We start from the raw sequence: 115,343 nt of genomic DNA on the forward strand, positions 1-115,343 counted from the left end.
AATGACCCCGTAACTTCGGGAGAAGGGGTGCCTCGGTAGGGTGAATAGCCCGAGGGGGCCGCAGTGAAAAGGCCCAAGCGACTGTTTAGCAAAAACACAGGTCTGTGCGAAGCCGTAAGGCGAAGTATACGGGCTGACGCCTGCCCGGTGCTGGAAGGTTAAGGGGAGCGGTTAGGGAGTAATCCCGAAGCTGTGAACCGAAGCCCCAGTAAACGGCGGCCGTAACTATAACGGTCCTAAGGTAGCGAAATTCCTTGTCAGGTAAATTCTGACCCGCACGAATGGCGTAACGACTTGGGCGCTGTCTCAACGAGAGATCCGGTGAAATTTTAATACCTGTGAAGATGCAGGTTACCCGCGACAAGACGGAAAGACCCCATGGAGCTTTACTGCAGCTTGATATTGGATTTGGGTACGATCTGTACAGGATAGGTGGGAGCCTTTGAAGCATGAGCGCCAGCTTGTGTGGAGGCGACGTTGGGATACCACCCTGATCGTATCTAGGTTCTAACCTGGTACCGTAATCCGGTACGGGGACAGTGTCAGGCGGGCAGTTTGACTGGGGCGGTCGCCTCCTAAAGAGTAACGGAGGCGCCCCAAGGTTCCCTCAGAATGGTTGGAAATCATTCGAAGAGTGCAAAGGCATAAGGGAGCTTGACTGCGAGACCTACAAGTCGAGCAGGGACGAAAGTCGGGCTTAGTGATCCGGTGGTACCGCATGGAAGGGCCATCGCTCAACGGATAAAAGCTACCCTGGGGATAACAGGCTTATCTCCCCCAAGAGTCCACATCGACGGGGAGGTTTGGCACCTCGATGTCGGCTCATCGCATCCTGGGGCTGAAGTAGGTCCCAAGGGTTGGGCTGTTCGCCCATTAAAGCGGTACGCGAGCTGGGTTCAGAACGTCGTGAGACAGTTCGGTCCCTATCTGTCGTGGGCGTAGGAAATTTGAGAGGAGCTGTCCTTAGTACGAGAGGACCGGGATGGACGTACCGCTGGTGCACCAGTTGTTCCGCCAGGAGCATGGCTGGGTAGCTACGTACGGAAGGGATAAGCGCTGAAAGCATCTAAGCGTGAAGCCCCCCTCAAGATGAGATTTCCCAATTCGTAAGACCCCTTGAAGACCACGAGGTAGATAGGTTGGAGGTGGAAGTGCAGCAATGCATGGAGCTGACCAATACTAATCGGTCGAGGGCTTATCCAAAACATATTTCAATGTGCTGCAAATTCGTTTCGTATCTAGTTTTCAGGTGATCAAGCATCTGAACCGTTTGGTGGCGATGGCGGAAGGGTTCCACGCGTTCCCATACCGAACACGACCGTTAAGCCTTCCAGCGCCGATGGTACTTGGACCGAAGGGTCCCGGGAGAGTAGGACGTCGCCAAGCGAACAACCATAAAGACCGTTATCGAGTAATCGATAGCGGTCTTTTTTGTTATCCCCCGCATGAACTCGTGAAAAGAATCATGAAGCATCAGAAAGAAGGGCACCCACATAGCGGGTGCCCTTCTTTTCTTTACCTTAATATCTTTTTTATCTTAAATATCTTTATCTTAGTATCTTTCCAATATCAGCTGTGTCTTCAAGCCATCCATAGGAAGAAGCCAACCGTTAGACTCCAGGGTGTCCATTAGCTCTGATCGGAGTTGGGAAGCAACCGAGACATCGGACGTTTTAAAAGAGATTTCGATCAGATTCTCGGTTCCTGTGCCGTCTGCATTGCGGATCGGCCAAACTTCGAGGCTCATTTTCTGGCCTTTCCATGATCCTTCATAGCGGTAGAACGTCAGCGGTCCATGAATACGGGACTGTGAGAGCTTTTGTTGACCCCAATTCGGAGAGGACCATTTTTTGAGCTTACCTGGGAGTTTGTCCAGCAGTAAAGCCAAAGCGTCTTGTTCGGATGGAAGCGTTGTGCCGGTTGTATTCGTGCTTACTTTCTTGGTGTTGGAGAAGCTAAGCGTTTGTTTGCCGTAGCCCCAATCAATCTCGGCCTCGTAATTGTCATCCGAAGCATCAAAGCCTTCCTGGTTTGCCAAGCTGAGCGCCGCGTTAATATCTCCATTCACGATGGGATACCGTTTCTTATAGGTAAGCTCGTAGTTATCTTTATCCTCTTTTTTGCGAAAACGGACATTCCAGCCTTCGGCATCCAGTTCCAGATTGTTTGTATCATAATAAGCAACACCGATCGCTTGGGGAACAGAGGCTATTCCGAATGCTTGAATGACTTCGCTCCGCAGGCTCCCACCGGATTCCAGCACGGTTTCGGGTTTGGCAAGGAACTTCACTTCATACGAAGGCACGGCATTGGCGGCGGCCGAAACCTCCGACTGGAGACCGGTTAGTCCACTTCCTAAAGTCGCGAAACCTACCATGAAAGACAACGTCAGCTGTTTCCATTTTCTCAACACAATCACTCCCATAAGCTGGATTTAGGTACACAGCTTACTTTAAACGCTAAATAATTGTGAGTTGTTAACGGGGGAGGGCGATTGTATCAAATGTTTATAGAATTATTGAATAGCAGCATACATTTTTTGTTAATCCATCCACATAGCTTACAGAATATACTCACCTAGATCACAGGACCTGCTCCAATTGTTTGCCCACTTCACGCAAAACCTCTTGAAAACGCTGAATTTGGACGGAAGGAAGACGGTCCTTATTATGGACGCTGAATATGTGCCGGGATGCCCGATGGCCGGGAATCGGCATAATGTGCAGTAAACCTTGCTGCTGCTCCCGTTGTACCGCCATCCGTGACATAAAGGAAACATGGTCCCCCATCAACACAAGTTGCTTGATCGCTTCCAGCGAGTCGAGCTCTACCGGACTCCTCATATGCAAACCATGCTGCTCCAGCCACAGGTCCGTCAGCTGCCTTGTGCTGGATTCGGTTCCATGCAAGGCGAAGGGAGTCCGAATGATCTGCTCGGGCTGCAGCGAATCCGTTTTGGCTAGCGGATGGTCAGGCGAACATATTAGGGCCAGATCATCTTTGCACAAGGACTCGGCCTGCAGACTGGACCCCGTAAAGGGTTCGGATGAAATAATGCCCAGATCAATCTGGTGCCGCGCTAGCATCTCACGGATAACCGGAGAAGGCTTGACGGATAAGGAGATCCGTATGCCAGGAAACTCACGGGCAAAGGTATTCAATATCGCGGGCAGCAGATAGGTGGCAGGGACATAACTGGCTCCAATGTGCAGCGTTCCCCGATATAAGCTGTCGTATTCGCGGACGACCCGCTCCGACTCCTTGGCAAGCGCGTTTATTTTTACCGCATAATGCAGCAGAGCTTGTCCAGCCTCGGTGAGAAATGTTTTTCCGCTTCGGGACTCAAACAGCCGGACTTGCAGTTCTTCTTCCAGTGACTTCATATGAAAAGTAACTGTTGGCTGCTTAATGCCAAGTATTTCTGCCACGCTGGTCATATGATGATGGCGGTCGATCAGCTCCACAATTTGCAGCTTCATCAGATTCATTCATATATCTCTCCCTTGATGATTTCTTATTTATGCTCTCTATATAGATTTAATCTATGAGTATCAACAGAATTCAAACAAAAAGTTAATTCTGAGTTTACATTAGTCTAATACAACGCTTAAACGTAACCCTTACACTGGAAATAGCTTAAGAAGACAGGTTGGGATCGAAAGTGGATATTGAAATCAGGGGCATTCAAAAATCGTTTCAAGGTACACCCGCGTTACTTCCTACCGATTTAAAACTGCGTCATGGTCAATTCACCACATTGCTCGGGCCGTCAGGCTGCGGCAAAACGACACTGCTGCGGATGATAGCCGGGCTGGAACAACCGGACGGAGGAGAAATCTATGCGGAAGACCGGTGTATCTACTCCGTGCACAAGAAGATTGACGTTCCGGCGCACAAACGCAACTTCGGGATGGTATTTCAGGATTTTGCCCTCTGGCCGCATATGACGGTATACGAGAACGTTGCTTTCGGATTAAAAGCGGCCAAGCTTAAGACGGATCTCAGGCAAAAAGTAACCGAAGCGTTGGCTATGGTCCGTTTAGAAGGAATGGAAGATCGTTATCCGCATCAGCTGTCCGGTGGACAACAGCAGCGGGTTGCATTTGCCAGAGCAGTAGCGATCCGTCCGGCTCTAGTACTGTTCGATGAGCCTCTGAGTGCGCTGGATGCGGTGCTTAGGGAGGAAATGCGGATCGAAATGATGTCGCTTGTGAAGGATATGGGGTTGACTGCCCTTTATGTCACACACGATCAGGTGGAAGCCATGTCGATGTCGGATGAAATTGTGGTCATGCGGAAAGGGAAAGTCCTGCAGCGTGGAACCCCGGAGATGATATATGAAACACCCAGTCATCCCTTTGTGGCTTCGTTTATCGGCAAGTCCAATTGGGTGACGGTCGATCACTCCATGGTGAGGCCGGAGCATGTGAGCTGGAGCAGGACAAGCACGGAGGATGTATGCTATCAGGCAATCGTGCTAAGCGTGAGCTATGTAGGCGAGCGATACGAAATTCACTTACAGGTGGATGGTTTGGACAAGTGGACCGCTTACCTGGACAAGAGAATTCCGGTCGGAGAACGCGTGAATCTGTACGTGTCTCCGCATACGATCTGCCAGATGGGTGAAGGAACAAGTCATGATAAGAACGTGAGCATGCAACAGAATATAGCAAAACGCACACCTGCTGCTGCAGGCTAAGATGAAGGGGAGTTGGGGAGAAATGAGTCAATTGAAGTTCCGGAAAAAAAGCGCGGTACTGTTGTTGGCATCGGTTATGAGCCTAAGTCTGTTTGGATGCGGCAGTACGCCGAATGGGGATTCAGCTACTAAGCCGGCACAGGATACAGGCAAGCAAACTGCATCGGGGAGTGCGCAAACCGGAGGTAAGCTCGTCCTTTACAGCGCTGGCCCTCAAAAGCTTGCCGACAATATCGTGAGCGGTTTTGAAGCTAAGACCGGAGTGAAGGTAGAGATGTTCCAAGGCACAACGGGCAAAATTTTGGCACGGATGGAAGCGGAAAAATCGAATCCGGTCGCGGATGTTGTCATTCTGGCCTCCCTCCCATCCGCACAGGCGCTCAAGGCGGATGGTCTGACATTGCCTTATCCTGAAGCTGCCAATGCGGACAAGCTGAATAAGGATTGGTCCGACGCGGAAGGAAACTATTTCAGCACAAGCGCATCGGCGCTCGGGATTGTATACAACACCAATCTGGTCTCTGCGCCGCCTCAAAGCTGGGCGGACTTAGGCTTGCCAGAGTGGAAGGATGCGGTCAATATTCCGGATCCGACGCTGTCGGGATCGGCGCTGGATTTTATCACGGGCTATTTGAGCGTGAAGGGCGACGCAGGCTGGAAACTGTTCGAGGATTATAAAGCCAATGGGACTGCTATGGCAGGAGCGAACCAGGAAGCACTGGACCCTGTGATCACCGGTGCCAAGAGTTTGGTTGCTGCAGGCGTGGATTATATGGCGTATTCGGCTAAAGCCAAAGGCGAGCCGCTTGACATTGTATACCCGGAGGAAGGAACTGTCGTGAGTCCGAGACCGGCTGCGATTTTGAAATCCAGTCCGAACGTAGATAATGCCAAGGCTTTCATCGACTACTTGCTGTCTGACGAAGCGCAGAAACTGGTGGCGGATGCCTATCTGATTCCGGGTCGTGAGGATGTGGAGGCCGAAGGCCGGACCAATCTGAAGGATATTCCAGTGTTTAAAGTGGATTGGGCTTGGATGAATGACCATGGGGATGAGACGGCAGCACGTTTTTCCGAAGTATTCAAGTAAGTGCATAAGAGTGCGTGTTCAAAAAGGTCGGTTTTCAGCAACGAAGCTTATGCTTCCGATGTGCGTTTTTACAAAACGCTTCAGTTGGATGAAGCTAGGGAGTGAGGAGCGGAGCGTACGTAGTTTGTACGTGAGCACCGGAAGGCCCGGATGAATTCAAGATTCGATGCCGAGTTGCTTCTTGATTCACTTCGTGTTAGATATTAGTTATCTTGCTACGCTGATGAAATTCTGTATCGCAAGAAAACCTACCTTTAAATCGCGGTCGCTCGTCCTTGAATTGACCTCGATTGGTTTTCTTATCAAAATCGGACTTTTTGAACAACCTCTAGGAGTGAAGCACAGGAAGGCAATGTGAGGTGAACCGAAAAGTGAGACCTGTCATCATGGACAGTCAGCGATTTTTACGGAAAATGGGCGTTATTCTCGCCCTTTTTCTTCTTATTATAAGCATCGGTGTGCCATTGCTGCTTATTTTCTGGCAAAGTGTATACCCGGATCAGCACTTCGATTGGCTGGCGCCGATACGAACGATAGCCGGTCATGAGCTGTCCGGTATTTTGCTGCAAACCATCTGGCTAGGGGTATGCGTGGTGGCAGGATCGACACTGTTTGCGCTGCCGCTTGCCTGGATGATGGCCAAAACCCGGTTGGGACAGCATCGGTGGGTGGACGTGATTTTGATGATTCCGTTCATGACCCCGCCGTATATCGGTTCGATGGGCTGGATTCTATTTATGCAAAAGGGCGGATATTTACATCAGTGGCTGCCGGGAGCAGCGAGATGGAGCGATTCCTTCTTCAGCTTCGGAGGCATGGTGCTGATCATGAGTCTGCACTTGTTCCCGTTTCTCTACCTGCTGCTGCGGGACGCTCTGATCCGCATCGGCGGTAATCTGGAGGAGGCCGGAGCGGTTCATGGCGCAAGCGCAGGATACCGGTTTAGAAGAATCATAATGCCGTTGCTGTTATCCTCTTACGGCATGGGTGCGATGCTGGTGTTCGTAAAAACCATTGCGGAATTCGGCACGCCGGCAACGTTTGGTCGCCGCATCGGCTATTATGTGATGACCTCGGAAATCCACAAATATATTTCTAGCTGGCCCATCGATTTCGGTAAAGCGACCTCGCTGGCATCAGTCCTGCTGTCGGTTTGTCTGGTGATGTGGTACATGCAGTCTACGATCAGCCGGAGGTTTACCTACCGTCTTGTCGGCGGCAAAGGTCAGCGCTCCAAAAGATATTCGCTGCGCGGCAGCAAAGGCGCCGTCTGCGCTTTATACATCGGTTTGCTGCTGATATTGTCTGTCGGCATTCCTTATTTTTCAATCATTGCGGCATCCCTGATGAAGCTCCGCGGAGCCGGATTGTCCTTAGATAATCTGACGCTTGATCATTACAAGGAATTGCTGTCCTGGGGATCGGTCAGCCAGAAAGCGATTAGTAACAGTCTGGGTCTGTCGCTTGCAGCATCTACGGTTGCTGTTCTACTCGGTACCGGTTTTGCCCTAACGATCGGCAAGTCCCAGGCACGGATGCAGCGGGTCATCGATCTGTTAAGTCTTTTGCCGAATACGGTCCCCGGCATTGTGATGGTGGTCGGTTTGATCCTGCTCTGGAATGCGCCATGGATGCCGGTTACGCTCTACAATACCTATGGGATGGTGGTGCTGACGTACGTCGTGCTGTTCCTCCCATACACGGTGCAATATGTGAAGGCCAGCTTTACGCAGATTGACGGTACCCTGTTTCAGGCGGGGCAGGTATTTGGAGGCGGTCCTCTGCTTATATTGCGGCGGATTCTGCTCCCGCTGATTATGCCCGGCATGCTGGCAGGATGGATCATGACCTTCACGATTGCGTCACGGGAGCTGGTCGGGTCACTGCTCATTTTGCCTCCATCGATGCAGACATCAGCTACATATATCTTTGCGCAGTTTGAGCAGGGACAGGTGTCTCTCGGGATGGCGATGGCCGTCGTCTCCGTCGGTATGACGGTGCTGCTGTTACTGCTGGTCGAAGCTATGAATTCTAAAAGAAAGTGGAATGCATCATGATGAAACTGACGGTGTGGGGCGGTGCAGGCGAGCATGGCCGTTCCGCCTATTTACTAAGTGGCAGCCAGGTTCATTTACTCCTGGATTGTGGCGTCAAGAAGGAAGGATCGGGAGACTATCCCATGATCCAGCAAGAACAGGTGCCGAAGCTGGATGCCGTGTTTCTGTCGCATGCCCATGAGGATCACTCGGTGGCGATTCCGCTCCTGTACCGGCTTGGCTATCAAGGAGAGGTGTGGACCACTCGTGAGACGGCAGCGCAGTTAACGAACTACTTTGCCTCTTGGAGAGAGTACACGGCAAGGGCAGGCGTAGAGCTTCCTTATATGGAGGAGGATCAGCTGGCGATCCGCTACCGGTACCTGGAGGAAGAGGCTGAGAAGTTGACATGGTTTGAAGCGCTTCCCGGCGTAGAGGTCATGTGGGGGCGAAGCGGACATATGGTGGGGGCTGTCTGGTTTTTGGTACAGGCTGAAGGAAAACGGATCTTTTATTCAGGAGACTATACATCCGAATCGCTGCTGCTTGAGGATGACAGCCCTGCGCTGGTAGACAAGCCTTCTTCCATGCTGCTGGATCTGGCTATCGTGGATGCGGCTTACGGGACCGACGCTAATTCACAGGCCGATAAACTGAAGCAATTGGAACAAAAGATTGAGAGCACGCTGCAAACCGGCGGGAAGGTATTATTACCGGTGCCGGCTGCCGGCCGAGGGCAGGAAATGATCCTATGGGCACACAGGAACTGGGGAAACGTGCCGATCGTGATCGAAGCGCCGCTGATCGAGGGGATGAAGCGACTGCTCGAGCGTTCGGAGTGGCTTCGCAGCCAGGATTCGGATCAAGGAATGAGAGATCAGCTGGAGTTATTACTGAATCGGAACGATTGGATCATACCGGCTAGCGAGGTGGAACGCGAGTCCTTGCTCCAGAAGCACGGGGCATCGCTATGGTTCGTAACCGATGGGATGATGCAGTCGAATCTTGCGCAGTGGTATTATAGCCAGATGTCCAGCGATACCCGGAATCTGGTCCTGCTCACGGGTCATGTTTCCCAGGGGACTTTTGGACATCGTCTCCTTCAACATCCGGCGTCATACGGTGCCTGCTCAGTAACAAAAATCAGGTATAAGGTACACCAGGGCCTGACGGACGTGCGCCAGATGATAACCGGCGTTCCGGCACTGCATACCGTACTCGTCCATGCAGACAAACGAGAAACGGACCGGTTACGAGCCCGTCTGACAGAGGAAGCACCGAACCTCCACATTTATTCCATGTCGGTCGGTGAGGAAGTCTATTTCTAGTCGTGCTTAGAGAACCTTTATCGCTTTCGCGATAAAGGTTTTTTTGTGGAATGGCTGTTATGTGTTTAGATGTAGGTGAAGTTGGTGAAGGCTGTAATGAACATATATAAAAATAAATTAGTACCAAGTACTAGTACTTGGTGATATAATAGCTATAAACTTGGAGGTGTGAATGATGAGCCAATCAAAGTCAAGAATTACGGCAATCGGGACCTATGTTCCTGAACGGATATTAACCAATACGGATTTAGAGAAGATGGTTGAAACGAGTGATGAGTGGATTGTCCAGCGAACAGGCATGCGGGAACGCCGGATTGCCGCCCCACACGAGTACGTGTCGGATCTTGCCATTAAAGCTGTGGAGGATATGGTTGATCGGTACGGTGTTACCGTGCAGGATGCGGATATGATTCTTGTGGCTACAAGCACTCCGGAGTATTCTTTTCCAAGTACAGCCTCCCGGGTGCAATCGAAGCTGGGCATTGCGAGCACGGGTGCGCTAGATCTGAATGCCGCCTGTGCGGGATTTGTATATGCGCTCCAGATGGCTGACGGATTAATATCCGGGGGAGCCTACCGTAAGATCCTGGTTATCGGGGCGGAAACCTTATCGAAGATTACGGATTACACCGACCGGACGACATGCGTATTGTTTGGGGACGGCGCCGGTGCCGTATTGCTGGAGAAAGATGAGGATTCGCCAAGTGTCATAGCGTCTGTATCGGGAACCTTTGGCGAAGGCGGCATTCATCTGTATAAAACAGCGCTCTCCGAGCAAATGGACGGCACGGAATTAAAGAGCGGCTGTCTTGTTCAAAATGGCCGGGAAATTTATAAGTGGGCCATTCGGAACATTCCGGACGGCGTTCGCGCTCTTTTGGCTAAAGGGGGCATGACCCCAGCCGAAGTGGATTGGTTTGTCCCGCATAGCGCCAATCTTCGCATGATCGAAGCGATTAACGAGCGGGGGCCATTTACAATGGACCGCACCTTAACCAGCGTCGAGTACCGCGGGAATACGTCGGCAGCCTCCATTCCGCTTGCACTTCAGCTGGCGGTGGATGAAGGACGGCTAAAAGCGGGAGACCACGTCTTACTCTACGGGTTTGGCGGGGGAATGACCTATGCCGGCTCCATCGTAAAATGGACGATATAAATTCGTTACATGAAAACGATGGAACATCATGAAATCTATAAAACCGCTATCGACATTCGATATGCGGTTTTTTTGTGCTGCGTTTTTTGGATAAACGAACCTGAATCGTAATAAATTCAACTCAAATTCGAAAGTTTACCACCTCAAAATTTGACGCCGCTTTCATTAGACTAAAGAAGAAAAATACGTTTCATGGAAGAGGGGTAGAACGATGAAAAGGTTTAAGTCATGGAGCATGCTGCTCCTGAGTATCATCATGGTGTTCACGCTGGCCGCATGTGGAGGCGGAGGCGGTAACGGAAGCAGTACGGCTGAATCTCCGGGGGGAGGCAGCAGCAACGAAGAGACGGACAATACGAAAGAAGGAACCGAGTCCACAGAGAAAATCGAGCTCTCCTTCTGGTCGCTGGGAACGACCAACTATGAGGATCTGGCGAAGGAATATACGAAGGAGCATCCGAACATAACGTTCAAATTCCAGAATACGTCGGACCAAACCGCACATCACAACAATCTGACGACAGCGTTGTCCGCAGGTTCGGGTGCGCCTGACATTTTCCAATTAGAAATCGCCTTTATGGAGCGTTTTATCAACAACCAGGATAAATTCTACAATCTGTACGTTCTTGGCGCCAAAGACTTAGAAGGCAACTACCTGGAGTGGAAATGGAAGCAGGCCACATCGGTTGACGGCTCCTTCCAACTCGGTCTGCCTACAGACATCGGTCCTACGGTTGTATATTACCGTACGGATCTGGCTGAGCAAGCCAGATTGCCAACGGATCCGGACGGGTTTAGCGCAGCGATTGATTCATGGGATAAATTCGCCAGCGTAGCCAAGGACTTCACAAGCAAAACAGGAAAACCGTTCGCGGACTTGACGGACCTGGTATATAACGGGGTGCGCGACCAGTCCCCGGATCAAATCTACTTCAACAAAGAGGACGGCTCCTTTATCGGAGATACGAATCCGCAAGTGAGAAAAGCTTACGACTTTACGGTAAAAGGAATTCAGGAAGGCTGGATCGGCAACTGGATTCTGTGGTCTCCGGAATGGCAAAAAGCGATTAATGATGGAGACTTTGGCGTCATGCTCGGCCCGGCTTGGATTGCCGGCACGATCCGCAATGCCAAGGATACCGCAGGCAAATGGCAGATTGCCCAGCTTCCTGAAGGGGCAGGCAACTGGGGCGGTTCGTTCCTGACCTTGCCGAAGGAAGGCAAGCATTCTAAGGAAGCCTACGAATTTATCTCATGGGTGCTCAACAAGGAGAATCAGCTAAAATCGTTCAAGGACAGCGGCTTGTTCCCATCTATCCCGGCGGTTTACAGCGAGCCTTCATTCACGGAGGAGAAGGATGAATTCTTCGGCGGCCAGGTCATTTCCGAAGCATATGCCAAATCGGCGGAACGCATCAAGCCGGTTTACTACGGACCGCTTCACGACCAGACCGACACGATTATCAAGAACGCGCTCAAAAACGTGTTGGAGAAAAAGGCCGACCCGCAAAAAGAATGGGAAAGCGCAATGAAACAAATCAAGACGCTGGTTGATCGCAGCTAGGAAAAGGATCATTCCTCGCTAGCCCGTTCAGCCCGTAATCCGTCCGAATCTGAGTAGGGAGGAAGCTCTCTTCGCTCGGATTCGGATTTATCCTTACCTACCTGGAGGTGCATTCATGGCAGACACAGCTACAGCAGAGTCACCGCAACCGGTGCCCCCGAGGCGGCGTTTGTTGACGGAGACCGTGCGAAGCCGGTTTACGGCGTATACGTTCATATCGCCTTTCTTCATCTTGTTCGCAATTTTTGGACTGTATCCGATTCTTTTTACCATCTATTTGTCCTTCTTCAAATGGGACGCGCTCGGACCGATGAAATACGTCGGCTTCAAGAACTACGAGTTGATTACAAGCGACCCGACCTTCTGGATCGCTTTTAGCAACACACTCATTATGGCTTTGATGGGAACCGTGCCGCAGCTGATTGTGGCATTATTTGTTGCGGTTATGCTGAACTCGGCCTTGAACAAATTCAAGAACACATTCCGCATTCTGTATTTCATGCCGAACATCACCTCCATCGTTGCGGTGACGCTGGTGTTCAGTACGATGTTCGGAAACAACGGGATGGTCAACTGGCTGCTGAACACCTTCGGTGCGGAAAGCGTGCCGTTCAACTCCGGCTGGTGGGGAGTCAAAATCGCCATATCGTCCATGGTCATGTGGCGGTGGATGGGCTATAACGCCATTATTTTTCTGTCGGGGCTGCAGAGCATTCCGACCGATATTTATGAAGCGGCCAAAATCGACGGGGCCACCCGAGGCCAGCAGCTGCTCTATATCACGCTGCCGCTTCTTCGCCCATTCATTCTGTTCGTCACCTTGGTATCGACGATCGGCGCGCTCCAATTGTTTACGGAGGCTTATGTATTCCTCGGTCAGTCCGGCACGGGTTCTACGCGTCAGGAAGGGGTCACGATGGTCACTTATTTGTATAACGAAGCATTTAAGAACGGATTCTTCGGTACGGCTGCGGCAACGGCGGTTCTCTTGTTCATCGCCACCATTCTGTTCTCGGTATTAAATATGATATTGGGCCGCGAAGGCAAAGATTCGGGAGGTAAAAAAGCATGAGCACAGTCGCCATAAGCCGAAAAAAGCCGGATGAACCCGGTGTTGTCGCGAAATTCTTTTTCTATCTTTTCATGGTCCTTGGCGCGCTGGTCTCAGTCTTTCCGTTCTACTGGATGTTCGTCGTGGCCACCAATGACAAGGATGCGGCATTTCACATTCCGCCGCTGCTTACGCCCGGCACGCAGTTTTTCGATAACTTCGCGCGCGTGCTGGAGCGGACGGATTTTTTCAGGGCCTTGATGAACTCGGTGGTGGTGTCTACGGCCGTGACCTTGTCCGTTGTGTTCCTCTGCACGCTGGCGGGTTATGCTTTTGCCAAGTATGAGTTTCCTCTGAAAAAGACGCTGTTTGTTTTTGTCATTGCCACGATGCTGGTGCCTGCCCAGCTGGGCGTGCTTCCACAATACGTCATCATGGCCAAGCTGCACTGGATCGACAGCTACAAAGCGCTGATCGTGCCGGCCATGGTCAATGCCTTCGGCATCTTCTGGATGCGGCAGTACATCGCCTCTGCCGTTCATACCGAGCTGATCGAAGCGGGGCGGATCGACGGCGGCGGGCATTTCCGGATCTTCTGGAACATTGCCATTCCCGTTGTCACCCCGGCGATGGCCACGCTCGGGATTCTGAACTTCATGAACGTGTGGAACGATTTCTTCTGGCCGCTCGTCGTATTGAAAAACAGGGAGAATTACACCATTCAAATTGCGCTGCAGCAATTGTTCACCAATAAGGACGGCCTTGATTTCGGCATGATCATGTCGGCCACCTTCACGGCGACGCTGCCGCTTCTCATCGTATTTCTGTTGTTCAGCCGATGGGTGATCGCCGGATTGACATCAGGCGCCATAAAAAGTTAACAAGCAAGGTGAAGTCGACAAGGAATGCGGCCTGTCATGAAGAATAATAGACATAGTAGAGTGGAGGGAGGAAGGATCCATGAAACTCCGCCGAAAGATATTGCTGGCTATTATTCTTCTGGTCTTCATTCCGGTCATCGCGCTGGGCGGGGTATCCTATTACAGCTTTTCGGAAGCGATGGAGAAGAAGTCGAATGATTTCTACTGGATTTCGCTCCTGGAAACGGATCGGAAACTGAAGTTCGCCTTGAACGAAATCACGACGATTTCGAACTCGGCGATTACCCAGCAATCGGTTCAGCAGATGCTGAAACAGCCGGAATACGCGGTTACCTATGAACGGCGGCAGGAGATCAACAATCTGATCAATCATCCGATGATTGCGTCGTTTGCTTTTTATTCGAATGACCGGTTGATGTATAACACGAATGGCGGAATGGAGCTTCAGGAACTGAGGCAGCAGGCATGGTATGAAGCGGTGGAGAAGGCGGAGGGGCGTCCCGTATGGGTCGGACCCGGCGAGAACGGCTCTGCGGCTGACGGCGCTCCCGTTTTGATTCAATCCAGGGTCATCAAGGACTATTACTCGCTGGAGGATATCGGAACCGTGGTGATCTACGTGAAGCCGGATCTCCTTGATCAGGTGTTCTGGGAGGCGGCAACGCTGAAGCAGGGAGATATTTTGCTGGTCAACCAGCAGGGGCACATCGTGTTCAGCAAGTCAGGCGGGCATATCGGGGAGCGGACGGAATTCCCGTTTCTCTCGGATAGTTATAAGACGAATGGAAAAGGCTACTATATCGATCAATATGCAGGCGAAAAATCGCTGATCACATATTCACCTTCCCATAATAAAGATTGGTTTCTGGTCGCCATCACGCCAAGCAAACTGATTTCGGCCGAATCGGTCCCGATTCGCAACCTGGCCTTGATCCTGGGATTGATCTCGCTCGTGTCGGCGTTCCTGTTCGACCGTTTTTTTGTGCGCAGAATGGTGCGCAGCATCATTAGCGCGGTGAACGGGATGAAGCGCGTCAAGCAGGGCATCTTCGTTCCGATCCCGTCGCATAACGTGGCGGAGGACGAGACGGATTTGTTGATCGACGGCTTTAACCGGATGAGCACCCAGATCCAGGAGCTGATTGGGCAGGTCGAGACGGAGCAAGCACGAAAAAAGGAAGCGGAGCTGCAGGCGCTGGTCGCTCAGATCAATCCGCACTTCATCTATAATTCACTGGAATCGATCAATTCGATGGCCGTGCTTCAGGGCAATAAGGATATCAGCAAGATGGTGGTTTCGCTTGGAAAGCTGCTGCGTATCAGCATCAGCGAGCATCATGAGCTGATCCCCCTCAGCATGGAGCTGGAGCATGTCCAGCATTACATGCGGATACAGAAATTCAGGTTCGAGGAAAAATTCGATTACGGCATTGAGCTTCCGAATGAACTGAGGCACTACGTTACGCAAAAGCTGATCGTTCAGCCGATTGTTGAGAACGCTTTATATCACGGGATCGAGCCGATGGAGGAAAGCGGGCTCATCTCCATCAGGGTGTCCGAGAACGGCGAGGATATCGTGATTGACGTGGAGGACAACGGTCCGGGCTTCGATCCGGAAACGCTGATGAAGCTGTGGAATTCGGATCCGGGACAGCTCAAAAAGTATCGCGAGAACGGGGTCGGATTGAAGAATGTCCATGAAAGGCTGCGGATCCGGTTTGGCAGCCGTTACGGCCTGATGATCTGTTCCTCCCCGGGTTACGGCTCCTTGATACGAATTCGAATACCGAAAATACTGACATGACAGGGGGGCTGCAGGGTGAGATGGTTTTGGAATTGGGGCTGGATCGTCGGATATGCCGCTCTGTTGGCGTTGTCTGTCGTGTGGGTGACGGTACAGAATCAGGGACCGGCCCAGGAGGAACAGCCCGAGAAAATCACGCTAACGTTCCGGCATTTCTGGAACAAAGAGCATGACAAGCCGGTGCTGGCCGTATTCGAGAGCATCGTCCGCACTTATGAGAAAGCGCATCCAAACGTAAAGGTGAACTTCGAGAGCATCGATCAGACGATTCACCGGGAACAAAAGCTGAAGAGCGAGATGGTAACCGGTACGCCGCCGGATATGTTTGTTTTGTTCGGAGGGGCCGAGATCGTGCCTTATGCCAGATCCAACCGGTTGATGGATTTAACGGATTTTTTGCAGGATACCGGATTGAAGGAGCAGTTCAAGGATCTGCACCATTGGACCTTCGAGGACCGGATCTATGGCCTGCCCTTCGAGGGACACGCAGAGCCGATCTATTATAACCGGGCTTTATTCCGGCAGCTGAAGCTGGAGCCTCCGAAGACGCTGGGAGAGATGGACGAAGCTATTCGTATCCTTCGGGAGAACGACATCATCCCCTTTGCGGTCGGCAACGAAGACAGGTGGCCGGCGGGAATTTTTGCCCATTATTTCATGGATCGCTACGCCGGGCCGGAACTGATTGACCGCCTGGTTGAAGGCGATGATCAGGCCAGCTTTGTGCAAGAGTCGTATTTGGAGGCGTTTGAGCACTTGGAGCTGTGGATCGAAGAAGGGGCGTTCAGTCCGAACGCAAACGATCTTTCCACGGAAGAAGCGATTGCCCAGTTCACGGAAGGAAAAGCGGCGATGTATATGAACGGCAGCTGGGATATCACGCTGCTGCAGAATGAGGATTACCCGGATTTTCAGAATGAGATCGGCGTCATTCCCTTTCCGTCGCTTTTTCCCGGCGAAGAACGCTCCTTGGCAGGGGGATATACGATCGGCATCGGGCTGTCATCGGACTTGGATGAAACGAAAAAGCAATCGGCTCTGGAGCTGCTGGGCATGTTCTATACCCCGGAGGTGCAGACTCGGCTGGTGTATGAAGGGCTGCGCGTGCCTTCGATGAAGATTGACTATGATTCGAAGAAAACCGGGCCGGTTTTTGCCCAAGTCACGGAATTGATGGAGGAATCCGCGAGCACCTTTCTGCCTTACGACAACACGTTATCACCCGAGGTGAACAGTTCGTTCCTTAAGGTGATCGAGGATATGATTGGAGGACGGATCGATGCTGCCGGCGCATTGGAGCAAATTCAGAAGTCCTCGGTCCGGTATTGGAAGCTTAGGCGGAATACGGCAGCAGAGTAAACAGGAGACAGGGGGGAACGTCATGGGCGGATCGGAAGGCAAATTCAGAGTCATGCTGGTCGATGATGAGCCGATCATTCTGCGCAGCCTGAAGGCGGCTATTCCATGGGATGAGCTCGATCTGGAGGTCGTTGGGGAGGCCAAGAGCGGAGACGGCGCATTGAAGCTGGCGCGCGAAGCGTCGCCGCATATCATTATCAGCGATATTCGGATGCCGGGGATGGACGGCATTACGCTCATGAAGGAACTGAAGGCGGATCAGGCAAGACGAATCATTATTTTCATCAGCGGGTACGGCGAATTCGAATACGCGAGGGAAGCGCTGCGCGAAGGGGCTTTCGATTACTTGCTGAAGCCGATCGATCACGATGAGCTGACGGAAACGATAGCCAAGGCAGCCAGAACCCTGGAGAAGCAGATTGCGGATGACCACATGATGCACTCGGTCAAGGTTTTATCGCTGCTGGCCCGGGAGAGGATGCTGACGGAATTTATCGAGGGAAATCGAAGCCCCTTGCAGCATATGCAGTGGCTGGAAGACAGCGAGCTGGAGCATGGATACACGATGGCCGTCATTCAATTGGATCATTACTTGCGGCTTAACGAGTTGTGGAGCATGGATGAGAAGCGCCTGTGGCTCTTTGCAGTACGGAACGTCCTCGAGGAATGGTCTTTGCAGCATGGCGGACTGACGGTATTCCCTTTCCGCAGCGGTGAATGGGTGCTGCTGTTTCCGAACCTGACGAAAGAGCGGCAGGAGGATATCGGCAGGGATCTGGTGCAATTGATCAAGCGGAATACGAAGCTGTCCTGCTCGGTCGGCTTCAGCCCCAGCATGGCTGGGATTGACCGCTTGGGAACGGCTTACGAGACGGCCGTCCGCGCCTTATACCAGCGGTTCTATTCCGGGGAAGAGGGGGTGTTCCTCGGGACTCCCGATTCCATTATGGAAACGGCCAGCGAAGCAAAGTATCCGAAGCATCTCGAGTTGCTCATGGTGGAAAGCATCCGCACGCTTCACAAGGAACGGCTGCTGGAACTTTTTGATGAGACCAAGGCTTACATCGAGGAGCATGCCTTTAGCCGGGAGATGACCGAGCGGGTGCTGCTGGAGATGAGCGTTGTGCTGTATCGGCAGTTTGAGCATATGAAGGTGCTGTTTGAGTGGTCGCTGGAGGAACTGCTGCAGGAGCTTCATTCTTCCGGCACCCTTCAGCAGTTGATGGATGTCATCAAGAGCCATTTCAGCAAGTGGATTGCCGAGAGCCGGTCCGGGCAGGCCAAGGACAATGTCCTGGCCGTTATGGGTAAGGCCAAGGATTATATCGCGGAAAATTATCAGAAGGATCTCAGCATTGAAGAGGTTTCGGAGCTGGCGGATTTGAGCATCAGCCATTTCTGCACCCTGTTTAAGGCAACAACGGGATATACGTTTCTGGAGTACTTGACGGAATGCCGGATCGAGAAGGCCAAAAGCATTTTGCTGAATACGGATGTGAAGGTATACCAGGTAGCGCCACTGGTAGGGTATCAGGACCCTCGATATTTCACGCAAGTATTCAAGAAAATAACAGGGAAAACGCCCTCCGAGTATCGCGAGGAGGCGATATCCAATACATAAAGAGGCGATGATTCGTTCGTGGTGTTACTGGGCCAATCATGTGAGGATAGCTTTCAGCATAGCAGGGAATGAATAACAGATCTATTTTTTCCGGGTTTGATTAGGGAAAAAGGAGTTCTGTTATTTTTATTTTAAATATCTTAATATTAAGACTTGACGATTCCTGAGTTAAATACTAAACTGAGATTAAGCGCCAGATGCACACGATAAGTTGAAGAAGCAAGGGTTAAAGTGCTTTTGATTAAGGTGCTTTTTGAATAAGGCGTTTATCCAACAGGACAGGTGTCTGAGATCGTGTTTTGTTAATGAAGAATAAATCAAATATAGATGGAGGTTGAAGTCATGAAGTTTAAAGGAATTCATCACGTATCTGCGTTAACGGCTGCGGCTTCGCGGAACTTCGAATTTTATACGAAGGTTCTTGGCATGCGGCTGGTCAAGAAAACGGTGAACCAGGACGATGTATCGGTATACCATCTGTTTTATGGCGATGAAAAAGGAAACCCTGGGACGGAGCTGACCTTCTTCGAAATTCCGATGGCAGGCCGGACCCGCGAGGGAAACAACAGCATCTCGGCAACATCTCTCCGCGTACCTAGTGACCGCGCTTTGGAATATTGGGCCCAGCGGCTGGATGAACATGGGGTAGAACGCGAGGAGATCAAGGAACGTGCCGGCCGATTGACGCTTCTCTTCAGAGATTTCGAGGGCCAGCGCATCATTCTGGTCTCGGATGAACATAATGAGGGAGTTCCTGGGGGCATCCCTTGGGAAAAGGGACCGGTTCCTGCGGAATACGCTATCATCGGATTAGGTCCGGTGCAGCTGACTGTACCTAATCCAGTGCAGACCGTGAAGGTATTGACGGAGCTGATGGGCTTCCGTTACAAAGGTCAGTATGCCTCGCCAGTAGACGGGCAGGCGGACATCCTTGTTTTTGAAACAGGAGAAGGCGGCACGGGAGCGGAAGTGCACGTTGAAGAAAGAACGGACCTTCCGCAGGAGCGGCTTGGTCGGGGCGGCGTTCATCACGTTGCATTCCGCGTAGAGGACGAGGAGGAGCTCCGAGCATGGATCAACCGGATTGGCGATGTAGGATTTTCGAATTCGGGGTTTGTTGATCGTTTCTATTTCCGTTCCTTGTATTTCAGAGAGCCTAACGGTATTTTGTTCGAGGTAGCTACTGATGGCCCGGGTTTTGACACGGATGAGCATATCGATCATCTCGGCGAATCCCTTGCGCTGCCACCGTTCCTTGAGAAGAAGCGGGAACAGATTGAAGCCAACCTAAAGCCTCTCCATACCATTCAATAATGAGGGCGCATATATGCGCAGCAAAAAGCACCGGGCAAGCCTCCCTTTTGAGGCATTTGCCTGGTGCTTTTTTAGATAGCAGGAAGAAAGTATGTCGTTAGTCGTTTTACTTATAGATATCAGAAAGTATAAACTTTAAGCTTGTGACCTCCTGATATCGCAAGAAAAACTTCATCTAACTGCGGTCTGGCATCTGTGAAGGTACGTCGATAGGCGTTTTTCTTATGATCTATTCATATAGCCGTGAAATGGCTTTTGCGGCTGTGCTGACATGCTCACGCAGCTCCTGCGGGGCCATCACCTCGATTTCCGCTCCGCAGCTTAGAAGAAATGCTGAGGCCGATTCTAAGGTGTTGAATTCCAAATCGGCTGCTATCCATCCGTCGTGCTGGCTTTCCATGTCGCATCGGATTATTTTTACGTATCGCTCGCGCTCAAAGCGCTTGATCAGAGAGACGGTCATTCGAACCTGTGCCGGATACTGCGGAAGATTCTGCATGAACCGTGCCAGCGACTCCTCCCAATACTCGGATAGATTAAAATCAGCCGGGCGCTCGAAGGTATCCTCGGACATGACGGCATCCACGATTCTCGATACACGGTAGGTTCGCATATCGCCTTCGGATTCCGCGACCACATACCAGGTGCTGCGTTTGGCAACTAGGCCGAGCGGATGAATGATTCTTTCGACCCGCTCCTCTCCCTTCATATATTGAATACGGGTGATACGATCCAGCCATAGTGCCTCCTGAAGCACTGTAAGATACGGATGCGATTCACGGTAGGAGTGCCAGCCTGCGCCATCAATATGGATTTTCTCCCGAATGATTTCGGCGTCCTGCCGAATGGAGCGGGGGGAAGAGGCCAATAATTTCTGATAAGCCGCATCAAACTGTTTGCGGATTCCCAAATCTCCGATGAGCGGACTATGACTGGAGACCAGCAGGGAGATAAGCTCGTCAGGCGTCATTCCGGTCAGATTCGTTCGATAGCTCTCCTCCAGCACCCAACCGCCGAAGGAGCCTCTTTCCGCATAGACGGGAATACCGGCCGAGCTTAGACTTTCCATATCTCGTATGATTGTTCGTTCCGATACCTCGAGCTGCTCCGCTAAATAACGGGTGTTCTTCTTACCTCCGTTCTGGAGCATCAGCATAATGGACAATAGACGATCCGCCCTCAAGTCATGTCACCTCTTTAATATCTATAGAAGATAATAGTATTGTAGCACGGATATAAGACAAGGGATGTCATATATGACTGATACGATAAGGATGTTGAGAAAATTCAGTATACAGGTAGGAGGTTACGCTATGAATAAGAATGAGCACAAGCCATTACAAGGTAAAGTAGCCGTCGTTGCTGGAGCGACCCGAGGGGCTGGCCGCGCCATTGCGGTGATGCTGGGTGCCTCTGGGGCAACGGTGTATTGCACAGGACGGAGCGTACGGGGGCAGGTATCGGATATCAAGCGTACCGAGACTATTGATGACACGGCGGATATGGTCACGGCGCGAGGCGGGATCGGCATAGCCGTGCAATGTGACCATACCGTGGAAGAGCAAGTAAAATCATTGTTTGAACGGATTCGCGAGGACCAGCAAGGACGACTGGACATCCTCGTCAATGATATATGGGGGGGCGAGAACCTCACGCACTGGAACATCCCGTTCTGGGAGCAGTTTCTATCCGATGGATTGCTAATGCAGGAGCGAGCTGTCACCACACACATGATCACAAGTTATTACGGTGTTCCGCTGATGGTGGAGAACGGTAGGGGACTGGTTATTGAAGTTACGGATGGATCTACGTATCGGTATCGCGGGAACTTGTATTACAGCCTGGCAAAAATTTCGGCGATTCACCTTGCTGCAGCCATGGCGGAAGAGTTACGTCCATATCAGGTAACCGCGCTGTCCGTTACACCAGGATTTCTGCGTTCCGAACAAATGCTGGATCACTTTGGTGTTACGGAAGAGAATTGGCAGGATGCCACAGCGCAAGAGCCGCATTTCATCGAGTCGGAGACCCCCTATTTCCTGGCGCAGGGCATTGCGGCGCTTGCAGCCGACCCCAGTGTTGCCGACAAGAGCGGCAAGGCGCTAACCAGCTGGGATTTATCGGATGAATACGGGTTTAGCGACATCGACGGACGCAGGCCGCATTGGGGCAATTATGCGAAGAAGCAAGGACTTCCTCTTACTTAAAAAAGAAAGGGGAGCATGTAAAAACAGGGTGACCTACCGCCATGATGGCGAATAGGTCACCCTGTTTTGTTGTGGATTTTTATTCGTTCATTCGCGAATACCGCTGCGTAATCTGGATCGTGCAGTTGCCGGTGAGTCACACCATGAAATCCAAAAATCCACTTCAATTAAGTTAGTTTCAATCAAGTTAGGAACGGCCGCGTCTCATCGAACCCATGATCAGGCTGACGATAAAGACAAGCACGACGGCACCGATCAGAGCAGGCAGGATGTAGAATCCTCCCATTTCTGGTCCCCAAGACCCGAGTAGAAGTCCACCCAGCCAAGCACCGACAAAACCGGCAATGATGTTACCGATGATACCGCCGGGGATGTCTCTGCCCATAATCAAGCCTGCAATCCAACCAATGATACCACCAACGATTAATGACCAAAGAAAACTCATTGTTTATCACCTCGTATAAGTTATAGTTGTTTGTGCCTTACTATTAACCAAAGACGTGATTTTTAAACCGGATGATAACAAAATCACTTTTTTCCAGCAGACGAAATACCGTGTCATGCTTTGATAAACGCCGGGTATTTGATTATGCTTGAAATAGGGTTAGTCTGAACATAATAAAGGAGCTGGCATGGGACTTATGGTTGAACAATGGACAGAAGAATATACGATTCAATCGGTTGATGCAGATTTTAAAGGGGATTGCCGTTGGTCTTCGCTGCTCAGTATTTTGCAAAGAGCGGCTGACCGGCATATTGAGGCGCTCGGGATCAGTCGCGAGGAGATGATCGAGCGGGGCATGGGCTGGATGCTGATTACGCTGGAGCTTGATATGCGGCGCATGCCAAGGGATATGGAAACCGTATATGTGGACACCTGGAGCCGCGGGGCCAAAGGGGCGCTGTGGCATCGGGATTATCGGATAAAGAACGGCGATGGAGAATTGCTGGGCGAGGGCCGCTCGGTATGGGCGCTGGTGGATATTCATAAACGGAAAATTTTGCGTCCGTCCATGTTTCCATACGAGGTGCCGATCGGTCAGGAAACGGTTGGGGAACTGCCAAGCAAAGCCGTTTTACCGGAAGGGGTACAGCTGGATGAGGCGTATACGTACACGGTTCGGTACAGCGGAATCGATACGAATGGTCATTTGAATAATGCCCGTTATGCAGACCTGTGCTTTGACGTGTTAGATGAGCAGGAGCTTCGGGAAGGGCAAGTGACCGGCTTCAAGATTACATATCATCACGAGGCCAGACTGAAGGATACGATGCTGATCAAGCGTTCGGTCGAAGAGAACAATCGGGTGTATGTGCAGGGCGCATCGCCGGACGGAATCAACTTTTTTGAAGCGGCTATCGTTAGGGAGTCATAACCATCAGGCGAATTCTTTCGGAAGGGGAAAGAGCGGCCTGACGCTTCATGGAGGGTGAACGGATGTACAAAATCATGATTGTTGAGGATGACCCGAAGCTGGCGGGGATGCTGCAATCGCATATCGAACGGTACGGAAATGATGGGAAAATCATCGAGGATTTCGATCATGTGCTGGAGCAATTCCACGAGATAAAGCCGCATATCGTTCTGCTCGATGTGAATCTGCCAAGCTTTGATGGATATTATTGGTGTCGTCAGATCAGGTCGGTATCCACCTGTCCGATTATTTTCATATCCGCTCGGAACGGGACGCCCGATCAGTTAAGGGCACTGGAGAACGGAGCGGATGATTATATCACCAAGCCGTTTGCTTACGATATCGTCATCGCCAAAATCCACAGCCAGCTGCGTCGCGTATATGGCGATTATGCAGCAGCATCCGCCGAGCGTACGGTTGAGAAGGACGGGCTGGTCCTGTATCCCGAACGGATGGAGCTGATTCTCGAGGATCGGACATCCTTACTCACGAAAAAAGAAACAATCCTCCTGGAGACGCTGCTGAGCCGGAGCCCCCGGTTGGTCACACGCGAGACGATTCTGGAGAAGCTGTGGGATGATACTTTCGTTGACGATAATACGCTGAGCGTGAATATTAACCGGGTACGAAAACGGCTTGCGGAGTTAGGGATTGAGAATGCGCTGGAAACGATCCGTGGCTCCGGGTATCGGCTGCACACGGTTTGGAAGAGGTAAGGGAAAGCTATGAAAAAGCTGTTTTGGCGTGAGCAACTGCCCCTGATTCTATTTACGGTCGCCGAGTTGTTCGTCGTGCTGCTCGTATTCTGGTATGACGGTTATGATCATCCGGTGACAGCGGCTTATGCCGTTTTCCTCGGTCTAACCATTCTGGGCGGATACTTGGCATTCCGGTACTTCACGCACCGGGATTTCTACGAGCGGCTGTCACAGCCCATCAGGTCGCTGGAGGAATCGATCAAGCATAATGAATCGGCCCCGCTGCCTACGGCCCTTAGCGAGCTGATGGAAGAGCAATACCGTCAATACCGAACGGTCATGGAAGAATGGGAGCGCCGGCGGAAAGAGCATATGATCTTCATGAATCAATGGGTGCATCAGATGAAAACGCCGCTGTCCGTCATTGAGATGATCATGCAAGAGGATGATAACGACTCCTTCAAGAGTATATCCGAAGAGTCCGACCGGATTCGGCGCGGGCTGGAGATGGTGCTCTACATGTCCAGGCTCGAAACCTTTGAGCAGGATTTCAGTGTGGAGCCCGTGAAGCTGCATCAGGCGGCAGTCGATGCAGTTCACGAGAATAAGCGTTATTTTATTCACAGTCATGTGTATCCGGAAGTCCGGATCGATTCGATTCTCACCGTCCAGACGGATGCCAAGTGGCTTCGGTTCATCCTGCTGCAGCTGCTATCCAACGCCATCAAATATTCCGCCGGTACCGGACTTAAGGTGACGATCCAAGCCCACCGGAGCGAGGATCACCGCCATGTCGTGCTGGAGATCACGGACCGGGGGATGGGTATACCCAAATCCGATATGAAGCGGGTGTTTGACCCGTTTTATACCGGGGAAAACGGACGCAAACTGAAGGAATCCACCGGCATGGGCTTGTATCTCGTTAAGGAGGTCGTTCATAAAATGAACCACCAAATCGAGCTGGAATCCGAGCCGGGGAGAGGAACGACCGTGAGGTTGATATTCTCGGGGTGAGACTCGGGACAAGTAGTCCTGTTAGCGTCTGACTGGCGAGGCTTATGACGTTAAGTAAGGTTGTTGGCTGTTTAAAATTAAAATAACAGTATGGATTTAGGCGCCGAGTAGGGTCAATCAGACAATATTTAAGTCATTCTTAGATTATGGAGCGGTACAGTAATCCACATAAATACTTTATGATAGCACCTTATCTCGGATAAACGATGGTTATTGAAATCATCATGAAACCCTGAGATAAGGTTCTTTCTTTTGTTTTAAATAATGAGTAGGTATCGGCACGCACCAGCGAAAGAGGACGAAACGATTCCGAAGAAGCGAAGCGGTCGGCTTTGCACCCGAATTTTCACCACAGTGAATTCGTTCAGAAAATTTGGGGGCAACAGCGATCGTAGGAACGTTACGTAATCGGAGCGGTCTTGAGAAGCGCATAAGTGACGTTTTTGGTGCTCTTTTACTTTTAGTAAACATGAATCTTACACCGATGTAAGATTGGTGAAAGAGTGATCGATAGGAGAAGCTCCGGGGATGCTATACACTAACCTTACAAGATATGAGATAAAGAAGGTGAGGTTTACAAGATGGAAATACTAAACGTGCGCAATCTGGGCAAAGTCTACAAGGCCGCGGTGTCCCACGAGGCGCTTTCCAATATCAATTTGAGCATCAACGAAGGGGAATTCGTTGGCATTATGGGACCATCCGGCAGCGGAAAAACAACGCTGCTCAACATGATCTCCACCATCGACCGTCCCACATCCGGGGAGATCCACATTGGCGGGGAAGATCCGTTCCGTTTATCCCAGGATAAACTCGCGATGTTTCGCCGCCGTGAGCTCGGGTTTGTCTTTCAGTCATTCAACCTGCTGAATACGCTGACGGTGAAGGAGAACATCCTGCTGCCATTGGCACTGGATGGCGTGGATTTGGATGAGATGAACCGCAGGGTGGGCATATTGGCCGAGAAGCTAGGCATTACATCGATACTGAATAAGCGGACTTATGAAATATCGGGGGGACAGGCGCAGCGGACGGCCGTAGCACGGGCGATGATCCATGTACCGAAGCTGGTCCTGGCCGATGAACCGACGGGGAACCTGGACTCCAAATCGGCGCGCGACGTCATGGAGATGATGGACCGGAGAAACAGAGAAGACAAAGTGACGATGCTGCTGGTCACCCATGATCCGGTTGCCGCAAGCTACTGCAATCGGGTGGTGTTTATCAAGGACGGTCAATTGTACAACGAAATCACGTACGGTGAGAGCCAGTCGGCCTTTTATCAAAAAATCATCAATGTGTTATCGCTGCTGGGAGGTTCGGGACATGAATTTTCGCCAGTTCGCCATTAACAATGTCCTGCGCAGCAAGCGGACATATATCGCCCATTTTCTGAGCAGTGCCTTCTCGGTCATGATTTTCTTTACCTACGGGTTGCTCTCGTTTCACCCGCAGCTGAAGGACGGTCTGGTCTCCTCCAGCGATACCATGTCCTTGTTGGGTACGATGGGCATGACAGTATCCCAGTACATTGTGTTTGTCTTTTCGTTCTTTTTCCTTCTGTATTCGGTGGGAGCCTTTATCAAAGTCCGAAAGAAGGAATTCGGTATTCTCCTGATTCTCGGGATGTCTCGCAAGCAGCTGAACCGGATGCTGTTTATCGAAAATATACTGATTGGCGTTGCGGCAATCGTAGCCGGGATCGGGACAGGTGTGCTGTTCTCGAAGCTGATTCTGTTAATCAGCGCGAAACTGCTGGCCGTGGAGAACGGACTTCCGTTTTATGTTCCGCTCAAAGCGCTGATCATCACGGCAGCGGCTTATGCCGTCCTGTTCCTGCTGATTGCCCTGTGCTCGTCGTTCATGCTGCGGAAGGGCACACTACTTGCGCTCGTGAAAGCGGAGGAAAGTCCCAAACCGCAGCCGAAAGCCTCGCCTTGGCTGGCCCTAATGGCTGTCCTGCTGATTGGTGCCGGATACGGCATGGTTATGGCTTTTGCGATTCTCCAAATCTTTAATTTTATTCTGCTGTTTGGAGGGGTTGTACTCGTTATCATGGGTACGTATTTTCTCTTCACCCAATTCAGCGTTTATTTTATGCGGTATTTGCAGAAGAAGGAGCGATTTTTCTTCCGTCGAACCAATCTGCTGACGGTATCGGAGCTGCTGTACAGAATCAAGGATAATGCGGTAATGTTCTTCCTCGTTTCAGTCATTTCAGCATCTGCCTTTACCGGGATCGGTACCACGCTCGCGATTGGGGATCCGGGCCTGTCGGCCATGGAGAACCCTTATGCTTATACGTATTCCTTGTATAACGAGGATGCGGACAAAGGCAATCGACATCTTGATATCATCAGGGAGGAGCTCAAAAAGGGCGGATTCAATTACAAGGAGGCGGAGGTGACCCCGATTTTCTCGGATAACGGGGTGATGCTAATTAAGCTTAGCGAATATAACAGTCTCATTCAGTCGCAGGGTTACCCGGCAGAAACATTGGGTGACCTTGAAGGGATCTTGACTCCGGGAACGGTCTCGGAGAAGAACAGCTACCGAATCGACGGTCCCTTGAATGATCAGTTCGAGATATTAAACGGCAAGAAATCGGAAACCGTAAAGGTGCTCAAAGCCGAAACGTTCATTGCTGTACCTGCAGCCTACGGCGAGACACTAGTCGTATCCGACCGCTTGTACGAGGATGCGTTCCAGGCACAACAGGATCAGGATTACGGTTATGCGGCATACCATACATTTTACGTAAAGGATTGGAAGAATACAGGGGATGTGTCTAGAGCGATTTCTGATCGTCTCAACGAGAATGAAGACTACAGCTATTATCTAAAATCATTGTACTTGGAGTGGAAAAGCGCCCAGCAGCAGAACGGCATTCTGCTTATGGTTAGCGGCCTGGTCGGCATTGTCTTCTTCACCTTCGCGGCAAGCTTTGTTTATTTCCGACTGTATGCGGATCTTGCTCGGGACGAACAGCAGTATCGCATGATTGCTAAGGTTGGCCTCAGTAAAAAAGAGCTTGGCACCATCATTACCAAGCAGCTTGTCATTATGTTTTTCCTGCCGATGCTGATCGCACTCATTCATAGCGGCGTTGCCTTCATAGCCCTGCAGCAGCTGGTAGACTTCTCGATTGTAGGACACAGTTTGAAGATCTTTATCTTCTTCCTGAGCATCCAGGTCGTTTATTTCTTTATCACTCGCTGGCGTTATCTGGATCGTCTTAACAAAATCATTCAGTAAAAAATCGCCATTTCTTCGTTGAAAAGTGCCAAAACGGGTATGTTATTACAAGAAGCACTTACAACGAGAAGTGGGGGCGATTCCATAATGAATGATCACAGCATGTTAAAGACGGGTGCCGTAGAGACTGAAGAGATTACGCCGGATATTCTATCTTTGCGTACTGTAATGGTGAACGTCCAGATGATCGGTACGCCTGGAACGGGAGATTGGGTACTGATTGATACGGGACTCGGAAATTTTGAAGGCTCCATTGTAGAAGAAGCGGAGAAAAGATTCGGAAAGCCGCCGGTTTGCATCGTGCTTACGCACGGCCATTTTGACCATGTCGGGAATGTGAAGGCATTGGCGGACCGCTGGAGCGTACCTGTCTACGCTCATCCGAGCGAACTGGCGTTTCTTACGGGAAAAGAAGACTATCCACCAGGAGATCCAAGCGTAGGCGGCGGATTGATGGCCCGCGTTGCTCCGATGTATCCGAACAAAGCCATCGATCTGGGCTCCAGGATACAACCTCTGCCGGAGGACGGCAGCGTGCCGGGTCTTCCTGAATTCAAATGGCTGCCGACACCGGGCCATAGTCCCGGTCACATCTCTCTGTTCCGCGAACGGGACCGAGTCCTCGTAGCGGGAGACGCTGTGATTACGGTGAAGCAAGAGTCGGCGCTAGCCGTCATCGGGCAGGAGAAGGAGCTGCATGGTCCGCCGATGTATTTTACGCCGGATTGGGATCTCGCGCGGGAATCGGTTCGCCACCTGGCAAGCCTGAATCCCGAGGTTCTGATCACGGGACACGGGGTTTCGATGCGGGGTAAGGAGCTTACGGCTTCACTTGCACGGCTGGCCCGGGACTTTGATCGTTTGGCCGTTCCCGAGCAAGGCCGATATGTGGATAAGGATATGAATTGAATGAGAACGGATCTAATTATCCGTTTCATGATATGAACGATTTATAAGCTAAACGAGACACCGTGAGGGCGATGGCCTTGCGGTGTTTTTTAATATGAGGCAGATTGTAATATGAAGTGTCTATATTAACTTGACACACATTAAATGAGTCCATATATATGAACTATTTTAATTCAACCACGGATACATGTCTTCCACTCCATCTTTAATGAATTCTGAGATGTTTACTGAGTTTTGCTCAGTTAGTAATCTCCCATTCATAATATCTGCCTTTATTCTCTCTGAAATTGTTGCGGTAACATTCACATCAGGATTAAACGTTTGCCTGACGCTACCCCTTAAAGAAAAACATTCTTGACAGCTTTTATTTTTTAAAGTTATTATAGACCTATAATGTCCATTATATAATCGTACTCATTTCACTAAGAGATCGTTGTAAGGAGGAAAGAACATGATGAATCGCAATACTTCAGAAGACCATGATGATATCTTCGATGTGGCGGTGGTAGGGGCAGGAGCTGCAGGGCTAAGTGCAGCACTGTTTCTCACTCGAGCTCGTCGCCGAACAGTCATTTATGACGGAGGACCCGTTCGTAATTCAATGATCTCTAAGATTCATGAATACCTTGGGTATGAAGGAAGTACACCGGTCGAATTCCTGGAACGTGGGCGTTCCGAGGTGGTAAGCTACGGCGGAGAAATTCGCAGTGAGACCGTATTGAAGATCGAAGCAAGGCCCGATGGGCTCTTTGATGTCTGGGGCAGCAAGATGAAGATCACGGCTCGGGCCGTAGTACTGGCCACAGGGCTAGTCGATGTGCTCCCCATGGTGCCTGGCTTAAAAGAGGGGTTGGGCAAGTACGTTCATCTGTGCCCATGCTTCAGCGGATATGAAGTTCGGGACAAACCTTTCGTAGCCTTTGGACTTCCGGAGCGCCTTGCCCAGCTTGGAAAGTTCCTGACCGCGTGGTCTTCAGACGTAACGGTCGTAAGCCCACACGAGTTCGACTCCGAAACGCTGACAAGGCTTGATGGATTCGGAGTTAAAACCGTTCAAGACGAGGTGACCGGTCTGGTAACGGAAGGGGACCAACTCGTCTCCATCGCCACAGCGAGCGGCACGGAAGTGCCATGTGAAGCAGTTTTTGTGGCGGCCCCTTTCAAAGCTGCGTCTGAACTGGCTGCCTCTCTCTGTGAAGTAGACGAAGCCGGTTTCGCAGTTACCGATACGTACGGAAGAACGAGCCGACCAGGAGTATGGGCGATCGGGAATGCTACGGATCAGCTTGCCCATCTCGTTCATTCAGCCGCCTCCGGTGCGAATATTGGACCTTGGGTCGTTGACTATTTGCTTGAAACATCCCTGAATCCGAAGAAGAAAGAATAGGCACGGATGACCGAAATTTCTTTTTCGCGCGCCCATGCGCTGACGGTGAATCGGCTGATGGCTGCGTATTTTGGAGACATGGACCACGCATCAATGGTGCAATTAATCGAGTCTCTAACTATGTGAGTACAGTGCTGCGACACAAACAAATAAAAAGATAAAAGCATCGCTTAAGCCTCTGTAAAAGCTTGAACGATGCTTTTTCTATATTAGGGTATTGCGAAATCAAATCTATTCCCGATTTTTCCTTTTAAAACCGTTTTCTATTACCGGAACTCATCCTTGTGTCCGCCAAACTGGAAACCGAATTGACCACTATAACCGGCTAAATGGCCCCCGGCATCGAAGCCAAAACCATGTCCCCCACCAAGATGTGCACCGGTATAACCACCGACACCATATTTTCCACCAAGATATCCACCTGCATGAACTCCCATCCCATGACCACCACCGAGTTGGCCGCCAGCATGAACTCCTACTCCATAGTCACCGCCGAGATGGCCCCCAGCATGAGCTCCTATTCCATGGCCACTCCCGAGATGACCACCGACAAACATACCTGCTCCATAATCACCCCCAAGCTGTCCACCAGCATGAACACCAATGCCATGTTCGAAATGATTGTTATTAGAAGGATAAACGGCATAATATGGTGCAGGATACGGATAATAAGATGGTTGAGGGGATCGACAATATGAGCATAAATATGGGTTAATTATCATTAATAAGCCTCCAATCTGATCGATGATTGTAGCTTATTCAGAACTAATAAAACATGATACTTGACCATTCCAATATAGGAAAAATACAGAATACAGGGTCTGCAAGGGCTTCATATTGTCGAGAATCCCTGTCTGTTTTCACCTCAGCCCAGTAGAATATCGAACGTAGGCTGTGGCTTAGAGGATTTTTTTAAATGTCTACTTGACGGGGGGAACTTCATTCAGCGGTAGCCTCTTGTTTATGGTTGTTGAGCTTTTAATCCTGGGCTGGATCCTCATCCATGCTGACGCCTGAATCAAATACACTGTCCTGCGGAACTTTCGTGAGATCTAGCTTTAGCTTCACTTGGTCATTAATATTCCCATACCAGGCCTCAAAGGAGTCATCCAACTGCTCCTCTCGATCACGATCCTCGTTCACATCTGAATCAACTTCGATTTTATTACCTAATACCTCGTAGTCGTCTTTGGGGTGGATCATACTTTACTTCAACTCCTTCGTATACGAATTGAATTAAAATTTCCTATAAAACTAATTTTATACATGGTTTTCTTTTACAGCTTAGGTGAACAAGCTGATAAAACAAAAAGAGGGTGTCCATCGTCATTTTTATGCTAATGACATTTGGGACACCCTTGATTACTTTTGTGATTTAATATTCATGAATCGTTTCGTACATGCTGACCGCTGATTATTAGGTTTAAATATATATCTATATAGACACATCTCTAATTACAATTCGACAGCTATTCCATTAATCTAACGGGCTGCAAGGATAATTCAGTAAGGAGTGAGACGCATTAAGGAGTTTATTTCTTTACAGTATAAGAAGTTTGGAAATCCTCTTGAGGTGTTGGAATTAGAACAACGAGTAGACGATATACAACTTCAGCACGACGAAATAGTGGTTCGAATGATTCTTAGTCCAATCAATCCTTCTGACCTAATTCCGATTCGAGGTGCCTATAAACATCGAATTCAGCTGCCAGCAGTACCAGGATATGAAGGGGTTGGCGTTGTTGAAGCTGTTGGTTCATCCGTAACCACATCCCTTTTAGGTAAACGGGTACTGCCTCTACGTGGTGAGGGAACTTGGCAACAGTACGTGAAAACAAAAGCCAATTTTGCAATTCGAGTTCCCGTTGAAATCAATAACGAAACAGCAAGCCAAATGTACATTAACCCTATGACAGCGTGGCTTATTTGTACAGAAGAATTGCGGTTAAAGTCTGATGATGTGTTAATTGTAAATGCTTGCGGTTCTGCAATAGGACGTATTTTTGCACAGTTTCCAAAGGTGTTTGGATACAGATTGATTGCGGTGGTAAGAAATGATAGACATACCCAGGAACTGCATTCGCTTGGTGCTTGGGCGGTAATTGACACGTCTAAAGAATGGCTTGTCCATCGAGTTTTGGAATTGACCTGTGGGATGGGGGCAACGGCCGGTATTGATAGCATTGGCGGGCAAGATGGACACGACCTGATTGAGTGTATCCGTCCAGGTGGCACAGTCTTAAGTATTGGTCTTATGTCAGGAACCCAAATGAATTGGGCTCAGATACACCAAAAACATTCTAATATCAGAGTGAAGCCATATTGGCTTAAAAGATGGATTGAAGGTATCTCCGATGTTCGGTGGCATGAAACTTTTGGTGATGTATTCAAATTGGTGATAGATGGGGAATTGACTATTCAAGCACCAAGAACGCGTTTTAGTCTACGGGAATATGAGAAAGCAATTATAGAAACCCAACAAAGTGGTCACACAGGGAAGGTGATTTTGGAACCATTTTTATTCAACTAACGCGCTAATGGTCTTCGTTCGCATTAAGAGTTATAACCGGCCTCGTAAATGTACTTGGCTGGAAGTCCGATCACGAAGCCTTCATGGAAGAATTGTCGCACTTTGATTGATAATGCGTCATGACGAATATTCAATATGGAAATGATGAACGGATTTGTGCGAAAATGAAGGTGATGGTAATCCGGCTTTTTTAAAAAAAATGATGAGCTGACGTGAACCTGAACACGTTCTGATGCATCTAACATATGTAAGGCCAAGAAAGTGTTGCAGAGGAGGTCTCCCAATGTGAATAAGAAATCAAATATAGAGCACGATGTTCAGCTTGCCAAGCATGGGGATCGGGAAGCCTTTAGCAGGCTGATCCACGCTTGCGAGCGTAATTTGTATGGCTTAGCCCGTTTGTACCTGAAGCGGGAAGAGGATTGTGCGGATGCTGTACAGGAAGCGATTTATAAATCCTTCGCAGCTATGCCTACCTTAAAGGAGCCTGCTTATTTCAAAACATGGCTGTCCCGTATTCTCATTCATGAATGCCTGCAACTGCTGCGTTCCCAGCAGCGGCTGCGCACGGTTGAACTTGCCAATGGCGGTGCCGATTCACTGCCGTATGAAGCGATCGAACTCAACGAAGCCGTGACTCACCTGGATGATGATTTACGCAAGGTCATTCAGCTTCACTATTACCGGGATATGCCGGTTAGCCGTATCGCCAAGATCGTAGGAATACCGCAAGGAACGGTGAAATCCCGGTTGTACCGAGCCCGCGCCATTTTGGCGGAAAGATTGGATCCCTCCACGGAAAGGAGCGTGAGCCATGACCCGATAGTAGGTAAGGAGTCGAGTCGGGATGACTTTGCTCCTATCCTACAGCCTGGTAGTGTTGTACTTCTGCCAGCCAAATCGATCTGGACGGCTAGGCTTGCCGGGGATTACGATATCATTCACAGATCATGGGGTGTGGCGGTTTAATGGGAACGAATCCGAACGTCAGATTGATGGACAAAACCGACCTTGGAGCATGCTCCGAGCTGATGCTCAAGGTCTTTAGCGGCGAACCCTGGTACGACCAGTGGGACTCCGTACAGCATGTGCAGCAATACCTCACGGAATTTATGGACAATCCGGTATTTCTGGGGTTTGTTATTGAACAGGATGGTAAGATCCTCGGTGCCTCTTTTGGTCATACGAAGAGCTGGTATAGCGGTAAGGAATATCATATCCAGGAATATTATATCGATACCGGTAGTCAGGGCAGCGGATTAGGCTCGGCATTAATGAATGGAATGAAGGCATACTTAAGTTTAATTCACATTCATTGCATGGTGCTGCTAACGGAAAAGGATCTTCCGGCGGAAGATTTTTATCGGAAACATGGTTTTGAAGTGAAGAAGGATATTATTTTTATGGCCAACAGATTTTAGTCGGCGGAATTTATATTGAAAAAATAGGGAGCTGTCTTGATGTCGGTGTGTGTTCTTAACTAACCAAATTTTATAGGACTCTGACTTGTGCATTGCGAAAAAACCCACTTTATGTGAGTTTTATTTGTCATGCGCGATGGTTCTGAGTCCACCTGGTTAAGAACACAACAGCCATCCCTTATATATTGACTGTACAGCCGTGCTCTGGGCACGGCTTCCCGCTTGGGGGACAGAAGATGGACGATGGTTCATGGACTTCTGTCCCTTTTTTTTCATTACTGCAGCACGTATGGGGGTTACGTGTGTTCTTTTCCAGGGGTAATAACAAACTCATATTCAGGAAAAGAGCGTGATTTCACATGATCCATTATATAGAAGAAGTGAAAACCAAGGTTCGTCTGCAGGAAGGCGTCCAGGTGATCGAACAGCTGCTGGTAGCGAGTTATATGCGGCCCGGTATATCAACCAAAGAGCTGGCACGTCATACGTATCTGCCGGTTCCGGTTGCTTCGGCGATCAAGAAGGAGCTCATCAAGGCAGGGGCTCTCATTCAGGACCGGGGGGTGCGCTGCACCGATTCCGGGAAGTCCTATATTGAACACGAGCTGGGGTATGGAGGCATCGATATAGATCTGTATCAGAAGCTTCTGGCCGGCGAAGCCGATTGGCAGGAGGAGCTTTCTGATGTACTAGCGAGGCTCACGGAGATTCTGGAGCAGCGCCCGCAGGTCGATGTACAGATTGACCAATCCCAATGCACGGTAGAGACGAGTCTGCGGAGGGCGATTCTGTGTCTGAGGGAACACAGTCTGATCGGGAAGAACATTCTGTGTGTTGGCGATGACGACCTGGTGAGCATCTCGCTTGGTCTGCTGCTTAAACGGCTGTTCCCGCACGCGAAGGACCAAAGAGCCGCCATTACGGTTATGGATATCGATGAGCGATTCCTGCGATTTATCCAGGGCGCGGCTGCAAAAGAAGGCTTATCGGTTACATGCAGGCATATCGATCTCAGGCAGCCTTTGCCTGAGGGCTTGAACGGGCAATATGATTGCTTTTTCACGGATCCGCCGTACACGCTACAAGGGCTGACTCTGTTCTTATCCAGAGGCATTAGCGCGCTGAAACGCCAGAAGGGATGCCCCATCTTTCTCTCCTTCGCCCACAAATCTCCCGATTTTACATGGTCCATGCAGCGTGAATTCGTCCGTATGGGTTTATCGGCAAAGCAGGTCCTGCTTCATTTCAATCAATATATTGGTGCGCAGATGATCGGTAATAGCGGTCAGATGATCGTGTTAACAACGACGGAATTTACGGCGCCGCGTGTTACAGATTCTTTCGAGGATGAGCTCTACACAGGCGAGGTTAGGCGAACCGTTCGAACCTACAGATGCATCCAATGTCAGGGTGAGCTGCAGGTGGGCGTGCAGGGTGATTTTTCCACGATCGAGGATTTGAAGAAGCAGGGCTGTCCGGTATGCGTCAATCATACGTTCACATGGCTGGCTAAGAAAACGATCTGACTTATCTTTGTGGAAACAATCGAGGGGAGGTTATAATAGGGGAATAGAGGAAGGGGAGGGCTATGAAAGTATTAGTATTGGCTGAGAAGCCGTCCGTTGCGAAGGAAATTGCGAGAGTAATGGGCAGCCGCGAGAAGCAGAAGAATTATTTTGAAGGACCAAAATATATTGTGACCTGGGCGCTTGGACATTTGGTAGGACTTGCCGAACCCGAGGACTATGATAAGAAGTACCAGACCTGGGTTCTGGAGGATTTGCCGATCCTGCCGGATAACACAAGGCTTAAGGTGTTGAAGGAAACAAGTCACCAGTTCAAGACGGTCCAGCATCTGATGAAGCGCCCGGATGTCGGCGAGATGATTATTGCCACCGATGCTGCCCGTGAAGGGGAGCTGCTTGCGCGCTGGATCCTCAAAATGGCGAAGTGGAACAAGCCGTTCAAACGGCTGTGGATTTCTTCCCAGACGGATAAGGCGATCAAGGAAGGTTTTGCATCACTCAAGCCGGGGCAGCAGTTCGACAGGCTGTATGAGTCCGCACGCTGCCGAGCGGAAGCGGATTGGATGGTTGGGCTGAATGTGACGCGTGCGCTGACGACCAAATTTAATGCACAGCTGTCGGCAGGCCGGGTTCAGACGCCAACGCTCGGGATGATCATGGACCGGGAGAAGGAGATTGTGAATTTCCGCTCCCAGGAATATGAGACGCTGCAGGCGGATCTGGGGAGCTTTGAGGTATCGTGGCGTCCGGCCGGCGGAGACGGTCGTCTATTCGAGAAGGATAAGGCGGCCAAGCTGAAGCAGAAGCTGGAGGGCAGCACCGGAAAAATCGTCAGCGTGAAAAAGAGCGAAAAAACCGAACCGCATCCGCTGGCATACGATTTGACCGAACTGCAGCGGGATGCCAACCGCCGATTCGGGTTCTCGGCCAAGCAGACCTCGAATGTGCTGCAGCGCCTGTATGAGCAGCATAAGCTGGTCACCTATCCGCGTACGGACAGCCGTTACCTGACATCCGATATGGTCGGAACGTTGAAGGAAAGGCTGTCGAGCATTGCCATCGGGCCTTATGCGTCCATTGCTCGTCCGTTGCTGCGTAAGAACTTATCGCCAGGCAAACGGGTCGTGGATGACAGTAAGGTTACGGATCATCATGCCATCATTCCAACCGAACAAACCGTGCTGCTGAATCAGTTATCTGTCGATGAACGCAAGCTGTACGATCTTATCGTACGCCGGTTCATCAGCTTGTTCTATCCTCCTGCCCGTTACGATAACGTATCGGTTACAGTTCAGATTGAGGGGGAGCAGCTTTACGCGAAAGGGACTACGATCAAGGATAGCGGCTGGCGTGAGGTATACGGCGGCGATTATGATGATGACGCTGACGACGAGCAGGATGATGCTCCGGGTCAGTCTTCAGGCAAGCTCCTGCCGGAGCTGCGAGAAGGAGAGTCGGTGAAGGTGGTATGCTGCGTGCTGAAACCGGGACGTACCCAGCCGCCAAAGCGTTATAACGAAGCGGCGCTGCTCTCCCAGATGGAGAAGCACGGACTTGGAACCCCCGCGACCCGGGCTGATATCATCGAGAAGCTGGTTAGCTCGGACACGATTGAACGGCAGGGGCAATCCCTCCATCCGACAGGCAAAGGCAAGCAGCTGATTGAGCTTGTCGCTCCAGAGCTGAGAACACCGGAACTCACGGCGCGCTGGGAGGCCGAGCTCGAACGGATCGCGAAGGGGCAAGGCAAGCCGGAACCATTCTTGCGCGGAATACGGGACATGACCAAGAAGCTGGTCACGGATGTGAAGGGAAGCGATGCGGAGTATAAACCGCATAATGTCTCGAACAGCCACTGTCCGGATTGCGGGACAAGACTGCTGGAGAAGAAGACCAAGCGCGGCAAGCTGCTAGTCTGCCCGAGTGACGACTGCGGATATAAGCGTTCAGGCGAGAAGCGTCTGTCCAACCGCCGCTGCCCGCAGTGCCACAAGAAGATGGAGATGAAAGAAGGCAAGGCGGGGCTGTTCGTGCAGTGCCTGGGCTGCGGCATTACGGAAACGCTGAAGAAGGACGCCAAGCATGTGAACAAACGCGAGGAGCGGAAGCTCGTGCAGCAATACAGCAAGCCGGAGTCGATTGGTTCGAACCTGGGCGACCTGTTGAAGGCGGCCCTTGAGCAGAAGGGGAAGGAATAATCTGCAATGGTGAATCTGCCGAGGGGTGCTGCTGTAGTCCCACGATGTGCATCTTCCAAGGCTTGAAATGCGTTTTTCTTGCCGGTGTTAGCATAACCTCGGGTGCAATGGCTCATTCTACGGACAGGGGGTGAATTGCATGCCGAATCATAAAGCAAGAAAAACCGAAAACCAGCAGAACAAATCAAGCATTCTTGAGGAGAGCAAGACCCTCAAACCGAAAAAGGCTGCAGACTATGTTCCGAGCCTGAACGAAATATCCAAGAATGAATCATAAGTTTTCGTAGTGGTTGAGTATGGTCTGGTTGTCATTATGCCGGACACGGGTCCGCTCCGATTTATGACGTCGGCCGTGTCCTAATAATGGCGTTCATAGATGGCTTGCCTATGGGCTAAGATTGTTTAGCTGGCATTGTCTTCATTAGCCTGCAGTTCTATAATAACAGTAGAACGCAAAGCAAATGGCTGATTGGGCAAGATCGATCAGTTGGAATGGGGGTGCGTGAACCAACGTGAGACCTGCACTGATCGTTTGGTTTATTTTTATCAATGCGGTAGCCTATCTGGTCATGTCCGAGGATAAACGGCGTGCCAGAATGGGACGGGATCGGGTTCCGGAGCGAACACTATTTCTGCTAGCTGCCATCGGCGGGGCCTTGGGTGTATGGATTGCCATGTACCGCAAACGTCATAAAACGAGGCATTTATCTTTTAAACTGGGCGTGCCGCTGTTGTTAGTCGTGAATGTCGCGCTATACACGTACTTCTGGGGATAAGTCGGATTCATCTGAATTACATAGGAACATCACAGCAAGTCAGCAAGCTCGTTTCATATCGGTATGAAGTTGTTTAATAATAAGTAGTAGGTCTTTTAACTATAGAAAGAGGTGGCCTGTATGCTTTTTACTAAAATTCTTCTAGCTTACGACGGCTCCAAAGCAGCGAATAAAGCGCTCGGACGTGCGGTTGAACTTGCTAAGGTAACACCGGGAGCTACGCTGGATGTCATTCATGCTTACGATTTTCCGCGTTTCTTCGTTGGGGAAGGGCTTGCCCCGATTCCAGCTTCACTTAATAAAGATGTCTACGATCTTGCCGTGCAGACGACAGAGGAAATCCGCGAGCGGATTGAGAACTCAGGCGTTACCGGTCAAGTGGAGATGATCCAGGGTCCTCCGGCTGAAGTTATTCTGGAGTACGCGAATCAGAACGGCAGTGATCTTATTGTCATCGGCAGCCGCGGTCTTGGCGGAATTCGCGAGTTTGTACTCGGCAGTGTCAGCCATAACGTAGTGCAGCATGCAAAGATCCCGGTACTGGTAGTGAAATAATGTTGTTGGGGACGCTGAGGCGTCCCTTTTTTCTGAGAAAGTACGTCGATGACGTTTTTCTGGGATTCAAACGTTGTTCGGTTTTGCATCCGCAGGTACCGCTTCATTCTTATCGTAATCGATAGGGTCTGCGTCTTCGAACTAACAGCGGTCTGTTAGGGTGATAGTTTTTTTATAAGCGGAGGTTCATATGGAAATTATTCTACTTATAGTCTTGGTTGTTTTGGTCTGTTTTATGGTTTCCAGTCGAATGTCGGCAATGGAGAAGCGAATGAAACTGCAGCAGAACACGTTAAAACAAATTGCAAACCAATTAGGCATACCCGAGCCGCCGGTACATGAGGAAGCCAAAAGGCTGCTGGAGGAAGGGCAGGAGATTAAAGCGATTAAAATCGTACGAGAAGAATTAGGTTTGTCTTTGGTGGAAGCCAAACAATATGTAGATGCCATGAAGCATGGTGAGCAGTAGAACGGGCGTGAGATGAAACGCAGTTTTTTTCAGTTATAGATGAGGTGTTGCATTCTCCAGGGTAAGCTCCCAACGTCCGTCGCGGTATTCGATCTTGTGCAGCCCAGTGTTCGCCACGGGAAAGAACGGATTCTTATTGCTCCATGTTATATCCTTCATCAGATGATAAATGATATTGATAACTCCACCGTGAGTGACAACCAATACGTTCTCATGATGATTCGCCGATACCTGATCTTGGCATAGTTTGGTGAAGGTATCCTTAATCCGCACAAAATTCTCCTGGGGGCTCTCACCGCCAGGGTATTTTTCGTCCATCCGTAAACTGGAAAAATACAAACCTGGATACCTCTCCTCTGCTATGGGGTTGGGCATTCCGGCGAGCAGACCATTATTCATCTCCCGCCAATCCTCGAAAGCTTGAAAGGGAAGGCCAAGCTTATCGGCAATGATGGCCGCAGTCTGATAAGCCCTCTGCAGATCGCTACACACGATCCGGTGGATATTATAAACATGCTTGTGTTCATTCAAGTATTGCCCCAGCTTCTCCGCTTGCCCGATCCCTTCGTTTATGAGCCCGCGCTGGCTCCACCCTCCGCGGTACCCTTCTTCATCTTGACCATGCCTAACGAGATAAATAGCCATAGGCGCCTCCTAAGAATAGATTCTGTTTGTAGCATTTAAACAGACCAACCCAACTGGTATAAATGTCGGATTAGTTGTTTTGTTGTATTTAATACTAGTGCAGCTGTTAAGAATTCGACATTCGCCTTTATCTTCCTTGTAAGTAATTACAGTAAAGAGCAGAATACGGTCTTATTTAATTCTGCGATAACACTTTTCCCTTACCCTCTATGCAGCAGCAAAAAAATTCTTCATTGAAGATGCTCCAGCGGAGCGGACGAATCGTGGATGGAGAAGCGCCAGCGTTCGCCTTTAAACACGGGAAACATCCCTATTTAGTTCAATCCAGTTTCCCGTGTTTAACAGCCGATCGGAATCACGATGCGTCAGCGCAGCGGCTGCCAATGCTCCACATGTACTGCTCACGGCTTTTCCAGTCCGACATTGCCCACGCCTTTTATTTAGCCCGCAGCCTCCTGGAAGTTTTTGCTGCTGCATTGCTCACTTGCCAGATACGAACATTATATTTTCTATAAATCCGATTGTTCGTGTTTAGGTTGACATGAGGTGTCAGAAATTGATAAACTGAGGATGTTGAGGTTCAAAATAACTTATGAAGCATGATTGATGAAATTTAATATTTCTCGTATAAAGCCGGGGATATGGCCCGGAAGTCTCTACCCGGAAACCGTAAATTTTCGGACTACGAGGGAATACAAACGGTGCGGCTACGACGGGGCTTGATTTCGTGTTTGCCTCTTAGGCGAGCGGATGCGCAAGATTCTTCTGCTTGACGCAGGCAGCAGCGTTCGTAATCCTTGTATGTCCGAGACCTGCACAGACTTTGTGTTTACGGGATCGGACTTTTTTTTCAGCAGTTAACCAGGATATTGTCGAATTTCGAAGAAAGCGGGGGTAACTCATGACAGCACAAGTAGGAGTCATTATGGGAAGCCAATCAGATTGGGATACGATGTCCCATGCATGCCAGGTGCTAGACGAGCTTGAAATTCCTTATGAGAAAAAAGTCGTATCCGCTCACCGGACGCCGGACTTGATGTTCCGGTATGCCGAGGAAGCGGAAGGCCGGGGGCTTCGCGTCATTATTGCTGGAGCCGGCGGAGCCGCTCATCTGCCCGGGATGGTCGCTTCGAAGACGGTATTGCCGGTCATTGGCGTTCCGGTGAAATCGAAAGCGCTGAAGGGATTGGATTCATTGCTGTCGATCGTGCAGATGCCAGGGGGCATTCCGGTAGCGACTGTAGCGATCGGCAAAGCGGGAGCCACGAACGCCGGATTGCTCGCAGCCCAGATTTTAGGCACTTCGGATGCAGGGATTCGCGAAAGAGTTCAAGCGCGCCGAGACCGTATCCGTGATGAAGTGCTGGAAAGCAGCGATAACTTATGATGGAGAACGGAGCACAGCAGACGCGCGTATCTGGCAAAAAGCTACTGCCTGGTTCCGTCATTGGCGTACTTGGCGGGGGACAGCTCGGACGGATGATCGCGCTGGACGGGATCCGGATGGGATATTCGTTCGTCACCCTCGATCCGACGCCGAACTCCCCGCTCGGCCAGATGGCCGAGCAGGTTACGGCCCGGTATGACGATGTGGAGGCTGCCCGGCAGCTCGCCGTCAAGGCTGATGTCATTACGTACGAATTCGAAAATGTCGATGCGGGCGTGGCCCAGCTTCTGGAGGAGCAGTCTTATGTTCCGCAAGGAAGCAAGCTGTTGTACACCACGCAGCACCGGCTGCGCGAGAAGGCCGCGATTGAAGCGGCTGGCGTACCGGTTGCACCGTATCGTGAAATAACAAGCTTGGAAGATTTACGATCCGCTGCCTCTGAACTTGGACTTCCCTGCGTGCTTAAGACCGCCATGGGAGGTTATGATGGTAAAGGGCAAGCGGTTCTCCGCAGCGAAGATGAGCTGGAATCAGCCTACAGGGAGCTGGCTGCCAGCGGGACTGAGCTGGTGTTGGAGAAGTTTGTGAAGTTTGCGTGCGAGATCTCTGTGATCGCGGCGCGCACCCCCAGCGGCATCGTGAAGAGCTTCCCTCCGGCAGAGAACGTGCATGTCAACAATATTTTGCACTTGTCGATTGTGCCTGCTCGCGTGACGAGTGAAGTAAAGCGCAAAGCATGCCAGCTCGCGGAACGTGTGGCAGAAGGAATGGGAGCTGTTGGCCTGCTGGCTGTCGAGATGTTTGTGACCGAGGATGGGGAGCTGTACGTGAATGAGCTTGCACCTCGTCCGCATAACTCGGGTCACTATACGATGGAGGCATGCTCAACCTCCCAATTCGAGCAGCATGTGAGAGCGATCTGCGATTTGCCGCTCGGGGACACAACGCTGCTGAGCCCGGTCGTCATGGTGAACCTCCTGGGGCAGCATCTGGAGGAAGCGGTACGGCGTTTTGGAGAGCACGACGCGCTTGCAGAGTCTCTCGGCGTTGTGCCTAAGCTTCATCTATACGGCAAGAGCGAGTCGAAGTTTAACCGCAAGATGGGACATATCAACCTCTTGTGCGGGGATGTCGATGCAGCGCTTGAATGGGTAGAGAAAACTAATATTTGGAGGCAGGATTAAACGATGATTGAACGTTATAGCAGACCGGAAATGCGGGCGATTTGGACCGAGGAGAACAAATTCAGAGCATGGCTGGAAGTGGAATTGTGCGCATGCGAGGCATGGGCCGATCTAGGTGTCATTCCGAAGGAAGATACCGTTAAGCTTCGCCAGAATGCGACCTTTAATATGGACCGGATTTATGAAATCGAGCAGGAAACCCGCCATGATGTCATCGCTTTTACACGCGCGGTATCGGAAAGTCTTGGCGAGGAGCGCAAATGGGTCCACTACGGATTGACTTCGACGGATGTCGTTGATACCGCGATGGGATATCTGCTCAAACAAGCCAACGATATTTTGGAGCAGGACATCCTGCGTTTTATCGGTATTTTGAAAGAGAAGGCACTGGCCTACAAGCATACCCCGATGATGGGCAGAACGCATGGCGTGCACGCAGAGCCGACAACCTTCGGTTTGAAAATGGCGCTGTGGCATGAGGAGATGATCCGCAACCTGGAGCGTTTCCGTCATGCGGCTGACGGCGTGCAGTACGGTAAAATTTCCGGCGCAGTTGGAACGTATGCCAACATCGATCCTTCGGTTGAAGAATTCGTCTGCCGCAAGCTCGGTACGAAGCCGGCGCCGATCTCGACCCAGACGCTGCAGCGTGACCGTCATGCGGAATACATGGCAACACTTGCGCTGATCGGTACTTCGCTTGAGAAGTTCGCTACTGAAGTACGCGCGCTCCAGAAGAGTGAGGTTCGCGAGGTCGAAGAGGCATTCGCCAAAGGACAAAAAGGCTCCTCCGCGATGCCGCATAAACGGAATCCGATCGGTTCCGAGAACATCTCGGGTCTGGCGCGCGTCATTCGCGGCCACATGGTTTCCGCTTACGAGAACGTGTCGCTCTGGCATGAGCGGGATATTTCCCACTCCTCGGTAGAGCGTATCATCCTGCCGGACGCTACGATGCTGCTGAACTACATGCTGAACCGCTTCGGCAACATCGTGAAGAACCTGACAGTCTTCCCGGAGAACATGAAGCGCAACATGGCTCGCACATACGGCGTTCCTTTCTCCGGCCGGATCATGACGAAGCTGATCGACAAGGGCTTCAGCCGCGAGCAAGCTTACGACACCGTTCAACCTCGAGCCATGCAGGCATGGGAAGAGCAGCGTCAATTCCGCGAGATCGTGGAATCCACGCCTGAGATCACCGGTGTGCTCAGCGCCGAAGAGATCGAAGATGCCTTCAATCCAAGCTGGCATCTGAAGCATGTGGATACCATTTTTGCCAAGCTGGGGTTGGAGTAGTTAGCTGGCATAGGAAGTTTCTACAACGGAGAAGGCGGAATTGTTTTGTAGAAGCGCAGCGGTCCCCTTTGTCCCCGGATTTCAACCTTTAAATCATATTTATGGAAATCTGGGGGCAACAGGGATCGGAAAAATAATCCGCATTCGTAGTGATGAACAAGCTAAAGATCTTTAGTTCACCTTTAGTCCATATGATATTGAGCATTCTATTTTTCATCCGTTAGAAATATAGGGAGCGACGGTTACTCCTGCGTGAGCCACACGTCGCCCCAAGGGGAGGAACACATGACATTACCGGCATTATCGACCGCCACTCATCTGGTCAACGTACCGCTGCTGTATAAGGGCAAGGTTCGTGAATTGTACGACCTGGGCGAGCATGTACTCATTGTAGTAACCGACCGTATTTCCGCTTTTGACTATGTGCTGGAGCCTCCTGTACCGGCCAAAGGAACCGTGCTGAACAAACTGAGCGCCTTCTGGTTCGAACAAACGGAGCAGCTTATCCGCAATCATGTCGTGCATACCGACGTGAACCTGCTGGGCGATGCCGTCAAGGACAAGGATCTGCTGGATGGACGCATCATGGTGTGCCGGAGGGCCGAGCGCATCGATATCGAATGCGTGGTGCGCGGATACATCACCGGCGGAGGCTGGAGGCAGTATCAATCCTCGGGAGAGGTCAACGGCATTAAGCTGCCGGAGGGCCTGCGTAAGAATGAGGCTTTTCCGGAACCGATCTTCACGCCTGCTGCCAAGAACGATGTCGGTCATGACGAGGACATCCCGCTATCCCGCATGAAGGAGCTTGTCGGCGAAGAGCTGGCATTGCAGCTGCAGGACAAAAGCCTGATGCTGTACAAGTTTGCCCGCGATTACTGCCGCAAGCACGGCATTATTTTGGCCGATTGCAAGTTTGAGTTCGGATTGATCGACGGAGAGATCATTCTGATCGATGAGATCTTCACGCCGGATTCCTCCCGTTTCTGGGATGAGAAGAATTATGCGCTCGACATTGAGATTGACAGTATGGATAAGGAGCCTGTACGCACGTATCTCGCTTCGTCCGATTGGGATAAGAACAGTGAGCCGGATCCCCTGCCGCAGGCCGTGGTGGAGGAGACGACGCGCCGCTACACCGACATTTACAGCCGAATCACGGGCGCAAGTCTGTAAAGCTTTTATAAACCATTTCATTCATATATACCGAGGAGGAACAGGATACAATGTTGAAAGCAAAGGTCTACGTCACGATTAAGCAGAGCGTATTGGACCCTCAAGGGGTAGCGGTGCAAGGTGCACTTCATTCGATTGGGTACAAGGAAGTGGAGAGTCTGCGGATCGGTAAATATATGGAACTTGAGCTGGGTACGGACAACCGTGAGGAAGCCGAACAGCGAGTGAAAGAAATGTGTGAAAAGCTTCTGGCTAATACGGTGGTTGAGAACTACCGTTATGAATTGGAGGGCTAAACCAATGAGATTTGCAGTGCTGGTCTTTCCTGGCTCCAATTGTGATATTGACTGTTATAAGGCGGTAGAGGAGGCAATCTCGCAGCCGGTGGATTATGTGTGGCATACGGCTACGGACCTTTCCCCATACGATTGCATTTTGGTACCCGGCGGATTCTCCTATGGAGATTATCTGCGGTGTGGTGCGATTTCCCGATTCGCCCCGGTTATGAGCGAAGTGGCGAAGGCGGCAGAAGAGGGCAAGTATATTCTTGGCATCTGCAACGGATTTCAGATTTTGACGGAAGCCGGACTCCTTCCGGGAGCACTGCGCCGTAATGATTCAATGAAATTCCGCTGCCATGACACGGTGCTCAAAGTGAACAATAATACAACGCCGTTTACGCGCGATTACGCGGAGGGGCAAGAGATTGTCATTCCCATTGCGCATGGCGAGGGCAACTATTACTGTGATGAAGAAACACTTCAAAAGCTCCGGGACAACCGGCAAATCGTATTTACGTATCAAAACAATCCGAACGGCTCGATCGAGGATATCGCAGGCATCTGCAACGAGCGCGGCAATGTGATCGGCATGATGCCGCATCCGGAGCGCGCGGTCAGCAGCTTGCTCGGCTCGGATGACGGTAAAGCAATGTTTACATCCATATTACAGGCATGGAGGGATACTCATGGCGCAGCAAACGTCCGTTAAGGAACCGACAGCAGAACAGATCGCAGAGCATCAGATTTACAAGCAAATGGGAGTTTCGGACAGCGAGTATGAGCTGATCTGTTCCTTCATGGGACGCAAGCCGAATTACACGGAAATCGGCGTATTCAGTGTTATGTGGTCCGAGCATTGTGCCTACAAAAATTCCAAGCCGCTGCTTCGTCGTTTCCCGACAAGCGGCCCGCGCGTCCTGATGGGACCGGGCGAGGGCGCTGGGATCGTCGATATCGGCGACAACCAGGCGGTTGTATTCAAAATCGAAAGTCATAACCATCCGTCCGCTGTAGAGCCTTATCAAGGTGCAGCCACGGGCGTTGGCGGCATTATCCGCGATATTTTCTCCATGGGGGCAAGACCGGTAGCGATTCTCAACTCGCTTCGGTTCGGCAAGCTGGAGAGCGATCGCGTTAAATATTTGTTTGAACACGTGGTATCCGGTATTGCCGGTTACGGCAACTGCATCGGGATCCCGACGGTAGGCGGCGAGGTTGTATTCGACGAAAGTTATGAAGGCAATCCGCTGGTCAATGCGATGTGCGTCGGCGTTATCGACCATGATAAGATTCAGCGCGGCGTTGCAAAAGGGGTAGGCAATCCGGTCTTCTATGTCGGCCCTCCAACTGGCCGCGATGGCATCCACGGGGCGACCTTCGCTTCCGTAGAGCTGACGGAGGAATCCGAAGCGAACCGTACGGCCGTTCAGGTTGGCGATCCCTTCATGGAGAAACTCGTGATGGAATCCTGCCTTGAGCTGATTGATTCCGGCATCGTGCTGGGCATTCAGGATATGGGCGCGGCTGGGTTGACTTGCTCCAGTGCGGAAATGGCAAGTAAAGCAGGCAACGGTCTTGAGTTGTACCTGGACCAAGTGCCTCAGCGCGAAGAGGGCATGACGCCTTATGAAATGATGCTATCGGAATCCCAGGAACGGATGCTGTTCGTGGTTGAGCCGAAGCATGAAGCGCAAGCGCGCGAAATCTTCGAACGCTGGGGCGTTATCTGCGCTAAAGTCGGCAAAGTGACGGACGATGGCCGCCTGAAGCTGATCCACCACGGTGAGGTGGTAGGCGACATGCCGGTTAAAGCGCTCGTAGACGAATGCCCGATCTATAACAAACCATCCCAGGAACCGGCTTATTACAAAGAGCAGGCTGCGGTGGATACGCTTCGTTATGAAGAAGTGAAGGATTTGGGCGGTGCCCTTAAGAAGGTGCTCGGTTCGCCAAGCCTTGCAAGCAAAGCATGGGTATACAACCAATACGATTATATGGTTCGCACCAGCACGGCCGTTCGTCCGGGTTCGGATGCTGCTGTCGTAACGGTGCATGGAACGCGCAAAGCCCTGGCGATGACAACGGACTGTAACGGACGTTACGTCTACCTCGACCCTGAGCTTGGCGGCAGAATCGCCGTTAGCGAAGCAGCGCGCAATATCGTGTGCTCCGGTGCCGAGCCGCTGGCGATTACGGATAACCTGAACTTCGGAAGCCCGGAGAAACCAGAAATTTTCTGGCAGATGGAAAAAGCCGTGGACGGCATGGCGGAAGCTTGTCGTGAGCTTGAAACGCCGGTCATCGGCGGTAATGTCAGCCTCTACAACGAGAATGCCAAAGGCGCGATTTATCCGACGCCGGTTGTCGGCATGGTCGGCCTGATCCATGATACGGATCATATTACAACACAAGGCTTCAAGGCGGAAGGCGATGCCATCTATGTGCTGGGTGATACCCGTGCGGAACTTGGCGGCAGCGAGTTCCAAGCGATCATTCACGGGGTGTCGGAAGGCAGACCGCCTGAACTGAACCTGGATACTGAGAAGAAATTGCTCGGCGGCGTACTGAAGGCCATCCAATCCGGTCTGGTACAATCCGCGCATGATGTGTCGGAGGGGGGACTTGCAGCCGCGCTGGCGGAGAGCTGTATCAGCGGCAACGTTGGGGCGAGCGTACAATGGTCAACCGATCTGCGTAACGACGTAGCGCTCTTTAGCGAGAGCCAATCCCGGATCGTGTTGTCGGTGTCCCCAGATCATAAGAATGCGCTGGAGAAGCTCCTGCAAGAAGCGGGTGTTCCATTTACCGCGCTTGGCGTAGTCGGCGGGAATAAGCTTAGCATTAACATTAACGGTGCTTCTGCGCTGGAAGAATCCGTGGAGGCTTTGAAATCCGTCTGGGAGGATGCCATTCCATGTCTCATGAACTGATACCCGAAGGACTGTGGACAGGGGATTACTACAATGAGGGAACAGGTCAGAGCGATATTTTCGATACATTAAAAGAAGAGTGCGGCGTATTCGGGGTGTTTGGGCATCCCGATGCCGCCTCCCTTTCCTATTACGGGCTTCACGCCCTCCAGCACCGCGGCGAGGAAAGCGCAGGAATCTGCGTGGCCGATGGCGAGAACTTCAATTATCATCGCGGTATGGGACTGGTAAAAGAAGTGTTTGATAAAGACAAGCTGGAATCGCTGAAGGGCAGCATGTCGATCGGGCATGTTCGTTATTCAACCAGCGGGGACAGCGGGCTGACGAATGCGCAGCCGCTCGTCTTTAAATACCGCGAAGGCAATCTGGCAATCGCAACGAACGGCAACATCGTCAATGAGCCGAAGCTTCGGCGCGAGCTGGAGATGGAGGGTTCCATATTCCAGACGACCAGCGATACGGAGGTCATTGCGCATCTGATTGCACGGTCGCCGAAGGACTTTGTCGAGGCTGCCAAGGATGCCTTGCGGCGTCTGGTGGGCGGGTTTGCCTTTCTGCTCATGACCAATGACAAGCTGCTCGTCGCCTCGGACCCGAACGGACTCCGTCCGCTGACGATGGGCCGTCTGGGCGATGCGTACATCTTAACCTCCGAGACCTGTGCACTTGAAGTCATCGGGGCGGAAGCGATCCGCGATGTCGCTCCCGGGGAGCTGCTGATTCTCGATCGGAACGGGCTTCGGGAAGAGCGGTATACGGAAGCGGGACGCAAAGCGCTGTGTGCGATGGAATATATTTATTTCTCCCGTCCGGACAGCGATCTGAACGGCTCCAACCTGCATTCGGCCCGCAAACGGATGGGCAGCAAGATGGCCCTGGAATCGTTCGTGGATGCGGATGTGGTTACGGGCGTACCGGATTCCAGCATCTCGGCCGCTATCGGTTATGCCGAGCAAACGGGCATTCCTTATGAGCTGGGATTGATCAAGAATAAATACACGGGCCGGACGTTCATTCAACCGAGCCAGGAGCTGCGCGAGCAGGGCGTGAAGATGAAGCTGAGCGCGGTACGGCGTGTGGTCGAAGGCAAACGGGTGGTCATGATTGATGACTCCATTGTACGGGGAACCACGTCCCGTCGGATCGTCAATCTGCTTCGCGAAGCGGGCGCGACCGAAGTGCATGTACGGATTACGTCGCCGCCGTTCAAGAATCCTTGCTTCTACGGCATCGATACGCCGGACCGCAGGGAGCTGATCGCCTCCGAGAAAAGCATCGAGGAAATCTGCCGGGAGATCAACGCGGATTCCTTATCGTTCCTGAGCCCGGAAGGACTCATATCCGCCATTGGCGGTTATGATGAGCACAGCCATAAAGGCGGCTTGTGCATGGCCTGCTTTGACAATGATTACCCGACGCAGATTGATTTTAACGGGGAAGAGAAGATGGGCTGCAGCTGCTGATTCTGCAGTGGACAGCCATTTTTTCTAGGTTTTATCCTTTAAGTGCGTGTTCAAAAAGGTCGGTTTTCAGCACCGAGAAGGTTGGATGAAGCAGGGACGTCAGGAGCGGAGCGTACGTCTGGTACGTGAGCACCAGAAGGCCTGGCTGAATTCAAGATTCGATGCTGAGTGGCTTCCTGATTCACTTCGTGTTAGATATAGAATTTATTCGTTATCAGCAGAGCTGATGAAATTCTATATCGCAAGAAAACCTACCTTTGAATCGCGGTCGCTCATCCTTGATTGGCCTCGATTGGTTTTCTTATCAAAAGAGAGCTTTTTGAACAACCTCTTTAAGCTGATTATTGATTAAGCCCATAAATGATATGTGAACGGATACTTTCGTCATAACGAAAAAGGAGTGTTGAGCGCGTGTCGGATACTTACAAACAAGCAGGCGTAGATATCGCTGCAGGCAACGAAGCGGTAGAGCGGATGAAAAAGCATGTCAAAACGACTTTCAGACCGGAAGTCATGACCGACCTCGGGGGTTTTGGCGCACTGTTCAAGCTGAATAAAGACCAATATGAAGAGCCGGTACTCGTCTCAGGCACGGATGGCGTCGGCACAAAGCTGAAGCTCGCATTCGCGATGGACCAACATGATACCATCGGCATCGATGCAGTAGCGATGTGCGTGAACGATATTGTGGTGCAAGGCGCAGAACCGCTCTTTTTTCTCGACTATTTAGCGTGTGATAAGGTCATTCCCGCCAAAATCGAGTCCATTGTCAAAGGGATCGCTGACGGATGCAATCAAGCAGGCTGTTCCTTGATCGGCGGAGAGACGGCGGAAATGCCAGGCATGTACAGCGAAGGCGAGTATGACATCGCGGGCTTTACCGTAGGCATTGTCGACAAAAGCAAAATGATCAACGGGTCGAATATCGCGGCAGGCGACACGGTGATTGGTCTAGCATCCAGCGGTGTGCACAGCAATGGCTTCTCGCTTGTCCGCAAGCTGCTTCTGGAGGACGCCGGCTACTCCCTGCAGCAAGAGCTTCCGGAACTGGGCGGACGTCTTGGGGACGTGCTGCTCGCACCAACAAAAATTTATGTCAAGCCGCTGCTCGGACTGTTGAAAGAGATCGAAGTAAAGGGCATGGCGCATATTACGGGCGGCGGATTCATCGAGAACATTCCGCGCATGCTGCCGGATGGCGTCAATGTCGACATCGAATACGGCTCTTGGCCGATTCTGCCGATCTTTAAGCTGATGCAGGAAAAAGGCAACATTTCGAACAAGGATATGTTTACGACATTTAATATGGGAATCGGCATGGTGCTTGTCGTTAAGGAACAGGATGCAGACGGGGTGCTTCAATACCTCCACTCCGCAGGCGAAGAGGCTTATGTGATCGGCCGCGTAACCGAAGGCGAGCGTCTCGTAACCTTCACGGGAGCTGAGGTGTAATGAGACCGTTTCGGATTGCGGTTTTCGCTTCCGGCAGAGGCAGCAACTTTCAGGCTTTGGCAGACGCGCAGCACAGGGGGGCTTTGGGCGGCGTAATCAGCATTCTGGTATGCGATAAGCCGCAGGCTCCCGTCGTGGAGCTGGCTCAAGCGGCGAATGTGGATGTATTCGCGTTTCAGCCGAAGGAATATGCCACGAAGGAAGATTACGAACGTGAAATTGCGGTAGAGCTTCAGCAGCGCGGTGTCGAATTAATTGTCCTTGCAGGATATATGCGGTTGTTGAGTCCGTCCTTTGTCGAGTTCTATAGCGGCCGGATTATTAACATTCATCCTTCGCTGCTGCCTGCTTTTCCTGGTAAAGACGCGATTGGCCAAGCGCTGGATTATGGCGTGAAGATGACCGGTGTCACGGTTCATTTCGTTGATGGCGGCATGGATACCGGACCGGTTATTGCTCAGAAAGCTGTAGAGATCAAGGAAGGCGATACGGCGGAATTGCTGGCACAGCGTATTCACGCGGTGGAGCAGAAGTTATACTCCGAAGTCGTTTCCTGGTTTGCCCAGGGGCGGATTTCGCTGAACGGGCGGAATGTGACGATTACCGAATAGGCTTTTGTAATAAAAGCGGACAAGGTCTTTCTGTTAATCGACATGTTCGATATTTCTCGGGAAATAATTTGCAATTATGGATCTTCGACAGCATATACGGAATCAAGACAGGTCTACTTAGTTGATTTTCATTCAAAATAGGGGGTATGAACGTGGGTATCAAAAGAGCTTTGGTCAGCGTTTCGGATAAAACCGGCATCGTGGAATTTTGCCGCGAGTTGTCTTCATTGGGTGTAGAGATCATTTCGACAGGGGGAACCAAGAACCTTCTCGCCAAGGAAGGAGTTCCTGTCATCGGCATTTCCGATGTGACCGGATTCCCGGAGATTCTGGACGGACGCGTCAAAACCCTTCATCCAGCCGTGCACAGCGGTCTGCTTGCCATTCGTGACAGCGAAGAGCATCAGCGTCAGATGCAGGAGCTGGGCCTCGATTATATCGATATGGTCGTGGTTAACCTGTACCCATTCCAGGAAACGATTGCGAAGCCGGATGTCGAGTATGAAGATGCAATCGAAAATATCGACATTGGCGGTCCAACGATGCTGCGTTCGGCTGCGAAAAACCATGCTTTTGTGAGCGTGGTTGTCGATGCGGCGGATTATGGCAGCGTGATTGAGGAAATCCGCGGCGGCGGCGACACGACCTTGGAAACCCGTAAACGTCTTGCAGCCAAGGTGTTCCGTCATACGGCTGCCTACGATACGTTGATTTCCGACTATTTGTCGAATGTAACGGGCGATCCGCTTCCTGAGCGCTTTAGCGTGACCTACGAGAAGATTCAGGACCTTCGTTACGGCGAGAATCCGCATCAAAAAGCGGCCTTTTACCGTAAACCGCTGGCACCTGCGGGTACCTTGACGACAGCGGAGCAGCTGCATGGCAAAGAGCTCTCCTACAACAATATCAATGACGCGAATGCAGCCCTGCAGATCGTGAAGGAGTTTGACGAGCCGACCGTGGTGGCCGTGAAGCATATGAACCCTTGCGGCGTTGGCATCGGGACGAATGTGCTGGAAGCTTATCAAAAGGCTTATAACGCCGACCCGACATCCATCTTTGGCGGCATCGTGGCAGCGAACCGGACGATTGATGCTCCGACGGCGGATCTGCTGAAGGATATCTTCCTTGAAATTATCCTGGCACCGGACTTCACGCCGGAGGCGCTGGAGATTCTGACGAAGAAGAAGAACATCCGTCTTCTGAAGATGGGCGAGTTCGGCTCGGCCAAGGAGCGCCAAAGCACTCTTGCCGTGACAACTATCGAAGGCGGCATGATTGTGCAGGAAAGCGATGTGCATTCTCTGGATACCGCAGACCTGCAAGTTGCAACAGATCGCAAACCAACGGAAGAGGAGCTGAAGCAGCTGCTCTTCGGCTGGAAGGTTGTAAAGCATGTGAAGTCCAATGCGATCGTATTGGCAGCAGACGACATGACCGTTGGCGTTGGCGCAGGTCAGATGAACCGTGTCGGCTCGGCGCGCATAGCGGTGGAACAGGCAGGAGAGAAAGCCAAGGGCGCCGTTCTTGCTTCCGATGCGTTCTTCCCGATGGGAGATACCGTGGAGCTTGCAGCGAAAGCCGGCATTACCGCCATCATTCAGCCGGGCGGCTCCATTAAGGATGAGGAATCCATCAAGGCTGCCAACGAATACGGTATTGCCATGGTGTTCACTGGCGTGAGACATTTTAAGCACTAATTCATAAGCATAAAATGGGAGCTTCGCTGCATCCGTCAGGCTGCAGCTGAAGGATCACCTTTCATCCAGCAACATATAGAGGCGACGCCGCTCTTTCGAGCGCGCCGCCTTTAAGTTTAAGGGGGACAAGAAGGTAAAGGCTACCTCACGCTTCGCCCTGTAAATCATTCATGTTATGAAATTTTATTGGTAAATTGAAATGAATCGGGAGGCAAAACCATGGATATTTTAGTTATCGGAGGCGGCGGAAGAGAGCATGCCATCGTATGGGCACTGGCAAAGAGCCCAAAAGCGGATAAGATTTACTGTGCACCTGGCAATGCTGGCATTGGACAACTGGCCGAGTGCGTGCCGATTGCGGTATCGGAATTTGATAAGCTGGCAGCATTCGCCGTGGAGAAGCAAGTGGGGCTCATTGTCGTCGGTCCGGATGATCCGCTGGCTGACGGTATCGTAGACACGTTTGACGCTACAGGCATCCCGGTATTTGGTCCGCGTAAAAATGCAGCCGAAATTGAGGGCAGCAAAACCTTCATGAAGGATCTGCTCCATAAATACGGCATTCCGACGGCAGCTTACGCGAAGTTCGACAATTATGAGGAGGCGCTTGCTTACTTGCGTGAGCAAGGCGCGCCGATTGTCGTGAAAGCGGACGGGCTCGCAGCCGGCAAAGGCGTTACCGTTGCAAGAACGATCGAGGAAGCCGAGCAGGCGCTTAGCGACATTATGCAATCGAAGGTGTTTGGCGATGCCGGAAGCCGGGTGGTCATCGAGGAGTTCCTGGAAGGCCAGGAAATGTCGATCCTCGCCTTTGTGGATGGTGAAACCGTGAAGCCGATGTCGGCGGCACAGGATCATAAACCGGCTTATGATGGAGATCTGGGGCCGAATACGGGAGGAATGGGAACTTATTCGCCATTGCCTCATATTCAGCCATCCATCATCGAAGAGGCGATTGAGACGATCATCAAGCCTACGGCAAAAGCGATGGTAGCCGAAGGGCGTCCGTTCCGGGGCGTTCTGTTCGCCGGATTGATGATCACACCGGACGGCAAACCGAAGACCATCGAATTTAACGCCAGATTCGGCGACCCAGAAACGCAGGTTGTATTGCCGCGTCTGAAGACCGACCTGCTTGACGTTTTCCTTGCTGCCGTAAATGGAAACCTGGCTGATCTTGAGCTGGAGTGGAGTGACGAAGCGGCTGTATGTGTCATTCTGGCTTCTGGCGGTTATCCTGCATCGTATCCGAAAGGAATTGCGATCACTGGGCTGGAGAATGAGCAGGACGGGACGATTGTATTTCATGCGGGCACTTCTCGCGATGCTGATGGGACGTGGAGAACGAATGGGGGACGTGTCCTGGGCATTGTCGGTTTAGGAGCAGATATCGCTTCAGCACGTACGAAAGCCTATGAACGGGCAGAAGCGATTGCATTTGAAGGCAAGCAAAACCGGACGGATATTGCGCTGAAGGCGCTTGTTTAGCTGTCTTTTATGGTTACTTAAAGCAGAATAATATAGCAGGATCAAGAAAGGAGTCTTCGCAGATGAAGACTCCTTTTTGCCGTTTTCGAAGAATTGGAGAAGACACTTCCCTATTTAATTAACGCGTTGTTCAGCTCCCGTTTACCTAATATTAACTTTGAACAGTTACGATTATTTATAATATGGGAAATTAACCCTATTTATTCTATAAATCCCAAAGTAAAGGAGGGATTATGAAAGCATAAGCATATAATCCCAATCGTTATGCTCTGCCTCTCCGACGCTGACGAGTGTAGCAGCAATTCCTGCAGCTCCTTCAAGAAGCCCGGCTTTTGTAAGCCATCGCATCGTATTTGCCGCTCCTGGTTCCGCATCCTTATAGCCAAGAGGAGTGCTGGAGTCGAATCGTTGAAGCAACCTGGTCATAAGTTGATCGATTAATGGCTTGATTGCCGGATCTTTAGTGAAGTTCCACATTCTCCAGCTCATAAGGAGAAGACCGGACAGACCATGACATAACGAAGGGGAATCCATACGATTCCTGTCGCATTCGTATGAAACCGCTTTTATAAAAGATTGGAGGGCGGTCTGGGCTACGGTTGTGTTGTTTAGGCTTATTGAGGAAATATATAAAGCACAGGCTACACCAGGTGTTCCATAGCACCAGGCTTCTCTTTGGCGAAGCAGTTTATTTTTAGTCATGAGCTCTTCGAAAGGAATGATATGCGGCCAATAGCTTCCCAATTCGTCCTCTTCTTGCGAATCCAGTAACCATTCGGTTATATATTCGATTGCTCTGTATTGTCCTGGAACTTCAATTCCGCTGTTGTAAGCGGCGGATAATAAGGCAAGAGGTCCCGGGATCCCATGCGCCATCCCACAATTGAAGCTGCCTACGGGAAAATTGCTCTTATCACCGGCAGTGGAGTGGAATTTACTTGGCGTAAACCAGCCTGGAACCATCTTATCATTTATACATATGGGTTCCGTAAGATCGACAAGGAAGCGAAGGATTGGTTCTATTAACGGAGCGATAAGAGGATCAGTTGCATTTTTCAACAAGTATCTTCCTACGCCGCTCGCACCTGATATTGTATCGTATAGCTCCATGGGTACTCCGTTCTTCTGACGCAGTATTTCCGTGCTTGCTTGCAGCCATTGCTCAACCATGGGTGACATCCAGCGATGGATCTGATTCAGGAATTGATTATAAAATTCTCCCTGGTTCGAAGCAGCGTATACAGCAGATGCGATTCCTGCCCAACCGCTATATAGGGAAATATCCCCTGTTCCGTACCTGGCAAGGCATGACTGGACTTCAACCATATTTGAATGTATTGCATGGTTCCAATTTATAGATTCATCGATTCTACGCCATAGCGATAAAAGGTGAATATTGCCCGGGTAGCCGTGAGACAAAGAAATGTCCCCCCAAGGGAAGTGGTCGGTCTCCGTCATGACGTTGTCTAACGTATGGACAGAATCAAACACGAATTTGGGATCACTCAAGCGAATCGCAATTTCTTTGCTGATCTCCAGTCCCTTTTCATATATGTATGTTGAGCTTTGCTCTTTGACAAATAACATATCCTTTTTCACGCTGTCTCCTCCTTTTTGTTGCCTATCTAAATTATCGTAGAAAGTTCAATTTTCTGTCCTTAAAACCTATTTAATTATTCATTAACAAATCGTTAAGGAGGGTTCAAAAATAAAGTTATATTTAAGATTAATATAAAGATTATTTAATATATGGAGTAATATTATTTAATTGTAAAATAAAGGAGGTGAAATTTAATGAACAACCAATTCGATTTAGACCTTCAAGTTGCACAAAATGAGGTTGCTCCAAATGAAGTACAACCTGCAAGCGGCCTTATTTGCACTCCATCATGCCTGACGGGAACATTGAATTGCAAAATCAGCTTGTCTTTTTGCAGAACGTGTTAATAATAGCATGCGGGCAACAAAAGACACGGTTACTTTAAACCGTGTCTTTTCTCGCGTTTTAATATTTTGAAGGGAGAAGGAAGCGATGTGAGGACAAGCTGTTTAAAGGAACAGTCCATTAGTATTAGTAAATTAATTGCCGAACGACTGGTTGATCTTCCATATATAGAAAACATTGCGGTGAGTCCCACAAATCGTTCTCCTTCCAGGGGAACTGCTCCCTGGAATCCGATTTCATTAGCCGATGGTATTCCTGGCATATGGGTATTATTCGCTGAATGGGATCGGCTTGAACCGGATCGGGGCTGGAAGGAGTCCATTCATCAGCATTTATTATCTTTATATAGAGCCATGCCGCTTCGAATTCCTGACATTTCACTTTATTCGGGAGTAACAGGGATAGCCTACGGGCTATTCATAGCATCGGATGATCGAACGAATTATAAACAAGCACTCTCTCAATTAAATCAATATATAGCAAGCCAATTTACGGAAGGCAGAAAAATTCCAGGCCTGGATTCACTCGATGTTGTCAGTGGCTTATGCGGTGTTGCCAGATATGTGCTGGAGGCAAGCAGGTATGATGATAGAATGCGCGAAATTGCCGTTCCTCTAATAACGAATATCATCGGGGAATCCCAATCTATGATAGATGCTGTTCTCTGCGGAATGGATCGACAGGTTCAACACGGCATTGCTCATGGGCTTGCCGGCATTCTTGCCTTATTGGTTACAGCTCTTCACAAACAAGTTGAGGTTGAGAACCTGCAACATACGATTCATAGAATTGCCGATTATTTGGCACTGCAAATTCGAGAGGACCGATATGGACGATTCTGGCCGATATCTTCCAAACCTAGCTGCTCATATCGAAGTGAAGAGGAAGAGACGAGACAAATCGAAGGTTGGTGTCACGGCACTTTAGGAGTCTCGCTTACATTATTGCGGGCAGGAATCTATTGTAGCAATGAAGGGTGGAAGAAGGTTGCTGCTGAAGCTGCGGGATCTACGTTCAGGCTCGGAGAGAATGAGCTCGGTTCCATGACGCCTTCATTTTGCCATGGATTAGCTGGTTTATTGCATTTGGCCAACCATTTGCATGCGCTATGTGATATTCATGAAGCTTCTTTGTTTGCAGACAGAGTGGCATCGAGATTGATGAAAATGTTTGATGAATCAAGCCCTTTTGGTTATCGAGATCAAGAAGATACGGTTTGTACTGACAATCCCGGCTTACTGCAAGGGGCAGTCGGAATTGCTTTGAGCTTGCTTGATTATGGAAAACGGGATGATCCGATTTATCTGGGAAAATGGAGGGAGTTATTTCTCATGTCATAGCTTGAGTAAAGCAGGACTATTACTAACAGGGGGTTTATATGAAAAAAACAATTGTGGCTGTTTCACCAGATAGTCCCATTAAGGTGTTTTTAAACCGGATTACTGATTCTAGCAACATTGAAGTATTATCCTGTGATTCCTTTAACCAAATTGAAATGATAACCGATCATCGATGTATGGGAGTACTTGTGTGTCAGAAGAATATAACTTTGAAGGACCTGTCAATCTGGCACGGGCTTCGAGAGAAGAGAGCTGTTCCTTTTATATTTATCACGCCGGCAAATAATGAACAACTAGAATATGAGATTTTAAGTCAGTTATTTTCTCTTTCCGCCCAACCTGATCTAAAGAAAGCAGGACCGGAGCGTGAGGTCATTTATTTATCACCCAATGTCATATTTGATCCGAGCTGTAAGGTGATTTGGAAGCAGGGAGAGGGGCAAATGCTTACATTGATGGAATATAGGCTGCTTGAATATTTTCTGAAATCCGGAGACTGGGTGATAGATATTGATCATATTATCAATAAGGTTTGGGGAGTTGATACATTTACCTCTTCGAATACGGTATATGTCCATATTCGAAAACTGAGGGAGAAAATAGAGGAGGATCCTAGCAATCCCAAAATATTAGTGACCTGCCATGGGCTAGGATACAGAATGAATATCATGAATAATATGTTGGAGGTTGATCAACATGAAAGAACATTCCAGCTTAAATGATGGGGTAACCAATGAAATGCATGAAGGGAAAAAACAATCGGAACGATGGTTTAAGCCATGTGATTTTTTTATAGTGAGAACCCCGCTGCTTTCACTTGATACCTATTTACAAGTTATGTCCCAACACAATTTTCAATCCGAGAAGGTTGAGCTTGAGACGATAGGGCGTTTAAAAGAAGAGGCCTCTAGATCCATAGTCAAGGAAGCAATCAGTGTTGCCTCTCCGTCACTAAGGTCCTTCTATGAGTTTTTGAATACCTCAACGGACGAAGCTGACAAAAAAACCATTCAAAAATATGAAAAGACACTGGTCAGCCTGTTCCGTTATTTTATTCGTATGTCGACACGAACAACGCCTTTCGGTCTCTTTTCAAGGGTCGGTCAAGGATATTTCGGAGACCGGAGCGACTTGGAGGTATGTTCGTTCCTGGAAAATGAAAAAAGGGCGAGGCCTGATATGGAATGGATCTTTCATTTAATTAAATTAATTGAGTCCGATCCCGTTATATTTGATGAATTAAAGGTTCGAATGAATCGAACACTGATGATCAAAGGAGATCGGGTCAAATTACCGTTTCGGCCTCAATACGGGATATTGAATCTTGATGCTATTCCCGAAGGAGTCAATTCGATTGGATTGACAGAGGTTGTTGGTTTCACGCTTCAGGCAGCAAAAGAACCTGTTGATGTGAAAACGCTAAAGAGAGCAATTCTAGAAGCATTCCCGGAATCCAATTTAAACATCATTCATAATTATTTGCACCAGCTGTTAGAACAGGAATTTATATTAAGCGAGCTTCGGCCTCCGCTCATGGATGTACCGCCGCTAGAACATATACTAACGGTTTTGTCCGGAAAATCGGGATCTGATAAGTGGTTGGAAATTCTAAGCGAAGTTCAGGCTTTGTTACTCCAATATGAAACCAGCGAGATTGGTAACGGTGAGCACATCTATCGCCGACTTACGGAGAAGATGCTTGATGTCGTTAAGACCAGTAATCTGGTTCAGGTTGATGTGAGGCTGGAGAAGGATGTCACTCTTCCACGATCCATAACTAACGATGTTGTCTTGGGAGCAGAGTTGATGTGCAAATTGCATGTGCCAGAAGGTCATGAATTAAATGAGTATTTAAACCGCTTTCTCGAGAAATATGGGGTCTATCAGGAAATTCCAATCAATGAGCTTTTTGATAGCGATTGGGGTTTAGGTATCCCTAAAGCCTATCAACCGGATTTTAATCCAGGAACCCAACAGGTCTCCTATACTCGCAACTCGATTCTATTTCAACTGGTAACCGAGGCAATTGCGGAGGGCTCCGCTGAGTGTGTACTGACGGATGAACATATTCAAGAACTTGCCCTGAATGATGATCCACAGAACGCCCCGGAATCTTTGGAAATTTATTATTCTCTGGTAGCTGATTCCCAAGAGCATGTCGATCAAGGCGATTATAAGTTAGTTCTGGGGGCGAGTGCTGGATCGAGCGGAGCAGGAAAAACTTTCGGGCGTTTTTTGGATATGTTTGATCAAGCGTTTATACAGAACTTCGAACAGATTCATTCACATGTTCAGAAATTGCATCCAAAGGCAGCCATAGTGGAGATGGTGTTTATGCCCTCCAGCGGAAGGATATCAAATATTATGATAGGGAAAAATTTATTGGAATATGAGATCGTTTCGGGTACGACTTCATCTAAGAATGAGTTAAATACACTTCATATCGACGATCTTCTAGTTGGAGCAACCTATGATCGTTTTTATATCAAATCCAAGAAGCTGGGAAGGGAGATCATTCCGCTTCAGACTCATATGTTCAATCACAGAATTTCCCCTCCGATCTTCAGGTTCCTTAGTGATATAACGAGAAAGCTCACCAAAACTTGGTCCTATTTTAACTGGGGGCCGGTAGAACACTCTCCCTTTTTGCCAAGACTCCGGTATAAGAACATTATACTTAGTTCGGCTCAGTGGAGATTGGGAAAGTATATCTTGGGGGGAGAGCAGTCCGGGGGAAGTAAAGAATGGCTTGATAAATTTCATTCATGGAAGGAGAGATGGAAGGTACCTCGGTATATTTATTTGGCAATGGGGGATAACAGACTGCTGTTGGATTTACATAATCCGTTAGGTGTAGAAGAATTGAGACGCGAGATGGGGAAACTTCAAAATGGTCAAGAGTTGCTTCTAACGGAATGTATGAATCATCCAAGCTGTTCGCCTCTACACTCTAAAGGAGAAACATATATTGGCGAATTTGTTTTTCCACTATTAAATATCAAGAGCGTGCCTCAATCATCTCCTGAGCGCGGCCTATTAGACGATCCGAATTATGTACCGGTTGCATCCAGAGGCGTTCTACCGGGTGAAGACTGGCTCTATATAAAATTATATGGAACTTCTGAGCGAGAGGTTGAATTGCTGGGCTTGCATTTGGCAGATTTATGGAGACAACCTGAATTTAATAATTGGAGCAGAAGGTTCTACTTCGTACGCTACAAAGATCAGGAAAGCCACATAAGATTAAGGTTTAATGGAGATCCGAAAGAGCTCTGGTCTACGGGGATCGGCCAAATTAGTCAATGGATGCAGAGAATGCGTAATTCAGGTCTCGCGGTTTCCATGACGATAGACACCTATGTTCCCGAATTCGAGAGATATGGTGGAACAGGGTTGATCGAGATGGCAGAAGATATATTTGCTACAGATAGTAAGCTTGTAAGTCTTTATCTTGGGGAGGCTCGGCGTAAACGATTAAACCTTGCTTCAGAAGTAATAGCAGTAGTCAATATACTAGATATTCTAGCTAGTTTTGGACTTACTTTAGAAGGGCAAAAGAAATGGCTGGAGGAAAGAGTTGACGGGAAGGAACATATGAAAGCATACAGAGAGATGAAAAAGACATTAATTGAAGCCGCAGATTCTAAGCCTTCATGGCTCTACCAGGCTGACGCTTCAAATGTCATGATTGCAGCAATTGATGAGAGGCGATCCTTGATTAGAACGTACTCCGAATCCATAGAGACTGCCAAACAACGGGGGTTAACGAATCATCCGCACGATATTTTAGCCAGTTTGGTGCATATGCATTTAAACCGTTTGCTCGGTGTTGACAGGGAGCTTGAGATTAAATGTATGGCCTTAGCCAAATATACCGCATCTCATTTTTATTATGCGAAAGGAGCTCTACATGTTATCTCCTGATACAAATATGAAGGACGAGTATGTGTCGTTTTCCTCCAAAAATATATTTCGGACATTTCTCTTTTGGCCCCGCATATTCAAGCTTCTGTGGGAAACACATGCCGGTTATTTAATCGGCATCTTAATTTCAAACCTGTTTAAAGGGATTTTACCTGCGATTGCCTTGCTTGCAACAAGAGAATTGATAAATAGCGTAGTAGCAAGTGTGCCTCAAGGAGAGTTCAGGCCCATTCTTCTAGCCTTTGGCTTTTTAATGTTGCTGAACATTCTATCAGACTTCGTTGGTATCGTTGACGGGTATTTCCGGAAAATGTTTCAAAGCCTTCTATCCAATCGGGTCAATTTAAAATTAATCGAGAAGGCTCATCAGATGACGCTCCAGTCTTTTGAAGACGCCGATGTGCAGAACAAGCTGCAGCGTGCGCAAGGAGAAGCCAACTACAGGCCCTTTGAAATATTTGTCCAAATGCTCGGAATCATTAGCGGTGTAGTAACATTAGTTTCGGCTTCCGCCATTCTTATCGCTTGGAAGTGGTGGGTTATTTTCGTGATTATCCTTATCCCTTGTCTGTCGTTTTATTCTTTCCTGAAGATCGGCCAGAGAGAATTCTACACCTACTATCAGAGAGCTGGAAAGCAGCGCGAATCCTGGTATCTGTCATTTCTGGTTACTCGAGACAACAGCTTTAAAGAAATCAAAATATTCCAACTGGGGAATTATCTGCGGGAAAGGTATTTATCGATACTCAATGGCTTCCATCTTGAGGACAAGAAACTGGCTTCACGCAGGTCGTATACCTCACTAATCTTTCAGGTGATCAATCAGATCGCCTGCGGATTCATTATTTTCCTGGCTGTCCGGAGCGCGTATATCGGCCAAATCATGTTGGGGAATTTAATCAGCTTCATTCAGGCTATCAATCTTACCCAATCGACGTCGCAAAATATCGTTCAGGGAATTTTGAGCCTATGCCAAAATAACTTATATGTAAAGCAGCTCTTTGATTTCTTGGATATGCCCGAGGAAGAAGAGGTGCAAGAAATTGAGCAAAGGATATCCCAAATTCACAGCATTGAATTTCGCAACGTATCCTTCAAATACCCAAATACCAATAAAAATGCAATTTCCAATATTAGTTTTATGCTAAATAGCAATGAGAAATTAGCCATTGTAGGCAAGAACGGTTCTGGCAAATCTACAATTGTTAAGCTGATCACACAATTATATTCCAATTTTGAAGGTGACATTCTGATTAATGGTCAATCGATACGTGATTTGAATAAAGAGAGCTTCCGTGAAAAAATGGGGGTGGTGTTTCAGGACTTCGTCCAATATGAAATGACGGTCAAGGATAATGTCGGGTTTGGGGATGTGAATCAGAAGGAGAATGAACAGTTAGTATGGAAAGCCATTGAACAATCCGGTATTACGAAATTAATCAACACGCTGCCCAACAAATTAAATACGATGCTTGGAAAATGGTTTGATGATGGCCAGCAGCTATCGGGTGGACAATGGCAGCGCGTTGCGATCGCCAGAGCCTTTATGAGGAATGCAGATGTTTATATTTTGGACGAACCAAGCTCATATCTGGACCCTCATTCAGAGAAAGAAGTTTTTAACAAGTTTGAGCAGCTGACACATCAAAAAATCGGGGTTTTTATCTCTCATAGATTATCTTCTGCCAAAAAAGCTGATAACATTATATTGTTGGAAGAGGGCCGAATTATTGAGGCCGGCAACCACGATAGCTTGATGAGATTAAATGGAATGTATTCGGAAATGTTTGAAATTCAAGCTTCCTCCTATCTCTCATCAAATGATGAAGAGACTTTGGAAGAGAATGCGTTTATATCTTCTTTTGTTAGCACTTCGGCCGAATAATATATGGTACAGCCAAAGTACAGGCAAGCCCATTCTGGATTCTGTTGTAAGGGGTGGTCGGTGAATTCCTCCCTTTATTAACAAGAATCCAGAAATGGGCTTATTATATTGTCTCTCTGTTATATAATACAGTTAACAGTTTGTAGAATTATGAAAGTAATGGGGAAAAATGCTATGGATAATATTTCTGTACTGCTTGTGGATGATGAACAAGGGTTATGCGATATGTTGACTACCGTGTTGAAGAAGGAAGGCTTACGGCATATTCGAAGTGTGGGTACAGGGCAGGAAGCGGTGCGAATATTAACGGAGTTTAATCCGGACGTGATCATACTGGATGTCATGCTCCCGGATGAAGACGGCTTTGAGGTGTGCCGAAAAATTCGCAAAATGACCGAAACGCCGATTCTTTTTCTTACCGCCCGGGACTCTGACTTGGACAAGCTCATGGGGTTTGGGATTGGGGGGGACGATTATATTACGAAACCATTCAATCCATTGGAAGTTGTTGCCCGCATTAAAGCTCGCGTGAAATATAAAGTACAGCGGGAAAAATTGGTCCTGTCACGGTTATCCGAACTGGATTTTGGTTACTTTCGGGTAGACCTCGCAGCGGGGGAGTTGATCGTAAATGGAAACCACGTGGAGTGCCCGGCACGCGAATGGGAGCTGCTTGTGTTCCTATGCCGAAATCCAAATCGTATATTTAGTACGCGCCAATTATACGAATCAGTTTGGAACGAGCCCTACCTTGGGGATGAGAAGACGGTTGTAATCCATATCTTCAGGCTGCGAAAAAGGATGGAGCCCGACCCTAGAAATCCCCGGTTTCTTGTTAATGTAAGAGGACTTGGCTACAAAATGTTGGCTCCAAGGAAGGAGCAACTATGAACCCAATGGTCAAAATGGCTTTTCGCTTTATGAAGCTAACCATCCTTTGGTTGATGACTTTTATCTTCATATTTATTATATGCGCAGTTATATTTATATATCTTCAGGAGTGGTTGAAGTCCTGGGACACGATTTCCATGAAGAGTTTTTTAGCTGTTACAGGATTCCTACTAACGGTCATTTTTATTATTGCTTACGGCTGGTGCGTGGGCAAACCACTCACTTATTTAATCCGTTGGATCAACCGATTATCCGAGGGGAATTATAGCCAGCCGCGGGAGCATTTCCGTCAGCCAAACGAAGTCTCCGACGCCTCATTACACCATAACCACTATCGTTATCCGTATGTCTTATATAAAGAATTATTTGATCAAATGACTCAATTATCGAATCAACTGCTGCAAAGCGAGAACGATCGATTACATATGGAAGTCAAGAAGCAGGAATGGATTGCGGCAATTGGCCACGATCTCAAAACGCCATTGTCCTATATTGAAGGTTATGCTCATATGCTCGCGGCTACCGATTATCATTGGACCGATGAAGAGAAACAAGATTTTAGCAGGCAGATCAGCAGCAAGACAGCGGAGTTGAAGCATCTCATCCATGACTTAAATCATACGGGCCGGTGGTCAGTCGAACAGTTCCCGATGAATAGAAAATGTGATGATGTAGTGAATTTTCTGCGCGATATGATAATAGATATCGCCAACCACCCGTTAGCCGAGCAAACCTCCTTTATGTTTAATACGGAAGAGATCGGGTTCATGATGGAGTTTGACAGCAGTCTGTTGGGCCGAGCCCTTCAAAATGTAATCATGAACGCGGTTATCCATAATCCGCCCGGCACCAAGGTTCAATGCGATATCTCTGTAAAGGAGAACCATTGTTACATTGTGATAGAGGATGATGGAAACGGGATCGAGGATACGATATTAAGACAGGTTTTAGATCAATCGGGTAAAGGAATAGCTATAGCCAATGCCTTTGTTGAAGCTCATTCTGGCAGCATGAGCATTCTACCGGCGGATAGTAAGGGTACCCGGGTTGAATTTGTATTGCCGATCAGCCCCTAAATTATCCTGTCGTTCATTTCATGTTTACCTCCTGTTTATTTCCCATTGCTAAACTTTAAATGTTAGTTAAGCCATGCAGGAGGAATAAGAGATGAACGAATATGCGATCGATACACATCAACTGACCCGAAGATTCGGGCAGCGGGAAACAGTAAAGCAGATTAATTTGAAGGTTCCCAAGCGGGAGGTCTATGGATTTTTGGGGCCAAATGGAGCGGGTAAGACAACAACGATTCGGATGCTCCTAGGACTCATCCGCTCGTCATCCGGGGAGATTCGCATACTTGGCAAAGATCTGAAGAAGAACCGAATGGACATTCTGAAAGATGTGGGTTCTCTCGTAGAATCTCCTTCGTACTATGCTCATCTTTCAGGATACAATAATTTGAAAATCATGGCGCTAATCCACGGCATACAAGATTCCAGGATTCTGGAGGTTCTGGAATGGGTGAGACTTAATCATGCAGCTCATCAGTCGGTCAGGAGTTATTCACTTGGCATGAAGCAGCGGCTCGGGATAGCGATGGCGCTCATTACGAACCCCAAATTATTGATTCTGGATGAGCCGACGAATGGACTTGATCCATCAGGAATTCAGGAAATTCGAGAGTTGATTACCAGACTTCCTCGTGATTTTGATATAACGGTTTTGCTCTCAAGCCATTTATTGAGCGAAATTGAGCAGGTTGCAACCTGGGTGGGAATTATTAACCAGGGGGAAATGATTTTTCAAGGACCGCTTCAGGAATTAACCGACCGAAGTAAGCCTTATGTATGGATTGAGATGGATCGGCCTGTGGAAGCAGCAGCTGCTCTGAACGATCATGGATGGGATGCGGAACATGAAATAACAACGGGTCAGATCAAAACTTCCATGATCACCAGGCCGCAATCGGCGGAAATGATTCGCTTTCTTGTGAATCGGCAATATGATGTATACCGAGTAACAGAGAAGAAGAAGACCCTGGAGGAAATCTTTCTGGAATTGACCGGTCAGGAGAACAGCTTATGATACTGGAACTGATGCGTGCAGAGGGATTAAAGCTGAAGCGATTATGCCGGTGGATGCCTCTCATACAAGGCATCATTTTAATCAGCATGACGGCTCTTGAGTGGTATCTTTATTTTCGCCAAGGCCCCGGGGGGATCTATGCTGGCTTTGCCGTAATGTATATGTTTTTATCTTTCATTTTTTTATTGGGAATTACACTCCTAGCCAGTATCATGGCAGGTACCGAGCACGAAACCAAGGCATGGAAGCAGCTTCTCGCGATGCCTGTTCCCAAAGGCTCCGTATTCCTGGCGAAATTGGCTTGGATATTTATTTTGCAGTTATGTACCGTAATCATTACTATTGCTGGCATGTGCATGATCTGGGTCCTATACTCGGATGAACCGATACCATGGGGAATTATGATATTGCAGCCTCTATTCGCATGTTTGGCAACACTGCCGATGATGGCCATTCAGCTCTGGTTGTCCACGGTATTTTCCAACCAGGCATTACCGCTGGCTATAGGGATATTTGGATCTATCTCCAGCCTGTTTTTAGCTCGAAGCCATTCTTTTGTGATTCAGATCCTTCCCTGGTCGTATCCGTCGTTATCGAGTCCGCTTGTCCCCGGTCATATGCAGTGGATTGGCATCTCACTCGGAATAGGGGCAATGCTGTCGGTTCTGGGAGCTCTCCTGTTTGCCAGGCGAGAATTTGAATAGGAGGTTGCCGGATCATGAGAATGCTGTTACGTGCTGAAGGAATGAAACTTCAATGGAAAATTATATTTTTACTCATCGTATTGGATACGCTGATCAACTCAGCGATGGGGGCGATGCAGCTTCAGAGTTTAAGGGACTTTTTTCCGCCTAGCTGGTCTACGCTTTATATACACAGCGTCAATCTTCATTCTATGTTTTTCTATCCTCTGTATAGCGGGATTATAGCATCTTTATTGTGTTTATATGAGCATAAAGATGGGGGCTGGAAGATCACGATGAGTTTGCCGGTCCCCCGGTACAAGGTCTTTTACGCGAAATATATTTTGTTGGTCGGGATTCTGGCGTTGGTACAGATCGTATTTTTGCTTGGTTACCTTGGAACGGGTTATCTTGTCAAGGCTCCTGAAAGGATTCCGTGGGAAACATTACTGTATTCAGTCATAGGGGGATGGATAGGAGTTTTACCACTCGCTGCTTTACAACTTATGGTTTCGATAAGAGTTCGTAATTTCGGAGCCTCGCTGGCCATGTCCATAGGTTATGTGGTACCGAATATCGTGCTGACAGGTTTTCATTCTGCGATCGGGGCCTGGCTTCCGTTTACCATTCCCTACTATGTTATGATGCCACAGGCAGCGCTCTACGCGCCGCGAGTCGAACCTTATAGCTTGTGGTCAATTGTGATATTTACGGGAATGGTGTATTTGTTGATGGGGCAGAGGTTCGTTGAAAAAAGAGATTGGTTGTAGCCCGATCGCTAAACAGGTGGTCAATAGGTTTTCTTACCCTGGTGTACTAACACCAGGGTTTGTTATATCATGGGCCAGGGCGTAGCTAGGCTAATTTCTGAAAAGAGAAACGTCCATCCTATGGAGCTTCAACGGTACGTCGATCGGTGGAAGTCAAAGTGTTTATTATTGTGCAAACGTTTGTTCAACATTCGAGCATTTTGCAGTCGTTCTTGTCCGATTTAGAGGGGAGAATGACTGAATTGCACAGCATATGCACAACTATTTTTACGATAACTTACGAAATAGAGTGAATAGTGAAGGTAATAAGAGATTATATGCTTAAAACGGGTAAAAATGATCTGTGCAAACGTTTTTACATTCGATATTAAATGTTGTATGATGTTTTCAGTGAATGAAGCGCTTTCTCAATGGGATTTTTCCTAAGTATCTCGTCAGATGCTACATAGAAAAAGAGACGCTGAAAATTTCTGAAATCGTTTGCGCAGATTTCCAACATTTTCTGATCATTTATTGAGAGGGGTAATCATGGAATGAAGATGAAGAAACTACTTACGCTAGCTGCAACCTTCACGTTGGCGTTCTCCATTACAGCGTGCGGAGGAAATTCACCTGCTCCTGCTGCTGAGGCACCTGCTGAGAATCCACCGGCACAGGAGACGCCGGCCGAAAATACAGAAGCACCGGAACTTAAGCCAGAGGAAGGCGCTAAATTGATCGTATGGGAAAGTAGAGACGAAAGAGCCTACACGGATGCGGTTGCTAAAGAATTTACCGAAAAATACGGTGTTGAAGTAACCATCGAAGAATTGTCTCCAACCGACCAAGTGACCAAGCTTCAACAAGACGGACCATCCGGATTGGGTGCTGACGTTGTATTGTTCCCTCACGATAACCTGGGTAAAGCCGTAGCTACAAACCTGGTTCTGCCAAATGATTACTTCGAAGAAAAAACGAAGAGCAGCAACACGGAAGCCGCTATCCAAGGCGTAAGTTATGACGGCGTTCTGTATGGATACCCGCGCGCTGCTGAAACATACCTGATGTACTACAACAAAGACTTGGTAAAAGAAGTTCCAACAACGATGGAAGAAGTTATTGAGTTCAGCAAAACCTTCACAGACAAATCCAAGAACAAGTATGGATTCATGTTCGAAACAGGTAACCTGTACTTCGCCTATCCATTCCTTGCTTCCAATGGCGGCTACATCTTCGGTAACGGCGGCGCAGATGTCAACGATATCGGCCTCAACAATGAAGGCGCAGTCAAGAGTATGGAAGTTTACGCAAGCCTGAAAGAAATCCTTCCGGTTAAATCCGGCGACATTACGCCTGATATTAAACGCGGACTGTTCACATCCGGCGATCTGGCTATGGACATTAACGGACCTTGGGAGCTTGGCGGATACAAAGAAGCGCTCGGCGACAAGCTTGGCGTTGCTCCAATCCCAACCATCGGCGGCCAGCCTGCTGTATCGTTCTCCGGTATCAAAGCTTGGTACGTAAGCTCGTTCACGAAATACCCGCAAGCCGCTCGCTTGTTCGCGGACTTTGCAACAAGCAAAGAAGCTCAATTGAAACTGAGCGCATTGGTTGGATCGGTTCCGACAAACAATGAAGCTCAAGAAGACGATCAAATCAAGAATGACGAGTATGTATCCGCATTCACAGAGCAATTCAAATCTTCCCAACCGATGCCATCCGTTCCTGAAATGGCTAACGTATGGTCTCCTGTAGGTGCTGCATTGGCTGAGATCTGGGATAACAACAAAGACGTAAAAGAAACGCTTGATAAAGCTGTAAATCAAGTGAAAGATCTCAACAGTGGTGGAGCTAGCGAGTAATTACGTTCTTATATAATACGAGAAAGATGAAGAAGTTCACCCGCCGAACAACCGGCGGGTGATTCCTCGATTATATGGAGAGGAGAATGGAGGGAGCATGCGTCAACATCGTACGACAGCAGCCGTATTATCAGCCATCTGTATGGGTCTGGGTCAGCTTTACAACCGACAATGGATCAAAGGCGTTCTTTTACTTATCGTAGGTATATTCAGTCTGTATTACTTCATCAACAACCTGGGTGATGCCATCTGGGGAATGACAACTTTGGGGGAACAGGGAAGCCATTTAGAGAAAGTCAACGGTTTAACCCAAATGGTAGCAGGTGACCATTCCATCAATCTCCTGATTGAAGGACTTATCACCATGATTATGTTTGCGATTTTTCTTATCGGATATTATGCCAATATCAAAAACGCATATAACGCTGGAAAACTAAGGGAACAGGGTGTAAAACCCAACAATTTCAGACAGACCCTTTATTATATTTTTGAATGGAAATTCGCGCAATCATTCCTGACACTGCCGGCGATTGGTATTTTGTTTTTTACGGTCATGCCGATTATCTTCATGGTCATGCTGGCGTTTACCAACTATTCCGCTCCAAACAATCTGCCGCCGGCGAATCTGGTTGACTGGGTTGGTTTCAAAACCTTTACCAATCTCGTTGCATTGAAATCCTGGAGCCACACCTTCTTCGGCGTCCTGACCTGGACGATCATCTGGGCGGTGCTGGCAACAGTAACGACGTATTTTGGCGGTGTGCTTGTTGCACTGCTTATTCAACAAAAGGGAATTCGTTTCAAAGGCGTATGGCGTGTCATTTTGATCATTCCATATGCGATTCCGCAGCTGATTTCTTTGCTAGTGATGCGTAATATGTTTAACGGGCAATTCGGACCGATCAACCAGTATTTAAGATATTTCGGTTTGGAAGGCCTGCCATGGCTGACCGATCCGGTCTGGGCCAAAGTGACCGTTATTATCGTCAATATGTGGGTAGGTATCCCGGTATCCATGCTTCTTGTCATGAGTGTCCTGACTACGATTCCGAAGGATCTCTATGAAGCGGCCGATGTGGATGGGGCGACCGGATTCCAGAAATTCAAGATCATCACCCTGCCGATGATTATGTTCTCGACGGCACCGGTACTGATTACGCAATTTGCCGGTAATATCAATAACTTTAACTTGATTTTCCTCCTGACGAACGGTAACCCGGTTGTGGGTGACTATCAATACGCGGGCGCGACGGACCTGCTGGTAACCTGGCTCTATAAACTGACGCTGGATCAGCAGCGCTACAGCATGGCATCGGCCATCGGTATTATCATCTTCATGATTATTGCGACCTTCTCGATTTACAATTATCGCAGAACCAGATCCTTTAAAGAGGAGGATATGATCCAATAATGGGAATTAAAATGAGAAATGCGATTCGTCTGACGGCAAGTTATATTACGCTTGTCATCATCGCGATCGGTTGTATTTACCCGGCGCTCTGGATTATTCTGGCCTCTTTCCGTCCCGGAAAGTCGTTGTACAGCAAATCCTTGATTCCAGAATCTTTTACGCTCAGTCATTATAAAGAATTGTTTACGTCCCAAAGCTTTCTGTTTGGCACGTGGTACATGAATACATTGAAAATTGCGATATTCTCCATGATTATCGGGACCATTCTTGTTCTGCTTACAAGTTATGCGGTATCCCGGTTCCGGTTTAAAGGCCGGCAGAATGCGCTATCGGTCATTCTCGTGCTGGGGATGTTCCCAGGCTTCATGAGTATGATCGCCTTGTATATCCTGCTGAACTCCCTGGATCTGCTGAATACGCATGCGGCAATGATTATCGTGTATGCGGCAGGGGCGCCGCTAGGCGGAACTCTGATCATGAAGGGCTTTCTGGATACGATACCGCGAAGTTTGGATGAAGCGGCGAAGATCGACGGAGCCACCAATTTCCAGATTTTCCGCAAAATCATTCTGCCGTTGTCGAAGCCGATGATCACGTATATGGGCTTGACCCTGTTCGTTGGTCCGTGGGTAGACTTTATCTTTGCCAGACTCGTGCTCCGGACAAAAGAAAACTGGACGCTCGCCGTCGGTCTATGGGATCTCGTCAACTCGACTCAAGACAGTAACTTTACGCTGTTCGCAGCGGCATCGGTGCTGATCGCACTGCCGATCACCCTGCTGTTTGTGTTCCTGCAGCGTTTGCTGGTCGATGGCATGACGGCTGGTGCAAGCAAAGGGTAATGAACGGATAGCTAATCGTATGGATTCATCATAAGACAGATAGATAGAGAGAACAGCGAAGAGACACAGCCAGTAACCGCTAGCTGTGTCTTTTTGCATTCAAACATGCGATGCAGGGGGACATATACATATGAACATGATGAGACGTTTTCAATTCAAAGCAGTTGGGATGAAGCTGTTTGTTATCTTTTTTACCACGATCGTGCTGTTATCTTCGGCGTTGGGGTTATTATCGTATTTCATCTCCAAGGACACGGTAATGGATCAGGTGTCAGAAGCGACTTCGGGGCAGATGATGCAGGCGACGGACAAGCTGGATTTTCTGCTGGCCCAATATGAAGCCGCTTCCCGGCAATGGGCGCTGGATACGGTGCTTCGCGAGGACCTCGTTACGGTGAGTAGTGCGGGTATCGGCATTCGGGACAAAACGCAGGCTGAGAACCGAATCCGAGAGAAATTGAATGGGACGGCTTCTTCGGATAAACGTCTGCAGGGCATGCGTCTGGTTGCGCCCAATCTTCAAGCTCAAAGCTCTTATAACTCAACAGGCTTATCGGGAATGTCATCCGCGGATGGCGTGAAGGCGAAGATGGACCGGATTATACAGGCCGATGGTGAACCGGTATGGTTCCCCACTGAGGTTCAAGGTTTTATGGAGAACGAGAAAACCGCCACCATGTCGATGGGGAGATTGCTGAAAAACCTGAAGAATCCGAATGCGCAGTATATCCTGCTGATCGATATCAAGAACGAGGCGGTCGGAGAGGTGCTGACCAATCTAAAAATAGGGAACAATGGCCGGATGCGAATTGTTGCCGAGGATAACCGGATCGTACACGACATGGACACGGCCCAGCTGATGCAGCCGTCCACCATTACGGTCCCTCAAGATGCCGAGGAAGCAGGGATTTATTACACCGCCGATGAGCAGATGGTAGTGTATACGCCACTGAAGACGGCTCCTTGGCATATGGTTGGATTTGCTCCCGTTAGCGATTTCGTGCAAGCCACAGACAAACTATTGTTTGTAACGCTTGCGGTCATTGTGGCCGCGGTGCTGGTCGCTATATTAATAGGCTATTATATGATGCGTTCCATTGGCCGCCCGCTGAATCAGATGTGCCGTCTGATGGAAGAGGGAGAGCAGGGGAACCTGAGGGTTCGGACCGAGTTCCAGCGTACGGATGAAATTGGTCGTCTCGGACACAGCTTCAACCGGATGATGGGGCAAATCTCGGCTTTGGTCGATCAGACGAATGCTTCCGCAAAGGAAGTGCTGGCAACGGCGGAGGAATTGGCAGAAGCATCGAAGAGAACCTCGCTGACGGCTGGTGAGATTGCATCGGCTATGGAGCAGATTGCACAGGGAAGCGCAAGCTTGGCGATGGAAGCCGAACGGGAGAATCAGCTGGCTGAGAACATTGGCGTCCAGATGAGCAAGGTTTCGGATTCGAATCAAGTGATGGAGGCAGCGGCTGATCGGGTGCTTGTGGTGACGGGAGAGGGCGCGCGGCATATGGACAATCTGGTGGAGAAATCCACGCGGATTAATCAGGTAAACCGGGCCATCGTCCAGAATGCGGAGAAGCTGAAGGAGAATACCTCGTCGATCCACAAAATATTGGAGCTGATGTCGGAGATCACGCATCAAACCAACGTGCTGTCCATTAACGCGACGATTGAAGCGGCCCGTGCGGGGGTAGCAGGCAGCGGCTTCATGGTCGTAGCCAATGAAGTGCGGAGCTTGGCGGATCGTTCCAAAGAATCGATCCAGACCGTAGGCGCGATGATCAAGGATATCCGCTCTGAAGTGCAAGGTTCCGTGGATGCCTTGACGTCGGCATCGCCGCTCTTTGACGAGCAGCTGCATTCGGTGCAGGAAGCCCAGGGCGTATTTGATCATGTTCGCCACGAGATGGATGCTCTTCTGGCCGAGATCCGTGAATCGACCCGTTCGGTCGAGGTACTGATCGGTTCCCAGTTTACCCTGACCGACTCGATCTCGGAGGCGAGCTCGATCGTGCAAGAGACCAGCGCCGCCACGGAGGAGGTCGCTTCGATGTCATCCGAGCAGTTCAAGGTGAGCGAGAAGCTGGTTGCCCTGTCTTCACGCTTGGAGGAGCTGTCGGAGGGTTTGCGCAAGTCATTGGTGATGTTTAGGACGTAAATGGTTACTATTACTACACGAAGATGTGATGGCTATGCAGCACTCCGCATGCGGATCATGCTTCCAATCCCTGTTACCCCCGGATTTCTATTGGAATGATATTTATGGTTGAAATCCGGGGATAAAGGGGAGCACTTCGTTTCTCCACCATGATTCCGCCTGCTCCGTTGAAGCTTGTGGTGAATCGATTCGTCCTCTTTCGCTACTGCGTGCTATGCACACAACCACTTACGCTAAGGTGTGGGGATGGAAAAGAGCCGATGAAGGGGAACATCTTCATCGGCTTTTTGTTGAGGGAGTGCTGCTCGGGAGTGCTGGGATTGAGCGCCAGACCGTTGAACTACCTCGTACGCTTGTTGAGTTACTACCTGCTGAGCACGCTCTCCCTTTGGGAATCGCTTCATGTAGCACGGGGAACGTTGGGGTACTTCGTGCGTAACGGGCTATTGCCTGCTAGATTATGAACTGCATGAATAAAACCAGCTCTGGGAATCGTCCCGGAGCTGGTTTTGTTTAGGGGCCACTCCTTCGCATAAAATAGGGGCGTTTCTGCTGGCCGGAGCGGTGAAGGAATGATACGTTCCTGCGGGCTTACGGCTGCCAGTTCACATTAATGGTGGCCGTGCCTCGCTGGAGCGATGAAGGAATAGTACGTTCTTACGGGCTTACGGCTGCCAGTTCACGTTGATGGTGGCTGTGCCGCTTGCTGGAGCGGTGAAGGTATGGTTCGATCCGCCCTCCCATGTTACCGTCGAGCCTTGTTTTTTCAGGAATTTGAATTCGATGGTTTTACCGGCCGGCACGCTGACGTCGTAGTACCAGGTTGGGTATTGGTAGATGACTTGGTTGTACAACGGCCCGACAGCTTTGGCAGGGTCCCAATTGCCAAGCTCGCTTACGCTGCCTGCCAGGTACACGTTTTGTCCAAGTGCGGTGGTGGCATTGTTTACCACAAACCGGACGCTGACTTGATCCCCGGTCAGCACTTCGAAGTTGTCGTGCACATTGCTTGAAGTGCCAGCGCTATTGGCGACTTTGATGTTATATACGCCACCGGCAACCGTAGGGATTTTCACTTTGATCTGCGTGTCCTCCCATGCTGTAACGTTAGCACCCGTTACGGCCGTTGAGCCGAAGTATACCGTGCCTTTGGTTGCGCCGAAGCCGCGGCCGTCAATGGTGATGGTTGCGCCCGGTTTGGCCATCATCGGGCCTACGTGCCCGATCGTTGGCGAAGTCACGGCCGTGGTATATTGCCATACGGCCGTACCGCCGGCAGCCAGCGTAAAGTTGGAAGCTGCTCCGCCTGTGCCAACGGTCAAGCTGTTGCCGTTTAGAAGTCCGCCCAGCACGTCGGTATAGCTGCCGGCAGGCAATGAAGTCGCCAATCCCGTAATGGAAACCGGTGTGTTCACGTTGCGGTTGACAGCGATAAGCGCCACGTTGTTGCCGAATTTACGTTCATAGATCAGGACATCATTGTTGATCCAGCGCTCCTGCGTCGTTCCATAGGCGATGGCCGGATTGGACTTGCGCAATGGGGCCAGCTTTTTAATTACTTGGTAAGCTGTAGTCGTCGTAGAGAAAGAAGGAATCCGTGCCCGGTTGTCTGGGTCGTTGCCACCGGACATGTATTGTTCGGTTCCGTAATAGATCGCTGGCACCCCGCGCGAGGTGAGCGTGAAGGCCAAAGCCTGTTCCAGCTTGCGGCGGTTGTCGCTGCTGTTGTGGAACCGCTCCATATCATGGTTATCGATGAACGTGACCTGATCCTCCACTTGGGCATAATCGGTGGCCGAGCCCTCCAGTATGGACTTCAGACCGTACATATTGTCGGTGTTGTCCCTGAACACTTGGCGTACCTTTTGTGCGAAACGGAAGTCCAGCAGGCTCATGCCGGATTCGTTGGCGAACTTATGATTCTCGGCACTCACTTCGTTCACGCCGAGGAACCATTCGCCGAAGGTGAAGACAGGCTTGTAGTTGTTGACGGTAGCCATGAAACTCTTCTGCCAGCCAAACGGCATATGTTTCACCGCGTCCATTCGAATGCCGTCAATGCCCAGATCGAGCCACATTTTGATGGCATCTTTCAGGTAGGTATCCACGGTGCTGTTGTTGTGGTTCAGGTCGGCAAGGTCATACAGGTTTTTGTAAATTCCGTTCTCTGTCGTTGAGAAATCGGTGCCCCCGTTATGATGGAATAAATTCTGCGTATCGTTTGTGTATCCGCCGAGCAGGGTGCCGTTGTTGTACAGCTTGCCGTTCTCCGCGAACGACGGCTGGTCCGAGGAAGCGGGAGAGGTGTGGTTCGGTGCGAAGTCGATGATGACTTTAATATTCTTGGCATGAGCGGCAGCGATGAGATTCTGGAAATCGGCGATCGTGCCGTAAGCCGGATTCGTTTTCTTGAAGTCTCTGGCCCAATAGCCATGATAAGCGGTGTTGTTCACGCCGGAATAGTTGATGACGCTGTAGATGTTCTCGACAGGCTGGGAGATCCAGATGGCGGTAACGCCCATGCCGGTCAGGTAGCCGTCATTGATTTTGTTAATGATCCCTTGCCAGTCACCGCCGCAGTACAGCCTCAGATTGGTACAGGTACCGTCAAAGGCAGGTCCGGTCGGGTTGTTGGCAGCATTGCCGTCGGAGAAACGGTCCGTAAAGATTTGATAAATGACATCCGTGCTGAAATTTTGCTTGTTGGATACCGAGGTATCCGGGGCTGCATGGGCTGGGCCAAGCAAGCTCAGGACCAGGGACAAGCTAAGGGCAAGAGCAGTTGTCAGTTTGTAAAACTTTTTCATCGTAATTCCTCCTATGTAGTTGATAAAGAGAAGGCTGGTTTTACTAGCTTATCGGCTGCTTGAGCATCACCTCCCATACAAAATCGGGCAACAAAAAACCCCGGAATCTCCTGTAGAGAAACCGGGGTTGTTCCATACCGGGTGTGCGGTTACGGAATGCATGGCCCTTAAATTATGCGAGTGTTTGATTTCAACAATATTGTAAATGAAAGCGAATTCAAGTGTCAATACGTAATATCCAAATAAAAGGAAAATTCATGTCGGGTATGTTGAAATTAAATTTTATAATTATTAAATATTATTGAAACAAAATTTTATGGGTCATATAATAGGTTTAGGAAACGTTTACATTTTTCGAAGAAGCTGTTGATGCGGATGGCATGTTTGTTTTTCAGTTGATCCGACACAAGGACTTGATGTAAAGGAGGGAATAACAATGGAGCATCATGCGGAGGCTGGTGCAGAGCAGCTTGGATTGGGAATCAAGGGAGTGAAGTCGGCTTGCGCCGCCATTGAACGCGAGATTGCCGCAGGTACGACACCGGGAGCCGTACTGGGTGTTATGCATGAAGGCAAGCAGTGGTCCTATAGTGCCGGTTATGCCAACCCCAAGCCGAAGCAGGGCCAGCCTGTGCCGGCCAGCAAGGATACGTTATACGATTGTGCGTCCTTAACGAAGGTGGTGGTTACGCTCCCGTTGATTCTGCAATTGATTGATGAGGGAGTCTTGACCCTAAGCACAAAAGTGAGTGACATTCTGCCTTCATTCGGAACGGCAGGAAAAGAAGAGATTACGGTAGGCCAGCTGCTGACGCATACTTCCGGGCTCCAGGCGGATATGAACCTGCACTCGCAGGGCTGGGATAGGGAGCAGATGTGGGATGTCGTTCTTACCGCGCCGCTCGCGACTAAGCCGGATACCGAAGTGATTTACAGCGATTTGGGATATTTGGCGCTTGGCCGCATTATTGAGAAGTCGCTGGAAATTCCATTAGACCAAGCAGTAAAGGGACGGGTGTTAGATCCACTCGGCATGCGTCATGCCACGCTGACTCCTGCGCTGGAACAGCCCGGCCGCTATGCCGCAACGGAGTATGAGAATACCATCCAGGATCATCTGTGCGGGATCGTACATGACGAGAAGGCGCGGGCCTTGGGTGGTGTATGCGGCCATGCCGGCTTGTTTGCCACCGCAGGAGATCTGCTGCACTATGCCCGAATGTGGCTGGAACAAGGGGCGATCCCGGCAACGGCGGGTTCAGAGTCGGGGGGCGGCGACTCCCGCATCTTATCTCGGGCTGCGGCCATTGCGGCCACTCGTACCCATACGGGACATATTGATGGCACCAACCGTGGTCTGGGGTGGGTACTGAAAGGGGATAAGATGGATGCTTCCGGTGATTGGATGGGTCCTGGCTGTTACGGACATACCGGCTTTACCGGAACCAGCATGTGGATCGATCCCGAGTTGGATCTTGCGGTCGTTCTGCTGACAAACCGCGTATACGGGGGGCGGGGCAGCAGCGTGGCTCAGCTGCGGGCCCAGGTTCATAACGCTTTGACAGGAGCCGTGGCATGGTAAGACGAGGCTCCAGCATAGGGCGACAGCCATCCAAGCATGCCCCCGGACAACGCACCGTGTGCAGGGAGCAGTGCGCACGATGTATAAATAGCGGTTTTCGTTTCGGCAGCAACGCGGGGGCGATATAACGCCGGATGAACTTAAGGAATGGCCAATTGAGCCGATACATTTAGGGGAGCTCGTACATTGATGTCCCGTATAGCCATATGGAAGTCTTCCTTAATTAAGATCAACCGGTTGCATTCCGTTCGCGGCAATTGAAGCGAATCCAAGCGAATCCAAGCGAATCCTATGAATTACGATTATAAGGAGGGAATACGTAATGACGAGTGTAACCTACAGACCTTACCGGCCTGGAGACGAAGACGCTATCACTACTCTGTGGAATGCCTGCTTACCGGGAGATCTCATGACTCGGCTTCGCTTTCGGAATTTGGTGCTGCTCGATCCGAATTTTGATCCGCAAGGACTGCGGATTGCGGAGCAGGAGGGCCGCATGGTTGGCGTCCTGTATGCGGTACGCCGGAGGCTGCCGATGATCGGAACCGAACTGGAGCTGGATCACGGCTGGATTACCTTCTTCTATACCGATCCATCGGTTCGAAGACAGGGGGTGGCATCGCGGCTGCTGCAGGACGGCGAAGACTATCTTCGCGATCATGGACGCAGCAAAGTCTTTTTCTCCTCGTATGCCCCGAATTATATCGTTCCGGGAATCGATGGCGAGCGCTATCCAGAGGGCTTGGCGTGGCTTGCGGCAAGCGGCTTTACCCGCAATTACACGGCGGTTGCGATGGATCGCTCCCTGGTCGATTTTCATATGCCGCCGGAGGTTGTGGAGCTAAAGCGGCAGCGAGAGCAAGAAGGCTTCACTTTCATGCTGGCTCAGGACAGCGATCTGGTGGAGCTGATCGATTTTGCGACGGACGTGTTTAACCCGGATTGGGGCCGGGCGATTCGTGAGGGACTGCTGCAGCGATTAAGTACGGATCAGATCCTGATCGCGCGCGATCAAGGAAAGCTGGTGGGATTCTGCCTGCATAACGGATATGAAGGTGTGGCTGAACGCTTTGGTCCGTTTGGCGTGGACCCGTCGATGCAAGGGAAGGGCCTTGGCAAAATTCTGTTATATGATTGCCTCGCCCTCATGCGGGCGCAGGGGCTCCATGGAGCCTGGTTCCTCTGGACGGGCGAACAAAGCCCGGCAGGGCATTTGTACCGCAAAGCCGGATTTCACGTGACGCGCCGGTTCGATATTATGAGCAAAACGCTTCGATAGATATTACCACTTTTCATACAAAGGGGAGATCCGATGTGACGGAAGCAAAGCAGCATCATATATTGGCGATTGGCGGACATGCGGGCGATATGGATCTTACGGCAGGAGCCGTGATCGCCAAATACACGCAGGCTGGCCACAAAGCAACGTTTCTTCACTTAACGCCAGGGGAGAAGGGACACCCTCGTCTGACGCCGGAGGAGTACGCGAAGCAGAAGATTGACGAAGCTCACCGGTTTGCCGATATCGTTGGCGCGGATGTCCGGTTCCTTGCTTACAAGGATGCCGAGCTGCCACTCGATGAGGAAGTGAAATATCAGGTAGCGGACGTCATACGGGAAGTGAAACCCGATATCATCATTACGCATTGGAAGGAGAGCATCCATAAGGATCACTCCAATACCCATTACATTGTAGAGGACGCCCGCTTCTATGCGGGGCTCAAGACGATTGAACGCGAGCTTCCGGCCCATTATGCCCAGCATTTATACTATGCGGACAATTGGGAGGACCCGTATGATTTTCACCCCGAGGTGTTTATCGATATTCCGGACGAAGCCTATGAAACGTGGGTAAGAGCTATGAACGTATATGCTTATGCACGCGGGGAAACCTACGGCTTCCCGTTCATTGAATATTACAAGGCGCTTACGATTGTGAGGGGAGCTCCGGTGAACTTCAAGCGCGCCCAGGCCTTCGCTGTTCCGAGAGGCGCGTTGACCAAACGGTTACAATTTTTCTGAATATATGGTTTTTAATCCAATTAACTGGAATAATCGCTAACAATATCACAAAAAAATTGTGAGAAATACCAAAACATCCACTGACATTATACATAACTTTTGATATAATGAGTGATGTTACGGGGGAACACGTACGGAATCATATAGAGAATACAAACAGGAGAGGAAGTCTTCCATATGGAGGCTTCCTCTCTTTTCGTTTGTCAATGGTTGAGGAAAATGGCGACAAAGCGTTTCCGATTGCAGCCCTGGCGGAGATGCGGAAAGGTGGTTGCATTTTTTTAATTCCGTGGTATTATGTATTTAAAGAATCTTAAATTAAAGATATTAAGGCGAATTTTAGGGCAGCCTACGATGTGATTGCGGCCTAGTTTATGATGTGATTTTCAGGGCAGTCTTTAGTCCTATCGGGGTATTCCAGGGCATTCTACATTCATGTTGTAAAACGGAATCTAACCATATAAGAAATCGAAAGGAGACAATGCAAATGGAACATACGCATATTTATCGCCAGGGAACTTCTCCCGAGGCACCAACCTTACTATTGCTGCACGGTACGGGGGGGAACGAGGAGGATTTGCTGCCGCTGGCCGAGATGGTCTCGCCCGCATCGAATGTGCTCGGTGTCCGCGGGAACGTGCTGGAGAACGGCATGCCGAGATTTTTCCGTCGTCTGGCTGAAGGCGTGTTTGACGTAGAAGATCTCGTAAAACGTACGCAGGATCTGAATGAATTCCTGAACTGGGCAGCTGACGAATATGGTTTTGACCGCAGCCGTATTGTAGCGGTTGGGTATTCGAACGGCGCCAATATTGCCGCCAGCCTGCTGTTCCACGAAGGAGATGCGCTGCAAGGGGCCATTCTCCACCATCCGATGGTTCCGCTGCGGGATAAGACCTTACCGGATTTGACTGGCGTTCCCGTCTTCATCGCCGCCGGTCGGCGTGATCCAATGTGCACCCCTCAGGAGAGTGAGGATCTGAATGAACTTCTTAGCGCGGCAGGTGCGGACGTGAAGCTTCATTGGGAGAACGGGGGGCATCAGCTCAGCCGCGCAGAGGTTGGGATGGCTGCGGCTTGGTTTAAGGAGAAGTTCCAATAATATAAAGACGGATACTTTTCTCGGCACTGCTCCAAAAAGTAAAAATGAAAACCAATATGATCAAAATACCGTCAAAACGTTGGCGGTATTTTTTTATATACTTAACCCAATCGAAAAATAAACAATCGAGGGGGGCCGACATGGCAAACGATGGAGATGAAGAAACCTGCTCCGCAAACGACGGGCAGGCACAAGCCCCGAGGTTTTTTGCAGGCGAGCGAGAATGCATGGGAAATCGCATTTGTAAGCCCGATGCTGATCGGGGTCATCATTTTGGTGCTGTTCCCGATATTGGCTACGCTTGTGCTGGGGTTTGCCGATTCATGATTCCGAGGGAAGGTCCGATCCTTCATAGCCATATACGGGTGTCAGCTGTGCATCCCGGCTAATGCTTGTTGCGAAAATGACTCTTTTACGAAAGCTTGCCAGAAAAGGGCGAGATATTTTCATGAAAAGTGATACAATGATAGAAATACGTAAATAAGGGTAGCGGAAGGATCAACGTTTACCTGGCAGCGAAGTGGGAGTGTGATCGAGAGAATGGAAGAGACGTATACGGCAAAACGGGCAGTCAGCATGGAGGACATCGTACGCGCACACCACGTGCTTCGTGAAGTGATCGTGCGGACACCGCTGCAGCGGGACGCTGTGCTATCGGCAAAGTATGACTGCGAAGTGTATTTGAAACGCGAGGACTTGCAGGTGGTTCGCTCCTTCAAGATCCGTGGCGCTTACAATATGATTCGCAGCTTGTCGGATGAGGAACGGGGCAACGGAATTGTGTGCGCCAGTGCGGGAAACCATGCGCAGGGGGTAGCTTTCTCCTGTAATGCGCTGAATATTAAAGGCAAGATTTATATGCCAAGTACGACCCCGAATCAGAAGGTGAAGCAGGTGAAGCGTTTTGGCGGGGGCAGTGTTGAGGTCATTCTGATAGGGGATACCTTTGACGATGCTTATGCTGAAGCGATCAAGGCCTGCGATGAGTATGGCATGACCTTTATTCACCCGTTTGATGAAGCGAAGATTATCGCGGGCAATGGCACGATCGGGATGGAGGTTATGGAGGAGCTGGACGCACCGGATTATATGTTTGTTACTATTGGCGGTGGGGGTCTTGCCGCAGGCGTGGCAACGTATGTCAAAACCGTCAGCCCAGCGACACAAGTCATTGGCGTTGAACCGCTTGGGGCCGCATCCATGATCGAATCCAAGAAGCAGGGCGAGGTCGTCACGATGCATGAGATCGACAAATTCGTGGATGGCGCCGCCGTGAAGCGTGTCGGACAGCTGACTTATGATATATGTTGCGAGTTGGTCGATGACATCGTGACGGTTCCGGAAGGAAAAGCCTGCACCACCATTCTGGAACTGTATAACGAGAATGCGATCGTTGTCGAGCCTGCCGGGTCGCTGGCCGTGGCTGCGCTGGATATGAATCGGGACCGGATTCGCGGAAAAACGGTGGTATGCATCATCAGCGGCGGCAATAACGATATCGACCGGATGCAGGAAATCAAGGAGCGCTCCTTAATATATGAAGGGCTGAAGCATTACTTCATGATTAACTTCCCGCAGCGTGCGGGAGCACTCCGCGAGTTTCTGGAAGAAGTGCTAGGTCCAGACGACGATATCGCACGCTTTGAATACACGAAGAAGCATAACAAGGAAGACGGACCTGCCCTGGTGGGCATCGAGCTGTTAAGGCCCGAGGATTACGGTCCGCTGGTAGAGCGGATGCAGCGCAAGGGTCTGGATTATACGGAGCTTAACAAGAACATGAACCTGTTCAATCTGCTGATTTAAGAGGCACAGACCACGATCAAAAGCCGGATTCTCCTATAAACGGGAATCCGGCTTTTTTTCATACCTATTCATTAGGTTGGTGATCCTGCTGAACATAGGGAATGGTTTGTAGTTCGTTCGTCTAGTCGAGCGGAACCGCCTTCGCACGATACTGCTCAACCTCCTGGGTCAACTTGTCCTTGTTGCTCTCAAGTACTTCAGACCAGGACTTCAGCTTTTTCAGAAGAGCGCTTTTGGAGACGGCGTCGCTGTCCTTAAGGACGTTATCGAAGGCTTGCCCCACTTCCGGATCGAGCAGATTGTCCTCGTACTTGAACAGTGGCGTATTGTTGTAGCCATAGAATAAGCTTAGCTCGGTAAAACGAAGCTTCAGCTTCACATCAGCGGCCCGGTTTGATTTGGGATATGCCGTGATAAAAGCCTCCTGCGAAAGTCCGCGTTCAATGACCTCGGACCAAGGGATGACCAAGGCCGCATCACTGACCGCAGGCTTCTCGGACTCCACGATCATGATGTCGATATAGGCTTGAAGATCCTTATTAATGTAAGGCTTGTATGGTTTCAGTGTCGTATAGTCAATAATCGGGAAGATGACGCCTTCGGTCGTATACAGTCTGTAGCCGCTGTCTCGCAGGTTGATGAGCACCTTGCGCAGCGTGTCGTCCTTGGCTTTGTTAATGGTGGTGTTAATCGGCTCCCCGTATTTGTACAGGTTCATCAGTTTATCCTGAATGCCGATTTCATACACCTTGTCGGTTTTTGCCGGGAGCGCATCATTCATCGCGTTCTCCAGTTTGAGCACCAGCATGGTCGCCTGATACGTGGTTACGCTGCGGATATGCTTGGTGATGTAAGACTTGGCATAAGCCACATCGGATTCCTTCAGCAGTTTACTGGCTTTGTTGTACACCGCATTGCCGAAGGCGGTAGCTATGCTTGAGACGGCGGTTGAACTAGCTTGGGATACGGATGCAGTTGCTGCGTTAGCGATGACGCCGGTCTGGATCGATAGAATAAGTGCAAGGATGGCAGCAATCGCGGATTTTTTGGATTTTGACATATATATTCCTCCCTTACCACACATTACTCTTATCCTATCATCTTCTATAGAACATTAGTTTACATTGATCGAAAAAATATTAAAGATTTTGTTAAGCTCCGGCCGCAAATCCATGACGAGTTTGTATTATTTGCTCGAAAAAAGCAGTTTCGTCCCGGCGATTCCGACCAGGAATATGACGAGACTGATCCATGGCGCTATTGTCAGAACCGGCAGCAGCCGTCCCAGCCACACGCCGGCTACCAGAATCAATACGGTGATGGCGACATAAATTCCCATATTGCGAACATTAATCTTGCGCTTGTCCTCCTCCGGCTTGAAGGTGTCGCTCTTCATCCATCTTAACAATGCGTGGATAAGCACATAGGAACCGCCTGCTATCAAAATCAGGGTGGAAATACGTACCTGCGTCATGCGCTCAACCGGCCCTCCGGCCCACATCGTGATGAATCCGACCAGCGCTTGGACGAAGAAAAACCAGGTTAAGGCAATCCAAGGGATCATGAAATGGTATTGGAGACTGCTCAGGCCTTTTATTTTTGGCAGCTGCTCCACGAGCTCCTTGCAGTAGGATTCGGGATCGCTTCCGAACACATCCTCGGCGCTCCTGCCCTTGGCTTGGGCATCCAGCAGGTGCTGGGCGATTTCAAGCAGCAGTTCCTCGCCTTTTTGCTCCTGCACGAAGCTGCTGCGGATATAGACCACCATGTCTTGGTAATAGCTAAGATTGTCAGGCGTCATGGCATCCTGGAGTCGGTTGTTCTCTTTGATCATCTGTTTGGTATTCATCTTCACTGTCCTCCACGGGTAAGAATATGGTCCACACTATCTTTAAGCGTTCCCCAATGTTCCTTGAATTGTTGAAGAACATGCAGACCTTTATCGGTCAGATTGTAATATTTACGGGGCGGTCCCCCGGCACCGGGCGCAGGCCGCAGTGTCCCTTCGATAAGCTGGTCTTTCTGCATACGAAGCAGCAGGGGATAAATGCTGCCTTCGCTTACAAACGTTAGTCCGCTGTCTTCCAGCAGCGTGCTAATCTCATAACCATATACCTCCCGATGCTCCATAAGCGAGAGAATGCAGCCTTCGAGAATGCCTTTTAGCATTTGACTTTGGGTGGTCATGAATGGGGTTATCCTCCTTCAAGTATATTGCTATGCAAGGTAGAGGGGCGCATTTAGGCTGGGCTGCAAATGAGAATGATAAATGCCGAGTGACGAATTGACAGTGATGTCGGATGAGAATGACAATGGCAACGGCAATAGTGAATGGCAATTTGCAATGACAATGGCGAATTACAATTGTGAATAACGAATAGCAAAACCTTGATCCCTACAAAACGGACGTCCCTTTCAGCTACCTTGTTATGCAATATATCATACCAGCAGCATACTTGCAATGCAAGGTAGCGTAAATAATCCATGTCGTATTCGTGAACCAGGTATAATTCTGCCGTTCCTATTTCACAATAATAAGCATTCTGAAGCAATAGACGACCCTCTAAACATTTAGGGGTAAGAAGGAGGAGTTCTTTAGGTGAGTGCTAACTTTTATGACGATGAATTGCATGGTGGAGACGCTGTGCCGGCCAATGGGCAAGAGGTTGTCGCAGGCAGCAGTACAGCGGATGGGATATTTGGCCAGCCTGAAGGGGGATACACCTCCGGGGATGATGAAACGGATCTTTCCGCATCAAGCTTATGGGAGAACGACCCCATTGGGAAGACCTGGATGAATGATTGGAGCGGACGAGAAGAGACCCATGCGATGTTTCGCCAGAGCTATGAGTAAGGCTGAAGGTGCGGTGTGAAAGCTGATGAAGATTGAAGTGGACAAAATAAGACGCATGCTGGGGTTTGCAAAGCCGTGAGTGGAGGTTGAATGGTTCGGAGAACTGGGCGGAACTATAGTTTAGGAGAACGATGTCACGTTTGTCTATTGTATAAGTAGAGGTTGAATGGTCTGTGCTTCATAACCGATGGAGCTTTAGTAGAAGGCTGAATTACTGAATACAGCCGATTTCTACATGCATCTCACATTGCATTGTAGCTCACCGTCTGCCATTTGCGTTGACAATCCATAATCACGATGCTAAGATAGGTTTATCTAATTCATATTAAACTTATCGGAATTGTTAATATTATGATTAAGGCGTGTTATCGCAAGGAGGAATCGGCATGGAGCGGCAAATTACAATCCGGCATAATCAAGAAGAACTTACGGCAACCATCCATTACCCGTTGAAGGAAGCGGCCCAAGGAGGCAGGTGCAATCGGGTACCGTTGGTCATCATCTGCCACGGCTTTGTTGGAAGCCGGATCGGCGTGGACCGGCTGTTTGTCAAAACGGCGCGTGAGTTTGCCGATGACGGGTACATGGTAATCCGGTTCGATTATATCGGATGCGGGGAGAGCTCTGGCAATTACGGAAGCGAGGGGCTCGACTCGATGATTGCCCAGACGCGTTCCGTTCTCGATTATGGACTCAGCTGTGCCGATGTCGATCCGACGCGCATCACACTCATCGGACATAGCTTGGGTGGCGCTGTCGCCCTGCAGACCGCCGTTCGTGACCGGCGGGTGAAGAATCTGATTCTGTGGTCTGCGGTAGGTTATCCGTTCAACGATATTGTCAAAATCACTGGTCGCGATGTGTACGACACCTCTGTTAAGTCGGGAACCGCTGATTATTTGGGATACTCGTTTACCCCGGTCTTTTTCGATTCGTTGGCACAGGGTCAGCCTTTCCAGGAAGCGATCAAGTTTACGGGCAATGTGCTGGTGATACATGGTACCTCAGATGAAGTCATTCCGGTCGATTACGCATTTTTGTATCAAAAAGTGTTCTGGATGCGCCAGGAAGGCCGCTGTGATAAGGAGATCATCTTCCAAGCCGATCACACGTATTCCGCCGGGCCTCAGCGCGAGCTGCTCCTAGAGCGGACACGGGATTGGTTGAACGAACAGGAGAACATTCAGCAGGAGTGGCAGCACTGGATGATTTAAGGGAGTTATTTGGCATATTGGGCGATTTAACGGTACAATAGAGTTGTCCCTTGATTTTGAAGCTGGAGGTGGCATCGATGACGTTACCTGCTTTATTTATTGCCCATGGTTCGCCGATGATGGCCCTGGAGGACAACGAGTACACCCGCTTCCTTGAGCAATTGGGGCGGGAGCTGCCTGTACCTAGAGGCATAGCGGTATTTTCTGCCCATTGGGACGATCCGGATCAGCGGCTGACTGAAGATGCAGTGCATGGCACGATGCATGATTTTTACGGATTTCCGGAGGAAATGTACCAGATCACGTATCCTGCCCCAGGCAGTGCGGAGCTGGCTGCTCAGATTCGTCAGCGTTTTGAGGCAAGTAATCTGCATGCCAAAGCCGTGACTGGCCGTGGACTGGACCATGGGGTATGGGTCATTCTGCGCAAAATGTACCCCGATGCGAATATTCCTGTGGTGGCCTTGTCTGTGGACTCCAAGCGCTCGCCACACGAACAATATTCCATCGGTACGATGCTGTCCGATTTGCGTGAGGAAGGCATCCTGATTATCGGGAGCGGCGGTTTGGTGCACAATCTGCGGATGGTGCATGAGAGCGATGAGCCTGATGAATGGGCGGCTGCATTCGATGAATGGATCGCGAAGCAGCTGACGGAATGGAATCTGAATAATTTGTTTGCGTTTGACAAAAAAGCGCCTCATGCCAGCGATGCGGTCCCATCTTATGGACGGGAGCATTTTGTCCCTTTGTTCTATGCAATGGGTGCTGCCGATACCGGCCGCAAGGCAAAACGATTGTTTCAATCTTACCAATATGGCAGTTTGAGTCTGAACTGCTGGTCATTCGAATAATGAGATGCCGGGCTTGGATCACAAGCTCGGCTTTTGTTGTGTTAGAGGGGATTGTGTGTGGGATTTTCGTTGGCAGCGAGTCGGGGCAGATGTCTGTGGGGAGAAGCAGAAGATAGTGGGGGGCGTTATTGGGTAACCAGTGTACTTAGTCAGTCCGTCGGCGGCCCGGCAAATATCGGACCTCAGATCCGCTATTTTCGTAATCGGCATGATATTGCGAGGTTTATCGGACACAGAATCCGTTAAGTTGCAGATCAGTGCACTTGCTCAGACCGTAGGAGCGGCAGTATTGGACCTCAGATCCGCTATTTTTGCTATACGCACGGTATTGCGGGAGTTATCGGACACACGATCCGTTAAGTTGCAGATCAGTGCACTTGCTCAGACCGTAGGGGCGGCAGTATCGGACCTCAGATCCGTTATTTTCGCTATCGGCACGATATTGCGGGGGTTATCGGACACACGATCCGTTAAGTTGCGGATAATCGGCAAAATGATGGCCTATTTCGGTGAATAACGGATCTCTGGTCCGTTAGTGTCAAAGAAATGGTGCTTTTGGTCAAAATAAAGTCCGCTGAGTCCGCTAAAATTGTAAGTCGTTAAGCAGCGTCACATGTACGTCGCTCGAACGTAAGCACAAGCTCAAATGTATGCAAAGCTCAAACGTATGACGGCGTTCGAATGAGTACAACGCTCTTTGGACCTCTGATCCGCTATTTTTGCTATACGCACGATATTGCGGGGGTTATCGGACACACGATCCGTTAAGTTGCGGATAATCCGTAAAATGATGGCCTATTTCGGTGAATAACGGATCTCTGGTCCGTTAGTGTTAAAGAAATGGTGCTTTTGGTCAAAATAAGGTCCGCTGAGTCCGCTAAAATTGTAAGTCGTTAACAGTTTCGCATGTACTCGTTAAGCAATGTTGTATAAACTCGCTAAGCAGTGTCCCAATGCACTCGTTAAGCAATGCATGTAACAACGCTCGAACGCTGCCATAACAAAAAACAACCCGGCTTGATTGCTCAAGCCAGGCTGTCTAATCAATAGGGTAGAATTTTTTAACTACAGTTACCTACTATGTTATGCCGTTTGTTTTTTGAATGGTGTGTGCGTGGTTCCGTCGCCTTTGGTTGTTTTATGGGTCATTTTGTTCCACAACCCGCGGAGGTAAGGGAGTACCCAATGGTCGAAACCGATTTTACCGGCGTTGGCAGCAGCGACGATGATCAGCACTTCAAGCAGTAACATTTGGGCGTTGGTGCTCACGGTGCCCGAGAAGAGGAACGCGGCGTTCATAACCAGTCCCATCAGAGCGGCGAAGGTGGTGAAGGTACCGAGAATGAGTCCGAGACCTACCAGGAATTCACCGAGCGGGATGATAACGTTGAAGAGCTTCACGCCTGGCAGTGCTCCGTGTTCGAGGAACGCTGCCCACCAGCCTTGTACGGCGGGGTGATCGCCGGCTGCCTTCGCAATCGCGCCTTGCAAGAAGCCGCCTGCGTCAAATCCGCCTGTCAATTTACCCCAACCTGCTGTCATCCATTCATAACCGATGTAGACACGAATGATAGTCAGCAGCCACATTGCAAATTTGTTTGTTCTCAGCCAGTTGTTAAACATATAAACCACTCCTTAAAAGTATGAATTTTCTTTTTATGAAAGCTTCCTTGCAAATTCTCAGGTGCGTTGAAGTTCTGCGTTGTTGTTGTTTCAGGAAGATGATCATCTCTTTCATGTCTTTATTATAAGTGAAATAAATCACAATATATGTGATTAAAATCACATTTGTGATAAACATCATAAAAAATTTTACGGGTTGACGCAGTTAACGTACAGCAAAAGACGGATGATCGGGATTGAGGCCGCGATCACCCGTCGGTTGAAGTTAAGAGGTACAGTTAAAGTTACAGTAATGGTGTAGTGTTGTAGTAGAGTAGTTGCAGCAATAAGTAGTTTGCAGGAGCGGGGAGTAGTTGTAGAGGTAGTAGTCGTAGAAGCAGTAGCTGTGGTAAGTAGCACTATAATCTCAGTAGTAGTTGCAGCAACAGTAATTGCAGGAGCCGTGTAGAAGTAATTGCCGCAACCAGTAGTAGCACTCGCATAGCTGTAGTAGTGGCAGTTTCCGCGATGAGTAACAATGCAGCAGGAAGTAGCAGCGATAGTATTAGTAATTTGCGGCAGCAACACTAGGAGTAGCAGTGCAGTAGTGTGGTAGCCGCAGCAGTTGCAGCGACAGGAATTACAGGAGCGATGGTAGAAGCAATCGCGGCAATCAGTATTAGCACTAGCATAGCTGTAGTAGTGGCAGTTTCCGCAATGAGTAACAATGCAGCAGGAAGTAGTAGCACAGCATAGCTGCAGGAGCGGCAGTTTCAGCAATGGAAGTGACAATGCAGCAGTGAGCAGCAGTGAGTAGCAGGAAGTAGCAGCGATAGTAGTAGTAATTTGCTGCAGCAGCAATAGGAGTAGCAGTGCAGTAGTGTGGTAGCCGCAGCAGTTGCAGCAACAGGAATTACAGTAGCCGTGGTATAAGCGGCAATAGCGGCAATCAGTAGTAGCACTAGCATACTGTAGCTGTGGCAGTTTCAGCAATGAGTAAAAAAATGCAGCAGCAAGTAGTAGCGATAGTAGTAATTGCGGCAGCAGCCATACGAGTAGCAGTAGCAGTAGCAGTGCAGTAGTCGCAGCAATAGGAACAGTGCAGTAGTAGCATTTGCACTAAACAAAACTAGTTGCAGCAGCGTGTCACAAGGCAATAACAGCCAACAGAAGTAGTGACGTACAGGCTTGCAGCAGTTGCACTAACAGAAACAGCAGCAGTTTCCCGAACCAGCACCAACAGCACCATCAGCCAGGCGGCAGCAGTATGCAGTTGTGCAGAGAAGCAACAGTAATAGCACCAACAGTAACCTGCAGTTTGCATGAAAAAGCTCAAAGAGGAGATAAGCAGTCAATCGGATTAAGCGGTGAGAATGAGTCAGTCTCCACTTTTTGAGAGGAGGGAAGTCAAGCGGCAGCTTACAGAAGAGGAAGCAAGCCGCTTTTGATTCTAGTTATAGCAACCAGCTAATGTTCATCGGTGTTGATTTAGCTTTAAAGCCCTTCAGACTGCCTGATTCTGTAGAGAGGAGGGGTCACTGCTGATTTTTGCTTTGCGGGTGAATTTATCTTGGAGGTAGGACATGAGCCAGCGGTCGATCCCAATCTTTCCGGCATTTGCAGCCGAGAGGATGATCAGAAATTCGAGCAGTAGGAGCTGACCATTGATGCTGATGGAACCGGAGAAGAGATACGCGGTGTTCATCACGAGCCCCATTAGGGCGGCGAACACAGTGAATGTGCCGAGAATGAGGCCAAGTCCGACGAGGAATTCGCCTAGCGGAATGATGACGTTGAACCATTTTACGCCCGGCAGCGCGGCATGCTTCAGGAATACGGCCCACCAATCCTGAACTGCGGGATGCTCACCAGTGGATTTGGCGATGGCTCCCTGCATAAATCCGCTTGCATCGAAGCCTCCCGTTAACTTGCTCCAGCCTGCCGTCAACCATTTATACCCGACATACACCCGAATGACCGTCAGCAGCCACATTGCGATTTTGCTTGATTGCAACCATTGAATTAACACCAGCATCACTCCTCCATGAATAATCATTCTCTTTTTCTGTTTTCAGATTTTTGCAAATTTGAAATTCGTAAGCGCGATGGAAGCCGAAAAAAACAGCAACGATCTATTTAATGTCGCATCCTAACAAATTATTCATATTTGCAAAAATCTGTATTTAAATACAGTATTCGCAAAGGTCGGAACTTGGCATGGGTTCTTGGCATGAAAAAAAGACGATGGAGAACCGAATGGTTCTCCATCATCCCATGTTTGTTGCTTTACCTTTACGCGGTGCGTTTTTTAAGCGGGGTTGGCGCGATACCTTCATCTTGGTTTGTTTTGTGGGTCATTTTATTCCACAGGCCACGAAGGTAAGGGAGTACCCAACGGTCGAGACCGATTTTACCGGCGTTGGCAGCAGCGACGATGATCAGCACTTCAAGCAGTAACATTTGGGCGTTGGTGCTCACGGTGCCCGAGAAGAGGAACGCAGCGTTCATAACCAGTCCCATCAGGGCGGCGAAGGTTGTGAAGGTACCGAGAATGAGTCCGAGACCTACCAGGAATTCACCGAGCGGGATGATGACGTTGAAGAGCTTCACGCCCGGTAATGCCGCGTGCTCGAGGAACGCTGCCCACCAGCCTTGTACCGCTGGGTGATCGCCGGTTGCATTGGCAATGGCCCCTTGGAGGAAGCCCCCTGCGTCAAATCCGCCGCCAGTCAATTTACCCCAACCTGCTGTCAGCCATTCATAACCGATGTATACCCGTATGATAGTCAGCAGCCACATTGCAAATTTGTTTGTTCTCAGCCAGTTGTTAAACATATAAACCACTCCTTAAGTGAGTTTTGATTTTTTGGATTAATGGGTCATTACGTTGTTTCTGATGTCGTTGTTGTTGGTTCTTGTTGCCTTGGGAAGTGATCACCTTCTCTATGTCTTTATTATAAGTGAAAATATTCACAATACACGTGATAAATATCACAAAGTTGTGAACATTTCAAAATGAGCGATACTCAGAGGGGGTTATATCCAATGTGGGCACCGATTTCCGGGTGCGCGATGCCTAGTTAGGAGCACGCTTGGATGGCTGTCAGGCTACCATTTACCTGCTTTCCGCTTAGAGCCATAAAGTACTGCTATATCTATGTCATCATGGTTATCCATTATCTGTTTGTTACGTTTAACGATCATTGTCGGGGGTTGTTGACTCCAACATTATCAGCGATGCGATCAAGACGAAGCTTTTTGTCCAAAATGTTTTAGCACATCATTTCATGATGGATTTCATAAAACCTAAACCTATAAAGTAACGGGAAGCACAGGAAAAAGGATTAAAGATTGTCCTCGATTGTTTCCGAGAAGCCTGTTGTTTGAATCAAGCGATATAGAAAATAGAGAGCTCGGGCCTGAAGTTTGATCGTTTTGTGCAGGTAAGCTCGAATACTTTCAGAAAGCTTCATCGCTTGCTCGATGTTCTCTAGCTCTAAGCGTGCAATGGATTGTTTTAAGTTCACGGTTTCCTCGGAATAAACAGAGCTCTGCAGTACCTGAATCATCCTAATTTTAAAGAGATGCGATTCATTATAAAGACGGTAACCGTTATCAGGGTCTCGCTTAGCAGTGAACAGGCCGCTCTGCTCCCAGTAACGGATTGCCGATTTAGGAGCCCCCGTTCGTCTGGAAACCTCGTGGATGCTGAAATATTGGTTAGAGTCGTTAGCTCGACTACCTTCAGAACATGATTTCAACTCCCTTACCAGTTGATCTAAACTTACTTTTTCCCGATGCAGCATGACCTCTCGATCCCTGACGATCCACAATGCGTCATCCAACTCATTTCGCCCAAGACAATGCATTACCTCGCTCGTTACTTCCATACCGAATGCGGCAGCCATGGCTTGAATACATGCCAGATAAGCTTCATGCCGTTCTGTGAACATACGATATCCATTTGAAGATCGATCTGCAGGAGGTATTAACCCCTTCGCTTCGTAGTTCCTCAGAGTGCTGCTACTTAACCCGTATTTCTCTGCAAGTCTTTTTGGTCGAAAGCTCATGTTATCCCACCTTCGTAAAAAATGCACAACATTAGAACCATTGTAATGTTATTCTGGACTTTTTATTGATTTCCTTCATATGTACCTCCTAAACCTTCCAATTGGCTTTTATGTTATATGATGAAAATAATCCAATTCAAGGAGGAGTTTATATGACAGTAAAACCAGTATTGCGTTCCGACATGACCATTGAGGAGATTTGTGTAGCAGGTAATCAATATATCGAATCGGTATGGAAAACACTATACGATTCGATGTTTGATGAGTTAACGATCGCTTTTCGTGAAATCGAGGATGCTGCCTATGGGCTCTATTTGGATCAGTTGATGCCCGCACTATTTTGAGACCTTGAAGGCGCCGGGTTCGAAGCAACGGAGCCCCTCAAGGAACAAGATTTCATAATCGGGAAATGTCTGCTATTTCGAAATTCGCTTGAAAAATGGGGAACCGAGGAAAATAGGTCTAGAATATTCTGGAACGTTATACGTAGTAAGAATGGTCAACAGCCCATCGGAACGTTATTGACGGAAATCCCTCATTCTCATCTGAAGTTCGATATTCCTAGGGCACCTGTACTATATTCGCTGAGCGAGCATGAGAGGGAACAAATCGCGCGAGGGATTCGACGGATTAAGGAATAAGAATTTATGGTAGGGGACTATTCCAATTACGATGCATTGAACGGTGAGCCGTTCGAAGATCAAGTATTGTATCATTATGAGGTCATCGGTACAAACTGCAGCTCTCTGGAAGGCCGGCGATGAGAAATCGAAGGAACCGTCACGATCGGTGACCTCTTGGCTTTAACAAGCCTTGTCATTGATGTGTGGTTGCTCCTAAAATATTAGGAGTTATCTTTGCCCAAAAAAGGCGCCCTGGCTATGGGCGCCTTTTTTTATATTTTTCGTTCATTTCCATGAAAGATAATTCTTCTCTTAATCTTCGTGCATAGTGAATGGGTTACCATCTGAAAATCCAAGGCCTCCGTAGCTATCAGCCAATTCACGCAAAGCATAGTTGGCATTGTTTTCGTGTCTATCATAAGTTTTTCCAAAAATTTCAAAGGAGCCCTTATCACCTATAAGACCATAAACAGTAATTCTTGCTTCAACTCCAATACTGCTACGTTTACTGAGGTCAGAAGTCTGGGCATTAATGAGACCATTAAAAGATCCTCCAAAAGGGTGGTGTTATATTTGATAAATCCAAATTCACCTAGAACACCAAGTGAATCAGAAAAAGTTTTATTACCTTATGCCATAGGCTGGGCTGTACACTCTTTTTAGAGACCGAAGTAGCATGCTCCTTCACAAAACTCGCATCCTCCTCACTAAACTCTTCTCCGACCTCATAACGATCGTTAATTTCATCCAACTTTTCTCGAATTTGAATTTCGGATAATCCTTCTTCAGGGGCTGCGAATGTCATACCAACTGCGCTAAGAGTAAGTGCCATAACAAGTAATGGTGTCAAAGCCAGCCTCATGATTTTCTTTAACATAATAAACCCTCGCATTGTTATATTTTGAACCTTATTAATTGTGGCTCTATATAGTTTAAACACCTAGAAACAGGAAAAGGTTATGGAAAATATTTTAAAAATAGACCGATCTATGGAAGACCTTAATTTAAATGTCGGGTGACAAAAACATAGTAACATTAGAAGCCGCTGATTATGCGGCTTTTTATATTTATGTTATCAAGTTCTTGTGAAAATACAATGACAAGAACTTGATTACATTCCCGACTGATGACAAGAACTTGGTTACATTCCCGATATGATTTCATCGACGACGGCAGACGCCCTTTTATTAAACTAACGGGCAGAATAGTTTAACAAAATGAAGGAGCATTCTGCTTGTGGCATCTGCTCCTTCTTCATGTTGCCGTTCAGGATCAAGCTGTCTACATTTCAGGAGGCAGCTCGTCTAATATTCCGATAATGCCTGTTTTTGGTACGAGTTTCATATTTCGGAACCCAATTATGATAATATATGAAAAAGTATGGAACGAGGAGTGGGATAATTGGCTTGACGATGAAGCAACCTGGAGGTTTGTCAATGCGATTGGTTCGGGTTCTGCATTTTTTAATACTATGTAGAGAGAGTGATGTTACTTGAAAAGAAACGTATTATACATTGAAGATAATGAGAAAATAGGCAGTTGGGTAAAGGAAGAATTGGAACAGCGAGGGTTTTCAGTTCAGTGGCTGCTAACTGGTGAAGGAGCCGAAAGAGAAGTCAATCAGCATGAAATCGTTATTTTGGATATCATGTTACCCGGTTTAGACGGATTTACTGTGGGAAGACGATTAAAGAAGGCAGCTCCTGCTGTTCCTATTTTGCTGTTAACTGCTCGAACATCGATAGATGATAAAGTAGATGGTTTACAATTTGCTGATGACTACTTAACGAAACCATTCCATACAGATGAATTAGTTGCAAGATTAGAAGTATTAATCCGTCGTAATGGTGGAACAAAATCCGAACGCATTTCATTAGGAAATCTGATTGAAGTAGATCCAGAAGGTCAAATGATATTTGACAAACGCACAGGAGAAGAAATTATATTAACAGGGAAACAGCATCAAATCTTAATGTACTTCTTACGCCACCCTAATCAAGTTTTAACAAAAGAACAAATTTATGAAGCTATTTGGGAAGAAGCTTATATAACTGGTGATAAAACATTAATGGTGCATATCCATCGACTGCGACAAAAATTAGAACGTCATCCGGATTCCTCAGAGATTATTGAAACGTTGAAGGGAATAGGCTATCGGGTGAAACTATGAAACAGAATAGATCATTATTTCATCGTTTTCTAAAAGTGCATTTTCTATTTATCTTTTTTCCTCCCATTTCACTTATTTTCTTCAGTGCGTTTTTTGGGATTTCTGATATGAATGAAAAAGTTCTGAACACGTTAAATCTATTTTACGTTACCATACTTTTGTTTGGTTTTATTATTGTAGCATTTGTTATATTATCTTGGCTGTTCTTCTTGAAACTTCAAAAACGTCTCGCCCGCTTACAGGAAGTCATGTCATTTTCAGCTAAAAATAATTCATTTCCTAAACCCATATCTGTTCAATCGGATCGCATGGATGAGATAGACCAGTTAGGAATTTCTTTTAATTGGATGATTCAGCAGCTTGAAGACAGTCGCAAGCGAGCATTTGAAGAGGAATTATTACGACATCGACTCATTGCGAATTTATCTCACGACTTACGAACGCCACTTACCATTTTGAGAGGACATGTCACCAGTTTAAATAAAGAATCCATGAGTTTCGAAGGACAAAACTCGTTAACAGAGATTAACCATACGATTACAAGAGTCGGAGATCTAATGGATGATTTACTGTCCTATACATTGCTTACATCAGGGAAACATCCTTTTGGGCCCGTTTCAACAGATATTGTACGTTTAGTAAGAGCATCTGTTGCTGCGTGGTATCCTGTGTTTGAAGATAAAGAAATTCAGCTCGATGTTGATTTACCGGCAGAGGATACTTTTTATTGGGAAGCAGATCCTAATTGGATGACACGGGTTTTGGATAATTTATTTCAGAATATTCTTCGCCATGCAGCAGAGGGAAAATATGCAAACATTGTGGTTGATGTAGAAAAAGAACAGATCATTATTGCAGACAGAGGTCCAGGTTTGGATAACTCTTCCTATGAGCGTGGGGCGGGGATTGGTTTATCGACTTGTCATTATATGTTGAAAAAAATGAATCTGAAAGCGAACTTTACATCAAATGAAAAGGGCACAAGTGTAGCTATTGCAAGGGCTTAACCTAAAGGTAATCCAGAAGTAAACCACATGATAGCTGTGATGTAACTTTGCTTCTATATAATTGGAACCATAACGGAAAGGAAGTGTTATGGTTGCTTACCATTAATAACTTAGTCAAATATCGCGGAACTCAACAAATCTTATCAGGTATCAGTTTTAAAGCGAGACCTGGTAGAGTGACTGGTTTTTTAGGTCCGAATGGGGCAGGGAAAAGTTCTACACTACGCATCCTGCTTGGATTAGATCGTGCCACCTCAGGGAGTGCACTCATTAATGGCAAGCCATTCGCAGAATTACATAATCCTCTAGCAACAGTAGGTGCCGCACTGGATGGATCTGGAGCTCATCGTAGGCGAACAGGAAGGGCCCATTTAAGTTGGATTGCTCGTGCCGCAGGATTACCTAGTTCACGTGTCGAGGAAGTTCTGGAAATAGTGGGTCTTACTAATGCAGCTGACAAAAGAGTTGGGAATTATTCGCTTGGCATGGGGAGAAGACTTGGAATGGCGGCTGCACTACTGGGTAATCCCCAAATATTGGTTCTAGATGAACCAGTAAATGGGCTCGACCCGGAAGGAATTCGTTGGATTCGGACATTTTTACGTGAACGTGCTGATTCTGGAAACACGGTGTTACTGTCCAGTCATCTAATGGGAGAGCTTGCAGAGACTGTTGATGATGTGGTGATTATTAAGCATGGAAAAATCGTTGCAGATGGAACATTGGAAGAAGTAATAGGTAACCATTCCACGCTGGAGGAAGCCTTTTTTGCCCTGACATCTGAAAATGCAGGTGAGGTTGGATGAGAGCATTCAACGCAGAACTATCTAAATTGTTCTCCCTGCCGGGCATCTGGCTTGCCTTTCTTATTGGAGCATTTGCCCCAGCGGTCATTGCTGCCTTGGACAGTATAGCTCAAAAAGAGGAGATTATAGCTGGAGTTAGCACACGGCTAACGGAAGTTGGATATATTGGCTTAGCTCTTGGTGTGCAAGGTGTCATTATTATTGGGGTGCTTGCTGTCAGCAGTGAGTATTTGACAGAGAGCAGTGAATCTGGTGGAGGACAACAGATTACAACAAGTTTAACTGTTGTTACATCCCGATTTCTTTTTTTGCTGGCAAAAGCAGGCGCTGTGACAGTGATCAGCATACTGCTATGTATTGTTGCTATTATGACAACTGTGTCTGCAACGCATCTTATTCTCGGTGAATATGCCCCTGCATTTGAATGGTCCAGACTTATCGGTGCAGTTTGTTACTGGACATTCACTGCTCTTTTAGCACTTGGGATTACTTTGCTAACTAAGAATGGCATCATCCCGCTTGCTGTGCTCATAATAAATTCTTCCGTTGTATCATTTAGTGTCCTGCTTTCTAAGGTTACAAAGTTGGCGTTTTACTTACCAGATAGGGCTGGCGCTGAAATGTTTATGTTTACAAGCGACAGACTTCACACCCCGTCCACAGGCAGTTTATTCGACAGATTTCACACCCCCTTCACAGGCGGTTTAGTCATGTTTGCCTGGGTAGTCGTTTTTTTCATTGTTGCAGCTATTGTATTCCATAGGAGGGACGTTGCAGCATGAGTGTCTCATCTAGTAGAAAGATAACACAAATCCTTGGTGCTGAACTGGGTAAATTAGTTACATTACCATTGATATGGCTCACTCTTATGGGTACATTCATTCTTAGTTTAGTTTTAGCCGCAGCTTTTACTTCTGTTGGTCTACAAGGGGCAGCAGGAACGCAAAATATACTGAATATAGGTCTTGCTTCTATGGGATATCTTCAAGCAGGCTTCATTATTCTTGGTATATTAGCTACTTGTTCGGAGTATACAGGTGGACAGATTCGAACTACTTTAACTACGATACCTTGGCGCGGGTTCCAATTATCCACGAAGCATTTGGCATTGGCAATTATAACTATTCCTGCTGCGTTTATTATTACTGCATCAGGTGTACTATATACCTTTATCATGATGAAAGACACAGCAGTAGTGATTGAAATAGACGCAATGATAGAATCATTAGTAGGTGCAACAGGCTATCTAACATTAACCACACTTCTCAGTGCAGCTATAGGTGCTTTACTGAGACGAACCACTCCTGCTTTAGTGATACTGCTTGGTTATTATTTCATTGTCAGTCCATTGTCAAGAGATTTTCTACCTAGTATTACAAATTATTTTCCGGATACGGCAGGATATTATATGTATATGCCGCCTTCCTCTGATGAGATAAATGTCCTTACACCCATGCAAGGGACAGGTATTTCAATGTTATGGACACTGATTTTTTTTACAGCAGCTATTGTATTTTACCGTAAACGAGATGCCTAAGTGTTTCATCATTTATACACACCATCTGGCAGTTTGTATAATCTACCATATGGTGATGTTTGGTTAAAAGATGTTTTTGAGCAATCCAATGAATAAATATTTCATCTAAGAACGGATTCTTACCTTTTTGCAGGCTGTCGAAAGCGAGAATTCATGGTTCGTGCTGGATGTGTAGTAAAAAAGTCGAACGCTTGACTTCCCAAATCTGAGGAATCCAGAATTGAAGGGCTTCGGCATCAGATAACGAATTACCATGAAAGAGATCAGAGACAAAGCGAAGAGAGGGATTCCATCATCGGAATGCCCTCTTATTTCCATTTGTATCATTCAACAAGTTAATCGATATTTTGCCCGTGAATTCATTAAGCTAACGGGCAGATTAGTTCAATCAAGCCACTGTAACCTTGGAACACTTAACCTTAAGTTTACGTATAAAGGAAAAGAAGTCGAGGGGAGTGGGAAATGATGAAAGTGGTCATTATCGTTATTGTATTTGGACTGATATTTGCAGCATGTAGTAGTTCAGAGGAAACAAGTAAAATCATCACTGATTCCATAACGAAACCAACGATTAATACAGTAACCAAAAATGAGTTAGATTCCAAGCAGGTCATCTACAATCATAACTATGACAACATGGATCGTGGGAATCATGATTTAGAAGGCCAGGTTGTGATTGATTTGAAGTATTACAATGAGCATGCGATTAGCCGCGGTGATATCGTATACTTTACAAATCCTGAAACTAAAAAGAATCTTGGTGAGTACAGTATTTCTAGAGTAATCGGGTTACCTGGCGAAAAAGTAAAGATTGAAAAAGGACAGATCTATATTAACGGGAAAATGCTTGATGCCTTTTACGGAAGAGCACATCGACTGGGTGCTGATCTCGATAGTTTGAAAAAAGCTTTAGAGCGTGTTGACTTAGAAGATTACATAAGAAAAAACATCGAAAATATAGCGAATTATTTTGAGGAATTAACTATGAAGGAAATTGAGATCCCTGAAGACAGCATTTATATTGTAGGTGATGATTGGTTTCGCAGTAATGATAGCAGATTCTTTGGGCCATTACCCACAGATAAAATTGAGGGAAAAGTGGTTGGGGTGATCGGTAGCCCGTAAAGCTAACGGGAAACGTTAGTTCAATAAAAGACAAGAAGGCAGCCATTAACGAGATCGGCTGCCTTTGTTCAACTAACGGGCAGGATAACGTAATTGCCACATAGAACATGTACTATATTTAAGATGGAAGAAGTTGCTGGAAAGGTGGATATAGATTGGACCCTCGTCAAATTGAGATTCTATGTAATGAATTAGGGCTAGGTGATATAGCCGTTGCCCCTATTGCGTTATCAGGCGGTTTATTACATCGTATGTATGCAGTACAAACCACATCAGGTAGATATGTAGTCAAAGCGTTAAACCCAGAAATTATGGCCAGACCAACGGCCATGCAAAACTTCATCAGATCAGAACTTATTGCTAATCGTGCTGCAAACTATATACCTGCTCTTCCGGCTAAGAAGTTTAATGGTGCTTCTATCCAACAAGTGGGTGAGCAATTCTGTCTCGTATTTGAATGGATGGATGGCAAAAGCCTTAAGCCCAGCGACATAAATACGGGTCATTGCAAAATAATGGGTAGCATTCTTTCATCTCTACATATTGGGGATTTCTCAGACCTTGGAATAGTTAATAATTCTTCTGAAGATCGGAGACTAACTGATTGGAACTTCTATTTGAAAAAAGGGCAAGAGAGTAATGCCGAATGGACAAGTATATTATTTGAAAACAGTGAAATGCTTAACGATTGGAATGCCGAAGCTATAAATTCAGCGAAGCAAATTTCAACAGATATGGTCATCAGTCATGGCGACCTAGACCCTAAGAATGTTTTGTGGGATGTTAAACCAATTCTGATTGATTGGGAATGTGCAGGATATAGAAACTCTAAGCAAGATTTAGTTGAAACGGCTATTTATTGGTCTGAAAATGATTCGGGCGAGATTGACAAAGACAAATTCTTATCTTTCATAGATGGCTATAAGGGAACAACACAAAACCAAATCCATGCAAACTGGAGGATGATACTGGCAAGTGGATTTTTAGGGAAGTTGGACTGGCTAGAATATTGTCTAAAGCGGTCTTTATGGATTGATTGCACGGATCACGATGAACAGAAAGCCGGGACCGAACAGGTTGCTGGAACCATACTAGCTATTAAGCGTTATGCAGAGAAAATTAATGAAATTGAAGGATGGCTGAAAGAGATCTAAATTGCCTGATCGATTACGCTAACGGGAAACGTTAGCTCAATAAAAACCAAAAGCAGCCTCGATCAACTTGATCGGCTGCTTTTGTTCATCTAACGGGCAGGATAATTTAAGTTTTTTAGAATATAACAGTATATGACTATCAATATATTTATTCCTGTCCGACGACAAGAACGTATAGACTTACAGGCAGCAATTCAACATAGAGCAGCCGTTTGATGCAATATTGCCGCTCATTGTCAGAAATTAGATAATCATTCTTACCAAATCCAGCATAAGCTCAATCGCCCTTTATTCCTGTCTTCCAACAATCTGCTATACTGATAGTTGGCTTACACGGAACGCTTTGAGGAGGAATCGCATTGTACCGGATTTATATTGTGGAGGACGATAGCAAAATTAGCGCCGTCCTAAAGAGAAATATGGAGAAATACGGATTTGATGCAGCTTGCGCATCAGAGTTTCGAGACATCGTGCCGGAACTTGAGGTGTATGAACCGCATTTGGTCATGCTTGATATAAACCTGCCGTACTTTGACGGCTATTATTGGTGCAGGCAAATACGTAAAAAATCCAACGTACCGATCATTTTCATATCCGCTCGTGCGGGTGAGATGGATCAGGTGCTGGCCATAGATAACGGCGGTGATGATTACATCACGAAGCCGATTCATTTAGATCTTTTAATCGCGAAGATAAAAAGTGTATTAAGGAGAGTTTACGGGGATTATTCGGCATCGACCGGTCATGCCCCGTCGCCTGAAAACGAGTTGAACGTACAAGGCTTGCGACTGAACCTTAGCCGTAATGAACTTATATGGCAAACACAAAGAACCCAGATTACGAAGAATGAACAGTTGTTAGCTGAATGCTTCATACAGCAGTACGGAAGAACCGTCTCGAGGGATCAGCTCTTGGGGACGTTATGGGACAATGCGCAGTTTGTCGATGACAATACGTTGACCGTCAATGTTGCAAGATTGCGCAAGAAACTGGAGGAGCTGGGGCTGCCGAATGCGATCGCGACAGTACGAGGTATGGGTTATAAACTGATTCTGGGCGAAGAGCAGGGGGAGACGAGTTTATGAGAGTGCTCCCGGTAGTGGTGTTCCTTCGTGACCGGCTAATTTATGTGTTATCCGGATTCCTTATGATTAGTACCGGCGTCTGTTTAATGCTTCTGGAAAACGCGCGTTATCTTGGATGGATGGATACGAGTACGATTTATTATTTTGTTGTTGCAGCCGCGTTCTTTTTGATTCTTGGACTAGTTGTTGACTATATTCGGCAGCGTGAGTATTACAACCAGCTTAAAAATGCGATTGAAAGGTCTGATGAATTACACGTTGAAGCCATCGTACAATCTGCAGTAACGAAGGAGCAGCAGCTTGTCGCTAGATTGCTTGAGCAACAAATGAGCGCTTATTTGAATAAGCTGGGCGCATACCGCCGTCAGCAGGAGCTTCATAATCATTTTGTGCTGCAGTGGGTGCATCATATGAAGACGCCCTTATCGGTTATCGATCTGCTCTTGCAAGAGACAGCGAAGCAGCTGCCGTCTTCAGAGAAGGAACAACAAGAGCTCGCCTTCAGCCTGCATGAAGAAGCGGATCGAATGTCGAGAGGTCTGGAAATGCTGCTCCATACGGCACGCCTTGAGAAGTTCGAAATGGATCTTCATCTCAAAAAAACGCCTCTTCACGACGTGATACGAGACGTTCTGATCGCACACAAACGTCTTTGTATTCGGCATAACGTCATACCGCAAATACATGGCGAGGCATGGACGGAAACGGATGAGAAGTGGATGACCGTCGTACTCAATCAAATTGTCAGCAACGCTATTAAATACAGTAAGAACAAGAAAGGCCTAAAAAAACTAATTTTCCTCTTGGATCAGAGTACAGACACTGGCAGCAAACTTAGCATAACCGATGAAGGAAGTGGTATCGCACCTCACGATATACCACGAATATTTGATCCTTTCTTCACTGGCGAGAACGGACGATCTGCAGAGGAATCGACGGGAATGGGACTCTATTTAGCGAAGCAAGTGTGCAGCAAACTCGGTCATGAACTTTCCGTATCGTCGGAGTTGGGTGTTGGTACGACGATTACGATCACTTTTCACCCCCATGGCATACACCTCCTTCTTGGCAGCAAAGCGAACAAGGACATGCACGCTTTGTGACAACTTTGTCATGTTCGAAGCGTGTTTTTTGTTATGTAAATCGATGGGTTCGATACTCATTGCCCGCTATACTAAACCTTGTTAAGACACACAGACTAAAAACGGGAGGAGGGAAATCGAACGATGAGTATACTTAAGGCACAGGGACTTAATAAAATTTACAGTTCCAAAGGGAATGTCGTATGCACAGCACTACATGACATTGACCTGCAAGTAGAACATGGCGAATTTGTCGGTGTCATGGGGCCGTCGGGAAGCGGAAAGACGACGCTGCTTAATCTTCTCGCGGCAATGGAACGTCCGACATCCGGCCATATCGAAATTAACGGAATTTATCCAAATAAGCTCAGCGATAAAAAATTGGCGCTTTTCAGAAGGCGCGAACTTGGCTACATCTTTCAGGATTTTAACCTGCTGGATGCCCTGACCATCAAAGAAAACATTATTTTGCCGCTGGTGTTGGAAGGGACGGCTCCCAAGTTGATCGAGGAAAAACTGAAGTCCCTTGCAGAATGGCTGCAAATTACTAATCTCTTGAACAAGCGCACCTATGAAGTGTCAGGCGGTCAGAAGCAGCGTGCGGCCATTGCGCGCGCCCTTATTCATGAGCCGTCGTTACTGCTCGCCGATGAACTGACGGGAAACCTGGATTCGAAGTCGGCGAAGGATGTGATGGAGTCGCTAAAAGAGTTGAACGAAAGATTCAGGGCAACGGTTTTAATGGTGACTCACGATCCATTTTCGGCGAGTTATTGCCAGCGCATCGTGTTCATCAAAGATGGAAGAATCTTTTCGGAAATTCGGCGCGGCTCCAACCGGCAAGCGTTTTTCCAACAAATATTAGACGTGCTGAGCGTATTGGGAGGGAATTTTAATGACGCTCCGTTCGCTCGCGCTTAGCAACATCCGCGGCAATTGGCGGTCATACGGCGCGTTTTTTATGAGCAGCGTATTGTCCGTCATGATCTTTTATATCTATGCGGCGTTTGTTGCGCATCCGGCTTTGACAAGCGGTCAGTTGATCGGAACTGCGAAAGTAAGATTGGGCATGGTGCTTTGCCAATACATCATCGTCATTTTCTCGTTTTTGTTCGTGCTTTACTCCAATTCGGCTTTTCTGAAGTCCAGAAAGAAGGAATTCGGCCTTCTATACATGTTCGGAATAACCCGTATTCAGCTTCGCAGACTTATCGTGTATGAGAACACGGTGATTGCCGTTTTGGCCATCGCAGCCGGCATCGGGCTGGGGATACTATTCAGCAAGCCGTTTTTTATGGCGCTCGCAGTGCTGCTTGGCATGAAAGAATCCATTGCCGCTCTTGTACCGCTTCGCGCGCTGTGGATGACGACCGGCGGCTTTTTTATGCTGTTCACGTTCATTTCCGTGGTAACGGCATGGCGTGTGGGGAGTACGGAAATTGCAGGATTGCTTAATGCAGCGGGAAGGCCGAAGGAACGGTCCGTTTATTCGCCATGGTTTGCTCTGCTTGCAGTCTTGTGTTTGGCATCCTCGTATGGGATGGCTTTGAGGTTAAATATGGCGAATTTTAGCATGCTTGCACCGATGATTCTGCTTACGGCAGTTCTTGGAACTTATCTTTTATTCACGCAGTTCAGTAGATTGCTGCTGCGAATCATTAAAGGTTCTGCAAGAGTCTACTATAATCGAACGAATTTGATCGTATTCGCTCAGCTTGGTCTGAAGTTGAAGGAAAACGCGAGAATGTTGTTTATCGTGTCGATTTTGAGCGCGGTTATTTTAACGGCATCCGGAACGATATACATGTTGGGACTTGCCGTACAGTTGGACAATGTAAAGACGCAATATGAGGATGCCCAAGGGGTCATTTCTCTTACGATGTTCATTGGCGTGTTCATTAGTTTACTGTTCTTTATCGCATCCGGCAGTATGATTTATTTCAAATTGTTCACGGAACTGCAGGAGGATCAGGCGCAGTATAAAGCACTGACCCGTATCGGTATGACGCAAACCGAACTTCGAAAAATCGTCTTTATGCAGGTCGGCATTCTTTTCTTCGCGCCATGCCTCGTCGGTATCGTACATGCGTTGGTCGCGCTTAAAGCATTAAATAACCTGCTTATGGTATCCAATTGGATCTATTCGTTCGTCATCATCGGTATTTACATGGCCATGCAAACGATTTATTTCCTTGTGGCCTGCAATAGCTACATGAAAAGCATAAATTTAAAGGGGAAACGGTTATGAAACCATCAGTAAAAATGTGTTTGTTCATGATTCTTATGATTCTAACGGTTAGTAGTCTCACACCCAATATAACTAACGCCGACTCAAGCGAAAAAATTAAGAAGATCGAACAGTATGTTGAAGAGCAAAAAGAGATCAGCAAAATTCCAGGGATATCGTTAGTAATTGTAGAGGAGGGGAAAACGGTTTATCAAAAAGGCTTCGGGTACGCTGATGTAAAGGCCAAAACACCCGTGACCGCTAATACATTATTTGAAATCGGATCCACAACGAAAGCATTTACGGGTCTTGCCATTCTGCAATTGGAAAAGGAAGGGCTGTTAAAACGGACGGATGACGTTCGAAAGTATATCCCATGGCTAGAGTTAAAATATAATGGAGAGCCGCAAACGATTACTATAAATCAGCTGCTTTATCATACCAGCGGGATCGCTTCTAGAACTATAGCTCATATTCCTGAGAGCAATGCAGATAACGCCCTCGAAATGAACGTAAGAACATTGCTGAACCAGCAATTAAACCGGAAGCCAGGCAGCTCTCATGAATACGCAACGCTCAATTATGATGTCTTGGGACTCGTTATCGAGATCGTAACAAAGCAACCCTATGATATGTATATAAAGCAGCAGATATTAGAGCCGATCGGCATGAAAGACTCGTTTGTTGGGCTGCATCAAGTTCAGTCCAACGAGATGGCAGCCGGCTATAAAATAGGATTCATGAAAGAGCAAGCCTACACGCCGCCCATCTATCGGGGGAATGTACCCGCCGGATACGTTATCAGCAACACGAAAGATATAGCGAAATGGATGAATCTACAGTTAGGAAGAGATCCGAGCCATGCGTTCGACAAACAGATCATTCAAGAATCGCAAATCCCTGATTTGTCGGTGGAACCTTTTGATAAAGACACCTACTATGCCAGCGGATGGGCAGTTATGAAAAAAAACGAAAAACAATATATTTTCCATGCCGGACAGAACCCGACTTTTACCTCGTATTTCATCATGCAGCCCGATGAACAATTAGGGGTAGCCATTCTATCCAATTTGAATACGAGCTTTACGACAGCCATAGGTCAAGGCGTGATGGATCTGTGGGAGGGGAACGACGTTGCGAATACTCATTCCTCCGGCGATCAAAAGTTGGATCGAATCGTGACCATCCTGTGTATCGTCGTCGGCTGTTTCGGAGTAATGTTCATCCTGCTATCGCTAAGAACCGTGAGCAAGTTTGTTCGAAAACAAAGAATACGGACAAAATTAAACGTAAAAAGGATCTTGTTATTATCCGTACATACGTTGGTTGCAGCTGCAATTTTGACACTCACGCTCATGTTTCCGAAAATTTTCTTTCAAGGATTGCCTTTGGCATTTATTAAAGTATGGGCCCCAACGACAATCTCGGTGTTTCTTTATAGTGTCATAGTGGTAAATATCATTTATTATCTGATTGGACTATTGCTTATTTTTACTAAAAAGACGAAATTGAATTGAAGAAGAAACGTAATCTCGACATGAATAAAACTATTGCAATGCAGGTCTATGTGTACCCTAATGATATATGATACTAATAAATATATTGCAATACGTTGATGAAATGTATCAGTTTAGAATTCTGATTATAATTTAATCATCCAAAAGACCCCGTCTAGATTAGACGGGTTTTTGTGTCATTTATAATGGTCTTGTTTAACTTTTACTGCTTCAGATGGCCACTGCCAAGAGAAGATGTAATTGCTTGTGTATACGTTTACCTATTACGAACCAGAAAGATTCGGGGAATTAAGGAGCCATCCAAAAGTGACCAAAATGGCAAGAACTTATACTCAGAGACGATTAGATGGTTGACTAAGGTCAATCGATCTTGGAAGCCCATTAAACTAACGGGCAGGATAGTTGAAAAAGGAACTTAAATTTAAATCTCGAATATCTAATGTAATCGGATAGCTAAAAATTTGATGACAGACAGGAGTTAGATACAATGATAAAAGGTTTTTGAGGAATATTTTGGAGAACTAAGAATCTTAAAGTTGTAAAAAAACGGTACAGTGAAGTGTTGAAGATTGAAAGAACTGTGATAAAACCCCAATTAGGAAATGAGACTATCTTTTCTTTCTTTACTGAGAATGACAGTTATTTTCCAACAGAACAACAAGTGATGTTGAATTTCCAAGTACACTAAACGAGACTATTAAGCATCTTGAACATATTGGTGTACCTCTTGCAAAGAAAGAAGAGATTGTCGGGAGTAGTTCAAGTTCTTGTTAAAATCGGAAATGGGATAAACTTCTGTCAATTTCAGAAAAGTATATAAGTTCTTGATATTGAGTTAGGACAAGAACTTATATAGGTCGATAAGCTGTAATCTAAACTTACTGACCAACATCATTACCTTAATCCTTAAAGGCAAGCCAGAACAAGATCGAGTGGTCATCGACAGGCGTTCTTATCATATGAAAAGGGAGCTTTGACAACCAAGCGACGAATTTGAAACAGGTTTGGAAGTTAAGCTAGTAATCCGAGAAAGGCTGATGAAATGGCCCCTTCTTTATGTTGTCAATTGGGACAAACGATTTTACAGGCACACTGCGTCAGGCCCGATGCGTGAATATGATGTTATTGTAGTAACTTTCATCATTGAATTTTTATTCAAATTATACTCCATGATACCAATTGGAATCGAAATCCAACTTCAATAATTGTCCAAATCTCTCACCGAATTCAATAAACCCTCTTCCTCTTGCAGTCAGTATCTTCCCATCTTGGACTACAAGATCATTACAATAATTCTCTTCTTTAAAAAAACCTGTTTCCTTTCTCTGTTCTTCATACATGCCAATTGTGTATTTACGATCTTCTAACAATCCTGCTTTTGCTAATAGATATGGAGAACTTGAGATTGCTGCAATTACAAGATCCTTATTATAAAGGGAACATTTATTTATAAAGTCTATCAGATCTTCATTATCATACAGCGTTGAAATATCCATACATCCTGGAAGTAATAGACTATCTAGCGTATTGATATCGACATCATAGATCGTTGTATCAGAAATGCAAGTTAGGTCCGATTCACCTATTATTGGTGCTGAAGTAATCCCTATCGTCTTTATCGGGTGATCTCCCTGCTTAAGAATGGAAAGGGCAACGGTTAATTCATATTCACTAAACAAAGGGTATAAAATCACACCTGTTATTTTTGTTTTCATTTCATATAATCCTTCCATAAATATTTACTATTGTGGATGCCTTTTATCAAAAACAGGCACTTATGTGTGTCCACTTGTTTTTATCAATAGGTTCATGGCTTTCTGTGTAAGTGGCATAAAGTATTAAGAATTAAACCGCCCAGACATACGGTTAGTAGAGTTCCAATACCAATTGGCCCATTGAAAATAATTGCGGCTATCAAGAAAAACAGATATATGATTGTGCGCGTAAATAGTATATTGAGCCCAGTAATCGTTTGTAAGACTAATGTTAGTCTGTCCACTGGAATTGGCGCGAAATTCGCTTGCAAATAAATAGAAGTACCTAACCCAATTAATATTAAACCTAAACCCAAAAAAGCAAGTTTACTGATCCACAATTTAGGCTCGATCAGATCCTTTAACAAAAAAATCCATATGTCGATACCGAGACCTGTTATCAATGCAGTTACCAACCCTAATAATTCCGGTCGATGTCTGGATAAACATGAATTACATCCAATCAATAGTATTGCGATAAGCACTTCCCAACTTCCCACTGTAAGACCTACATTTTTGGATAGACCGACTAAAAGTGCATCAAAAGGTGAAGCTCCAAGGTCGGAGAGTATTGTTAGTGAATCCCCAAGGGCTAATATGAATATCCCACAGCTGAAAAGGGAAAATGTCGTTACGCCAAACTTCTTCATTATTGTGAAAGAATATCTTTAATCATTACAATATGAGGGATACCATCCTCAATAAATTCAGCTGATGAAGTCTGATAGCCAAGTTTTCTATAAAACCCCTCTGCCTGAGTTTGCCCGTGCAATTTAACTTGATGATTTCCTTTTTCAACAGCGATTTCTTCTAATGCGGAAATGATTTTTTTCCCAATCCCAAATTTCCGGTATGGCTCTAAAATACAGATTCGTTCTAATTTACCTATTCCATCAAGAATGCGAATCCTTCCTGTGCCAATTGGTTGCCCATTGTAATAGGCGAGTATATATTCACATTGTCCATTCAGCGCATCAAATTCATCAAATTCATCTTTAAGTGGTACGCCCTGTTCATCAACAAATACTTTCTTTCTAATTAAGAATGCATTTTCTAATTCCTCAGGTCGTGTGATTCTTTTTGTGTTCACGTTTTTATTCCTCTCTGGATTTATTTTTTCAAAAAAAATCGTCATAATGAATTTAGCATCAATAACAGGTATATAATAAAATAATATTGTTGTAAATGCAACAAAAAATCTATTGGTAGGTGTTCGAATGAGGGAAATACTTCGCGAAGTTGGAATGATCGCTAGAGCTTTGGATTCCATAAGCAATATTGAGTTCAAGGAATTAGATCTTACAAAAGGGCAGTACTTATATCTGGTTCGTATATGTGAGAACCCGGGAATTATTCAAGAAAAGCTAGCGGAAATGATAAAGGTGGACCGAACAACTGCAGCACGTGCGATACAAAAACTCGAAATCTCTGGGTTTGTTGAAAAGAAAGACGATGAAACAAACAAAAAAATTAAAAGGCTATTTTCAACTGAAAAGGGTAAGCAAGCATACCCCTTTCTAAAGAGAGAAGGGGATTATTCTAACTCGGTTGCGTTAGCGGGACTTTCTGAAGAAGAATCCGAAACATTGTTTCATCTTCTGCATAGAGTTAGACAAAATATTGAGATCGAGTGGGAATTCGTAAAGAAGGGAAATAAAAGAGAGTACTGAGATTAGAAATTGTTGTTCGACCAACGGGAAACGATCACAGCCGCGGCCACTAGTAGAAAACGTGTACTAAAGTTTCCAGGTGGAATATGTACACACAAATGGCACCTGATCGGGTGCCCTTAATTCTGACTTTACTGACTACGCAGAGAATCGTAGCACAATTCATTGAGCTAACGGGGAACGCTAGCTCAATAAAAACAAGAAGGCAGCCGATCAATGTAATCGGCTGCTTTTGTTCAACTAACGGGCAGTTTAGTTATATCTGTTAAGTACCATTTTGTCCCATTTGGAAGTAATGTATAATTAGGTAGAACTAACTCAATCAAGGAGAGTGCAAACCATGATATATGGCAGTACAAAATGTGCAATTGAATATGCCCAACGTGGTGCAATTGATGAGTGGATTCAGTTATTTCTTAGAAATGACGGAGGAAATGTTGCATTGGCAGACGGGTTATTGGAGAAGAAGAGGTACTATATCGGTCCTGTTGTAACGGATATATCGGAGTTTGGAATTGAAGAAGGTGCTCCATCGTATCTGACTAAAGAGAATGATATAGCATGGTTTTTCCATGTCGTCGATAAAATGAAGAATGCATATGGTGATTGGGATTTTCCGCCACTAATCGTCTTTTATTCCGCTGGCAAATATGAAATCGCTGATGGGCGTCACCGTAATGAAGCATTTCGACAAATGAAAATAAAACAAGTACCGGTTATTTTTTGGACCGATACTGAGGGAGATTTTCATTATATGATAGAGCATATTTCATCTATGAAAATGAACTTTGGATGACCCGAATGAGTTAATCTAACGGGAAACGATAGCTCAATAAAAACAAGAAGGCAGCCGATCAACGTGGATCGGCTGCTTTTGTTCAACTAACGGGCAGGATAGTTAAATGAAACGTTTGAATTATGGGTACATACTTTTCCAAAAAAATGGTGAGGTTATCCATAGGTGATGAAAATTGAAGAAAACGAAACTAACTGTGTTCCTTTTGCTTATTGGAATAATTTCCTCAACACATTTATTAGCAGAAGCTAGTGACGGAACAAATTTAATAAAACTAACTGATAGTGAAGTTTCGTCAATACAAGTAATTCGTTTAAAGGGAACAGTTAATTCAAGGATTTTCAGAATGACAGATGGATATGACGAAAGGATTATTCGAAGGGTTATTAATTGGATCAATACTTCAAGTCCAAGCGAACAGGCAACTGAGTTAGAAGCTGATAAAGTTCCATTACTTTTAAAAATAAACATGATTCAACGGTGATCTAATAACTTTAGAGCCAGCGTATAAATGTAAGGGTCATCTTATCAAGAGATGCACTGCCGTTGATGGTGAAATTGTACTTACAAAGAACAAAAATAAAATCCGATTAACTTCGCAAGAGCTTTATGATTGGATCATTGTAGGCTGGAAGTATGAACCTGTTGGACCAACTAAAGAAGAACTTCTGGAGGAAACATTGTATACAAGATACTTTTCTGTAATCGAGAAGGACTTTCCGGATTTTATAATGTGTCCAAGGATAGATAGCGTTGAGCGAATTAACCGCAATACACGAAGACATTTAGTTATTGCAAGTGCATTAAACTATTCAGGACATCACGCTCCTTCATATGAAAGAATCACTTTCACATTAATCGATACACCTGAGAACGGAATAAAAATCATTAAAGTTAGAAAAAAAAGTAATGTACCAGAAAGGGAAAGCCTAAAGCAATGTAGATGGTAATACGAATAGTGAAAACAAAATCGCATTAGTGTATTTAAACTAACGGGACACGATAGCTCAATAAAAACAAGAAGGCAGCCGACCAACGTGGATCGGCTGCTTTTGTTCAACTAACAGGCAGGATAGTTTAATTTCCTTGTGAAAACAAGTGGAACAAAATGTAATCATTTTACGTCTGCGTTATTAAAGGGAGGGATTCGATGCTTCGAAAAATACTGCCGATTGTTTTCTCTATCGTAATGTTATTGAGTGCTTAGC

Annotated in this window: 101 protein-coding genes, 2 rRNA genes, 4 pseudogenes and 1 riboswitch (1 of these 108 cut by a window edge); of the genes and pseudogenes, 87 read left to right on the forward strand and 20 right to left on the reverse strand. The window is 48.0% G+C overall.

Annotation, left to right across the window (positions count from 1 at the left end; genetic code table 11):
* Positions 1-1,203: ribosomal RNA gene (locus NYE54_RS04790) — 23S ribosomal RNA — on the forward strand; it begins 1,727 nt to the left of the window's first position.
* 66 nt (positions 1,204-1,269) lie between these two features.
* A 5S ribosomal RNA gene (gene rrf, locus NYE54_RS04795) occupies positions 1,270-1,386 on the forward strand.
* Between the two features lie 166 nt (positions 1,387-1,552).
* On the opposite strand, the gene NYE54_RS04800 is transcribed toward rrf, so the two are convergent.
* Together NYE54_RS04800 and NYE54_RS04805 are read right to left on the reverse strand one after the other, a co-directional pair.
* Positions 1,553-2,413 carry a hypothetical protein gene (locus NYE54_RS04800; protein WP_339270424.1) on the reverse strand — a complete coding sequence of 287 codons (861 nt, stop codon included), beginning with the start codon at positions 2,411-2,413 and terminating at the stop codon, positions 1,553-1,555.
* A 169-nt stretch (positions 2,414-2,582) separates the two neighbouring features.
* Positions 2,583-3,488 carry a LysR family transcriptional regulator gene (locus NYE54_RS04805; protein ID WP_339270426.1) on the reverse strand — a complete coding sequence of 302 codons (906 nt, stop codon included), beginning with the start codon at positions 3,486-3,488 and terminating at the stop codon, positions 2,583-2,585.
* Positions 3,489-3,661: 173 nt separating this feature from the next.
* Between NYE54_RS04805 and NYE54_RS04810 the strand changes: the two genes are divergently transcribed.
* The 12 genes from NYE54_RS04810 to NYE54_RS04865 all read left to right on the forward strand — a co-directional run bounded on the left by NYE54_RS04810 (position 3,662) and on the right by NYE54_RS04865 (position 19,903).
* Positions 3,662-4,699 carry an ABC transporter ATP-binding protein gene (locus tag NYE54_RS04810; protein ID WP_339270427.1) on the forward strand — a complete coding sequence of 346 codons (1,038 nt, stop codon included), beginning with the start codon at positions 3,662-3,664 and terminating at the stop codon, positions 4,697-4,699.
* Positions 4,700-4,721: 22 nt separating this feature from the next.
* Entirely contained in the window at positions 4,722-5,789 is a 1,068-nt protein-coding gene (locus NYE54_RS04815) for an ABC transporter substrate-binding protein (protein ID WP_339270429.1), read from the forward strand.
* Positions 5,790-6,175: 386 nt separating this feature from the next.
* A complete protein-coding gene (locus NYE54_RS04820) occupies positions 6,176-7,846 on the forward strand; it encodes an iron ABC transporter permease (RefSeq protein ID WP_339273392.1) in 1,671 nt (556 codons plus the stop codon).
* Entirely contained in the window at positions 7,843-9,153 is a 1,311-nt protein-coding gene (locus NYE54_RS04825; protein ID WP_339270431.1) for an MBL fold metallo-hydrolase, read from the forward strand. Before NYE54_RS04820 ends, NYE54_RS04825 begins: the two co-directional genes overlap by 4 nt.
* Positions 9,154-9,328: 175 nt before the next feature.
* The gene (locus tag NYE54_RS04830; protein WP_179090724.1) at positions 9,329-10,309 is read left to right on the forward strand and encodes a ketoacyl-ACP synthase III; all 981 of its coding nucleotides are present in this window, start codon (positions 9,329-9,331) and stop codon (positions 10,307-10,309) included.
* A gap of 211 nt (positions 10,310-10,520) precedes the next feature.
* Positions 10,521-11,873 carry an extracellular solute-binding protein gene (locus tag NYE54_RS04835; RefSeq protein WP_339270433.1) on the forward strand — a complete coding sequence of 451 codons (1,353 nt, stop codon included), beginning with the start codon at positions 10,521-10,523 and terminating at the stop codon, positions 11,871-11,873.
* 115 nt (positions 11,874-11,988) lie between these two features.
* A complete protein-coding gene (locus NYE54_RS04840) occupies positions 11,989-12,945 on the forward strand; it encodes a sugar ABC transporter permease (RefSeq protein WP_339270435.1) in 957 nt (318 codons plus the stop codon).
* Complete coding sequence (locus NYE54_RS04845) at positions 12,942-13,805, forward strand: carbohydrate ABC transporter permease (protein ID WP_009592322.1); 864 nt, start codon at positions 12,942-12,944, stop codon at positions 13,803-13,805. Before NYE54_RS04840 ends, NYE54_RS04845 begins: the two co-directional genes overlap by 4 nt.
* A gap of 79 nt (positions 13,806-13,884) precedes the next feature.
* A complete protein-coding gene (locus NYE54_RS04850; protein WP_036661988.1) occupies positions 13,885-15,609 on the forward strand; it encodes a sensor histidine kinase in 1,725 nt (574 codons plus the stop codon).
* Between the two features lie 15 nt (positions 15,610-15,624).
* Entirely contained in the window at positions 15,625-16,968 is a 1,344-nt protein-coding gene (locus NYE54_RS04855; RefSeq protein ID WP_339270438.1) for an extracellular solute-binding protein, read from the forward strand.
* Between the two features lie 22 nt (positions 16,969-16,990).
* Positions 16,991-18,589: a response regulator gene (locus tag NYE54_RS04860; protein WP_339270440.1), complete on the forward strand. Its 1,599-nt coding sequence runs from the start codon at positions 16,991-16,993 to the stop codon at positions 18,587-18,589.
* Between the two features lie 342 nt (positions 18,590-18,931).
* Complete coding sequence (locus NYE54_RS04865; RefSeq protein WP_339270442.1) at positions 18,932-19,903, forward strand: ring-cleaving dioxygenase; 972 nt, start codon at positions 18,932-18,934, stop codon at positions 19,901-19,903.
* Positions 19,904-20,132: 229 nt separating this feature from the next.
* Here the strand turns inward: NYE54_RS04865 and NYE54_RS04870 are convergent, their stop codons facing one another.
* The gene (locus NYE54_RS04870) at positions 20,133-21,086 is read right to left on the reverse strand and encodes a YafY family protein (RefSeq protein ID WP_339270444.1); all 954 of its coding nucleotides are present in this window, start codon (positions 21,084-21,086) and stop codon (positions 20,133-20,135) included.
* A 130-nt stretch (positions 21,087-21,216) separates the two neighbouring features.
* Here NYE54_RS04870 and NYE54_RS04875 point away from each other — a divergent pair, with 130 nt between their 5' ends.
* Positions 21,217-22,110, forward strand: a complete 894-nt coding sequence (locus NYE54_RS04875) for an SDR family oxidoreductase (protein ID WP_339270445.1) — start codon at positions 21,217-21,219, stop codon at positions 22,108-22,110.
* 187 nt (positions 22,111-22,297) lie between these two features.
* On the opposite strand, the gene NYE54_RS04880 is transcribed toward NYE54_RS04875, so the two are convergent.
* Positions 22,298-22,555 carry a GlsB/YeaQ/YmgE family stress response membrane protein gene (locus NYE54_RS04880; protein ID WP_076325633.1) on the reverse strand — a complete coding sequence of 86 codons (258 nt, stop codon included), beginning with the start codon at positions 22,553-22,555 and terminating at the stop codon, positions 22,298-22,300.
* 196 nt (positions 22,556-22,751) lie between these two features.
* Here NYE54_RS04880 and NYE54_RS04885 point away from each other — a divergent pair, with 196 nt between their 5' ends.
* The 7 genes from NYE54_RS04885 to NYE54_RS04915 all read left to right on the forward strand — a co-directional run bounded on the left by NYE54_RS04885 (position 22,752) and on the right by NYE54_RS04915 (position 30,788).
* On the forward strand, positions 22,752-23,486 hold the full coding sequence (locus NYE54_RS04885; RefSeq protein ID WP_339273394.1) for an acyl-ACP thioesterase domain-containing protein: 735 nt from the start codon (positions 22,752-22,754) through the stop codon (positions 23,484-23,486).
* Positions 23,487-23,548: 62 nt separating this feature from the next.
* The gene (locus NYE54_RS04890; protein WP_076325631.1) at positions 23,549-24,241 is read left to right on the forward strand and encodes a response regulator transcription factor; all 693 of its coding nucleotides are present in this window, start codon (positions 23,549-23,551) and stop codon (positions 24,239-24,241) included.
* Between the two features lie 9 nt (positions 24,242-24,250).
* On the forward strand, positions 24,251-25,237 hold the full coding sequence (locus NYE54_RS04895) for a sensor histidine kinase (RefSeq protein ID WP_339270446.1): 987 nt from the start codon (positions 24,251-24,253) through the stop codon (positions 25,235-25,237).
* Between the two features lie 581 nt (positions 25,238-25,818).
* Complete coding sequence (locus NYE54_RS04900) at positions 25,819-26,589, forward strand: ABC transporter ATP-binding protein (RefSeq protein WP_339270448.1); 771 nt, start codon at positions 25,819-25,821, stop codon at positions 26,587-26,589.
* Entirely contained in the window at positions 26,564-28,492 is a 1,929-nt protein-coding gene (locus NYE54_RS04905; RefSeq protein WP_339270450.1) for an ABC transporter permease, read from the forward strand. The genes NYE54_RS04900 and NYE54_RS04905 overlap by 26 nt, the downstream gene beginning before the upstream one ends.
* 87 nt (positions 28,493-28,579) lie before the next feature.
* A complete protein-coding gene (locus NYE54_RS04910) occupies positions 28,580-29,401 on the forward strand; it encodes an MBL fold metallo-hydrolase (protein WP_339270452.1) in 822 nt (273 codons plus the stop codon).
* Between the two features lie 451 nt (positions 29,402-29,852).
* The gene (locus NYE54_RS04915; RefSeq protein ID WP_339270454.1) at positions 29,853-30,788 is read left to right on the forward strand and encodes an NAD(P)/FAD-dependent oxidoreductase; all 936 of its coding nucleotides are present in this window, start codon (positions 29,853-29,855) and stop codon (positions 30,786-30,788) included.
* A 266-nt stretch (positions 30,789-31,054) separates the two neighbouring features.
* On the opposite strand, the gene NYE54_RS04920 is transcribed toward NYE54_RS04915, so the two are convergent.
* Together NYE54_RS04920 and NYE54_RS04925 are read right to left on the reverse strand one after the other, a co-directional pair.
* A complete protein-coding gene (locus NYE54_RS04920) occupies positions 31,055-31,510 on the reverse strand; it encodes a hypothetical protein (protein ID WP_339270455.1) in 456 nt (151 codons plus the stop codon).
* A gap of 256 nt (positions 31,511-31,766) precedes the next feature.
* Positions 31,767-31,991 (reverse strand): hypothetical protein, encoded by a 225-nt coding sequence (locus NYE54_RS04925; protein ID WP_339270457.1) that lies wholly within the window; start codon positions 31,989-31,991, stop codon positions 31,767-31,769.
* Positions 31,992-32,301: 310 nt separating this feature from the next.
* On the opposite strand from NYE54_RS04925, the gene NYE54_RS04930 reads away from it, so the two are divergent.
* The 9 genes from NYE54_RS04930 to NYE54_RS04970 all read left to right on the forward strand — a co-directional run bounded on the left by NYE54_RS04930 (position 32,302) and on the right by NYE54_RS04970 (position 40,263).
* The gene (locus NYE54_RS04930) at positions 32,302-33,318 is read left to right on the forward strand and encodes a zinc-dependent alcohol dehydrogenase family protein (protein WP_339270459.1); all 1,017 of its coding nucleotides are present in this window, start codon (positions 32,302-32,304) and stop codon (positions 33,316-33,318) included.
* 285 nt (positions 33,319-33,603) lie between these two features.
* A complete protein-coding gene (locus NYE54_RS04935) occupies positions 33,604-34,287 on the forward strand; it encodes a sigma-70 family RNA polymerase sigma factor (RefSeq protein ID WP_076325620.1) in 684 nt (227 codons plus the stop codon).
* Complete coding sequence (locus NYE54_RS04940; protein ID WP_339270461.1) at positions 34,287-34,739, forward strand: GNAT family N-acetyltransferase; 453 nt, start codon at positions 34,287-34,289, stop codon at positions 34,737-34,739. Before NYE54_RS04935 ends, NYE54_RS04940 begins: the two co-directional genes overlap by 1 nt.
* 359 nt (positions 34,740-35,098) lie before the next feature.
* On the forward strand, positions 35,099-36,265 hold the full coding sequence (locus NYE54_RS04945) for a bis-aminopropyl spermidine synthase family protein (protein ID WP_339270463.1): 1,167 nt from the start codon (positions 35,099-35,101) through the stop codon (positions 36,263-36,265).
* A gap of 62 nt (positions 36,266-36,327) precedes the next feature.
* Entirely contained in the window at positions 36,328-38,463 is a 2,136-nt protein-coding gene (locus tag NYE54_RS04950) for a DNA topoisomerase III (RefSeq protein ID WP_339270465.1), read from the forward strand.
* 139 nt (positions 38,464-38,602) lie between these two features.
* A complete protein-coding gene (locus tag NYE54_RS04955) occupies positions 38,603-38,740 on the forward strand; it encodes a hypothetical protein (protein ID WP_012819087.1) in 138 nt (45 codons plus the stop codon).
* A 235-nt stretch (positions 38,741-38,975) separates the two neighbouring features.
* Positions 38,976-39,239, forward strand: coding sequence for a DUF1294 domain-containing protein (locus tag NYE54_RS04960; protein WP_076325616.1), 264 nt, complete (start codon positions 38,976-38,978; stop codon positions 39,237-39,239).
* A gap of 120 nt (positions 39,240-39,359) precedes the next feature.
* Positions 39,360-39,794 (forward strand): universal stress protein, encoded by a 435-nt coding sequence (locus NYE54_RS04965; RefSeq protein WP_076325615.1) that lies wholly within the window; start codon positions 39,360-39,362, stop codon positions 39,792-39,794.
* A gap of 190 nt (positions 39,795-39,984) precedes the next feature.
* Positions 39,985-40,263, forward strand: coding sequence for a hypothetical protein (locus NYE54_RS04970; RefSeq protein ID WP_339270468.1), 279 nt, complete (start codon positions 39,985-39,987; stop codon positions 40,261-40,263).
* 33 nt (positions 40,264-40,296) lie between these two features.
* On the opposite strand, the gene NYE54_RS04975 is transcribed toward NYE54_RS04970, so the two are convergent.
* Positions 40,297-40,908, reverse strand: a complete 612-nt coding sequence (locus NYE54_RS04975; RefSeq protein WP_339270470.1) for a histidine phosphatase family protein — start codon at positions 40,906-40,908, stop codon at positions 40,297-40,299.
* 603 nt (positions 40,909-41,511) lie between these two features.
* Positions 41,512-41,613: riboswitch (purine riboswitch) on the forward strand.
* Positions 41,614-41,809: 196 nt separating this feature from the next.
* On the opposite strand from NYE54_RS04975, the gene purE reads away from it, so the two are divergent.
* From purE to purD, 13 genes are all read left to right on the forward strand, one after another.
* Positions 41,810-42,295: a 5-(carboxyamino)imidazole ribonucleotide mutase gene (purE, locus tag NYE54_RS04980; RefSeq protein WP_009592351.1), complete on the forward strand. Its 486-nt coding sequence runs from the start codon at positions 41,810-41,812 to the stop codon at positions 42,293-42,295.
* The gene (purK, locus tag NYE54_RS04985) at positions 42,292-43,479 is read left to right on the forward strand and encodes a 5-(carboxyamino)imidazole ribonucleotide synthase (protein WP_339270472.1); all 1,188 of its coding nucleotides are present in this window, start codon (positions 42,292-42,294) and stop codon (positions 43,477-43,479) included. Before purE ends, purK begins: the two co-directional genes overlap by 4 nt.
* A 3-nt stretch (positions 43,480-43,482) precedes the next feature.
* Positions 43,483-44,778 carry an adenylosuccinate lyase gene (gene purB, locus NYE54_RS04990; RefSeq protein ID WP_339270474.1) on the forward strand — a complete coding sequence of 432 codons (1,296 nt, stop codon included), beginning with the start codon at positions 43,483-43,485 and terminating at the stop codon, positions 44,776-44,778.
* 285 nt (positions 44,779-45,063) lie between these two features.
* The gene (locus tag NYE54_RS04995) at positions 45,064-45,954 is read left to right on the forward strand and encodes a phosphoribosylaminoimidazolesuccinocarboxamide synthase (RefSeq protein WP_339270476.1); all 891 of its coding nucleotides are present in this window, start codon (positions 45,064-45,066) and stop codon (positions 45,952-45,954) included.
* A 50-nt stretch (positions 45,955-46,004) separates the two neighbouring features.
* On the forward strand, positions 46,005-46,250 hold the full coding sequence (purS, locus tag NYE54_RS05000; RefSeq protein WP_006208285.1) for a phosphoribosylformylglycinamidine synthase subunit PurS: 246 nt from the start codon (positions 46,005-46,007) through the stop codon (positions 46,248-46,250).
* Positions 46,251-46,254: 4 nt separating this feature from the next.
* The gene (gene purQ / locus NYE54_RS05005) at positions 46,255-46,944 is read left to right on the forward strand and encodes a phosphoribosylformylglycinamidine synthase subunit PurQ (protein WP_076325609.1); all 690 of its coding nucleotides are present in this window, start codon (positions 46,255-46,257) and stop codon (positions 46,942-46,944) included.
* A complete protein-coding gene (gene purL / locus NYE54_RS05010) occupies positions 46,922-49,165 on the forward strand; it encodes a phosphoribosylformylglycinamidine synthase subunit PurL (RefSeq protein WP_339270479.1) in 2,244 nt (747 codons plus the stop codon). The genes purQ and purL overlap by 23 nt, the downstream gene beginning before the upstream one ends.
* Positions 49,150-50,628 carry an amidophosphoribosyltransferase gene (gene purF / locus NYE54_RS05015; RefSeq protein WP_339270480.1) on the forward strand — a complete coding sequence of 493 codons (1,479 nt, stop codon included), beginning with the start codon at positions 49,150-49,152 and terminating at the stop codon, positions 50,626-50,628. The genes purL and purF overlap by 16 nt, the downstream gene beginning before the upstream one ends.
* Positions 50,629-50,713: 85 nt before the next feature.
* On the forward strand, positions 50,714-50,980 hold the full coding sequence (locus NYE54_RS05020) for a hypothetical protein (protein WP_339270482.1): 267 nt from the start codon (positions 50,714-50,716) through the stop codon (positions 50,978-50,980).
* A gap of 59 nt (positions 50,981-51,039) precedes the next feature.
* Positions 51,040-52,080 carry a phosphoribosylformylglycinamidine cyclo-ligase gene (purM, locus tag NYE54_RS05025; RefSeq protein WP_339270484.1) on the forward strand — a complete coding sequence of 347 codons (1,041 nt, stop codon included), beginning with the start codon at positions 51,040-51,042 and terminating at the stop codon, positions 52,078-52,080.
* The gene (gene purN / locus NYE54_RS05030; protein ID WP_339270486.1) at positions 52,080-52,691 is read left to right on the forward strand and encodes a phosphoribosylglycinamide formyltransferase; all 612 of its coding nucleotides are present in this window, start codon (positions 52,080-52,082) and stop codon (positions 52,689-52,691) included. Before purM ends, purN begins: the two co-directional genes overlap by 1 nt.
* Positions 52,692-52,843: 152 nt before the next feature.
* Positions 52,844-54,391: a bifunctional phosphoribosylaminoimidazolecarboxamide formyltransferase/IMP cyclohydrolase gene (purH, locus tag NYE54_RS05035; RefSeq protein WP_339270488.1), complete on the forward strand. Its 1,548-nt coding sequence runs from the start codon at positions 52,844-52,846 to the stop codon at positions 54,389-54,391.
* A gap of 219 nt (positions 54,392-54,610) precedes the next feature.
* Positions 54,611-55,879, forward strand: a complete 1,269-nt coding sequence (gene purD / locus NYE54_RS05040; RefSeq protein ID WP_339270490.1) for a phosphoribosylamine--glycine ligase — start codon at positions 54,611-54,613, stop codon at positions 55,877-55,879.
* A 231-nt stretch (positions 55,880-56,110) separates the two neighbouring features.
* Here purD and NYE54_RS05045 read toward each other — a convergent pair whose 3' ends face one another.
* Positions 56,111-57,478, reverse strand: a complete 1,368-nt coding sequence (locus NYE54_RS05045) for a lanthionine synthetase C family protein (RefSeq protein ID WP_339270492.1) — start codon at positions 57,476-57,478, stop codon at positions 56,111-56,113.
* A 195-nt stretch (positions 57,479-57,673) separates the two neighbouring features.
* Here NYE54_RS05045 and NYE54_RS05050 point away from each other — a divergent pair, with 195 nt between their 5' ends.
* From NYE54_RS05050 to NYE54_RS05120, 15 genes are all read left to right on the forward strand, one after another.
* A complete protein-coding gene (locus NYE54_RS05050) occupies positions 57,674-57,826 on the forward strand; it encodes an FDLD family class I lanthipeptide (RefSeq protein WP_220686521.1) in 153 nt (50 codons plus the stop codon).
* 87 nt (positions 57,827-57,913) lie between these two features.
* Complete coding sequence (locus NYE54_RS05055; protein ID WP_339270494.1) at positions 57,914-59,164, forward strand: lanthionine synthetase C family protein; 1,251 nt, start codon at positions 57,914-57,916, stop codon at positions 59,162-59,164.
* Between the two features lie 38 nt (positions 59,165-59,202).
* On the forward strand, positions 59,203-59,886 hold the full coding sequence (locus NYE54_RS05060; protein WP_339270496.1) for a winged helix-turn-helix domain-containing protein: 684 nt from the start codon (positions 59,203-59,205) through the stop codon (positions 59,884-59,886).
* Complete coding sequence (locus tag NYE54_RS05065; protein ID WP_339270498.1) at positions 59,861-63,088, forward strand: lantibiotic dehydratase; 3,228 nt, start codon at positions 59,861-59,863, stop codon at positions 63,086-63,088. Before NYE54_RS05060 ends, NYE54_RS05065 begins: the two co-directional genes overlap by 26 nt.
* Positions 63,075-64,973 carry an ABC transporter ATP-binding protein gene (locus NYE54_RS05070; RefSeq protein ID WP_339270500.1) on the forward strand — a complete coding sequence of 633 codons (1,899 nt, stop codon included), beginning with the start codon at positions 63,075-63,077 and terminating at the stop codon, positions 64,971-64,973. Before NYE54_RS05065 ends, NYE54_RS05070 begins: the two co-directional genes overlap by 14 nt.
* A gap of 174 nt (positions 64,974-65,147) precedes the next feature.
* Complete coding sequence (locus NYE54_RS05075) at positions 65,148-65,864, forward strand: response regulator transcription factor (protein ID WP_339270502.1); 717 nt, start codon at positions 65,148-65,150, stop codon at positions 65,862-65,864.
* A gap of 137 nt (positions 65,865-66,001) precedes the next feature.
* Positions 66,002-66,940: a HAMP domain-containing sensor histidine kinase gene (locus NYE54_RS05080; protein ID WP_339270504.1), complete on the forward strand. Its 939-nt coding sequence runs from the start codon at positions 66,002-66,004 to the stop codon at positions 66,938-66,940.
* 91 nt (positions 66,941-67,031) lie between these two features.
* The gene (locus NYE54_RS05085) at positions 67,032-67,952 is read left to right on the forward strand and encodes an ABC transporter ATP-binding protein (RefSeq protein WP_339270506.1); all 921 of its coding nucleotides are present in this window, start codon (positions 67,032-67,034) and stop codon (positions 67,950-67,952) included.
* Entirely contained in the window at positions 67,949-68,656 is a 708-nt protein-coding gene (locus NYE54_RS05090) for an ABC transporter permease (RefSeq protein WP_339270508.1), read from the forward strand. Before NYE54_RS05085 ends, NYE54_RS05090 begins: the two co-directional genes overlap by 4 nt.
* 14 nt (positions 68,657-68,670) lie before the next feature.
* Complete coding sequence (locus NYE54_RS05095; RefSeq protein ID WP_339270510.1) at positions 68,671-69,405, forward strand: ABC transporter permease; 735 nt, start codon at positions 68,671-68,673, stop codon at positions 69,403-69,405.
* 533 nt (positions 69,406-69,938) lie between these two features.
* On the forward strand, positions 69,939-71,249 hold the full coding sequence (locus NYE54_RS05100; RefSeq protein ID WP_076325597.1) for a maltose ABC transporter substrate-binding protein: 1,311 nt from the start codon (positions 69,939-69,941) through the stop codon (positions 71,247-71,249).
* 97 nt (positions 71,250-71,346) lie between these two features.
* Positions 71,347-72,660 (forward strand): sugar ABC transporter permease, encoded by a 1,314-nt coding sequence (locus tag NYE54_RS05105; protein WP_076325596.1) that lies wholly within the window; start codon positions 71,347-71,349, stop codon positions 72,658-72,660.
* Positions 72,660-73,502 carry a sugar ABC transporter permease gene (locus NYE54_RS05110; protein ID WP_076325595.1) on the forward strand — a complete coding sequence of 281 codons (843 nt, stop codon included), beginning with the start codon at positions 72,660-72,662 and terminating at the stop codon, positions 73,500-73,502. The genes NYE54_RS05105 and NYE54_RS05110 overlap by 1 nt, the downstream gene beginning before the upstream one ends.
* A 130-nt stretch (positions 73,503-73,632) precedes the next feature.
* Complete coding sequence (locus NYE54_RS05115; protein WP_339270513.1) at positions 73,633-75,669, forward strand: methyl-accepting chemotaxis protein; 2,037 nt, start codon at positions 73,633-73,635, stop codon at positions 75,667-75,669.
* 260 nt (positions 75,670-75,929) lie between these two features.
* Positions 75,930-76,133, forward strand: coding sequence for a hypothetical protein (locus NYE54_RS05120; RefSeq protein WP_339270515.1), 204 nt, complete (start codon positions 75,930-75,932; stop codon positions 76,131-76,133).
* Positions 76,134-76,334: 201 nt separating this feature from the next.
* On the opposite strand, the gene NYE54_RS05125 is transcribed toward NYE54_RS05120, so the two are convergent.
* On the reverse strand, positions 76,335-78,476 hold the full coding sequence (locus tag NYE54_RS05125; protein WP_339270517.1) for an alpha-amylase family glycosyl hydrolase: 2,142 nt from the start codon (positions 78,474-78,476) through the stop codon (positions 76,335-76,337).
* 436 nt (positions 78,477-78,912) lie between these two features.
* Between NYE54_RS05125 and NYE54_RS05130 the strand changes: the two genes are divergently transcribed.
* The 6 genes from NYE54_RS05130 (at position 78,913) to ilvA (ending at position 84,988) form a co-directional block, all read left to right on the forward strand.
* On the forward strand, positions 78,913-80,058 hold the full coding sequence (locus NYE54_RS05130) for a serine hydrolase domain-containing protein (protein ID WP_339270519.1): 1,146 nt from the start codon (positions 78,913-78,915) through the stop codon (positions 80,056-80,058).
* 322 nt (positions 80,059-80,380) lie between these two features.
* The gene (locus NYE54_RS05135; RefSeq protein ID WP_339270521.1) at positions 80,381-81,337 is read left to right on the forward strand and encodes a GNAT family N-acetyltransferase; all 957 of its coding nucleotides are present in this window, start codon (positions 80,381-80,383) and stop codon (positions 81,335-81,337) included.
* A gap of 35 nt (positions 81,338-81,372) precedes the next feature.
* Positions 81,373-82,080: a PIG-L family deacetylase gene (locus NYE54_RS05140; RefSeq protein WP_098742029.1), complete on the forward strand. Its 708-nt coding sequence runs from the start codon at positions 81,373-81,375 to the stop codon at positions 82,078-82,080.
* Positions 82,081-82,567: 487 nt separating this feature from the next.
* Positions 82,568-83,182: an alpha/beta hydrolase gene (locus tag NYE54_RS05145; RefSeq protein WP_339270524.1), complete on the forward strand. Its 615-nt coding sequence runs from the start codon at positions 82,568-82,570 to the stop codon at positions 83,180-83,182.
* Between the two features lie 150 nt (positions 83,183-83,332).
* Positions 83,333-83,509 (forward strand): hypothetical protein, encoded by a 177-nt coding sequence (locus NYE54_RS05150; protein ID WP_339270526.1) that lies wholly within the window; start codon positions 83,333-83,335, stop codon positions 83,507-83,509.
* 213 nt (positions 83,510-83,722) lie between these two features.
* Positions 83,723-84,988 carry a threonine ammonia-lyase IlvA gene (ilvA, locus tag NYE54_RS05155; protein WP_076325579.1) on the forward strand — a complete coding sequence of 422 codons (1,266 nt, stop codon included), beginning with the start codon at positions 83,723-83,725 and terminating at the stop codon, positions 84,986-84,988.
* A 121-nt stretch (positions 84,989-85,109) separates the two neighbouring features.
* Here ilvA and NYE54_RS05160 read toward each other — a convergent pair whose 3' ends face one another.
* The 3 genes from NYE54_RS05160 to NYE54_RS05170 form a co-directional block, all read right to left on the reverse strand.
* Complete coding sequence (locus NYE54_RS05160; RefSeq protein WP_339270529.1) at positions 85,110-86,048, reverse strand: hypothetical protein; 939 nt, start codon at positions 86,046-86,048, stop codon at positions 85,110-85,112.
* Between the two features lie 126 nt (positions 86,049-86,174).
* On the reverse strand, positions 86,175-86,837 hold the full coding sequence (locus NYE54_RS05165; RefSeq protein ID WP_098742035.1) for a DUF1129 family protein: 663 nt from the start codon (positions 86,835-86,837) through the stop codon (positions 86,175-86,177).
* A 2-nt stretch (positions 86,838-86,839) separates the two neighbouring features.
* Complete coding sequence (locus NYE54_RS05170; protein ID WP_076325576.1) at positions 86,840-87,175, reverse strand: PadR family transcriptional regulator; 336 nt, start codon at positions 87,173-87,175, stop codon at positions 86,840-86,842.
* Between the two features lie 412 nt (positions 87,176-87,587).
* On the opposite strand from NYE54_RS05170, the gene NYE54_RS05175 reads away from it, so the two are divergent.
* From NYE54_RS05175 to NYE54_RS05190, 4 genes are all read left to right on the forward strand, one after another.
* Positions 87,588-87,842 (forward strand): hypothetical protein, encoded by a 255-nt coding sequence (locus NYE54_RS05175; RefSeq protein ID WP_339270531.1) that lies wholly within the window; start codon positions 87,588-87,590, stop codon positions 87,840-87,842.
* Between the two features lie 386 nt (positions 87,843-88,228).
* A complete protein-coding gene (locus NYE54_RS05180; protein ID WP_076325574.1) occupies positions 88,229-89,056 on the forward strand; it encodes an alpha/beta fold hydrolase in 828 nt (275 codons plus the stop codon).
* Positions 89,057-89,133: 77 nt separating this feature from the next.
* A complete protein-coding gene (locus tag NYE54_RS05185; protein WP_098742039.1) occupies positions 89,134-89,910 on the forward strand; it encodes a class III extradiol ring-cleavage dioxygenase in 777 nt (258 codons plus the stop codon).
* 289 nt (positions 89,911-90,199) lie between these two features.
* Positions 90,200-90,427 (forward strand): hypothetical protein, encoded by a 228-nt coding sequence (locus NYE54_RS05190; protein WP_339270534.1) that lies wholly within the window; start codon positions 90,200-90,202, stop codon positions 90,425-90,427.
* Between the two features lie 566 nt (positions 90,428-90,993).
* Here NYE54_RS05190 and NYE54_RS05195 read toward each other — a convergent pair.
* The 4 genes from NYE54_RS05195 to NYE54_RS05210 form a co-directional block, all read right to left on the reverse strand.
* The gene (locus NYE54_RS05195; RefSeq protein ID WP_339270536.1) at positions 90,994-91,533 is read right to left on the reverse strand and encodes a DoxX family protein; all 540 of its coding nucleotides are present in this window, start codon (positions 91,531-91,533) and stop codon (positions 90,994-90,996) included.
* Between the two features lie 1,483 nt (positions 91,534-93,016).
* Positions 93,017-93,541 carry a DoxX family protein gene (locus NYE54_RS05200; RefSeq protein ID WP_339270538.1) on the reverse strand — a complete coding sequence of 175 codons (525 nt, stop codon included), beginning with the start codon at positions 93,539-93,541 and terminating at the stop codon, positions 93,017-93,019.
* Between the two features lie 263 nt (positions 93,542-93,804).
* Positions 93,805-94,347, reverse strand: a complete 543-nt coding sequence (locus NYE54_RS05205; protein ID WP_076325570.1) for a DoxX family protein — start codon at positions 94,345-94,347, stop codon at positions 93,805-93,807.
* A gap of 509 nt (positions 94,348-94,856) precedes the next feature.
* Positions 94,857-95,582: a MerR family transcriptional regulator gene (locus tag NYE54_RS05210; RefSeq protein WP_339270540.1), complete on the reverse strand. Its 726-nt coding sequence runs from the start codon at positions 95,580-95,582 to the stop codon at positions 94,857-94,859.
* A gap of 182 nt (positions 95,583-95,764) precedes the next feature.
* Between NYE54_RS05210 and NYE54_RS05215 the strand changes: the two are divergent.
* Together NYE54_RS05215 and NYE54_RS05220 are read left to right on the forward strand one after the other, a co-directional pair.
* Positions 95,765-96,223, forward strand: a pseudogene (locus NYE54_RS05215) (DUF6022 family protein).
* 6 nt (positions 96,224-96,229) lie between these two features.
* Positions 96,230-96,313, forward strand: a pseudogene (locus tag NYE54_RS05220) (acetyltransferase); the annotation flags it as partial.
* Positions 96,314-96,797: 484 nt separating this feature from the next.
* Here the strand turns inward: NYE54_RS05220 and NYE54_RS05225 are convergent.
* The gene (locus tag NYE54_RS05225; protein ID WP_339270542.1) at positions 96,798-97,082 is read right to left on the reverse strand and encodes a hypothetical protein; all 285 of its coding nucleotides are present in this window, start codon (positions 97,080-97,082) and stop codon (positions 96,798-96,800) included.
* A gap of 615 nt (positions 97,083-97,697) precedes the next feature.
* On the opposite strand from NYE54_RS05225, the gene NYE54_RS05230 reads away from it, so the two are divergent.
* The 13 genes and pseudogenes from NYE54_RS05230 to NYE54_RS05290 all read left to right on the forward strand — a co-directional run bounded on the left by NYE54_RS05230 (position 97,698) and on the right by NYE54_RS05290 (position 110,689).
* Positions 97,698-98,375 carry a response regulator transcription factor gene (locus NYE54_RS05230; RefSeq protein WP_339270543.1) on the forward strand — a complete coding sequence of 226 codons (678 nt, stop codon included), beginning with the start codon at positions 97,698-97,700 and terminating at the stop codon, positions 98,373-98,375.
* Positions 98,372-99,382, forward strand: coding sequence for a HAMP domain-containing sensor histidine kinase (locus NYE54_RS05235; RefSeq protein WP_339270545.1), 1,011 nt, complete (start codon positions 98,372-98,374; stop codon positions 99,380-99,382). Before NYE54_RS05230 ends, NYE54_RS05235 begins: the two co-directional genes overlap by 4 nt.
* Positions 99,383-99,474: 92 nt before the next feature.
* Positions 99,475-100,188 (forward strand): ATP-binding cassette domain-containing protein, encoded by a 714-nt coding sequence (locus NYE54_RS05240; protein WP_339270547.1) that lies wholly within the window; start codon positions 99,475-99,477, stop codon positions 100,186-100,188.
* Complete coding sequence (locus NYE54_RS05245; RefSeq protein WP_339270549.1) at positions 100,185-100,970, forward strand: ABC transporter permease; 786 nt, start codon at positions 100,185-100,187, stop codon at positions 100,968-100,970. The genes NYE54_RS05240 and NYE54_RS05245 overlap by 4 nt, the downstream gene beginning before the upstream one ends.
* On the forward strand, positions 100,967-101,725 hold the full coding sequence (locus NYE54_RS05250; RefSeq protein ID WP_339270551.1) for an ABC transporter permease: 759 nt from the start codon (positions 100,967-100,969) through the stop codon (positions 101,723-101,725). Before NYE54_RS05245 ends, NYE54_RS05250 begins: the two co-directional genes overlap by 4 nt.
* Before the next feature lie 462 nt (positions 101,726-102,187).
* On the forward strand, positions 102,188-102,850 hold the full coding sequence (gene lepB, locus NYE54_RS05255) for a signal peptidase I (protein WP_339270553.1): 663 nt from the start codon (positions 102,188-102,190) through the stop codon (positions 102,848-102,850).
* Between the two features lie 155 nt (positions 102,851-103,005).
* Positions 103,006-104,004 (forward strand): phosphotransferase, encoded by a 999-nt coding sequence (locus NYE54_RS05260; RefSeq protein ID WP_339270555.1) that lies wholly within the window; start codon positions 103,006-103,008, stop codon positions 104,002-104,004.
* Between the two features lie 359 nt (positions 104,005-104,363).
* Positions 104,364-105,089: a response regulator transcription factor gene (locus tag NYE54_RS05265; RefSeq protein ID WP_339270557.1), complete on the forward strand. Its 726-nt coding sequence runs from the start codon at positions 104,364-104,366 to the stop codon at positions 105,087-105,089.
* Positions 105,086-106,192, forward strand: coding sequence for a sensor histidine kinase (locus NYE54_RS05270; RefSeq protein ID WP_339270559.1), 1,107 nt, complete (start codon positions 105,086-105,088; stop codon positions 106,190-106,192). The genes NYE54_RS05265 and NYE54_RS05270 overlap by 4 nt, the downstream gene beginning before the upstream one ends.
* Positions 106,193-106,315: 123 nt before the next feature.
* The gene (locus tag NYE54_RS05275) at positions 106,316-107,092 is read left to right on the forward strand and encodes an ABC transporter ATP-binding protein (protein ID WP_339270561.1); all 777 of its coding nucleotides are present in this window, start codon (positions 106,316-106,318) and stop codon (positions 107,090-107,092) included.
* Entirely contained in the window at positions 107,067-108,419 is a 1,353-nt protein-coding gene (locus NYE54_RS05280) for an FtsX-like permease family protein (RefSeq protein ID WP_339270562.1), read from the forward strand. The genes NYE54_RS05275 and NYE54_RS05280 overlap by 26 nt, the downstream gene beginning before the upstream one ends.
* Complete coding sequence (locus NYE54_RS05285) at positions 108,416-109,915, forward strand: serine hydrolase domain-containing protein (RefSeq protein WP_339270564.1); 1,500 nt, start codon at positions 108,416-108,418, stop codon at positions 109,913-109,915. Before NYE54_RS05280 ends, NYE54_RS05285 begins: the two co-directional genes overlap by 4 nt.
* A 508-nt stretch (positions 109,916-110,423) precedes the next feature.
* A pseudogene (locus tag NYE54_RS05290) lies at positions 110,424-110,689 on the forward strand (glyoxalase).
* Positions 110,690-111,075: 386 nt separating this feature from the next.
* Here the strand turns inward: NYE54_RS05290 and NYE54_RS05295 are convergent.
* The 3 genes and pseudogenes from NYE54_RS05295 to NYE54_RS05305 form a co-directional block, all read right to left on the reverse strand.
* Positions 111,076-111,630 (reverse strand): DJ-1/PfpI family protein, encoded by a 555-nt coding sequence (locus NYE54_RS05295; protein WP_215163357.1) that lies wholly within the window; start codon positions 111,628-111,630, stop codon positions 111,076-111,078.
* 60 nt (positions 111,631-111,690) lie between these two features.
* Positions 111,691-112,319 (reverse strand): annotated as a pseudogene (locus NYE54_RS05300) (YitT family protein).
* Entirely contained in the window at positions 112,319-112,759 is a 441-nt protein-coding gene (locus NYE54_RS05305; protein WP_339270566.1) for a GNAT family N-acetyltransferase, read from the reverse strand. The pseudogene NYE54_RS05300 and the gene NYE54_RS05305 overlap by 1 nt, the downstream one beginning before the upstream one ends.
* A gap of 127 nt (positions 112,760-112,886) precedes the next feature.
* Between NYE54_RS05305 and NYE54_RS05310 the strand changes: the two genes are divergently transcribed.
* The 3 genes from NYE54_RS05310 (at position 112,887) to NYE54_RS05320 (ending at position 114,619) form a co-directional block, all read left to right on the forward strand.
* Positions 112,887-113,339, forward strand: coding sequence for a MarR family transcriptional regulator (locus NYE54_RS05310; RefSeq protein ID WP_215163348.1), 453 nt, complete (start codon positions 112,887-112,889; stop codon positions 113,337-113,339).
* Positions 113,340-113,679: 340 nt separating this feature from the next.
* Positions 113,680-114,135, forward strand: a complete 456-nt coding sequence (locus NYE54_RS05315) for a ParB N-terminal domain-containing protein (RefSeq protein ID WP_339270568.1) — start codon at positions 113,680-113,682, stop codon at positions 114,133-114,135.
* A 175-nt stretch (positions 114,136-114,310) separates the two neighbouring features.
* Entirely contained in the window at positions 114,311-114,619 is a 309-nt protein-coding gene (locus NYE54_RS05320) for a hypothetical protein (RefSeq protein ID WP_339270570.1), read from the forward strand.
* Positions 114,620-115,343: the final 724 nt, after the last annotated feature.

The organism is Paenibacillus sp. FSL K6-1330 (assembly GCF_037976825.1).
GTDB lineage: Bacteria > Bacillota > Bacilli > Paenibacillales > Paenibacillaceae > Paenibacillus_AQ.

Coding starts and splice junctions, on each gene's coding strand:
- NYE54_RS04805 (WP_339270426.1), bottom strand. CDS start 3,488: ATGAATCTGATGAAGCTGCAAATTGTGGAGCTGATCGACCGCCATCAT.
- NYE54_RS04815 (WP_339270429.1), top strand. CDS start 4,722: ATGAGTCAATTGAAGTTCCGGAAAAAAAGCGCGGTACTGTTGTTGGCA.
- NYE54_RS04820 (WP_339273392.1), top strand. CDS start 6,176: ATGGACAGTCAGCGATTTTTACGGAAAATGGGCGTTATTCTCGCCCTT.
- NYE54_RS04825 (WP_339270431.1), top strand. CDS start 7,843: ATGATGAAACTGACGGTGTGGGGCGGTGCAGGCGAGCATGGCCGTTCC.
- NYE54_RS04830 (WP_179090724.1), top strand. CDS start 9,329: ATGAGCCAATCAAAGTCAAGAATTACGGCAATCGGGACCTATGTTCCT.
- NYE54_RS04835 (WP_339270433.1), top strand. CDS start 10,521: ATGAAAAGGTTTAAGTCATGGAGCATGCTGCTCCTGAGTATCATCATG.
- NYE54_RS04840 (WP_339270435.1), top strand. CDS start 11,989: ATGGCAGACACAGCTACAGCAGAGTCACCGCAACCGGTGCCCCCGAGG.
- NYE54_RS04845 (WP_009592322.1), top strand. CDS start 12,942: ATGAGCACAGTCGCCATAAGCCGAAAAAAGCCGGATGAACCCGGTGTT.
- NYE54_RS04850 (WP_036661988.1), top strand. CDS start 13,885: ATGAAACTCCGCCGAAAGATATTGCTGGCTATTATTCTTCTGGTCTTC.
- NYE54_RS04860 (WP_339270440.1), top strand. CDS start 16,991: ATGGGCGGATCGGAAGGCAAATTCAGAGTCATGCTGGTCGATGATGAG.
- NYE54_RS04865 (WP_339270442.1), top strand. CDS start 18,932: ATGAAGTTTAAAGGAATTCATCACGTATCTGCGTTAACGGCTGCGGCT.
- NYE54_RS04875 (WP_339270445.1), top strand. CDS start 21,217: ATGAATAAGAATGAGCACAAGCCATTACAAGGTAAAGTAGCCGTCGTT.
- NYE54_RS04880 (WP_076325633.1), bottom strand. CDS start 22,555: ATGAGTTTTCTTTGGTCATTAATCGTTGGTGGTATCATTGGTTGGATT.
- NYE54_RS04885 (WP_339273394.1), top strand. CDS start 22,752: ATGGTTGAACAATGGACAGAAGAATATACGATTCAATCGGTTGATGCA.
- NYE54_RS04890 (WP_076325631.1), top strand. CDS start 23,549: ATGTACAAAATCATGATTGTTGAGGATGACCCGAAGCTGGCGGGGATG.
- NYE54_RS04895 (WP_339270446.1), top strand. CDS start 24,251: ATGAAAAAGCTGTTTTGGCGTGAGCAACTGCCCCTGATTCTATTTACG.
- NYE54_RS04900 (WP_339270448.1), top strand. CDS start 25,819: ATGGAAATACTAAACGTGCGCAATCTGGGCAAAGTCTACAAGGCCGCG.
- NYE54_RS04905 (WP_339270450.1), top strand. CDS start 26,564: ATGAATTTTCGCCAGTTCGCCATTAACAATGTCCTGCGCAGCAAGCGG.
- NYE54_RS04910 (WP_339270452.1), top strand. CDS start 28,580: ATGAATGATCACAGCATGTTAAAGACGGGTGCCGTAGAGACTGAAGAG.
- NYE54_RS04915 (WP_339270454.1), top strand. CDS start 29,853: ATGATGAATCGCAATACTTCAGAAGACCATGATGATATCTTCGATGTG.
- NYE54_RS04920 (WP_339270455.1), bottom strand. CDS start 31,510: ATGATAATTAACCCATATTTATGCTCATATTGTCGATCCCCTCAACCA.
- NYE54_RS04925 (WP_339270457.1), bottom strand. CDS start 31,991: ATGATCCACCCCAAAGACGACTACGAGGTATTAGGTAATAAAATCGAA.
- NYE54_RS04940 (WP_339270461.1), top strand. CDS start 34,287: ATGGGAACGAATCCGAACGTCAGATTGATGGACAAAACCGACCTTGGA.
- NYE54_RS04945 (WP_339270463.1), top strand. CDS start 35,099: ATGATCCATTATATAGAAGAAGTGAAAACCAAGGTTCGTCTGCAGGAA.
- NYE54_RS04950 (WP_339270465.1), top strand. CDS start 36,328: ATGAAAGTATTAGTATTGGCTGAGAAGCCGTCCGTTGCGAAGGAAATT.
- NYE54_RS04955 (WP_012819087.1), top strand. CDS start 38,603: ATGCCGAATCATAAAGCAAGAAAAACCGAAAACCAGCAGAACAAATCA.
- NYE54_RS04965 (WP_076325615.1), top strand. CDS start 39,360: ATGCTTTTTACTAAAATTCTTCTAGCTTACGACGGCTCCAAAGCAGCG.
- NYE54_RS04970 (WP_339270468.1), top strand. CDS start 39,985: ATGGAAATTATTCTACTTATAGTCTTGGTTGTTTTGGTCTGTTTTATG.
- NYE54_RS04975 (WP_339270470.1), bottom strand. CDS start 40,908: ATGGCTATTTATCTCGTTAGGCATGGTCAAGATGAAGAAGGGTACCGC.
- purE (WP_009592351.1), top strand. CDS start 41,810: ATGACAGCACAAGTAGGAGTCATTATGGGAAGCCAATCAGATTGGGAT.
- purK (WP_339270472.1), top strand. CDS start 42,292: ATGATGGAGAACGGAGCACAGCAGACGCGCGTATCTGGCAAAAAGCTA.
- purB (WP_339270474.1), top strand. CDS start 43,483: ATGATTGAACGTTATAGCAGACCGGAAATGCGGGCGATTTGGACCGAG.
- NYE54_RS04995 (WP_339270476.1), top strand. CDS start 45,064: ATGACATTACCGGCATTATCGACCGCCACTCATCTGGTCAACGTACCG.
- purS (WP_006208285.1), top strand. CDS start 46,005: ATGTTGAAAGCAAAGGTCTACGTCACGATTAAGCAGAGCGTATTGGAC.
- purQ (WP_076325609.1), top strand. CDS start 46,255: ATGAGATTTGCAGTGCTGGTCTTTCCTGGCTCCAATTGTGATATTGAC.
- purL (WP_339270479.1), top strand. CDS start 46,922: ATGGCGCAGCAAACGTCCGTTAAGGAACCGACAGCAGAACAGATCGCA.
- purF (WP_339270480.1), top strand. CDS start 49,150: ATGTCTCATGAACTGATACCCGAAGGACTGTGGACAGGGGATTACTAC.
- NYE54_RS05020 (WP_339270482.1), top strand. CDS start 50,714: ATGAAGCAGGGACGTCAGGAGCGGAGCGTACGTCTGGTACGTGAGCAC.
- purN (WP_339270486.1), top strand. CDS start 52,080: ATGAGACCGTTTCGGATTGCGGTTTTCGCTTCCGGCAGAGGCAGCAAC.
- purD (WP_339270490.1), top strand. CDS start 54,611: ATGGATATTTTAGTTATCGGAGGCGGCGGAAGAGAGCATGCCATCGTA.
- NYE54_RS05050 (WP_220686521.1), top strand. CDS start 57,674: ATGAACAACCAATTCGATTTAGACCTTCAAGTTGCACAAAATGAGGTT.
- NYE54_RS05060 (WP_339270496.1), top strand. CDS start 59,203: ATGAAAAAAACAATTGTGGCTGTTTCACCAGATAGTCCCATTAAGGTG.
- NYE54_RS05065 (WP_339270498.1), top strand. CDS start 59,861: ATGAAAGAACATTCCAGCTTAAATGATGGGGTAACCAATGAAATGCAT.
- NYE54_RS05070 (WP_339270500.1), top strand. CDS start 63,075: ATGTTATCTCCTGATACAAATATGAAGGACGAGTATGTGTCGTTTTCC.
- NYE54_RS05075 (WP_339270502.1), top strand. CDS start 65,148: ATGGATAATATTTCTGTACTGCTTGTGGATGATGAACAAGGGTTATGC.
- NYE54_RS05080 (WP_339270504.1), top strand. CDS start 66,002: ATGAAGAGTTTTTTAGCTGTTACAGGATTCCTACTAACGGTCATTTTT.
- NYE54_RS05085 (WP_339270506.1), top strand. CDS start 67,032: ATGAACGAATATGCGATCGATACACATCAACTGACCCGAAGATTCGGG.
- NYE54_RS05090 (WP_339270508.1), top strand. CDS start 67,949: ATGATACTGGAACTGATGCGTGCAGAGGGATTAAAGCTGAAGCGATTA.
- NYE54_RS05095 (WP_339270510.1), top strand. CDS start 68,671: ATGAGAATGCTGTTACGTGCTGAAGGAATGAAACTTCAATGGAAAATT.
- NYE54_RS05100 (WP_076325597.1), top strand. CDS start 69,939: ATGAAGATGAAGAAACTACTTACGCTAGCTGCAACCTTCACGTTGGCG.
- NYE54_RS05105 (WP_076325596.1), top strand. CDS start 71,347: ATGCGTCAACATCGTACGACAGCAGCCGTATTATCAGCCATCTGTATG.
- NYE54_RS05110 (WP_076325595.1), top strand. CDS start 72,660: ATGGGAATTAAAATGAGAAATGCGATTCGTCTGACGGCAAGTTATATT.
- NYE54_RS05115 (WP_339270513.1), top strand. CDS start 73,633: ATGAACATGATGAGACGTTTTCAATTCAAAGCAGTTGGGATGAAGCTG.
- NYE54_RS05120 (WP_339270515.1), top strand. CDS start 75,930: ATGAAGGGGAACATCTTCATCGGCTTTTTGTTGAGGGAGTGCTGCTCG.
- NYE54_RS05125 (WP_339270517.1), bottom strand. CDS start 78,476: ATGAAAAAGTTTTACAAACTGACAACTGCTCTTGCCCTTAGCTTGTCC.
- NYE54_RS05130 (WP_339270519.1), top strand. CDS start 78,913: ATGGAGCATCATGCGGAGGCTGGTGCAGAGCAGCTTGGATTGGGAATC.
- NYE54_RS05135 (WP_339270521.1), top strand. CDS start 80,381: ATGACGAGTGTAACCTACAGACCTTACCGGCCTGGAGACGAAGACGCT.
- NYE54_RS05145 (WP_339270524.1), top strand. CDS start 82,568: ATGGAACATACGCATATTTATCGCCAGGGAACTTCTCCCGAGGCACCA.
- NYE54_RS05150 (WP_339270526.1), top strand. CDS start 83,333: ATGGAGATGAAGAAACCTGCTCCGCAAACGACGGGCAGGCACAAGCCC.
- ilvA (WP_076325579.1), top strand. CDS start 83,723: ATGGAAGAGACGTATACGGCAAAACGGGCAGTCAGCATGGAGGACATC.
- NYE54_RS05160 (WP_339270529.1), bottom strand. CDS start 86,048: ATGTCAAAATCCAAAAAATCCGCGATTGCTGCCATCCTTGCACTTATT.
- NYE54_RS05165 (WP_098742035.1), bottom strand. CDS start 86,837: ATGAATACCAAACAGATGATCAAAGAGAACAACCGACTCCAGGATGCC.
- NYE54_RS05170 (WP_076325576.1), bottom strand. CDS start 87,175: ATGACCACCCAAAGTCAAATGCTAAAAGGCATTCTCGAAGGCTGCATT.
- NYE54_RS05180 (WP_076325574.1), top strand. CDS start 88,229: ATGGAGCGGCAAATTACAATCCGGCATAATCAAGAAGAACTTACGGCA.
- NYE54_RS05185 (WP_098742039.1), top strand. CDS start 89,134: ATGACGTTACCTGCTTTATTTATTGCCCATGGTTCGCCGATGATGGCC.
- NYE54_RS05195 (WP_339270536.1), bottom strand. CDS start 91,533: ATGTTTAACAACTGGCTGAGAACAAACAAATTTGCAATGTGGCTGCTG.
- NYE54_RS05205 (WP_076325570.1), bottom strand. CDS start 94,347: ATGTTTAACAACTGGCTGAGAACAAACAAATTTGCAATGTGGCTGCTG.
- NYE54_RS05210 (WP_339270540.1), bottom strand. CDS start 95,582: ATGAGCTTTCGACCAAAAAGACTTGCAGAGAAATACGGGTTAAGTAGC.
- NYE54_RS05225 (WP_339270542.1), bottom strand. CDS start 97,082: ATGTTAAAGAAAATCATGAGGCTGGCTTTGACACCATTACTTGTTATG.
- NYE54_RS05235 (WP_339270545.1), top strand. CDS start 98,372: ATGAAACAGAATAGATCATTATTTCATCGTTTTCTAAAAGTGCATTTT.
- NYE54_RS05245 (WP_339270549.1), top strand. CDS start 100,185: ATGAGAGCATTCAACGCAGAACTATCTAAATTGTTCTCCCTGCCGGGC.
- NYE54_RS05250 (WP_339270551.1), top strand. CDS start 100,967: ATGAGTGTCTCATCTAGTAGAAAGATAACACAAATCCTTGGTGCTGAA.
- lepB (WP_339270553.1), top strand. CDS start 102,188: ATGATGAAAGTGGTCATTATCGTTATTGTATTTGGACTGATATTTGCA.
- NYE54_RS05270 (WP_339270559.1), top strand. CDS start 105,086: ATGAGAGTGCTCCCGGTAGTGGTGTTCCTTCGTGACCGGCTAATTTAT.
- NYE54_RS05275 (WP_339270561.1), top strand. CDS start 106,316: ATGAGTATACTTAAGGCACAGGGACTTAATAAAATTTACAGTTCCAAA.
- NYE54_RS05280 (WP_339270562.1), top strand. CDS start 107,067: ATGACGCTCCGTTCGCTCGCGCTTAGCAACATCCGCGGCAATTGGCGG.
- NYE54_RS05285 (WP_339270564.1), top strand. CDS start 108,416: ATGAAACCATCAGTAAAAATGTGTTTGTTCATGATTCTTATGATTCTA.
- NYE54_RS05295 (WP_215163357.1), bottom strand. CDS start 111,630: ATGAAAACAAAAATAACAGGTGTGATTTTATACCCTTTGTTTAGTGAA.
- NYE54_RS05310 (WP_215163348.1), top strand. CDS start 112,887: ATGAGGGAAATACTTCGCGAAGTTGGAATGATCGCTAGAGCTTTGGAT.
- NYE54_RS05315 (WP_339270568.1), top strand. CDS start 113,680: ATGATATATGGCAGTACAAAATGTGCAATTGAATATGCCCAACGTGGT.